This is a genomic window from Desulfobacterales bacterium, assembly GCA_034003325.1.
Lineage (GTDB): Bacteria > Desulfobacterota > Desulfobacteria > Desulfobacterales > JAFDDL01 > JAVEYW01.
Genome location: JAVEYW010000018.1, coordinates 1 through 98,702 on the forward strand (window position 1 = coordinate 1; position 98,702 = coordinate 98,702).

Sequence of the window (98,702 nt, forward strand, 5' to 3'; positions counted from 1 at the left end):
TCAAATCCGCCTCGGAAAGAAGATCAAACCGGTTCTGCACGATGCCTACATCAAAGTTCCGGTCCCCGTCATCGGAGTTGATGTCCCCGATCAGATTGCTCTCCGCGCCGTGCAACCGTTGCTGCAGCGTGTACCGGATCGTGTTGTCCCAGCGGATGAAAAGATCGTCATTCCCCGTTGGAATGTTGAACGCAACGGCACTGCCAATTCCCCAGGTCAATACCAGCAGCAGTACCCAAAACCCCGTAAAAAAGCTTTGCCTTCCGGCTCCTCCCTCATCATGCTTGTTTCTGCTGTTCTCTTTCATACTGAGCTCCTTCTCCTTTGGTTGGTTGTTGCCTTCGCTGAAACACAGCGGACAAGGCTTCCAGGCACCTTTTCTATGACTTTTCAGCGCCTTTCCGTTCCGCTAAAAAAGAGCGCCTCCAGATATGCCCCAAAAACCGAGCAAAATAAAAAATAGCTTCCGCCGCATGCCACCCGGATTATATTGGAAGAAACTGAAGCCCTCTGGTAAGCCTAATCCGGCAAAGCCGGATGCTGGGATGCATAAAAGCCATCTTTCACCTTCGGCGAATATACACGCAAAAACGTGCATGTTTCTGGTAAAGGGACTAAACCTGCATCGTCGGAAACTAACTGTATGAAGCAATCACCGGCCGGCCCTGAAATCCAGTCCCGCCAAACGATCAAACTGCCAGTTTTCCTGAGAGTGCCCATAACCAAAGCCTTTTCGGCCAACAGCATGCCACTCTACCATGCTGAGCTTTGCTTCGATGTTGCTGTAGCAAGACCAAGGATGCTGAGCGATGGTTGTACCGATCAGGACATGTTCAAAATCGTTGATATCGACAAAGCGCATCTCGTAGCCGACCGGAAACTGGCCATGCCGGATGGCTCGCGCCATGCCGGATTTGAACCCGCACACCCTCCCGTCGACGAGTGCATAACCATGGGCAAACTTAAATGCTTCCCAGCCCTTGGCCCACGGGTCTAAGCTAAAGATCGCCTGTACAGAGTAGTCCAGTCCAAAAACGGCATTAATCCAGCCCATGCCGCTCATAAGACGTTCGTTGCGCGGCCCCCAGCTGTGATCCATCAGTGTGACGCAATCGACCTCGAAACTGCGTCCACGGATTTTAGTCGTTCCGGTAACATGGGTGGTCATGTCGAAATGGTTCGAATAGGCAGCGCCAAAGCCGCTCTGATTGGGGTCTTTTGATGCAAGCGGGTCCATTGATGGGTCGCTGATATCAAAAGGTTCCATAATCCCCTTAACATGCCAATCGAACTCAGTATCGTCTATTCCCACATAGTGGATATGGTAGTCGCGTGGCTCATTGGATGTCTTGACACTCAGCCCGTTCGGCAAGCTATAGTCCTCAAGCTTCGCGGGCATCGGCAGATGTTGCTGACAATCCAAGTAGATGGCATCCATCGCATGATGGCTGATGCCATTGATTGCCCTGATATCGGAAACAAAGGCGCCCACGCCCGCACGCGCAATCGTGTAAACCCAGGCCGTAATGTTGGGTTCAGGGATATATATAGAAAAGAAATTGGTTTCTCCCCAATCATAGCTGACATCACTGGGTGTGTGAAAGCGAACATCCTCTGGACGAATCATGTTTTTTCTCCTTTATAAAATTAATTTTCTTCTTCGTTGTGGCATGAAGCTCAAGCCTTAAGACGTAAGCCAAAAAAGGTTTAAGCTAAAACAGCTTGCATCGCACGACAGTCTGTCTTCGAAAAATCAAAAATGTGTGACACAAGCTTTTTTATAGCAAATCGCATACCACAGTTGCATGTATTTGATATGATATGTTTTTGCTACATTATCAGGCAGCTGAAACATAAAGCACAATGCATTTTTAATCATTTCATCATCAAAACGACTTTGCATAATAAGGCCACAACCGTTGCTTTATCATATTGTTTTATATATAAATATGTTTCGGAAGGAAGCCGATTGCGGCTTGTTTCCGGGCGATTGTTTCATGGTTGTTATTTCAACATATAAAGTTGTTATTTAAACTTTTGCTTGATTTAAAATTGCATGGGAGTATGATTATAACATACGCATTCAACGCTTCATTACGGTCGCAGGCAAATGTATATTTGAGCAGGGGCGCAGGCAGTGCTTGAGCTATCCGTATTAGATGTCCGGCATCCCCGGAAAAAGCGATTTGAGGAACGTTGATATATAAACACCCCTACCAGCCAATGACACGACACCCTTAACCAGGAATCATATGATCTCTGATCTTCCCGACTTCTCACCGGTTCAATGGGATTTTTTATCGGTACTTGAAGCATTCGCATCGCCCCTACCGATCGATATTGTCGGAACCCTGGTTCCGCTTACAGCAGTATCTCTATTCGACCTGATGGAACGTGCCGCTCAGCTTAATATTCTTGAAACAACGAGCGGTCACGTCTTTGCATTATCATCGAAACTTCCTTCAATCATTACCGAAAAGCTTCAGGCCATCAATACACCGCTTCGGATTTCAGAAATGATCGACGCCTTGACCATATCCAACTTACTGGATCGGCTCGATCCCGAAATAATCGCCAAATTACTTTTGAAAGCGCAACGAGAAGAAGATGCGGTAACCATTCAGTCGTCATTAGCGGAAAAAGCCGTTCTCAGTCAGGACGTGAATACGGCCATTGTGTTCTTAAGACAGGCGCTTGAAGGAAGACATCTGCGTAACAGAAACTATTCGATCGATACGCAACTTGTTTCCCTCGTATTAAAAGTTTCCGATTTATGTTTTGCCAACGGGAAAGGCTTTCCTGAAGCCCTGTCACTCCTGCAGAAGACGTGCTTCATTTGCGAGGCAACAGGGGATAAACGTTCCCGAGCGATGATCGATATGCATATGGGAATGCATTTTTACCTCTTCAATATGTTCGATGAGTCCTTGAAAGCACTTTCAGCAGGCAAGCAGGCGGCTGAAGCGTTCGGCGACAACGATATTTTAAACTATGCCGCCGGGTACGTCGGGCTTTATTACCTGATACAAGGTGATTACAAAGAAGCACTGGCATATTTTGAAACGGCTGTGGAACAAAACAGGTTGCCGGGAAACGATGACATCAATCCGTTTGCCCCCGTGTTCTTCAGCCTGTCCGCCATGGCCTTTTACCAGTTTGATCGTGCGTTTACCATTCTGGATGTTTTTCATCGCAAGGCAGAGCAAAATAACCGATCGGGAGCCGCCGCCCTATTAAGGGCCGTTCTAGGGTATATCCTGATGAACCATCAAAAAGAAAAAGAGGCCTTATACCATCTATCCATCGCGCAGAACGCGGCCGGCGAGCAGTGTAACGCCTTTGCGCTGTGCTGGGTCAAGCTGTTTATGACGTATCATCAATTTATGATGGGTAATTTGCCGGAGGCCCGAAATGCGTTTATCAACGCCACGGATAACGCTGCAAAAGCCAATCTGGGCCTGCCGGTCGCCACATTTCCTTGGATTTTGGACATGCTTCTTGAATTTGAACGCCAAAATATTGCACCGGTTCCAAATTGCAGTCTTACCAACGCCATCGACATTATAATGAACGGGCCAAGCGCTTCCACCAAGGGATTGGCCATGCGAATTCTTGCCAAACGCGCCGTATTGAATAAACTCCCGGTCGGACAAATTTACTCTTACCTTCAAAACAGCCTAAAATACCTGGAACACACCGGGTTTATGGTCGAATTGTCAAAAACCCGAATAGAGATGGCCCGCCTTGAACTGTCAAAGGGAAACCGTGATCATGCGAGAGATTATGCGCAAGATGCATGGCGGGATTTGCCCGGGTATGCGGAACATGTTTTCCCGGATGATCTTCAGCACCTGATTGAGAATGTTTCTAAAGGATGGATACTTAAAAGCTTTATGTCACCGGAGGTTGTCTTTAACCGGTTTTCTACGATATTGGAAAAGGTTGTCCCGGCCTCCGACCTGAAAGTGCTGCTTCGTCGCGTGGTAACCGCCACCAATTGGTTTTTCAGCGCGGAGCGTGGCGGGTTTTTTTTATTTGAGGGGGACGTCAAAAAGGCCAAGGCGATACTCCTGGGCGCGGTCAATCTGACCGAAATCGAAACCGCCTCTCTAAATTTCAATACTTCGATGAATCTCATGATACAAGCGATTCAAAACGACCGCCCCTTGATCAAGAAAATTGCAATGGCCGGGCATTCAAAAATGATTCCGGTTCTTTGCATTCCCGTTAATCCGGGAGAAGGCCGCCACGGGGTTTTATACCACGACAACGCCGTTCTATCGGACTGCTTTGATTTTTTGGACGACCACGCGCTGAACCTTCTCAAAATCCACCTCAATGGTCTATGCCGCCAAATATGGGAATACTGCCGGTCGGCGCAAAGAAATAAAAATCTCTTATCGGAAGAAATCATAGAACAGGGCGCTGTCTTGAACAAAAGCATCATCGGACAAAGCCCGGTTTTTCAGGAGGTATTGAAAAAAGCCCGGCGCATCGCCGGTTCGGATTCCCCGATTCTGATCCAGGGGGAAACCGGCGCAGGCAAAGAAGTCATGGCACGATGGGTTCATAAACACAGCCCTCGCCGCAATAGCCCCTATGTTATTATCGATTCGACGACCATAGCGGAAAACCTGATCGAAAGTGAACTTTTCGGGCATGAAAAAGGTGCATTCACCGGTGCCGATCGTCAAAAACCCGGTCGCGTCGAACTGGCAAGCGGAGGGACGTTGTTTCTTGATGAAGTGGGAGAGCTGCCGCTTTCAATTCAAGCAAAGCTGCTACGAGTTTTGGAAGAAAAAACATTTACCCGGGTCGGCGGAAGTCGTGTTCATCAATGCGATTTTCGATTGATTGCCGCGACCAATCGTAATCTCGCCGCAGAGGTGAAGACCGGCCGGTTTCGGCAAGATCTGTTTTACCGTCTTAATGTGCTTCCGATAGAAATCCCCCCGCTGCGAGAAAGAAAGGAGGATATCGTTCTCCTGGCGCGGCACTTTTTGGAACTCGCGTGCAAACGTCTCAAGCGTTCTCAGCCTCCCATTACACCGGCCGATGTCTCGGCATTGCTCGCTTATCCCTGGCCTGGAAATATTCGAGAGCTGAAAAATATTATCGAAAGGGCGTCCCTTCTTTCAAGCGACCACCGTTTGGAATTGCAATTGACTGTGGCGCCGGAAAGCCGGCAAGCAAGCGCATTTGAGGATATGCCGACAATGTCCGAATTACAGCGCAGATATATCGCCCATGTATTGAAGGCAACCGGCCGGCAAATTGGCGGGCCGAATGGCGCAGCGAACGTTCTCGGAATGAATCGATGCACCCTTTACTCTCGAATGAAAAAGTTGGGTATGTCCTTGGATGATGAAAGTGACATCAATCTTTCCGCCTTACCTCTGTAAAACCTGCCATGCTGCCCGTGGTCTATGACTGAAAACTCGCCTTCCCCTCGATTACCGCCACAAGCCGAGAATCTTCCAACGCCGCGGTTCGATGAAACATGACCGCTCGATACGCTTCCGAAGACAGCATACCGAAAAAGGCCTTTCGAGACGGATATCGGACGATCAGCATATCATCCCATTGTTCGGTATCCGGGCCGATAATCGTCGCTAACGCGGTCCCCATAAAAATAACTTTCCCGCCGATTGATTTAACAAGGGGAAAAGAGTGTTTGGTGTAACGTAAATAAGCCTCCCTTCCGGAACAAGGCGTTTCGTTTTGATACCCTGAATGATCAGCAACTTGTCGATATTTTAACAAATTAAGCATCGTGATGGGGGAATCATCCATCGCCGGGCAATCCAGCACTTGAAGTTTTTCATCTTTAATCTCAACTGTTTTCATCCCCTCTCCTTTGCTCTGAAATCACATTATTTTTTTCCATATCATGCAGATAGTCTTCATTTCAACCGCCGCCGGCCAAATGGCTATTTGTTTAACATTGAATTGTTTTCTTTTTTCGTATAGTCATATAGGCGTTGTGCGTTACGCAACGCGCCTGATATATAAACCAATTCAACTTTGAGGGGTAGCGACAAATGCCGGAAACAGAAGTTTCGATATTGGGATTATCCGCCACCATTATAAAAGACGGAAATTGTGATGTGGCCGTACAGGAAGCGCTCAAAGAAGCGGGTAAAATGGATGGCGTAAAAACAAAGTTCATCAGCATGGCGGATAAACGGGTCGATATGTGCAAGGATTGTCAGCATTGCATGAAGCACGCAAGCCCGTGCAATGTGGATGATGATGCCAACCGGATACTTGAGGAGATGACGCGGGCCGACGGCATCATCTTTGGAACCCCTACCTGGTGTCGAACCGTGGCGCCGCCGTTGCTTCATTTGTTCTCAAGACTCAGAACCACCGCCTTTTTTACGCAAGCCTTGAGGAACAAAATAACCGGCCTGATTACAGTGGGTTTTTTAGGTCACGGCTTGGATTACACCTTGCAGACAATGGACGAATTCACCTATGGTCACGGCATGATACGAGCTGCCAGGGCGACGGTCATTTCGAGTTCGATTATTTTTGGCGGAAGACCCGACTACCTGGAACACGGGGTTTTGGATGACAAGCGCGGCATGCGATATGTCAAAATAGTGGGGCAACGGGTGGTAGAGTTGTCCAAAATGATAAAATACGCCACGGAAGCAGGGATTGCCCCGCCCACGAAATTTAATATCGCTACGGGAGGGTCCATGTGAGGCGGCAAGTGGCCCGAAAAAACTGAAAGGTGGCGGATATCGATTAAAGCCACGTTGCCGCTGTATTCCGCATGGAAATGCGGAGGGTTATGATCTTCAAAGAACATCTTGATGACGATTCCGAAGAAGCGACTGATTTCAGGCATAAATAGACTCGCGACGTAAGGCGGGAAAAACGTCCTCCGGTTTTTTCCCCGTAACTTTTAGGTACAAGGCGTCCGGGCAGAGATCAACTCTATCGAGCCAGATGAGCTCGCCGGATAAACCGATTCGGACCTGTTCGAAAATACGCGGGTCGAGCCATAAATCAAAAACACCTTTGCCGACCAGTTCGGAGAGGTCAACCACACCACATACACCGTCATCAAACGTCACTTCCAAACAATAATCTTCTAATACGGAAACCTTGGTGACTTTAACCATTGTGCCGTACCTCCTTTTCGCAATAAGATACCACGAAATGGGGTGTTTTGAAAATGGCTCATTTATCCTCCTTTATTTTAGGGGCGCGAAGGGTGTAGCGCTTTTGGGCGGATAAAATGGTTTTCCTCAGCCGAATTGATTTGGGCGTCACCTCCACCATTTCATCGTCCTGAATAAAATTGATGGCTCTTTCCAGGGTCATGGGCTTTACGGGCGCGAGGACCACGTTTTCATCCTTTCCCGAGGCCCGCATATTGGTCAGCTTCTTTTCCTTGCAGGGGTTGACATTGATATCATTGTCCCGGTTATGCTCACCGACGATCATGCCCTCGTAAACCGGTGTTCCCGGTGGAATCAGAAGCTGTCCGCGCGGCTCCAGGTTAAATAACGCATAGGGAACCGAGACGCCGGTCCGGTCTGAAACAAGCGAGCCGGTAAATCGCTGGGGAAACTCCCCCCGATAGGGCTCGTAACCTGAAAAAATGGAATTGAGAATGCCGGTGCCCTTGGTGTCGGTTAAAAATTCATCCCGGTATCCGATGAGGGCTCGGGACGGCACAGAGAATTCAACGCGCACGCGTCCCCGGTTGTTATTGACCAGGTTCACCATCTTGCCCTTTCTGAGCGATATCTTTTCGGTGACAATGCCCATGAATCGCTCATCGCAATCCACAAAAAGAAATTCGATCGGCTCCAGGGTTTGTCCGCCCTCTTTCTTCAAAATTACCTTGGGGCGACCGACACAAATCTCAAAGCCTTCCCGCCGCATGGTTTCAATCAGAATCGCCATCTGAAATTCACCCCGCCCCTTCACGATAAAGGACTCGCGATCCTCGGTCTCTTCCATCTGAATCCCGACGTTTCGAAGCGTTTCGCGAACCAGTCGCTCCCGAATCTTGGCGGATTGAACAAAGCGGCCTTCTTTTCCGGAAAAAGGTGAGTTGTTGATGGAAAAGCGCATGGACACCGTGGGCGCGTCCACGGAGATGCGGGGCAACGATCTCGGATTTTCCTTGGCGCAGATGGTATCACCGATCGCCACATTTTCAATACCCGCCAGCACCACGATGTCTCCGGGTTCGGCCCCATCGACTTCCACCAGTTTCGGGCCTTCATAGCATTGAAGTTTCGATATCTTGAGGGGATTCAAGCGGCTCGACTCGTCGATGCAGACCATGCTCTCATTAAAGCGCGCTTCCCCGTTGAACACCCGGCCGATTGCCAATCGGCCCAGGTAATCCGAATAGCTCAGATCCGACACGAGCAACTGGAAGGGATGACCCGCTTCATGGGTAGGCGCCGGGATTTTTTCGATGATGGTGTCAAAAAGCACGGCCAGGGACTCGCCCGGCTCTGTCAGGCTTTTTTGCGCAATGCCGTCACGCCCGTTGGCATACAGAAGGGGAAACTCGAGTTGCTCATCGGTCGCGTCCAGATCGATAAACAGGTCGAAAATCTCCTCCAGCACCTCAGCAGGCCGCGCATCGGCTCGATCTATCTTGTTGATCACCACGATCACCTTTAAACCGGCCTTGAGCGTCTTTTTCAACACAAAGCGCGTCTGGGGCAGCGGCCCTTCGGAAGCATCCACCAGCAGCAGGGCGCCATCGGCCATGGATAGCGCGCGCTCGACCTCTCCGCCAAAGTCGGCATGCCCCGGCGTATCGATGATGTTGATCTTGACGTGTTTCCAGCTAACGGCGCAGTTCTTTGCAGCGATGGTAATTCCGCGCTCCCGCTCCAGGTCCATGCTGTCCATGACGCGCTCATCGACTTGCTGGCCGGCCCTGTAAAGCCCACTCTGGCGGAACATGGCGTCCACCAGCGTTGTTTTGCCATGATCAACATGAGCGATAATGGCAATATTACGAATGTTCGGATTGGTGACTCGTTCGGTTTCCAACTATTTTTTATCCTTTAGCTTTTATCTATTTTCTATAGTGCATCTTTTTACCAAAGACGCTTCTATCTCTCGGGTTAATTTGTGCCCCTTGATAGAGCTTCGCCATGATAAGGTCAACCTTCTTTTAGATGAATAGCGAAAAAACGGCCCGACTTTCCGCATCCCCATTCCCGGCAATCGCATTTTAATTTAAAAATTCAGCATGCTGAAGGCATTGTAATATAAAATACGCCTTATTTTCACCCGTATTTGTCCTTGACATTTTTTTTCTATCGCCTAATATATACCATATCTAACTGGTTTTTTTAAGTTTTTTAATAATTAAACCCTCTTATGACCGGCATTCGGACCCTGTCGAAATCGCAGATGAACCGAAATACGGCAAGCCCGGCTTAACCCTACGGAGCCATTTTTATTCATTGACTTTAGACAGTTCGGTAAAGGGAATTTCTTTTGAATCAGAATCCATTTACGCCCTCTCTGCTCCCCTACATTGAACCAAAACGGGTCGGATTTTTTATTGATCTGACAGGCGAGGCACGGTTACCCCATACCGCGAAAACAAGAAAGCGTTTCCCCTTCAGCAGGTTAAACGACAGCTCCCCCTTGACCAGCCTGTTGCGGGCCGATATCGTTTCGGACGGCGGCAGTTGCGTTCAACCGGTATTTCTGCTGGTCCAGAAAGACAATTATCGCTTTCAACCAAGTGAACTTCGCCCGCTGACCAATTCGGACATCGAGGCGTCCTGGCAACAAGCGCACCTCTTTTTTTCCGCGCAGGAAGCAAAACAGACCGACCCTGACGCATTGAGTCAATCTCTCATCCAACTGGGAAACGCCGATGCGGCAGATGGCCGTCGATCGGCTTTCCAGTCTCTTTTTTTCTGCAGCCATCGGCATCTGTTTTTCCATCCCCCCTGTCCGAGATGCGGCCGGCCGCTTTCCCTGTGCAAAGATGAAACGCTGCTCGCCGGCCAGGGTCTTGAGGCCTATGCATCGTCCTTGCGCCGCTACCTTCATTGTTCGACCTGCCCTGCCACCATGGAAGGAAACGGTTTTTTCGGATTGACATTGAACACGGCAGACCCGCCCGGCGTTCAGGACTGCAGTGGGTTAATTGCGGCCTGGCGGCGACTGCTGGCGAGCGGTGTTCCGCTGAATGAATTTCCGTGTACCACCTGTCCGGAGAAAGAAACCTGCCATGGACCGGATAATTTATCGGCGGCTCGAATCACGCCCTTTGGGTTTTATCCGTTTCATATGCTGGTAGTTAAGGCCATGACGCTCAGCGCCGCTGATTTTCTGGCACTGGTTGCAGGGGCGAACAGTGAGGAACTGGAGACTCACCTTCGGAAAGCAAATGTACCGGCAAGACTCGCGAATTTTCAGGAGCAGAAACACCGATTCGACCGCAACGATTTTTTCTTCTTTGCGGGAACGGACAACCATTTTCTTGAAGTGCTCTACCTGAAATTGTCCTTTTTATACGAGATAGCGGCCTGCATCAACACAAGGCAGACACCGCTTGACATGCATGCAGCCCTGGAATGTCTGTGGGTGAACATACCCACTCAAAATCGACTGCTGCCCGCGCTGTGGAATTTTTCGGCCGCATATTTCGACATCGGGTTGACGGACCGGGTATCAGCCGCCCTTCCGGTGCTGCTTCCGGGTCAAGCCACTTATCTTTTGGGCGTTATCTGGTTTTATGTCCTGCTGGCCAATCGAATGCAATCCGCGGCCGATATTATCGCGGCCCTATCAAAAATCTCAGCCAGCCCTAACACCTTAAATCAACCATCACCCAACGACCCGCTCAACCAAAAATCCCCCGTATTTTCTCCGGAAAATATATTTTGGTCGCCGGATGCGCAGCGGTTGAAACACCTCCCTGCACAGTGGCGCGCCATGTGGGAAAATTCTTTATCGTTGGGCCGGGCATTATTGACCCTTGACCGACAGGAAGCCGCCGATTGGTCTTCTTCCCGCCTGCAACAGGATATCGACGCGCTTAGAAATGAAATTAAAAGAGCGCTTTTCACCGTGACTGCGGCGCCAAAACCAACCGAGGCCGTTCCGGGCGAAAATCAAGCCATTCATGAAATCCTGATGCGGATCATTCAAAAAGAAGCTGCATTTAATAAACCTGCATCTTCTGCCACACCGATAGAGGATGAACCGGAAGCTGAAACCATCATGATACGCGGCACGGCGGGTCAAGACACGCCACGGGAAACGATTGCGCCTTCATCAGATTCACGCGAAGAAGAACTTGCCGAAACCGTAATCCTTTCCAAGGGGACACCGGTTCATCCGCAACCGCGCGAAACAGTGATTCCGAACCATATTCACCGCGAAGAAGCGCTTGCCGAAACCATCGTCCTTTCTCCCACGGGCGGGAAAAATCAGCCCGAAAGGATAATCGATGCATCGCCGGATGAACTGCCCGAAACCATCATTATCTCCCGTTCCTCATCGGCAGATAAAAAAGCGTCAAACCCGGCACCACCACCCGAGATGAACAACACCGGGCCGGATGATGGAGATGATATATTATCCGAAACCGTTATCCTGCGCCCACCCCAAAAATAAAGGAAAAATACGGACCCCCTATGAATCAAACGCCCTCAATAGACCATCTCGCCGATGATATTCGCCAAATATACAGGGATGATCCCGAGCGGGCTGCGGCGGTCATTGAAACCTATCTGGCGCATCGGCTCACCGATTTGCCGGAAGATGCAAGAAAATCATTCTATTACGCTCTGACCGGCCGATTTGCCCCCTCCCCCCCGGATACACCGGCACCGGAAACCGACATGGAAGAAGAAGTCCTTACCCGGATTTTCTCTCTGTTGCTGGGAAGGGAAATTTCCGCGGACAACCTCTCCCCCCGGGAACTGATGGAACGGCTTTCCGAATCGCTGAGCACGATATTCGCCACTTTAAACCGGCTCATACAAAACATCAACGCCACGCTGTTGGGCGGCGCCCCGGGCGACCAAACGATCCGCCATGTCATCGGCCAGCAAATGCAAGGCGGTGAAGCACACGAGACGCTTGAGGCATATCTGGGCCGAATCGACAAAGCCTTTTTCGTCGCGCATCAAGCGTTCCGGCAAGCCGCCCATACCACGGTATTAAAAATTCTTCGGGAGCTGGACCCGGAAAAAATCGCTTCTGAAGCCGGCCAGGGACTGAAATTCGGCCCGTTGAAAAAAGCCGAGTATTTCGATATCTATGAAGCCAAATTTTCAACCTTAAAAAAGTGGTTCGAGTCGGGCCGTTTCATGGAGGATTTGTTGCGGGAATTTGAAAACAACTGCCGGATGAACCATTAGCCGGCGTCCATCCACTATAAGCTGTGAGCTGTCAGCTATGAGCTATGAGCTATCAGCTATCAGCTATGAGCTATCAGCAACCCAAAAAGACATGGAACCAAACATTTAAGATGCATAATGAAACGAAATACGGTATAAGTATAGCTTCACTATCGTCCTTTTTACCTTTGTATGAGACATTCAAGCCAGGTCCGGATTCAACAATAGTCGTCTAAGTCATTTGCGAAGGAGGTAAAATTGAACAAGTCAGCAGCCACCCTCACCATTCTCATGAGTTTTTTCCTAATCGTTTCCTGCGCTTCCCGGCCGCCCCTCGCGCCGCCGGAGTGGCGGTTTGAAAAAGATGCGGTCAAGCTGACCTTCCAGGCGGACCCCAACCTCAATCTTTATAATAATATTTCGCACACGCTTCAGCTTTGCGTCTACCAGCTCAAGGACCCCAACGGTTTCAATCAACGCGTCCAAACCGAAGACGGGCTTTACAGTCTGTTGGCGTGTTCGCTCTTCGATGCCAGTGTTGCAAATTTCAGGAGCGTGATCGTCCGGCCCGGCGAGAATATTTCCTTTGCGATGGATCGTGCGGAAGGCGCCAAATACATCGGCATCGCGGCCGGCTATGCGGAAATTGAAAAAGACCGCATCACCCGTCTTATCGAAATTCCAGCCGTTATTGTTGACGAAGGGGGCGGTTTCAGTAGTCGGCAGGTTGCAAAACCGGACACCATTAATCTGAACCTGCGGCTTGGCCCGCTCCAGATCGAAACCGGCACGGGAGAGTAGCGAATGGAAAGACCCTTGTTTTGGCATCAGGGCCTGTTTTTACAGCCTCAGCACTTTCAACTGGAAGGCCTTCATACGCGAGCGCTGCTGACCCCTTTTCACACGCTGTTAGCTCCCCATTTCTGGGGCGTTGGGGAAATGAACATTCAAAAATCCGCGCTGGGTAATCGCACGTTCAGTCTGCTTAAAGGCGAGTTCATATTTCCGGATGCCACCCACCTCACCTTTCCCGGAAACGCCCTGATAGAAGCCCGTTCTTTTGAAAAAGACTGGGAAGATGGCGGTAAACCCTTAAGCGTGCTGCTCGGAATTCGAAAGTGGAACACCACCGGTGAGAATGTCACGGTGTTGCCCAATCTTGAGGACATCTCCGGCGTCACGACTCGTTTTGTGACAACCGCGGACGCCGAGGAAGTCATCGACCTGCACCAGAGCGGCCCTTCGGCCCAAGTCAAGCACTTATACTATGTCCTGCGGCTTTTTTGGGGAAATGAGATCGATCAACTCGGCGACTTTGTGCTGTTGCCGATCAGCCAGTTGGTCCGCACCGGGGAAGAAATCGGTTTCGCACCCGGTTTTGTACCGCCGAGCCTCACGCTCACGAGCGACGAAACATTGCTGAAATATATCAAGGAAATTCGGGATGAAATCTTCGCCAGAACCCGTCAGCTTGAAGCCTATAAGAAATCACGCGGTATTCATACCGCAGAATTCGGCGCCAGGGATATGGTGTACCTGCTGGCGTTAAGATCGCTGAACCGGTATGTCCCGCTGCTGCACCATTTTACGGAAACCAGGCAAGTTCACCCCTGGCAGGCTTACGGCGTGTTAAGACAAATCGTTGGCGAGTTATCCTCCTTTTCCGAGGAGGTCTCCGTCATGGGGGAATTGTCGGACAGCACCCAATTGCTCATGGGCTACGACCACAGGCGCATTGGCGATTGCTTTTCCGGCGCCCACGACCTGATCATTCGATTATTGAATGAAATCACCGCCGGGCCCGACTATATGATTCCGCTGCTTTATGACGGCACCTATTTCGCGGCGGATCTCAATCCGGCCGTATTCAGCGGCGCCAATCGGTATTATCTGGTGTTTGAAACCCAATCGGACCCGCAGGGCCTGCTTCAGTCCCTTGAAACCGCTGGCAAGCTCGGCGCCAGGGAATCCCTGCCCCTTTTAATCGCCCGGGCACTTCCGGGCGTCCGGTTGGATCATCTCGTGCTGCCGCCCCAGGAGTTGCCCCGCCGTTCCTTTTCCATCTATTTTCAGATTGACCATCACAGCGACCTGTGGAGCCGTGTGGAAAAGTCCAACAACCTGGCGCTGTATTGGGATACAGCGCCGGAAGATCTAAAAGTCGAATTAATGGTGGTCGGGAGGTCCTAACCCATGCGTCTGACGGATTGTTTCATGGAACTGATTGCCTATGTCGCCTATTTTCTGAAAACCGCGGCAAGCAAACAGCCCGCCTATCAGGCGGTAAAAGCTGAAATCGATCGGCTCATATCCAATAGCCAGTTGATTTGTGAAAAGGGCAAATTCGCTCAGGAAGATTACAACCTAGCCAGATTTGCCGTTTTCGCATGGATCGATGAGGCCATTTTGAGTTCCGAATGGAAAGAAAAAAACCGATGGCAAGCCGAGCAATTGCAGCGGGTGTATTACCAGACCACGGATGCGGGCGAGCTTTTCTATGACCGGCTCAACACCGTAGGGCTTCAGCAGCGGGATGTGCGGGAGGTTTATTATTTATGTCTTGCCATGGGATTTACCGGCCGCCACTGTCATGCCGGGGATGAATTTCTTCTGGACCAGCTCAAAAGCTCAAATCTTAAAATTCTCACCGGTAACGCGGCCGGACTGCTCGCCTCTGAAAAAGGCGAGCTTTTTCCCGAAGGCTACGCCGCCGGCACCGGAACCCCCATCGAACGGACATCGGGATTCCGTTTTTCCCTTTTTACGCTTTTCAGCCTGTGTTTTCCGGTAGGTCTTTATTTCCTTTTATTCCTCATATACCGGTTTGTGTTGAGCAACATTGGCGATAACCTGTTTGCGACGGTGCGGTAAATGAAAGCGCTTCTGATAAAAATTCTGAAAGTATGCCTCATTATCAGTGTGGCGATGCTGGGGCTGGCCCTGGTTTTCGGTGGCGTGCTGGTGCTCGGTTGGCCCTGGTGGGTAGGGTTTTTCGTTCTTATCGGATTGGCGGGGCTTGCGGCCGGCATCCTGTTTATTAAAAAATTATTTCAACGCAAGCGGGAACAGCATTTTGTTCAGCAGGTGATTCACCAGGAGGCCGCCTATGTGGCCACCCTGGGAGACAAGGACAAGGAGCGCTCCCGGGAACTTCAGGACCGCTGGAAAGAGGCCATGGATGCGCTGCGAAACTCCCACTTGAAGAAAATGGGAAATCCGCTCTATGTCCTGCCCTGGTATATGATCATCGGTGAAAGCGGCTCCGGCAAGACAACGTCCATTAAAAGCGCCCGGCTTTCCTCGCCCTTCGCGGAGGTCCGGAAAACCTCCGGCATTTCCGGTACCCGCAACTGCGACTGGTGGTTTTTCGAACAGGCCATTATTATCGACACGGCGGGCCGGTATGCCATCCCGGTAGATGAGGGCCGCGACAAGGATGAATGGCAAAGATTCCTCTCCCAATTGGTCAAATTCCGTAAACGGGAACCCTTGAACGGTTTAATTATCACCGTTGCTGCGGATAAGCTACTGTCCGCGGATTCCGAAGCCCTGCTGGCCGACGGTCGCAGCCTTCGGCAACGGATGGATGAACTGATGCGTGTGCTGGGCGCTAAGTTTCCGGTTTACGTCCTGATCACCAAATGCGATTTAATTCAGGGCATGACCCAGTATTGCGACCGATTACCCGAAAAAGCACTCGATCGGGCCATGGGGTTTTTAAATCATGACCTTACATCGGACATCACCACCTTTAACGAGCGAGCCATGCATACCATTGTGGAGCGGCTCAAGGATATTCGGCTTCAGCTCCTTCACCAGCCGGCCGCCGGCAAGGCGGACCCGGCGCTGTTGCTCTTCCCGGAAGAGTTTGAACGCTTAAAATCCAGTTTGTTCGCATTCACCCATGGCGCCTTTCAGGAAAACCCCTATCAGGAAACACCGATTTTAAGGGGGATCTTTTTCAGCAGCGGCCGCCAGGAGGGAAGTCCCTATTCTCATTTTCTGAAAGCCCTCGGCCTGATCGAGGATCGAGACGTGCTGCCGGGTACAAGCAAGGGAATGTTTCTCTTTGATTTTTTCTCCAGAATTCTCCCCAGTGACCGCCGTATCTTCGCCCCCACCCTGCACGCCATTCAATGGAACCGGTTGACCCGAAACCTGGGGCTGACGGCCTGGGTGGCCATTGTCATCGCATTGTGCGGTCTGCTTAGCTTTTCCTTTGTTAAAAATATGCGAATTCTGAAGGAATTTTCTTATGAATTTGCTGAACCACCGGTTCTGCGAGGGGAATTGGTATCGGATGTCATCCTCATGGACCGCTTCAGGGAAACCCTTCTTAAAATGGAAGAAAGAAACCGCGATTGGTGGCTTCCCCGATTCTACCTAAATGAAAGCCAGGAGGTGGAAACCCGAATCAAGACGGCTTATTGCAAGCAATTCGAGGAAGGACTGATCGGCGCCTATGACAAGCGGATGGCCGAGCGAATCGCCGGTTTTTCCGTCACAACCCCGTGCCGGACCTTGGGCCAACACCTGGCGCACATGATTCGCCGCATTAATCTGCTGCAGGCGCGGCTCGCCGGCGCGGACCTGGCAGCCCTTCAGGAAAGGCCGCAGCCGGGATTTGAAACCTTTGCGGCCGAAGAAAACCTTCCCCTGATGCCCGAATTGCAGGACCGCTTGGCGCATCTTTACCAATACGATCTCATCTGGCAGCCGGACCGCAACCGGATCAATCAGGAAAGTATCACCCTGCAAGCCTGGATGAAGCAAATTCTATCGACGAGGCAAAATGATCTGTCCTGCCTCGTCGATATGGTCAATGCGGATCCAAGCCTCAAGGGCCTTACGCTTGCGGACTTTTGGGGCGGCGATCCCGATCCGGCGGACAGCATTGCGATTGCGCCGGCCTATACCCTGAAGGGCAAAGAAGCCATCGATATATTCCTTCAGGAGATCGAAGCGGCCTCACCCGATCCCCTGGTCATTGCCGGCGCAAAACAGGCTTTTCAGCGCGATTATAAAAAAGCCTATCTGGATGCATGGGAAGCTTTCGGCACCCAACTGCCCGAGGGGGTTAACCGGCTTTCCGGAATACCGGATTGGCATCAGATTATTGATCGCATCGGCACGGGTCAGGGACCTTTTTTCTCCTTTCTGGCGCGGATGAAGGACGAAATAGCGCCTTTCTCACAGGACACGGACCGCGCGTGGGTGGGCCTGGTTAATGATTTCGATAGGGCAAAACAAACCGCTGCCGGGCAAGATATGTTGCCGAAAACGGGGCTGCTATCCAAAGCAGCGGAAAAAGGAAAAAGCCTTCTTTCAAAGGTCGAAAAGGCGGCGGACGACACGCAAGCCTCGGCTTTGATTGAATCCAGGCTCACGGCAGCTTCCGCGCTCAGGGACTACCAAAAAGCCCTGGTCGAAATCGTAAAGGCCATCGCCACTCGAAAAGGGGCTTATGAGATAGCCGCGAAAACCTTTGATGAGGAAGCCGCTTCTCCGCCATCGCCCTTTATCCTGACGCAAACCTCGATTCGCACCATGGAGGCAACCCTTCAAAACAGCGCCGGCCAATCGGCCATGTTTTGGGCGCTTGTATCCGGCCCTCACCGGTTTCTCTGGGACTTTGTCCTCCGGGAGACCGCCTGTTACATCGACAAGCTGTGGGAAGAAAAAGTACTGGTTGAAGTCCAGGGCATCAGCGACTCGGAAAGAATCACGGCTGTCGCATTGGGAGAAAAGGGGCCGGCCATGGACTTTGTGAAGGGCCCGATTGCCCCCTTTATTGACCGCAGCCTGAACAAGGGGTTTTATGCCAAAAATGTCCTGGGGCGGGAGATTCAATTTAAAACTGATTTTTTAAGGTATCTTACGCAAGGTACCCGGAAGGTCAGAGCAGCCCAGGCGCGTGCCGCCCGATCGGGAGCAGACGAGGACGTCGTTGCGACACCGCTTGTGTTCAACGGCGGCGTCACGATAAAAGCGCTGCCCACGGATGTTAATCCGGACGCTCACACCCGGCCTCAGGCCACTACCCTGACAGTTAGGTGCGGCAATGAGACCGCCCAGCTCATTAACCTGAACTATCCGGTTCGCAAGGTGTTCGATTGGTCTTCCGAGACCTGTGACGAGGTGGTCTTCACCGTTGAAATCGGCTCGATCGTGCTGACGAAAAGATACAAAGGGAATATGGGGTTTCCATTGTTTCTGAAGGATTTCGGCAACGGCACCCGGCGATTGTATCCCGGGGATTTTCCGCAGAACAAAAGCGCGTTACAACAGGCTAATATTAAGTATATACAGGTCAATTACCAATTTGAAAGGCATTCTCGCGTCCTTTCGTTTTATCAAAAATATCTGGCCGCGAAATCATCTGTGAAAAAAGTGTCCAGGGAACCGAGCACGCCGAAGGTGCCGAGAAATGCCGCTATATGCTGGGATTATTGAAATCCGGGTCCACCTGGAAATGGGCTGCTTTCGGCAAACACCCCGTGGTCGGAGACTATTTTAACGCGGGAGCGAACGACCCGTTTTTTCAGGCCTTTTCCGGGTGGGTTGAAAACGGTTATCGCCAGATAAGCGCCGGGCGCAGGAATGCCAAGAATCTTTACTCCTGGCGCTTTTGGGCCAAGGGCATCCAGAAGGACTCACTGGTGTGCGGTGTGGGCCGGGACAGTTTCGATACGATTGGCCGCCCCTATCCTCTCTTTATCATCGGGACCGGGTTATTGGCGCAATGGCAAAGAAACTGGGAATTATTGCCGTTTGCCTGCGAAACGATCTGGGGGCAGATGGAATATTTGATCACTAAGCGTTATCTGGACTTTTCTCAATTTGAGGATCAAGTTCGCCGGCTTCCGTCGTTGACCGCCGACTGGTCGGCGCTTTCTGCTGAAGAGCGGAATCGCCGTGAGAAAGGGTGTGGTGCGGAAACGCCCGCGCGGGAAGAGATGAACAAAAGCCTTCGTTCACAACTAGGCGCACCGGAATTTCTGATCCCTTTTGACGCTAACGCCTGCCGGGATGCCGTAACGGATGCCGGGATATGGAGTTCGCTGTTAAAGGATCAAGATAAAACCGCGCCAAATGCAACTTTTATCGGCGGGCTGATCGAGAAAAGTTACGTTGCGGTTTTCAAACGGCCTTTGGCCGTACAGGATTTCATTCGGTTGTGGTCCGTGGAAAGCAACACTTCGGTGCCAAACGGAATTCAGCCGTCATTCTGATCCGGCAAAAGCCGGATGCTTGGATGCTGGGAGGCTGGGCGGCTTGGCGGCCAACGACCTTCTCCAGTTCTGATAGAGAGTCTAAAAAGGGGGATTGTTATGACTACCGCCGAACTCATTAAATCCGGCAATCTCGCTGAAGCTCGGAAAAACCTGGTGGAAGAGGTTAAAGCGGCGCCCGCGGATTTGGGGAAACGCACCACCTTCATTCAGGTCCTTTGCTTTTGTGGTGAGTGGGACAAGGCGGAACGTCAGCTGGATGCCATATCCGTGCAGGATCCACAACGGGAAATCAGCGTACAAACCTATAAGAATCTGATTCGGGCGGAAAAAGAGCGACAAAATGTCTTGGCTATGAAAAGCAAACCCGCTTTTCTTCCCAAGACGCCCGGGTATTTCGGTGCGCATTGGGACGTCCTGGCATGCCTATTAAAAGGAGACGCGGAGAAAGCGGAAAACTTGTTTCAGGAAATCGAGTCGCAACGCCCCGGCCTTTCCGGAACCGTAAACGGAATCCCCTTCAAGGGAATTAGCGATACGGACAGTTTTCTTTCTTTTTTTCTCGAAACCATTGTACACGATCGATACATCTGGATACCGTTCGAATCGATACGGGAGTTGACGGTAACCCCGCCCAAAACCCTTTTTGATCTTCTTTGGGTGCCGGGGCGCATCACCACCTGGGATGGATTGACCTTGAACTGTTTTTTACCCGTCGTTTACGGAGAATCATGGGCTCATGCCGACGATACTATCCGAATGGGCCGCATCACCACCTGGACCCAAATGGGCGGCCCCTTTTTAAAAGCTGTGGGACAGCACCTATATGACATCGGCGGCAACGACATGGCGATTCTGGAGATTCAGGAAATGGTGTTTAATCCACCGACGGACCGCACTGAAGGGAGGATGAGCGACATATGAGCATCGACATCAACGCCATACTCACTCCGATTCCCGGTGAGACCCCGGCTGGGGAAAATCTTCGGTATACGGATGTTTACAGCGACATCAAGGAAGCCAGAAGATCCGATGACCTGCTGGACAAGGGTGAATGGCAGCATGAGGTAAAAACCTCGGACTGGGCGAAAGTCGAAAGGTTAGCCGCTTCCGCCCTTACCGAAAAGACAAAAGATCTGCAAATCGCCATCTGGTTGACCGAGGCGCTGATTAAAAATGACGGGTTTTCGGGTCTAACGGCCGGTCTGGAGGTCATTAACGCTCTTCTGACACATTTCTGGGAGCATCTTTACCCTGAAATGGATGAAGGAGACCTCGATTTTCGGGCCGCACCGATCGAATTTTTAAATGAAAAACTATGCATTGCACTGAAAGAAATTGCGGTCACGGACCCTCGCAACACCCCCGGTTATTCCTGGCTCAAATGGCAGGAATCCCGCCAGGTGGGATCCGAGGAAAGCCTGCGAAACCAGTGGGGCGATATCGATGAATCCCGCAAACAGGCTAGGGATCAGAAAATTGCCGAGGGAAAAATCACCATCGAAGATTTTGACGGCGCTGTCGCACGATCTTCGGCGGCCTTTTACATCAGCCTTCTGACGTCCATTGATAAGAGCCGTAACGCATTTAAAACCTTTGACCGGTTGCTGGATGAAACCTTCGGAAACGAAGCGCCCCGATTGGCTGAATTCAGATCCGCCCTGGACGATTGTTATGAGTTGGTCGCCAAACTCCATAAAGAAAAGGTACCCTATGAACCGGTGCCCGACCGGCCACCCGAGTCGGCCGAAACACTGTCAACAGTGGAAGAACCAACCCCGGAACCTCCTGCCGCCGCCGATATAGCAGTAACGGAACGGAGAAATACCGATCCATTGCCGATCAGCACCGATAACATCGCTTCCATTTCTCATCTGAATCCGATATCCGACCTGCCGGCGGAAGTCTTGTGGAATGAGGCGCTTCAAATTCTGACAAACGCCGGCATCAAAACCGCCCTCACGCAATTGATGAGCGCGGCTTGCAGCGCCCCTTCGATTCGGGAAAAAAACAGATACCGGCTCATCATCGCCAAACTCTGCCTTCGCGCAAACCGACTGGACCTGGCTCGCCCGATCGCAGAAGAACTTTACACCTTGATAGAAGCGCTGAATCTGGAAAAATGGGAGTCGCCCGTCTGGATCGGCGAAGTGATCGACACCCTTTATCAATGTTTAACAAAGGCGGAGGATGCCTCGGATAATGTCCAGAGAGCCGGGGAACTTCTGGAAAGGCTTTGCCGAACCGATGTGACCAAGGCCATGAGTTATAACGTGTAAATCGGCGAAAGCATAACGTCAGCGTTTATCCTTCGAAAGAATTCTTAATAGGATTTCAAACAAACCGGCTAAAAGGAGGAACATACCATGGCTAGAGAAAGTACGCAGCACAAACTTGACAGGGTGCGATCTCCCAGGGTTCACATCACCTATGATGTGGAAATCGGGGACGCCATCGAGATGAAGGAAATTCCCTTTGTTGTCGGTGTTATCGGTGATTATTCCGGCAAACCGGAAGAACCGCTGCCCAAATTGATGGATCGAAAATTCGTTGAAATCGACCGGGATAATTTTGACAATGTTCTGTCGGGTATGAAACCGCGCCTTACCTTTCAGGTTGACAATAAAATCACCGACGACAACACACAGATGGGTGTTGAACTGAATTTCAGATCGTTGGAGGATTTTCATCCCGAGCGGGTGGCCGAACAAATCGAGCCGTTGCGAAAACTGGTGGAAGCCCGAAGCCGGCTTTCGGATCTGGTCACCAAGCTTGACGGAAACGACAAGCTCGAAGCGCTTCTTCAGGAAGCTATCAGCAGCACCGACGGCATTGCGGCGCTCGGTAAAGCAGCCGGCGTGGATAAAACCAAAGACGGTAAAACCGACGAATAAAGGGGGGGACCCATGACGGATAAAGAAACGCAAGCCCAATCGGGAGCCGCAGGGGCTACCGTGGTTGAAGAAGAAAAAAGCCTGCTGGATAAAATCATCGATGACGGCCGCATGGTCCGGGATGAAGGCAAACGGCAATGGGCAAAAAATCTTCTGGGAGAATTCGCGGCTCAGATTATGGAGGGCACCATGACGGTTTCAAAGGACACCGTCGCCATGATCAATGCCAGAATCGCCCAGATCGATCACCTGCTTTCAAAGCAGCTCAATGAAGTCATGCATCATCCCGATTTCCAGAAACTCGAGGGGTCCTGGCGCGGACTGAACTATCTGGTCCAGCAAAGTGAAACCGGCGCGTCACTGAAAATTCGGGTGATGAACGTATCGAAAAAAGACCTGCTCAAGGACATGGAAAAAGCAAGCGAATTTGACCAGTCTGCGCTTTTCAAGAAAATCTACGAAGAGGAATTCGGCATGTTCGGCGGCGCCGCTTACGGCGCGCTGATCGGAGACTATGAATTTCAAAATCATCCCCAGGACCTGACGCTGCTCGAGGAGATTTCCCATGTGGCGGCTGCAGCCCACGCACCCTTCATTTCCGCGGCCTCGCCCAAGATGTTCAATTTTGACAGCTTTACGGAGCTCGGCGGTCCCAGGGATTTAACCAAAATATTTCAAAGCACGGAATACGCCAAATGGAAATCCTTCCGGGATTCGGATGACGCCAAATACGTGGGGCTTGCGATGCCGCATATTCTGATGCGGCTGCCCTACGGTCAGGCAAACGTACCCGTTGAAAAATTCAATTATGAGGAAGCCGTGGACGGCACCGACCATAGCAAGTACTTGTGGGGAAACGCCGCCTACGCGCTCGGTACGCGATTAACGAGCGCTTTTGCCAAATATCACTGGTGTGCGGCCATTCGCGGCGTTGAAGGCGGCGGGCTGGTCGAAGGGCTGCCGGTGCATACCTTCAGAACCGATGAGGGGGATGTCGCCCTTAAGTGTCCCACTGAAATCGCGATTACGGACCGGCGTGAAAAAGAGCTTGCCGATAACGGGTTTATTCCCCTGGTTCATTGCAAGGGAACCGATTACGCGGCGTTTTTCAGCACGCAGACTGCCAATAAACCCCGAAAGTACGACACGGATTTTGCCAACGCCAATGCACGGCTTTCCTCGCAGCTTCAGTACATTCTGGCTGTTTCCAGATTTGCCCATTACCTGAAGGCCATGATGCGCGATAAAATCGGCAGCTTCATGAGCCGTCAAAACGCGGAGGATTTTCTGAACCGATGGATCGCCAATTATGTTCTCCTGGATGATAATGCGGGCCAGGATGCCAAGGCTAGCCACCCGCTGCGGGAAGCCAGAATCGATGTGTCGGAAATTCCCGGTAAGCCGGGCGCATACCGGGCCGTATCTTTTCTAAGACCGCATTATCAGTTGGATGAATTAACCGTATCCTTACGACTGGTGGCCGAATTGCCGCCGCCCGCAAAAGGGTAATCGCATGCACCAATCATATAACCCGCAAATAAAAGGAGGATTTCACCCATGGCATTTGACTGTTTTCTCAAAATAGATGGCATTCCCGGTGAGAGCACCGACGATAAGCACAAAGACTGGATCGAGCTGCTCTCGTATAGCCACGGGGTCTCACAACCCGCGTCCGGCTCCATCAGCAGCGGCGGCGGCAGAAGCGCCGAGCGGTGCGATCATGAGCCTTTTTCCGTCGTAAAAACCCTTGACAAGGCGTCGCCGAAACTGGCCCTGTTTTGCTCCGACGGTCGCCACATTAAAGATATCAAGGTGGAGTTGTGCCGGGCGGGCGGTGACAAGGTAAAGTACATGGAATATCTCATGTCGGATGTGATCGTCAGCAGCGTACGCCCAGGAGGCTCCTCTCAAGGCAGTGAACCGCTCCCGCTTGAAGAAGTTTCCTTTGCTTACAGCAAGATAGAATGGACCTATACGGGGACCGATAAGGCGGGAAAACCCATGGGCGACGTGAAAGCCTACTGGGATCTGAAAACCAACAAGGGAGGCTGATCCTAATTGGCCCGGTGGGAAAACGACCGTCATAACCTTCGCACCTCCATTCTGGACAGGCTCGTGGACGAGACGCCCGGCGTTTCGGGCGAGTCTGTTCAGGACCGGGTGCTAAGTGTGGCGCAAATCAGAGCGTCGGTTATGCAGGATCTTGAGCAGCTCCTCAATTCCCGGCGTCGAATCCTGCAACCGGCAACAGGCTATCCGGAAGTGATTAATTCGCTGTATGCTTACGGCGTTGCCGACTTTACGGCCTCAAATCCGAAAAGCATCGCGGTTCAGCAGCAATTAAGGCGGGATATCGAAAAGACCATCGCCAGGTTTGAGCCGCGCCTGAAAAATGTTCGGGTCCATCTTGAAACCGCGGGTCAGAGCCATCGCCAGCTTCGGTTTCGAATCACCGCCATGCTGGTGGTCGAACCGATCAGTGAGCCGATATCCTTTGACACGTTTTTTGATATGAACCGGAGCGAGTGCATTATCTCAAAATAAGTTGTTCGAAGCATACCGGCCCAATTCTTAAATCATAACGAGTGAAGCGCAGCGCAAAATGATATGACATGGAAGATAAATTGTTAACTTATTATGAGCGGGAATTGACGTTCATCCGTGAGATGGGGGCGGAGTTTGCCCAAAAGTATCCCAAAATCGCGGGACGATTGCTGCTGGAGCCGGATAAATGCGAAGATCCGCACACCGAGCGGCTAATCGAGGCCTTTGCCTTTTTAAGCGGCCGCATTCATAAAAAAATCGATGACGATTTTCCCGAGATCACCGAATCGTTGCTGAGCATCGTTTTTCCGCATTATATCAATCCCATACCTTCTATGTCGATTGTGAGGTTCGATCCGATTCTGCAAAACATTCCCCCATCGGGGTATTCAATCGAAAAAGGCACGAAGCTTTATTCCAAACCGGTGGGCGGCGTCCCTTGTCAGTTCCGAACCAGCCAGCCGGTTACGCTCTGGCCCATAGCCGTGTCCGATGCCGGCATGGAAGATCCCAAGCAACTCAAAAAAGGCGCCCAAAAGGCGATCGGTATTCGGCTTAACACGTATAACAAAGTCAGTTTTAACCAGCTGTCGTGGCAATCCCTTCGGTTTTATCTCAATGGGCCGTCCCAGCATATTTTTAACCTGTATGAGCTTATTTTTAATCATACGTGTCATGTGGAATGCGAAACCACCACGGCACAGGGTAAACCCCTCGAAATCGACCTTCCCGTGTCCGCCATTAAACCGGTGGGATTTAATCTGGATGAAGAATCCCTGCCGCTGCCACGCCGCTCTTTTCCAGGCTATCTTCTGCTGTTGGAATACTTTTTCTTTCCGGAAAAATTTCTTTATTTTGATCTGACGGGCCTGGAAAAACTTCGCAACGAAAATATCTCCGACGAAATGACGATCAGAATTTATCTGAACCGGAACGTTAAATCCAATATCGTGATCAATAAAGACACGTTTCACTTAAATACGGCACCCGTCGTCAACCTCTTTACCCGCATCGCCGAACCCATCCGCTATGAGCAGCAAAAGACCGAATACCGCGTGGTTCCGGACGTCCGGCGGCAGGAAGCCATGGAAATATTCTCCGTGGACCGGGTGACCGCCAGCGCTCCGGATCAACCGGGCAAACCAATAGAATACAAACCGTTTTATTCGATACGCCATCATTTGGGAGAAGGGACGTTGCAAGAACGCCGCGCCTTCTGGCATCTTCAGCGCCGCAGCTCGGGCCGAAAAGAAGACCAGGGAACGGAAGTTTTTCTATCCTTCGCGGATCTTGACTTCAAGCCGACCGACCCGGGCGTTGAAATTCTCAACGTTCACACCACCTGCCTGAATCGGGATTTGCCGGCTCGGCTGCCTTTCGGCGACCGCAATGGTGATTTTGATCTGGAAACCGCCGCGCCGGTCGCACGCATACATTGTCTTGTCAAACCGACCCCCGTTCACCGGCCGCCCAGGGGAGGCGCGCTGCAATGGCGCATGATCTCTCATCTGTCATTGAACTATCTTTCTCTCGTAAGCGAGGGGGAAGGGGCGTTGCGGGAAATTCTCAGGTTATATGACTTCGACGACTCGCCGACCACCCGGCAGCAAATCAACGGCCTCGTATCGGTCGATTCACAACACATCACCCGGCGTATCGGCCATTCGTTTTGCCGTGGTATGGGTGTCACCATCACCTTTGACGAAGATAAATATGTGGGGACGGGTCTTTACCTGTTCGCCTGCGTACTGGAACGGTTTCTGGCTCAGTATGTGAGCGTTAACTCATTTTCACAATTGACGGCCAAGGCCATACAGAGAAGTGAGACGATAAAGCAGTGGGCGCCCCGAAGCGGTCATCGAATATTACTATAAAAGAACGCCTTTTTGAAGAATTCTTCAATTTCTCCTTTTACAAGGCGGTCCATCTTCTGGAAACCCTGGCGCCGGGAAAAAGGCCGCTGGGTCAAACGCCGGAACCGGACAGGGAGGCCGTACGCTTTTCAGTTAAGCCCGGCATTCTTTTTCCGGCCAGTGATATTGCGGGGTTGAAAGAAACTCCGGGGGAAAATGCACCCACCAGCATGCAAATTGCTTTCATGGGCCTCATCGGGCCTTCGGGCGTGCTTCCCTATTGGTATAATGAGCTGGCTCAAAGGAGAAATCTGGAGAAAGATTTTACACTGACGTCTTTTTTCGATCTCTTTCATCACCGGCTGATTTCCCTTTTCTACCTGGCATGGAAGAAACACCGCTTTCCTGAAAATTATGTCCCCGGCGCCAATGATCGGCTGTCGCGGTATTTACTGAGCCTTGCCGGGCTGGGAACCCCCGGACTGACCCGCATGATCGGTCTTCCGGAAGAATCGATCGTTTTTTACAGCGGGTTGCTGGCCAGACCGATGGCCGCCGCCGTTTCCATTGAAGCCACCGTGGCCTATCTGGCAGGAACCCGCGTATTTCTCGATCAATTCATCGATCGGCTCTTGCCGCTTGAGCCCGAAGACCGGACCCGGCTCGGCGCCGCCAACGCCCGTCTCGGAGAAGATGCCGTCTGCGGCAGCCATGTATGGGAAAGCCAGACAAAATTCCGGGTCAATTTAGGGCCCATGACCTTGGTTGAATTTCTAAGATTTATTCCGTCCGGAGACATGATTCGACCTATTTTCGCGCTGGTTCGTTACATGGTAGGCGCGGAATTTGAATTTGAAATCAGAATCTATTTGAAACGGGAAGAAGTGCCGCCGTGCATTCTGGGGGATTCGTCCCCCGCCGGCCCCAAACTGGGATGGACGACCTGGCTTTCAGCGCCCGGAGCAACGTTCAGCCGGAATCCGAACCTGACGTTTCAGGAGAAAGACATTCGAAGCAGAAAGTCCGTTTAACCGGTGAGGCGGCAACGGGCCAACAGCTTTCAGGAATTAACCGCCAACGCACAAAAGGAGTGTTATCATGCCGAGTTCAAACCTCAAGTCCCTTATCGGAAAACTCAATCGTACCTGCCGAAGCGCGCTTGAATCGGCAGCGGGCTTATGCCTCTCCCAAACGCACTATGAGGTGGACATCGAGCATTTCCTGATGAAGCTGATGGAACTTCCGGATACCGATCTTCAGAAAATTCTTCGGCATTTCGAGATCAATGACACCCGGCTCACCGCTGATCTCAGCCGCGCCATGGAAAGCTTTAAAACCGGAAATGCCCGAACGCCTGCGCTTTCGCCGCAAATTCCCAAACTGGTTCAGGCGGCCTGGCTGGCCGCGTCGGTCGACTATCAGGCCGCAGCCGTGCGTTCCGGTCATATTCTGCTCGCCCTGTTGAGCGATGAAGAGATGCGGCGGGTAATCACCACCAGCTCGGACATCCTCAAAAAAGTGTCCGTTGAGGCCTTGAGTCAACAGTTCATGGACATCATATCCGGCTCGGTCGAGGATAAAGAGGCGGCCTCAACGGGTGCTCCGGCCGGCGCGCCAGCGCGTCCCGGCGGCCCCGCCGGCACCAAAGCCCTGGACCAGTACACGATCAACCTCACCGACCGGGCCAAAAAAGGCGAAATCGATCCGGTTCTGGGCCGGGATTTTGAAATTCGGCAAATGGTGGACATTCTGATCCGGCGGCGCCAGAACAACCCGATTCTCACGGGCGAGGCAGGCGTGGGCAAAACCGCCGTGGTGGAAGGCTTTGCCTTACGGATTGTGGAAGGCGATGTGCCGCCGATTCTTCAGAATGTCACCCTTCACACCCTGGACCTGGGCCTGTTGCAAGCCGGCGCCGGCATCAAGGGAGAATTTGAAAACAGGCTCAAATCGGTCATTGATGAAGTAAAGGCATCCCCTGTCCCCATCATTCTGTTCATTGATGAAGCCCATACCCTGATCGGCGCGGGCGGCGCCGCGGGCGCGGGAGACGCAGCCAACTTGTTAAAACCCGCACTTGCCCGCGGCGAGCTGCGCACCATCGCGGCCACGACCTGGGCGGAATACAAGAAATATTTTGAAAAGGACGCAGCTCTCGCCCGAAGGTTTCAGGTCGTCAAAGTGGAAGAGCCGGACGAGGAAAAAGCCATGGTCATGATGCGCGCCATCGGCCCTTTTCTGGAGAAGCATCATAAGGTCATGATCACCGATGCGGCGCTGCTCGATGCGGTCCGATTGTCCCACCGGTATCTCGTGGGCCGCCAGTTGCCGGATAAGGCCGTGAGCGTTCTGGATACGGCCTGCGCGCGGGTAGCCATCGGCCTGACTACTCAGCCGCCCGCACTCGAAGCAGCCACCCGCCTGATCGGACAAATCGAACGGGAAGCCAAACTGCTTACACGCGAATCCCTCGTCGGCAAGGATCACGACGCACGCCTTGAAGAGCTGACAAAAGAAAAAACGGAAACTCAGGCCAACATCGATGCCATGACCGAAAAATGGCAAAAAGAGATGAATGTGGCCACAAAGATTCGCAATCTGCGGCTTGATATTCAACAATGCCACGAGACGGACCCCGCCGATGAAAAGGGCCTCATCGAAAAACAAACCGCATTGAAATCACTCGAAACCGAGCTGAAGGAAGTACAGGGGGATTCGCCCCTGGTTCAGATCGCGGTCGATTCCGACATTATTTCAGAAGTTATTTCCGGGTGGACCGGCATTCCCACCGGCCGCATGCTGGCCGATGAAATCACCACCGTGCTGAATATGAACACCCTGCTCGGTGAGCGGATTATCGGGCAGGATCATGCACTATCGGCCGTGGGACAGATGATTCAAATCGCGCACGCGGGCATCGAAGATCCATCCAAGCCCACAGCGGTCTTTATGTTCGTCGGCCCGAGCGGGGTCGGAAAGACCGAAACCGCACTGGCCCTTTCGGAACTTCTCTACGGCGGAGAGCAAAATGTCATCACCATCAACATGAGTGAATATCAGGAATCCCACACGGTCTCGGGGTTAAAAGGCTCTCCTCCCGGCTACGTGGGATACGGCGAAGGGGGCGTTTTGACCGAAGCGGTCCGAAAGCGCCCCTACAGTGTCGTGCTTCTGGACGAGGTGGAAAAAGCCCATCCGGATGTCATGGAGCTTTTTTACCAGGTCTTTGACAAAGGCACCCTGGAAGATGGTGAGGGCCGTCTGATTGATTTTAAAAACACGGTCATTATCCTGACCTCCAATCTCGGTACGGACACCATCATGAAGCTTTGCGCGGACGAGGAAACCGCACCCGGTCCGCAGGCATTGGCCGAAACCTTGCGTCCCGAGCTGCAGAAGCATTTTAAACCGGCATTTTTAGGCCGATTGAAAGTCGTGCCCTATTACCCCATTACGGACAAGATTATGCGCAGAATCGTTCAGCTCAAGCTCAACCGGATCGCCAAGCGAATGCGGAACAATCGCAACATTGAATTCGTCTACGAGCCGGATCTGATCGAATCCATTGCGCGCCGGTGCACGGAGGTGGACAGCGGCGCCAGAAACGCCGATCATATTCTGACCAACACCCTGCTGCCGGATCTGTCCAAAGAGATTCTTTCCAGAATGGCGGCCGGAGAGCAGCTCAGCAAGGTCTCGGTCAAGATAAAAGAAGACGGGTTTGTGTTTGAGATTGTATAGGTGATATCTCATAGCTCATAGCTGATAGCTCATAGCTGATAGCTCATAGCTGATAGCTGATAGCTCATAGCTGATAGCTGATAGCTCATTGCTGATGGCTATTTTCGCATTCATCAATACCAGATTGGACCTTTTATCAGAAACATGCACGCTGTTGCGTGTATATTCGCCGAAGGTGAAAGATGGCTTTTATGCATCCCAGCATCCCAGCATCCCAGCATTCCAGCATCCGGCTTTGCCGGGTTAGGAGGATTTCCCATGACGGAGACCATATCGTTCGGAGAACTCGACTTCAGGCTCGTTTCCGGAATGAACGAGAACCGGGGACAACGAACGCCCGAAACACCGTTTCAAATTGCCGTGCTGGGGGATTTTTCCGGCCGAACGCAACGCGGCCTGATGGAAATCGGCGCGTCCCTGGCAGAGCGTAAGGTGCTGCCAGTCGACCGGGACAATATTGATGCGATGCTCGCCCGGCTGAAGGTTCAAATTTTTCTTCCGGCTGCCGATTCCGCCGATGCGCCGGAAATGCTCTCCTTTACGGAACTGGACGACTTTCACCCGGATCGAATTTATTCAAAGCTCGCGTTGTTCCAGGCCCTGCAGGCGGCCCGGAAAAAAGCGGATGATCCCAAGGCCTTCGCTGAATCGCTCGGCAAATTAGCTGCCAAAAACAAGTCCGTTCAACCCGAGCCGCCCCCCCCGCCCAAAGTGTCCTCCACGTCGGATTTTCTGGATCAGGTACTCGATGCCACCGGTCACGCCCCGGAGGAAAGAAAAACCGCGCCACGGCTTGAAACCCAATGGGACCGGTTTCTTCAAAAACTGGTTGCGCCCCATACCCAGCCGGACACCACCGTGCTACGCACGGACTTAAAAGCCAAGCTGGATACGGCCGCCGGCGACATGATGCGCGCACTGCTTCACTATCCGGCGTTTCAGCAACTGGAGGCCATCTGGCGGACGCTGGCCTTTCTGGTTTCCCGGGTCGAAACGGACGAAACCCTTCGCATATGTCTCATCGACGTCAGCAAGGAAGAAATTGCAGCCGACGTGCGGTCGGCCGAAAATCTTCGCAACACCGGCATCTACAAGCTATTGGTTGAAAAATCGGTGTTGACGCCGGGTGCTTATCCTTGGTCCCTTCTCTTGGGAATGTACAGCTTCGGACCGAATGCTTCGGATCTGGAGACCTTGGGCCGTATGGCCAAAATCGCGCACCATTCCGGCGCCCCATTTCTCTCGGGCGCCGATGTGCGGCTGCTTGGGTGCCCTTCCCTGTTCCAGCTTCCGGACCCGTCGGCCTGGCCCGGATTGCCGCCGGAAGCCGATGCCGCCTGGAGCAGGCTCAGACGCTTACCGGAGGCCTGCTGGCTGGGGCTGGCGCTTCCCCGCTTTCTCCTGCGGCTTCCCTACGGCGCGAACACAGACCCGACGGAGCGGTTTGATTTTGAGGAAATGCCTGAAAAGCCTTGCCATGATGAGTATTTATGGGGCAACCCGGCCGTTGTATGTGCTTTTTTGCTGGCAAATGCCTTCAGCCGCGATAAATGGCAATTGCGGCCCGGCACGTTCCAGGATGTAGAGCGGCTTGCCCTTCACATCACCACAAAAGCAGGAGAAACCATCACGCAGCCGTGCGCTGAAGTCCTTTTGACGGAGCGGACGGCCCTGAAAATTCTCGACACGGGCCTGATGCCGCTCGTCTCGTTTAAAGATCAGGATATGGCCCGACTCGTCCGTTTTCAGTCCATCGCACAGCCCGCCACGCAACTGGCCGGCCCCTGGCAGGAGGCATGACGATGCCCCCTCTTCCCGATTATCTAAAAGCGCCCTTTCGGATGGATGGGTTCGAAAAAATTCAAGATCTTCACCGGATTTTGATCGATAAAGGCTTCTGCGAGGCGACCGTGGCGCAAGCCATCGGGAGCTCCGACTTCACCAGGCAGACGGATCTAACGGTCGCATTGTTTCGCACAGCGGAGAGCACCCCTTTTCACACGCTGGTCCGCTTATTTATTTTGGCCCAACCGCTGCCGGAAAGCGCCGTCCGCAATGCCTTGCATCCGCTCCCGCTTTCGGAACTTTTTAACGTCGGCCTGCTTAAGGCCGATGCCGGCGGCATTCGTTCCGAAGCAGCCCTGCTTGCATATAACGATCTCTATTTATTGCGTGATTTTTGGCCGGAATATACCGGAAAGCCCTGCCCTTCGGACTATGTGTTGGGCATAGGGCCCGCCTCCCTTGCCGTGGCGGAAATGACGGTTCGCACCCCCGTTGCATCCGCACTGGATATCGGAACGGGCGGCGGGTATCAGGCGCTGCTGGCAGCCAAACATTGCGAACGGGTCACGGCAACCGATACGAACCCGCGCGCGCTGAACTTTGCCGCCCTCAACGCAAGGCTCAACGGCATTTCCAACATAACCTTTCGTCTCGGCAGTCTGTACGAGCCCGTGGCAAATGAACAATTTGACCTTGTCGTCAGCAATCCGCCGTTCGTCATTTCACCCGAGCATGAGTTCGAATATCGCGACAACGCCATGGCCGGAGACGCTTTCTGCGAAGCGGCGCTTCGGGGGGCTGCACAGCAAATGAACGAGGGGGCCTTTGGCACGATCCTTTTCAACTGGCAGCACCACACCGATGAGGACTGGCCCGAAAGACCCCGCCAATGGCTTGCAGAGAGCAGATGCGATGCCTGGCTGATTCATTCCAGATCAGAGGATCCGCTGACCTACGCGGCGGGCTGGCTTCACCGGGATTATGCCAAAGACCCGGTCCGGTATCAAACCCAACTGGAAAAATGGCTCGCCTACTTCGACCGGGAGAAAATTGGAAAAATCAGCCTGGGCGCGGTCATCCTTCGGAAAAGATCTTCCGGCCCGAACTGGTTTCATGCGGATCAATCCCCTTCCGAATCCGCCAATGGCTCGTGCTCCGATCAGATTCTAAGGGTCTTTGCCGCGCAAGACGCGCTCACCGCCTTGTCCGACGATCGAGAGCTTTTGCAAAAAAGCTTTCTACTGACACCCGATCATCAACTGGAACACGTCCTGCATTCGGAAAACAGCCGGTGGTCCGTCAAGCAGGCGCTTTTGACACAAACCAAAGGCCTTCGAATCACCGGCAATGTGGACCGGCTCGTGGGCGACATTCTGGCCGGCTGCGACGGCAGCCGCCCCTTAATCGATCTTGTAACGGAGTTATCCGGCCACCTGCGAGTAGACGCCGAGAAAATTATTCCGTCTTGCCTCAATGTCATTAAAAAATTGCTGGAAAACGGGTTTTTATCCGCTAACACACGCAGTTCTGCGTAGAAGCAAAGGAAAGCGACATGTCACACAGAGGTGACTTTTACATACGAAGATGACTTTTCGTTTGACGAATCGAGGGGGCAGTCAAAACCGGTTCAGGCCTCGCTACCGGCAAGGCCACTGCGGAACTGTTTGTAAAGGAAGGCGGCTGTGCCGTGGTGATTCGTGATATCCGGCCTCAGGGGTAGACCCGGACAGCCCTGTCACACTGCTTGGGGATGGAGGAATCAGGTTATGACGGTTAAAATAGCTTTGTTCTTCGCCGCCTTGTTTTTTTGCGCGGAAAGCCATTCCGCGGAAAACTTTGCCATTAAAAAAGAAGAGATGATCCAGCAGCAATTAATCGCCAGGGGCATCAAGGACACGCGGGTTATCATGGCAATGCGCAAGGTGGACAGGCACCTGTTTGTTCCGCTTGTTCACAGGCATCTTTCTTATGCGGACCATCCTTTGCCGATTGGCGAAGGGCAGACCATCTCCCAACCCTATATCGTTGCGCTTATGACCGAATTACTGGAATTGAAAGGCAACGAGAAGGTGCTGGAAATCGGAACAGGCTCAGGGTATCAGGCGGCAATTCTGTCGGAAACGGCGAGAAAGGTTTATACGATCGAGCTGTCGGAACCCCTGGCGAACCGCTCACGAAAATTGCTAACACAATTGGGCTATACAAACGTGCAAGTTAAACATGGGGACGGATTCATCGGATGGCCCGAATATGCGCCTTATGATGCCGTAATTGTCACTTGTGCGCCCGAGAAAGTTCCCCCTGCGTTGGTTGAACAACTGGCCGAAGGCGGAAAGCTGGTGATCCCCGTTGGGACGCATTGGCAGGAACTCAAGCTACTAAGCAAAACTAAGGGCAAGGTTGAGGCCCGAAACGTGGTTTCCGTCAGATTTGTGCCGATGCTAAGGGAGACAAACTCCAAACCACAGTAAAATTGCTGCATCGATCTGAAAACATTTAAATGATGTTGCCAGCCTGCAATTCCACTTTTTCTGAGACAAGCGAATCAAATGTCCATCGAAGGATAGATTGAATACGGACAAATCAAATGGGTGAAACAATTGGGACGGCATCGAATGAGGTTTGATTTCAGAACCGTTGGGGATGTGAAAATGCAAGTCACACCTGTCCCGCATCCATACCGTGGCGGAAAGTAGATGGATCCCTATACCAGCTTTAAAAAGCTCAAACAAAGCGAGCGCCGGGACACCGACTACCACATTGAGCGGCGTATCGGAAGCTCCGGCATCGCCATTTTGAGCATTCACGGCGGCGAAATCGAGCCCGGAACGACCCGCATCGCAGACGCTATTGCAGGAGCAGGGCACTCTTTCTACTCTTTCGAGGGAATCAAGAGCGGGGGGAATCTCGCCCTGCATATCACCAGTACGTGTTTCGACGAACCCTCCGCCATGGAGATCGTCTGCCAATCGGATATCATCGTCTCCATTCACGGCAGCGCCCGAAAGGAACCGGTGGTCCATCTGGGGGGGCTGGATGTCGAACTAAAGAATCGGATTCGGGACAAACTCCGCGATGCAGGGTTTCAAATCACCGAGTGCTCGGGGCCGCCCTTTGGCGGAGCGGATCATGCCAACATCTGCAACTTGTGCGGTCGCGGCATGGGTGTTCAAATGGAAATCAGCCGCGGCCTGCGTTCCCTTATGTTCCGGGATCTAACACCTGAGGGAAGAAAACACCAGACCAAACTATTTGCCGAATTCACCCAAGCGGTGCGGGAAGCCCTTGAGCCGTTTGCGGCCATATATGCTGAAACCCATCCCCTGGACGGAACGGATTGAAATGGATTGTTATTGAACCAAAAGGGTCTTGAGTTACGCGAACTGTCCGATTATTGTGGTTCATTAAGGGACAAAACAGCGCAATGCCCGTAATTTTAAGCTCAGAAAAGTTTCGGCATGACCGCTGGTGCACCGATGAATCATTAGGAAGCCGCGAGGAGAGGGTCATCGATAATGGAAGGGTTCGTTCACGCACTGATTCAGTTCAAAGGTTTTTTGTCCGATGCTGTCGGTACGCTTTTGGAGGGCAGTCGTCTGTTTCTACCGGCGCTGAAAAAATGGGGACTGGTCATGCTGGGTGGCAGCTTTGGCGCGGCGAGCCGCTACGGCGTGAGCCTGTTGACGGTGAAATTATGGGGAAGCGGCTTTCCATGGGGAACGCTGTTGGTTAATCTCGCGGGGTGTTTTTTAATCGGGCTGCTATTCGCTCTCTCGGATCGGGTCCGTTTTCTGTCACCGGATATGCGCCTGCTTCTAATTACCGGGTATCTGGGCGCGTTAACGACCTTCTCCTCGTTCTCCCTTGAAACCATCAACGCCGGCCGTGCCGGCATGGCGCTTCTGCCCTTGGGCAATATTCTCATCAACAACATCGGCGGGCTGACACTCACCTTTTGCGGCATGTGGCTGGGCGGGCTTAAATAGGAGGCGCAATGCTAACTTATCAGGCAATTGAAATTTTCACCAGCGAGGAAGCGCGCTACCGCAACAAGCCGGTGGCCGATGCGGTGGTTCAGTACATTAAAAATCTGAAGATCGCGGCACGCTGTATCGTCACCCGGGGAATCGCCGGCTGTTACGAAAGTGGAGAGGTGACGACCGGGCGATTGGAAATTCTCTCCTTTAACCTACCGATTCGTATTTACATTGTTATTCCGGTTGCTGAAACCGAGCGCGTCATTGATGGCCTGAACGGCATGGTGGGTGACGGCATTATCGCGGTTCATGATTTAATGGTTATCAGCCATCGGACGCGCAATTCATTTTTCCCGCGGCAGCTTCTGGTCCGTGATGTCATGACCACAACCCCCAGACGCATTTCGGCCAAAAGCCCTTTAAGTGATGCAGCGGGGTTGCTGCTCTCGTCGGTCTTTACGGGGCTTCCCGTGGTGAATGACCAGAGCCGGCCTATCGGGGTCATCACGCAAGGAGACCTCATTTCAAAGGGCGGCCTGCCGCTTCGGCTGGGTCTTCTGGCGGCATCCGACCAACATCGGACCGATACGGTCATTCGCAAGCTGGCTTCTCAAAGCGCAGCCGAGGTGATGACGACGCCGGCAATCATCATCACGGAAGACCGGCCCCTGGTCGAGGCCGTGAATGTGATGCTGGCCAAGGGCATTAAGCGCCTTCCGGTGGTGGACGAAACCGGGCGGCTTACAGGCATGCTTTCCAGGCTGGATATTTTTCGGACGGTCATGCGGGAAGCACCCGACTGGAATTCCTTTCGGGCGCAAAAAATCGAGGTGGCGAAGCTTAAAAGCGTTGGGGATATCCTGAGACGGGATACGCACACCGTTTTTCCGGAAACCCCCATTGATGAGGTGATTCGGGTCATTGATTTGAACGACATTCAACGGGTGGCTGTGGTCGATGCCGACGGCAAGCTGCTGGGCCTGATCTCGGATCGGGATTTACTTCGCTACTTCAAGCAGGATGAAGCGGGCATCTGGAATCTTCTGACCAAGGCGAAACACGCCCTTAAACCAAATGCCTGTCACGGCAATCTGCAACAGTGTCTGACCGAAACCCGCGCCGACGCGGTCATGACAACCGGGCTGATCACCGTCCGCGAAGAAATGTTGATCGAAGAGGCCATCACCCTGATGACCGAAAAGTCGCTCAAACGCTTGCCGGTGGTGGACGAGGCCGGTCGCTTTAAAGGCATGATCAGCCGGGATTCGCTCTTGCGCACCGGGTTTGGCGAACCCGGTTGAAAGAAAAACCGTGCCTCTGGGTCAGGGCTTATGACCGCCTGAACCACGCGAAAAGGCTTTCGGATTTTTTACGGGACGAGATGCCGCTGCGCATGTGGGAACTGAATAAAACCTCGTCCTGGGTGAATTTTCACCTGGGCAGGGATCATCAACGCAACCCACGTTCTTGACTTGGGTCAAGGATTTTTTCCAGATACGGTGATAAAAAAGACCCATCGACGAATGTCACAAGCCATTCATCGATGTGATGGAATGCAACAAAAGAGGTAACTACTCAGTATTCAGGAGTCAGAATTAAATAGTAGCGTGATTCCTCAAGAGATCCTTGCGCGATATTGAGGAACCGGAGCTTGTCTAGGTTTCCACGCTTTCTGAATCCTTCAGCTTTGCGGGTTCTTTCATTCTGACTTCTGACTCCTGAATACCTGAGCAGTTACCATTATTTTTTTATCCGCTTTCTGAAAAAATGTTGCGCGGTCAGCGCGCATACGGGAGAGAACCCCCATGAAGAAAGAATCAACCCAAAGCGACTGCGGCCAAGTGGATATTTCCGAGCAGGATGTGCTCAACGCCATGAAAGCGATGCAGGGGTATATCGACATTACACCCGCCGATTTTAAGGAAGTGTATCGGGCGGCTTACAACCTTGCAAAAAATCGAATCCTGAATTCTTTAACCGCCGCCGATGTGATGACGACCTCGGTTCATTCCATCGGGTTGGAAATGGATCTCATCGAAACCGCCGCATTGCTGGCCGAAAAGGGAATTTCAGGCGCGCCGGTGGTGGATCACGAGGGAAAAGTCGTGGGCGTTGTATCTGAAAAAGATTTTTTAGCCCAAATGGGGGCCGGACAAACAGGCTCTTTTATGCAAGTCATCGCGCATTGCTTGAAAAATAAGGGATGTGTTGCAACGCCGATGTTAAACCGGGTTGTCCGCGACATCATGACGGCGCCGGCCATCACGGCTAAAGCGGATACCTTGATTTCGAAAATATCGACCCTTTTTTCGGAAAAAAAGATCAATCGCCTTCCGATTATCGGCGGTGACGGAAAGCTCGCCGGCATTGTGACACGTTCGGATCTTGTTAATTCCTATTGCAGGCTCGGGTAAAGGAAAACCAATTGCATTATTTGGAAAAATGGCGGGGGCACACCCAAAGTCCGCCACGGGTTGCCGCGATTGAGATTCTTTGGTCATGGCTCGGCAGTTTTTTGGGAATTGCCGCTGTCAGCCTGTTGCATTTTAAGCTGTTGGATAACACCGGGTTGATGATGGTTATCGGCTCATTCGGTGCCTCCGCGGTTCTCATATACGGCGCCGTTCGCAGCCCATTGGCGCAACCCAGGAACCTTATCGGCGGCCATATTCTCTCGGCGATCGTGGGGGTGACGGCATATCGGTATTTGGGATGGCAGCCCTGGTTGGCAGCGTCCGTGGCCGTATCCGTATCCATCGCCCTGATGCACCTGACGAAAACACTTCATCCGCCGGGAGGCGCCACTGCACTGATCGCCGTGATCGGAGGCGATGCCATGCACCAGCTCGGCTATCTGTATGTCCTGATACCGACCGCCGCAGGCGCTTGCATTATGCTGGCCATTGCGCTCGTCATCAACAATATACCAAAAGGCCGCCGATACCCGGAATTTTGGCTTTGATACACGGGTGAAGCACTATCTTTCTTTCCAAAGTGCATGGATACTGACCATCATGATAATCTTAACCATTTCAGACATTATAACGGATAAAGGGACACTTTCTTAGAAGTCTTCCCACCGTCATTCCCGCGACAGCGGGAATCCTGATTCCCCTGGAAATATTGGATTTCCGCCTTCTATAAAATGACGGGGTGCGAGTTCATCGGCCTTTTGCGCGCGCTCATCAAGATTGATGCTTGGAAAATTAGGGGGATTATGCTTTGATAAAAAATATAGGAGCAAAACGCTATGAACAAATTTAAAAAAATCGTTCAGAGCAAGACCTTTATTGTCTCTGCCTCGGTTATTCTGATTTACACGCTGGCCGGGTTCTTTTTAACCCCCTATCTCATTCGGCATTACCTGCCCAAGATCATTCATGAAAATCTTCAAAAGAAGGCCGTTATCGGCAATGTGGCGCTAAATCCGTATATCTTCAAGCTGGAAATGGGTGCGTTCCGCATGGATGAACCGGATGGTCAGCCGATCCTTGCATTCGAGCGACTGCTCGTCGATTTCGAACTGAAAAGTCTGTTCAGATGGGCCTGGGTTTTCCGAGAGATTCAGTTGGATGGGCCTGCGGTGAATGCCGTGATTCAAAAAAAAGGCGGTTTGAATCTGGCTCACTTGGGATCTTCTTCCGAGGTCGAACGGCCCAAAGATGAAACACGGTCGCCACCACCTCGCTTGGTTTTTGAAAGTATCCGTATTATAAATGGTCAATTCACGTTCACGGATCAACGACCGGACACACCCGCCACGATCACGCTGAGCCCCTTGACTGCCGGAATCGCCAACCTGACCACTCTGCCAGAAAAGGGGGGGGAAACGACCCTCACCGCCACCGGCAACAATGGTGCAACGGCGAAGTGGCTTGGTCGGGTGGGCCTGAACCCGCTGATCGTCAAGGGCCACCTCAGCCTGCAGAACGTCAAAAGCGCTACACTGGCGAATTTTGCCGGCGACAAACTGCGACTTTCGCCGCCGGCAGGGACGCTGACGGTAGCAACAGACTGCACCATTGATGGCGGCGGCGTGGCCGCGCAGATCGTGCTATCCAATCTGTCCGTGCTGCTGAACGGCATCGCCCTTGCGCTGCCGGATTCCCAAGCACCGTTTCTGGAGCTGCCCGACGCGCGGATCACAGGCGCGCGCCTTGACCTGACCGGTCGCAAGATCGATCTGGGCACCATAACCGTGCAGGGGGGAAGCGCGCACCTGGCAATGGACGAACATGGCGTTTTAAATCTGCAACGCATTGCGCCGCCTTTCGAACAGGGATCTAAAAACAACACCACGCAACCGGTAGACACCCGGAATGCAGCGACCTGGCTGTTTAATCTGCCCGGATTCGAAATCAACGGCTTCTCGGCGCATTACGAGGACGCGCAACGCGCCCCAGGACTCCAGGCCGCGATCGGTGAGCTCAAAGGCGGCTTTTCAGCAGAAGCACAAACCGGGGAGCACCCATCAGCGCTGGTGAAAGATTTGATGATACAGCTTTCGAACATTCGGGCGAACGTTGCGGCCGCGGAGCCGATCGTTCGAATCAATTCATTCACACTGGAAAAGGGAAATGCTGATTTGGTCCAAAAGCGCCTGACCGCTGCCTTGATCGCCATCGACGGCGGCTCGGCTCGAATCGAAAGGAGGATCGACGGCACCCTTAATCTGACAGACCTCTTTGCGCAAGCACAGCCACAAGAAAATACCCTTGCCAAAAAGCCCGAAAAGGCCGTTGAGCAGTCCGATACCGTCCCTGAGACACTGGCCGATGCCACGGCAGCAAACCAGGGCGATGGCGCGCCAAAAGAAGGCCCGGCTTCTGGTAAGGCTTCAGCCTTTCAATTTTTGGTGGATCGTCTCTTACTTTCCGGAATGCAGCTGACGTTTTGGGATCGCATGGTTGGTGCTGATCATCCGATCCTCAATATAGACACCCTTTCAGCTTCCGCATCGCAAGTGGACGGCCGCTCCACGATGCCGATTGAACTGGCCGTCGGCATTCGGGAAGGCGGCAGGATCAAGGCGGCCGGCACGTTCGACCCCACCAAACAATCGCTGGCCGCAGAGGTCGAATTGGTTGGGATCGCATTGCCGACGGCCCAACCCTATATCGCGCCGGTGGCGGCCATCGTGCTTAAATCAGGAACCTTTTCCACTACCGGCTCTTTACGCTACGCGGCCAAGGACACAAAAGCGCAAACTGTTTACCAGGGTGAATTCAAGGTCGAAAATCTGAAGATTACCGAACCAAATGCCGACGAAACCCTGCTCGGTTGGATATCGGTGAACAGCAAGCAACTCAAACTGCTTTTGCAGCCAAATGGGGTCGATATCGGAGACATTCGGGTGCAGGGGTTGATCGGAAAAGCTATCGTCGAAAAAAACGGGAGCTTCAACCTGGCCAATCTAATCAAAGCCGAACAGCCCGGCAGGTCCGTTGTCAGTAAGGCGGTCAAACCGAAAAAAGACGGGCGTGGCAACGGGGCGTTCTTCTATCGCGTTCGTCGCGTGTTGGTCAAAGACGGCCGGATCACCTTTGCCGATTACAACCTGCCAATTCCGTTCGCCGCGAACATTCACGAACTCAAGGGCAGTCTGGCCGGCCTCACCTCGGTCAAAGACGCCCGTTCGCAAATAAAGATCAAAGGCCGTGTGAACCAATTCGGAACCGCTCAGATCGATGGTGAAGTGAACACCGTCAACCCCAAGCTTTTTACAAACATCGGCCTTGCTTTCCGTAACATCGAAATGACTAAGCTGACCCCTTATACAGGTAAGTTCGCCGGCCGCAAGATCGATTCCGGCAAGCTATCGGTGAATTTGGCCTATGAAATTCATAATGGCCGACTTTCAGGCGACAACAAGATCGTTGTGGAACGTCTGAAGCTCGGGGAGAAGGTGGAGAGCCCGACGGCCGTCAATGTCCCACTTGATTTAGCCGTGGCGCTGCTCAAGGATTCAAACGGCGTCATTGATCTGGGACTTCCGGTCAGTGGTGACCTTAATAACCCCCAATTCAGTTTCGGCGCACTGATCGGCAAGGCCCTTTTCAATCTTTTGAAGAAAATCGTGACCAGCCCATTTCGCGCCATCGCCGCATTAATCCCCGGCGGGGAGAATGACAGCATCGACAGTATCACTTTTGAGCCAGGCCGTGCGGATGTGCCGCCGCCGGAAAAAGAAAAGCTGCTTCAACTGGCCGAAGCACTTGGCAAACGGCCGCAATTGAAGCTGGTGGTGCAGGGACGGTTTCACCCGGAAAAAGATCGCAACGCAATAGCGCGGCGAAGCCTGCGCAATACCCTGGCGGTCCGACTCGAGCAAGCCCTGACGCCGCAAGAGGATGCGGGCCCGGTGGATTTCAGCAGCACCGATACCCGCAAGGCACTGGAAAAAATGTTCACGGAACGTTTTGGGGCTGATAAGCTCAAATCCTTTACGGCCGAGTTGCAAAAGGCTCCTGAGAATGGAGAAGGGGCGGATGCCGGCTTTTTGGCCAAGGCTCTTTTTGCCCAATTGCTGACGGTTGAACCGGTGACCGACGCTCAATTTTTGGCGCTGGCAAATGCCAGGGCCAAGGCAATAATCGCCGAAATGGGCACAGCACAGGGACTCTCGGCCGAGCGCTTGGGCACTCAGCCGCCCGCGGCACTGACAGCGTCGGAGTCCATCACGGCAGCGCTCAGCTTGCAAGCCCTGCAATGATTGTGCGCTTTGGCAAACAAACCAAACTCGACCAGCGTTACAATAGAATGGCCTTAACGAGAGCCACAATCGAGGTGTCTATGCGGCAATTGAGGCGCGCAATGAAGACAAAGGCGATATAAATGGGGTCGACAATGCCTTACAGCAACGAAAAGATTCTTATCGTTGATGATGAGCGCCGCATGTGTGACAGCCTAAAAGCCCTGTTAAGCGTCAAAGGCTTTGATGTAAGAACACGCAGCAACGGCCATGATGCGTTGAAGTACCTGCGAGAGGAATCGGTTGATCTTATCCTCCTTGATATTTCCATGGAGGAAATGGACGGTTTCCGGGTAATGGAAAGGATAGGCCGGGAACATCTGGATATTCCGGTTATAATCATCGGAATGTGTCAATGAAAATGAGACACGGTTTTCAATAATTTAGTGAACAAAGGTCAAGCTCTTTGCTTGGGCAAAGAACGGTTGGGCTTTGACCGCACGGGTAGGGGGTGACCTCCACTCCATGTTTTTGTGATTCCGTTACGGTCACCCCCCACCCATGCTCGGCACCGTCACCAGCAATGAGTTTGGGTTTATTGATCCATACGGCATCCGGTATTGCCGGTGGCCTTGGCATTTTGTTTTTAAACCGATTAGGATTTTTATCGAAGGCGGTATTGAGCACCTTTGCACGCTCTTGAACAATACGGTTAGCCAAGCCGTAGTGAAATTGCTCCGGCGTTATCAGGCCAATCCCCGAGTGATGATGTTCTTTGTTATACCAGGAGAAAAAGTGCTGACAGAAAGCCCTTGCATCCTGAATGCAGCCAAACTGCCCGGGGAACTGTGGACAGTACTTGAGGGTTTTGAACTGCGATTCAGAAAAGGGGTTGTCGTTGCTGACATGCGGCCGGCTATGGCTTTTGATAACGCCAAGGTCCGATAGCAAGAGGGCCACGGATTTTGATTTCATGCTTGAGCCCCGGTCGGCGTGAATTGTCAGTTGTCCTTTTTTTATCTGCTGGTTTTGGCAGGTTTGCTCTATCAGCCTTTTGGCCAGACTATCCTGCTCCCGATAAGCGACCATCCAGCCGACCACATATCGGCTAAAGATGTCGATAATCACATACAGGTAAAAATAGGTCCATTTCACCGTACTCTTGAGTTTGGTGATATCCCATGACCACACCTGGTTGGGCGCATCGGCTAAAAGTTCGGGTTTGCTGTAATAAGGGCGCTGAACCTGGCGTCGACGTTCTTTGACAACCCCGTGTTCTGCTTCGAGTAATCTGTACATCGTTCGAATGGAGCAGTAATGTTGACCCTCATCAAGCAAGGTCGCATAGATCTGATGAGGCGCTGCATCCTGGAACCGCTCATCATGCAGAATATTGAGCACGGATTGCCTTTCATCGGGGCTGAGCGCCAGTGGTGGTGAGGGGCGCTGTTTTGAGCCATCAGCAGGCATATCCGGCTTCGCGTGAAAGCGGTAAAAAGAGGCCCTGGCTATCTGCAATGCCTCGCAAGCGGATTTTTTATCACTACCCATACTCAGGACGATAGCCGCATTCATGAGTCGCCCCCTTTGTTCTCGTCGAGACTCTGAGCTATCCCCAAGATCTCTGAAATTTTTTTTTGCGCATCAATGATGAGTTCGGCTCGTTTAAGTTTCTGCTCAAGACGCTGGTTTTCCTTTTCCAGCTGAGCAACACGCGGAGCCAACGGGTTATTTTCTTTATGTTTACGGCCCCGTTTTTTGGGCGACATGGCGTGCAGAAGCCCCTGATCTCGCTGCTTTCTCCAGGTGGTCAAATTGGAGGAATAAAGGCCTTCGCGCCTCAACAATTGGCCGATTTGACCAGGCACAACACATGCCTCGGCCTGTTGAAGAATGCGTAGCTTGTAACCGGCCGTAAAATTTCGTCTGGGCTTTTGTTCCGGCACTTCAGGGTCAGGATGAGCGCGGCCACTGTCAACCGGTGTATTATCACCGGTCGCTGTTGGGTTTTCTTCCGAGTCACCCTCGGTTGGCACTGTATGACGACTAATTTTGGGTTGTTTCATGGCTATTGTTTTCATAGGTGATTTCCTTACCCGCCCTACACTAATTATTCAAGGGTCGGTGTCTCACCTTTCATTGGCACAGAGGGATGACCGGCAATGCATCCACAGCAACAGCTGTGGAAGCGCTCAGAAAGGGGGCTTACGATTATTTAAAAAAACCCTTTGAGCCCGAAGAGCTGTTTACGTCCGTAAAGAATGCGCTTCAACAGAGGAGGCTGAAGAAAGACAATGAGCGGGTCAAAAGAAAACTTCGCGACAGCGAGGCGCATTTTAGAACGCTCTTTAACCAGGCATCCGATTGCATATTCGTGGTTGACCACACCCATAAAGACGGGCCCCTAATCGTTGATGTGAACGAAGCCGCCTGCACGACCTATGGCTACCCGTTTGAGGAGTTTATCGGTAAACCTTTTTCAACCATTGATGCCGAAGATACCGGGGAATCATTTTTGGAAAAGACACATCGATTGCTGTCGGGAGAACGGCTGGTCTTTGAGTCGAAGCATATGCGGAAAGATGGAACCCTCTTTCCTGTAGAGGTTTCAGCTCGAATGATCCGGATTGGCGATACCCCCTTCTTCTATTTTATTGGGCGTAATACTACTGAACGAAAACGGGCCGAGGAGGCGCTTCGGGAGAGTGAGAAGCATCTGCAGAGCGTGTTCCGAGCCGCCCCGACCGGTATCGGGGTGGTCATCGGCCGCGTGCTTAAACAGGTCAATAAACGCATGTGTGAAATGACAGGTTACGCCGAAGCAGAGCTGATCGGCCGGAACGCCAGAATGCTCTATACCAGCGACGAAGACTATGAACATGTCGGGCGAGAAAAGTACGCGCAGATTCAGGATCATTCAACGGGAACGGTGGAGACGCGGTGGAAACGCAAGGATGGCCACATAATCAACGTGCTGCTCAGTTCCACGCTGATAAACGCTGACGACCCCGGAAAAGGGGTCACCTTCACCGCGCTTGACATTACCGAGCGCAAAGAGGCTCAAGTCGAGCAGGAAAAACTGCAGACACTGCTTCTGCAAGCCCAGAAAATGGAAGCCATCGGCACACTGGCAGGCGGTATCGCCCACAACTTCAACAACGTTCTCATGGCAATTCAGGGACGTATTTCGTTAATACTGATGGATAAGGACATCTCTTCCCCCGACTTTGAACACCTGAAGTGCATCGAGGATTACATCAAAAATGCGGCGGGGTTGACAAAAAACCTGTTGGGGTTTGCCAGGGGCGGGAAATACGAGGTCAGCCCCACCTACTTGAATGAATTCATAGCGCATGAGAGTCTGATGTTTGCGCAGGCCAAAAAGGAGATTCAGGTTCACGAAAAATACGGAAAGGATCTTTGGGCTGTGGAAATAGATCACGGCCAGATGAAGCAAGTGCTGATGAATCTCTTCGTGAATGCCTGGCAGGCAATGCCTGAAGGGGGTGATCTCTATATTCAGACCGAGAATGTCACCCTTGATGCGGCGTATGTGAAATCCGACAACATCGCACCGGGCCGATACGTTAAAATATCGGTAATCGACACGGGCGCGGGCATGGATGAAGCAACCCGGCAAAAAATATTCATCCCTTTTTTTACCACCCGGGAAATGGGGGCGGGCTATGGGTTGGGCCTTGCCTCCGTCTACGGGATCATCAGAAACCATGGGGGCTTCATCAACGTTCGTAGTAAGCAGGGAGAAGGCACCACATTCAACATCTTCCTGCCCGCTTCGAATAAGGAAGTTCTTAAAAAGAAAACACTACCCGTGGAACTTATAAAAGGAGAGGGAACAATCCTGCTCGTTGATGATGAGGAAATGATCATCGAGGTCGGCAAAAAGCTGCTGGAAATTTTAGGCTACAGGGTGTTAGTCGCCAGAAGCGGGAAAGAAGCCATAGAAATTGTTAAGCATAAAAATTTTGATATTGACTTGGTCATTCTGGATATGATCATGCCCGGCATGGGCGGCGCGGAGACCTATGACCGATTGAAAGAGATAAACCCCGGCAACAAGGTTCTTCTCTCCAGCGGCTACACATTCGACAGCCGAGCGCAAGAGATGCTGGCACGAGGGTGCGATGGTTTTCTTCGAAAACCGTTTAGTGTCGAAGAGATCTCTCAGAAAATAAGAAAGATTTTAGATAAGAGCCAATTAGATAAGAGCCAAACGGATGAATAATATTCCGATGGATACCATCAAAATACAAAAACGATAGCATCCCTCACCAACAGGGTTTAACACCCTACCAAGTCCTATAATTTATCAATATTGCCTATCATAAAAAAAACAAACCTATTAATCAGGTGAGCGTTACGATCCCCCTATAGACAAATCTATTCAGAAAAATAGGTACATATGCCTATAGCAATACTGTAAATTATTGTGATAGAATAACAGATGTAGTTGTCAATAACAGTTTAACAGGAGTTTCAGAGATAATCCATCCCGCTGTTTCGATCCGTTTGAATAACAGTAGCTTACGACACGTCGCTCCGTAAGACCCACCGCCTCCTCCCGCTCTCCAGGCCTACAGCCCTTGAATAATGAGCCTTCGCGTTATTTTGTGCTTGACATGTAAGACCCTACCATGTATAGTGTCTTCATGGCTCACTTCCACGTAAAGACTAAAAAGGGAAGACCCTACCTCTATGTCCGGGAGATCGCACGGGTCGACGGCAAGCCCAAGGTCATTTCCCAGACTTACATCGGGTCTCCGGAAAAGGTCGCCGGATTGGTGCGCGGACGCGATGAGGATGTCGTGATACTGAAGGTGGAAGAATTCGGTGCGCTGTGGCTTTCCTGTGAGATCGATAAGGACATCAGCCTTTGCGCTCTTATCGATGACATCGTTCCGCGGGCGGATCGGGAAACGGGTCCTTCCATCGGCGAGTATTTCCTGTACTGCGTGCTTAACCGGATGGTGCAGGCCGTCAGCAAGAACAAGCTCGCATCCTGGTACCGGCACACCGCCATACAGTATATCCGGCCCGTTGACTTCGAAGAGCTCACCAGTCAACGCTACTGGGAAAAATGGGACCGGGTATCCGAGGACGATTTAAGCAGGATCGCCAAAGCGTTCTTCGAGCGCATCTGGCGCGTGGAAGCGCCGTCGGCGGACTGTCTTCTGTTCGACACCACCAACTATTACACCTACATGGCCAGCCATACCGAATCGGATCTTGCCATGCGGGGAAAAAACAAGGCGGGCCGGCACCACTTAAGGCAAATCGGTCTGGGGCTTCTGGTGGCGAGGGATTCGCGGCTGCCGTTATATTACAGCGTCTATCCGGGCAATATCCATGACAGCAAGCATTTTGAGGCCATCATGGATGAGATGTTCGGGGCCGTGTGCGGCTTGAACCAAACAAAGGAGCGCCTTACGGTGGTGATCGATAAGGGGATGAACGCAGAGGATAATTATGCCTGGATCGACGAGCACTCGCGTATTCATTTCATCACCACCTATTCCACCTATTTTGCTCAGGATCTTGCCGCGACCTCCGTTGATAAGTTCGAGCCGGTGGATACACCGGGAAACAGGCGGCTCATGGCGGAGGGAAAGGCAGAGGAATGCCTTTTGGCTTATCGGACCAGGGGAGAATATTGGGGAAAAGAGCGGGCGGTGATCGTCACCTATAATCCATCGAGCCGCCGCAAGCAGGAATATACCTTCAATGACAAGCTGGAGACAATCCGTCAGGAGCTGCTTTCCATGCGGGCAAAGGTAAGAGACAAGGCGCCGCATTGGAGAAACGAGGAGGCTGTTAAGGATCGCTACTTGCGCCTTTGCGCGAGAATGCATATGCCGCACGAACTCTACGAGCTCACCTTCGTGGATTCGGAGGCCGGTCTCTCCATGAATTTCCGCAAAAACGCGTATCTGGTCAGCCAAAAGCAGGCCATGTTCGGAAAGAGCATTATCATTACGGATAACACGGATTGGACAACGAGCGACATCGTTCAGGCAAATCTTGACCGTTGGCAGGTGGAGGATCGATTTCGTCTAAGCAAGGACGACGAATTGGTGGGAGTAAGCCCTGTACGCCACTGGACGGACAGCAAAATAAGGTGCCACCTGTTTACTTGCGTGGTGGCTATGACTTATCTGCGCCGGATCGAACTTAAACTGGCGGCCTCTGGCATAAACCGAACGGCCGCCGACATAATGGAGGATATGCGAAGGCTGCATCAGGTATTGAGCCTGAAGAAAGGGGAACGAAAGCCGGCCTGTCGTCTTGAAACGCCCAGTAAGACCCAGGCCGAAGTCCTATCGGCGTTCGGGTACCGTGTGGACGCCGGTGGGGTCTTACAACAAACCGGCCACTAAAACCGCGCCTGACGCGGGTTTACGACCTCCGTTGCCGTTTATCTCTGAAACTCCTGTTTAACCCTATGACAAAAGGGGAAAAAAATGAATAACCACGTTAATTCGCTTGAACTAAAACACGAGACGCCGCTCGTTACCGAACGCACACATAGAACAAAATGTCCGCTATGCGCGAACTATATTACGATATCGGGGGTTACAGATTGGTATGATATAACTTGCGCCTGTGGGTATAGTTGGACACTCGTTTTAAAAGCCGAAACCGAAAACTAATGCCGCCAACCGGAAGACAGGTTAGACCGCTCATGAAAGCTATGCCTATATGCTGTAACAGGGGCACATCCAGGCGACGAACACATTTGAAAAAGACTTGATCGATCACTGCCTATAGGCAAGCTTAAACGTCAATCGATTTTCGGCATCAACGCCCATTTGATAAGCCATTTGCCGCGGGCTTTCTCCTGATCAAGGCAAACAATACCCCCGTTTTGAAATTTGAAGATGGTGTGGCCCTCTCTGCCTGTGGTAAGACGAGACACCAGTTTTTCCATGAAAGGCAGATGCCCGACTATCATAATCTGCGATTCGGCATCCAGTTTCATGGCAAAGGCATCGACACTGTCAAGGGGGTTAAGACCCTCTGCTGCCGAGATCCCCTGCCCGGGCTGCAAAGCATCCGCAAAAAGTTCGGCCGTCCGGGCCGCTCTTATTTTACCGCTATGCAAAATCTTTGACACAGTTATCCGGTAGTTTTTCGCCACCCCGGCAATGAGTTTCACCTCAGCGATGCCTTGTTCGCTGAGTCCCTGTTCCGGATCAACTTCCTTGGGCAAACTTTTTCCGTGTTGAACCAGATAAATTGCCATCACTATCTCCGCCAGCGTTTATTTTCTTGTCGCCCCTACGCGATCCATAGATTCTCTTCCGGATCATCGAACACCTCCCCTATTTCCGATGCTTCGCTGATGCCTGCTTCTTTCAGCGCCACCAAGAAATCAGCAGCCTGACCGGCGCTTACGCTGATCAGCAACCCCCCCGAGGTTTGAGGATCAACCATTACGTCCTGCAAGGGCCGCGGCACCGTCATTGCAAAACGGATCATCTGCTCCCGGAATGCCCTGTTCTTATGCGCGCCCGCGGGAATAAGCCCCATGGCAGCAAATTCCAGCGCTTCCGGAATCACCGGCACCCGGCTGGAAAACAAGCGCACGCTCATGCGTGAGCCGCTAACCATCTCCGCAAGGTGCCCGAGCAAACCGAAGCCGGTCACGTCAGTGCAGGCGCTGATATTGTAATGGACCATGATGTCAGCGGCGGTCCGGTTAAGCGATGCCATCAAACGAGTGACCTTTTCCGTCAGATCCGCGGAAGCCATTCCCGCCTTAATGGCGGTATTGACAATACCGAAACCCAGCGGCTTTGTCAGAATCAGCCGGTCTTCTGGTTGCAGGTTTTTCTTGGTGAGCACCCGCGCCGGGTGCACAAATCCGGTAACAGCTAAGCCGTATTTTAATTCCTTATCTTCGATACTGTGACCGCCGACAAGCACCACACCAGCCTCGGTCAGTTTATCAATTCCGCCCTGAATGATTTGCCGCAACACCGATAAGGCCATCTGCTTGACCGGAAACGCCACCAAATTCAAGGCAGTCTTTGGTGTGCCGCCCATGGCATAGACATCGCTCAGCGCGTTGGCGGCGGCAATCTGCCCGAACCAATAGGGATCATCCACGATGGGGGTGAAAAAATCAACGGTCTGAATCAGTGCCAGCTCGTCTGAAATTTTATACACGCCGGCATCGTCCGCCCTTTCCAACCCGACGAGAACATTCTCATTGGTCGGAAAAAGCATGCCGCATAATGCCTGCTCCAGGTCCCCCGGCGCGAGTTTGGACGCTCAGCCCGCACCTGCTACCGACTCGGTCAGGCGTAGGATATGGTCATCCGCCATTGACAAGTAGCCCTTCTTTTTTAATTGCTGCCCGGTAACAATAAGATAATATATGTAAACCTGATACCGATGAATTCCTTACGACTACTCTATCACTTTGATGGTTGGATGTCATTGAATTTTTCCGCTATCAGCGCTGCACCAAATAGCACCAACACATCGGCGCAGAGTGGAATTCACCCTTTCCGGTTGCTATCTTGGCTGTTTCCGCTTGACCGGAATGGAAAATTAAGTTGTAAGTTTTACTGAATACAGTTATAAAAAACATTGGTGTTTCATGGTATTAGCAACTTAATTACCCTCCTTCGGGCGGATAGAATTCACCATACTGCTGAACGTAACTTTTCTAACTCATTTATATAGGGGAGGTATTTATGACGGTGTTGACGATATCACGGCAATTCGGCGCCGGCGGGTTGACCTTAGGCAAAATGGTATCACAAGAACTTGGCTTTGCGCTCTATGATAACGAGCTGATTCAATTGGTTGCCGAAAAGGCACGCGTATCCACGGACTGGGTAAGATCCATGGAAAAAGAGGTCGGTAAAAAATTTCAAAAGTTTATTTCGAATTTAATCCCCAAATCTTTCATGGATCGAATCCTGGACGACCAGCGCGGGTACATTGACGAAGCTGTATATGTAGATGTGCTGCAGAAGATAATCACCAAAATTGCGGATGAGGGCAATGCGGTCATCATCGGCCGGGGCGGTCAATACATTCTCAAGGATCGGCCCGATGCCAAGCGAATACTGCTGGTTTCGGACCTGGAAACTCGCATTCGGTTTGTTGAGGATAAATATCAGTTATCCCACAAGCAAGCCGCCGCCTTGGTCGCATCCGATGATAAGCGGCGAATTAATTTATATAAGAATTTTGGACGGCAAGACTATGATCAGCCCATGCTCTACGATATGGTGCTAAACACAGGGAAACTCGGCTTTGATTTGGCATGCCGGCTGACATGTCAACTGGTAAAAGGCTGATTTTTGCTTTTTCGGCTCCCTTTGCCGGAAATAGGCTCATCCGGAAAAAAGACACTTCCGGATGAGCAAGCGGCATAATCATTCTAAAAATCGCCAATCTTTCTCAACATCAGTTTTGTTTCGGCTTTTCTGATGCGTTCTTCCTGTTCATCCTTTCGCTGCCGCGCAATTACCAGTTTAGATTTCAATTCCTTGAAATCAGCCGGCTTTAAAAGATAGTCAAATGCGCCCAATTGCATCCCTTTCACAGCGGTTTGTGTTGTGCCGTGCCCGGTCAAAAGGATGACTTCCACAATAGGGAATTTCTTCTTGATTTCACGCAACGTTTCGATACCGTCCATGCCCGGCATTTTGATATCCAGGACAACCACGTCGATGGCTTCGGATTCAAGGATCTTCAGACACTCGCTGCCATTGTAGGCTTTATGCGCGATTTCGCCCGAATCGGTGAGCCGCAGGGCCAGAATATCCGTAAAATCTTCTTCGTCGTCCACAATCAAGACGCGGATGGGTATTTTTACCATGGTGCGTATCTCCATTTATGGTGGTGACGGCTCTTAAATCTCGTCTTTCAATTCGGGACGAATCGGCAGGCGAAGTTGAAACAGGGCGCCTTGACCGAGTTTGCTTTCAACCGTGATGTTCCCGCCGAGCTTTTCAATGATCTTTCGCGAGACATAAAGACCCAATCCCGTGCCTTCACCGGTCGGCTTAGTGGTAAAAAACGGATCAAATATTTTTTCCAGGTTTTCCACGGCAATACCGCCGCCCGTATCTTGAACCTGAAGCACCATATCGTTTCCGTCGAGGGTAGCCCCTATCGTGATCACTCCGCCGTTCGGCGTAGCCTGAATCGCATTGTTCACTAGGTTTAGAAGGACTTGGCGAAGCCGAAAGGGGTCCGACCAGAAGGATGGATTTTCTTCCGACTTAAAGACAATCGAAATATTATGATTGCGCGCTTCGCGGTTCACCAGTTGCATGACATCCGAGATAAGATCCGCGGCCTGAATTTCGATCACGGTGTCATCGGCTTTTTGGACCATGCCAAGCAGCTGATGGGTAATGCGTTTGGCCCGGCCGATCGCCAGTTCAATCTTATTCAGCGCCGTGTTGAACTCTTTTGAATGGGGGAAGTCCGGTCCGGCATCTTCAAGAATGCTTTTCATCCATCCAGCCCACTCCTGAATAATAGCAAGGGGGTTGTTGATTTCGTGCGCCACGCCCGTGGCCAGGGTACCCAGGGACGCTAGGCGCTCCGTAACGATGAGCTGGCGGTTTATTTTTTCCCGAAATTCTGCTTCCCTTGTTTTTTCAACGGTCCGCTGTTTTTTATCGTAAGCCTGCCTGATTTTTTCAACTAAATGTTCCAGTTCTACGGGTTTGCTCAGGTAATCAAACGCCCCGGATTTAATGCCGGTGACGCCATCGGGCGTGGAGGCATGCCCCGTAAGCAGAATAACTTCCGTGTGCGGATATTTGCTTTTGATCTGTGATAGACATTCCAGGCCGCTGATGCCCGGCATTTTAACATCCAGGACAACCACGTCAAAGTCTTGCTCAGCCATCATGGCCAGGCACGCTTCTCCGCTATCGGCGGTTTCTGGAATGATGTTGCGTTTTTTCAGGCGATTGGCGATGGTGCTTAAAAAAACGGCCTCGTCGTCCACCATGAGCAGTCGTAATGACTTCATTTACGCTCCTCAGCGTTATCATTAAAAGATTCCTAAAAATTTCCACCAAACCTGAGCGACAAGCACCAGAACACCCAACAGAATCGGGGTGGCCATTAGGCCAACCTTGGTTAAATCCGATGCCTTGAAATATTTATAGCTAAAGGCGATGGCATTGGGTGGACATCCGATAACCAGCAGCATGGCAAAGGATGTGGTCGTTCCGAAACACAGCGCAACGACACGCGGATCAATGCCTTCCATTTGAGCGATGCCAATCGCAACCGGAAGAATCAGCGCGGCCGCCGCCACATTGGCCATGATATTGGTGGCTAACGCTCCGATTACCCCGACGCCGATAAACAGCAGAAGCCATCCGCCGCCCTGAACAATCGGAAAGAAAAGATTCGCAAAATAATCCGCGGCGCCCGTAGCCCCCATGGCAAGCCCCAGAGAGATACCGCCGCCGAAGATAAAGAGCGCGGTCCCCCATTCAAGGTTGGTGTGAATATCTTCCCATGTGAGGGCACCGAAGAGGATCAGCGCTGAAACGCCGAGCAGGCCGGTCACGGAGTAATCCATGCCATGAAGCCCTTTGGTCAACCAGAGCCCGAGCGTGAGCAAGGTGATCACCAGCGTTTTTTTCTCCAACCTTGACCAAGGTCCTGCCGATTCATCAAACTGCGGCAGCCGGATGCCTTTTTCCGGTCTGAAGAACAGGTAAACAATGAGCACGGCAAAGGGAACCGTGATGAGGGCCGCCGGGCCCGCAAACTTGATCCAGTCAAAAAAAGTAATTTCAACGCCGGTGAATTCTTTAAGAAAGGCGGCTGCTACCAGGCACCGACCGCCGCCGATCAAGGAACCCATGCCACCGCAGGACGTGGCAAACGGAATGGAGAGCATCATGAACTTGGCTGCCCGGGAATGGGGGGCAATGCCGGCGGCCCGCATCAGCGGTTGCATCGTGACAATACCGATCGCGCAGGCGGCCGCATCATGGATAAATGAGGAAGCGATGCCGAGCCCGATCGCCAGAACAAAGGTAAAGCGAATCATGGAGGTGCCCGCCAGCCGAATGATGAAAAACCCCAGACGCCGGGTAAGGCCGGACTTGTCGGCCGATATGGCAAAGATCAAGTAGCTCATGATGAAAACCACTACCGGATGCATATAAGGCGCCCATGCGCTTTTAATATCCATAATCCCCATACCGGCCAGCAGCACGCCGATGCAGATAGCGGTAATCTCAAGGGGGATCGGTTCAAAAATAAACAGAAAAATCAGTATGGCCAGCACGGCGAAAAATTTCTGCAGCGTGGGGGAAATGCCGTCCACGGTGCTGATGTGAATATTCGGCAGGTCTAATACGCTTGCCTTTTCCCGCAAGAGCGTAAGACTTGCTTCAGCGCCGGCCGAATGCTTGGCGCGTATGATATAGGGTGCCGATGACCGATGGGCTTTACCGACCGGGTCGAACTGGCCCTTCACCGCATTGAACAGGGAACGCGATGCATCCCCCGAGATTTTAAATGTGGTGCCCTCCGGGCGCGGCAGCATCAAAATGACCGCTGCGCCGAGCAGTGCGATACCAAGCTGAAAAAATTTTGATTTATAGAACATAATCACCCCTTAGGCAGGCACGCGGCTTGCCGTTTTCGATGGGCATTCATGATTTTTTCCAGCAATTCCTCAAATTCACAGGGTTTGGACAGATAGTCGAACGCGCCGAATTCAATTCCCTGACGCGCGGCGGTTTCAGACCCATGGCCGGTCAGCATGATCACCATAAGCCGAGGGGCCATTTTACGAAATATTTTAAGGACCTCAATGCCATCCATGTCTTCCATTTTCAAGTCCAGAACCGCCACATCATATTCATTTTTGCGCAGCAACTGGATGCCTTCTGAACCGCTGCTTGCCTTGGATACGGTAAAGCCTCTTTTCCGAAGCCGGTTTGCCAGTGTTTCGACATATACTTTTTCATCATCCACCAGCAGAAGACGGACGCCTTCGCCGGAGTTTCGAAGAAAATCCGGCAAAATCGTTTTGATTCGGGACATAATTTGTTTCTCCTGCGCCGGTCCGCAACGCCAAACCGGCGGCTTTCTTAACCGCTGCGTAGCTCCTTTATGAGAAACATGCACGAAAAAGCGTGCATAACTGGAAAAGGCCATTGGCCGCACTGCTGCCCAGCAACCCAGCTGCCCAGCTTCCGGACATCGGTGTCGTCTTTCCCGGCTAGGCGCGGCGAAGCGTGATTTCCCGCATCCGGGCTTCGATAATTTTTTCCTCTTGCGCCCGTTTTTGCTGTGCAGCGGTTTCCGCTTTTTCTATCAGTTCCTCCACCTCGCACGGTTTCATCAGATAGTCAAAAGCGCCCAGTTTCATTCCGTCGATAGCCGATTCAACGGTGGCGTGCGCCGTCAACATGATGACTTCCACGAGCGGGTGTTCTTTTTTAATTCTCGACAGCGTTTCAATCCCGTCCATCAGCGGCATTTTGACGTCCAGAATAACAACCTCGATGGTACTGTTTTCAGCAAGTTTTTGAAGCGCTTCCGGGCCGCTGAAGGCGGTGACGACATGAACCTGACGTTTTTTAAGACGCTTTTCCATGACATTGACAAAGGTGGTCTCATCGTCCACTAATAATACGTTCACATTGGCCATTTTTATTCTCCTTGAATTTGCTGAATGTTTTCAGGTTGGACGGTTTTTTCCACCGGGAAATGAAGATAAAAGGTTGTTCCTTTGCCTATCTCACTTTCGACCTCGATATGGCCGCCGATTTTTTTAATGATGCCATAGCAAATGGCAAGCCCCAGTCCGGTGCCTTTTCCGACCGGCTTGGTTGTGAAAAACGGTTGGAATATTTTTTCAAGGTTAGCGGCCGGCATGCCGGGACCGGTATCTGCCACCGCGACGGTGACATGGTCCTTATGCTGCCGGGTCGAAATTTCAATACTACCGCCTTTATTGTCCATCGCATCCAATGCATTGTTGATCAGGTTTAAAAACACCTGTTGCATTTCCGTCGGTGATGCTTCGATGGTGGAAAGATTCGCAAAGAACTTCTTATGAAAGGAAACCCCCGCGTATTTTGCTCGCTGTTCGGACAGCCCGACAACCTCTTCCAACAGGTCATTGAGTTGGACCGGTTGCGGCCGGGAATCGGTTTTACGAGCAAAACTCAGCAATTTGTGGGTAATGACCTTGCAACGCCTGGCCTGGTTACGGATTTCTTCCAGTGAATTTTGAAACTCCGTAAGATTCTGGCAATCTTTAAGATCCTCTTCTTCAAGCAAGTCCTGAATCCATCCGGCCTTTTCCATCATGATGGCCACGGGGTTGTTGATTTCATGGGCGATGCCGGCCGCAAGTTCACCGATGGCCGCCAATTTTCCGGTTTCAATGACCTGCTTGTTCATCATATTTTTCTCGCGATCCGCCGAGGCGATTCGGGCAACCATTCTGCGAGCGATCCAAATGGCGGTGGTAATGATGACGATACCGCCGATGAGAATGATCAGCAGCGCGACCTTTCGGGCATGGTTGAGATCCCGGTAGGCATCGGCCGTATTTTGCTGGTAGATGAGCAACCAGTCGCCGTTTTTTAAAAAGGCGCCAACACAGAGATTTTCTTTTCCCGCGGCATTCTTTTTTTCAAATATTTTGACGCGCTGTTTTTCCGTGGCAGTATCATTTAAAAAAAGGGCATAATGATCTTTTTCAGTAAAAAACCCGAGCGGCGGCTTTGTTTGAAATTCTTCTGCCTTGTTCAGAATAAAGGCAAACCCGGTTTCGCCGATGCGAAGGTTTTCAACCAAGGTGTTAAATGCCCTGAAATCGACGGTGGCACGAAGAATCCAAACCCTTCCCTTATATTCCTGGCGGACGGCAATAATGAAATGGGGCAGAGCGCGAAGCCCCAGAAACACATCACTGATAAAATACGGGCTGATAATGGCCTTTTTAAACCAATCCGCATTCTTGTAGTTCGCTTGCATGAGTTTAAAGGGACCCGCATAATCGATCTGAACCCCCTGATCGTCCACCACGCCCAGATCCTCGAACACCCCATGGAATTGCAGTTGCAACTGTGCCAGTTTTATTTCCAGAAACGTTTCGTCCCGGAATTGTTCAAAGGGATGAGAATTGACGAGAAATCTGAGCAAATTTAGATGTTCGGTTAAAAACCCGTCGATGTTCTGACAGTGTTTTTCCACCAGTTCGCCCAAGTGCGCATGAACCTTTTCCCGGTAGGAACGGTTGTACTGTTCCAGAATCAGGCCGCTGATCAGCAAGAGGGGCGTAAAGGAGACCAGTACCATGATGATCACCATTTTCCGGGTGAGCGCATGATAAAATGCGGAATCATGGGGTTGCGATTTGATGGTTGTCTTCATTCCGGATCGAACCTTTATGTTGGACGCCCTTTACTATCAACCCCTGCGTTTCGGGGACTCTTTCGGGTTCATTTCGCTTTGCTTACTCTTCTCCCTGATCCAACTCCCTGAGTTTGCGAAGAATCGCCCGGGGACTGCTGGAAGAAGAAATATTAAGAAGTTCATTCATCTTTTTTTCTTCAATTTTTTTCTTGTTCATGACCTTTTTCTTATAAGCCCCCTGCAGGGCTTCAAGAAGACTGTCGAGTTCACAGGGTTTTTGAAGATAGGAAGTAATCCCTATTTTCGCGCATTCAACCGCGGAATCGATCGCACCGTGACCGGTCAAGATCACGGCTTCCAGCCACTGATGTTTCTGCTTGAGCTGTTTAAGTGTCTCCTGCCCGGATATGCCCGGCATTTTCAGATCAATCAAGGCGATATCCACCGGGTGGGTTTGCGCGGCTTCAATCGCCTTATCTCCCCGATTGGCGGTGATGACGTTAAAGTCTCTTATCTCCAGGCTCTTTCGAATGGATTCCAGAAACTGTTCTTCATCATCCACAATGAGCAGGTTGATCTTATCTTTTGCCATGTCGGTAACTCCATGTTCCCATGTTTTCCGGTGCGGCCTATCAGCAACCGGGCAGCAAATGATTGACATCGAGATCCATAAGCTGCCGGCGGCCGCCGATGGCCGATGAAGCCGGATCAGACACTCAGCTCAGGCCGAACCATTTCCAGTATCCGAGAATGACCCACAGATAGAGCACCGCCATGCTGATAAGCCATACGGCGCCGCCATAAACGAGAAAATCCTTTGTCGTTACAAGCTGCTCGCCGGTTTCCGGATCCCTTGCAACCGCGTACACGATGGCGTTATTCGGTGTGCCGATAATCAGCATGTGCGCAAAAGAAGAAGAAAAGGCCGTGGCCAATCCCACCGCGATGGGGGATGTTTGTGAAAGGGTCGCCATCGGAACGGTGATGGGCCCGACAGCCGCCACCGTAGCCCCGTCGCTCATGAAATTCGTGAGAATGCCGGTGATAAAGCTTGCCGACATGATAAGACCATCTCCGCTTTTCATAACGGCGGGAAGCATATCCACAAAGCTGCTGGCCAACCAGAGCGCCGCACCGGTGGAAGCAAGCCCAGAGCCCATGGCGCTGGCAGCCGCATACAGCGCAACGACATCCCAGTGAATTCCGTTAATGTCTTTCCAGCGAAGGACGCCTAAAATATTCAACAGGACAAGGCATAAAATCGCGGGCCCCCCCATTCCCACCTTGTCCGACAAGGTGATCCACAGCACGACCACCAGAATAATGATTGCAGCCGATTTATATTCATCCGGCGTCATCTTGCCGATTTTTTCCGCTTCACGCTTGACTTCTTCCGCGACATTGATGGCTTTGGTCTTTATTTTACCGCGAAAAACGAAAAGAAAAAAAACGGACACTAGCAGGGTGCAAACCGGCACGAAGGGAAGCCCCATTTTGACCCATTGTCCGAATGACACTTTAATGCCGTAATCCGATAGAATACCCAGCATGACGGCGTTTCTGCCGCCGGCTGCCGGGGAACCAGGCCCGCCGAGGTTTCCACAGAAGGTCAGGGTCAGCAGCATAAACACCACCAGATACCGGTCCTGTTTCAGACCTGCGGTCCGAATGGCCGCCATATAGACCAGCAACAAAACAGGGGCGATAAACGCCACCAATGCGTGCTCGGAAAGAAACCCGGCAGTGATCGCGAGCATCGGGGCGAAGAATAAGGCAAAGCGGGTAAGAGAAGAACTGGTACCCAGCAACAAAATGCCGATGCGTCGATCCAGACCGGTCTTGCTGATGGCGGCAGCGAGGGCCAACACGCCGAAGATGAAAATCACCGAATCCTTGGCATAGGCCTGGGCCACCATATCGGCCGGATAAACACCGAAAAAATACATCAGCACACCCACCAGAAGGGCCGTTATACCGATGGGAACGGCACCGGTCGCCCAGAAGAGGGCTGCTACCACCAGCACACCGATCATGACCTTGGCCTTCATAACGACCGTGTCCACGCTCGGGGCCGACTTAACGACTTTGCCGTCAGCGGTTTTCGTTTTTTGGGTTAGTTTGGCCTTTTCCCCATAATACTCGGTAATGGTTTGTCCGATCTCCATTTTGCGGTAGTCGGAAAACCCGTTGATGCTCTCCATGGGATTGCCGGCCTTTTTTTCGGACAAAAGGGAGGTCAGTTTCGGGGCGGGCGTGATGAGAATGCAAAGAAAAAGAATAACCCCCAGAAGGATGAATCCGGGCCTGGCATTTTGAACCCCGATGAGCCAGTCTTTCAGTCCGGTTTTCGCCACATCCGGAATTTCATGCTTGGCCAGTGCGTAAACCCGCTCCTGAGCCGCATTTTTGATCGCCGTAATCAGTTCATCCAGAGGGCATGGTTTTTCCAAGTACGAAAACACATCATGCTTTCCGGTCACCCGCGCCGATTCGATCGAGCCGTGGCCGGTATGCATGATGATCTGCACTTCCGGCCTGATCTTTTTCAACTCCTTTAAGGTTTGAATCCCGTCCATGCCGGGCATTTTCTGGTCGAGAATAACCACATGGGGGTTTTCATGCCGAACGATTTTGATGGCATCCTCTCCGTTGTTGACATCGAGCACATCAAAGCCCCGCAACCCCAGCTGCTTGGAAAGGCTCTCCCTGAAACGGTCTTCATCATCAATTAAAAGGATCTTCAGCTTTTCATTTTTTCCATTAACACCGGTTTGCTTCTCCATAATCCATCCTCTTTGCGAATGCGTTAATATCGGTTATTAATATGATGTTAAGGCCATATTCTTTAACTGGCTTTTGTTTTAATCGGTAACGAGACGGTAAATTGAGTGCCGATCCCCGGCGTGGACGCCACATCGATTTCACCTCCGAGGGATTTGATGATGTTCTGAGAAACACTGAGCCCGAGCCCCGTCCCTTTGCCCACCTCCTTGGTTGTAAAAAATGGATTGAAGATATCGGGTAGAAGTTCCGGAGGAATACCACCCCCCGTATCTTTTATGATGACCTCTATATGCTGATCTTTTCTGCGGGTGGTAATCGTGATCGTACCGGCACCCGTGATGGCATCACCCGCATTGTTGATGAGATTTAAAAACACCTGACGAATCTTATCGCTGTCCAGCAGAATTTCCGGAATGCCCGGATCGTATTCACGAACGATCTCGATACCGGCGGTCTTGAACTCGCGTTCTTTTAACCCGGACATAACCTCATTTAAAATTTTATTCACATGGCACGGGATGAGTTTTGGCTCGTTTTTTCTCCCGAAATCGAGCAGTTGTCGTGTTATGGTTCTGGCCCTGAAGGCGGCCGATTCAATGGCTTCAACCTCTTTCATCACATTTTCCCGGCTCGGCGTAAGACCGAATTCCGGGTCGAAAAGATCTTTGATTACCCCACTGGCGGCGACGATAACGGCCAGCGGATTGTTGATCTCGTGAGCGACTCCGGTGGCCAGTTCCCCCACGGAGGCCAGTTTCGAGGCGTGAAAGAGCTGAATGCGCAACTCTTCGCTTTTATCGGCCGCCGCCTTGGACCAGCCGATCAGCCGGCTGTTGGCAAACCAGATGCCTGCCGCGATGGAAAAAAAGATAATGCCGAGGCTGATCGTCATAATGCGCCGGCTGCGATACATGGCAGCGTGAGCGATGTTGAGGGGTTGTCTCACCAGCAGCGCCCAGGGGGCTTCCTTGAGCCATGCAAAACCGATCAACACGGCATTGCCGTTTTCCCGAATCTCCTCGACGCCGGAAAAAATATCCGTTGGGGGTATAAAGTCACTTTTCTCCAGCAATTCCCCCCGGTTCGGATCGACGATCTGGTAGCGGCCTTCCTTGTTGATCAGGGCGGATTCGACGGCCTTGCCGCGGCTGATGGCGCGAAGGAGCATATAAAACTTATCCGGATCCAGTGTGGCGCGCATGACAAAGGGCGCACCTTCGATAACCTGCCTGACGGCAATGGTGAAATGCGGCTTATTTCGAAGTCCTGAATAAATATCACTGATAAAATAATGCCGATCTTGACGCAGAAGCGTTTTAAACCAGGTTTCGTTGCTGTAATTTTTTCCCTGTAACTCGGGAAACGGACCCGCATATCCGATTTGAATGCCTTGGGCATTTAAAAAACCGACATCACAGAAGGCATCACTGGCTTGTCTCAGGTTCTGAAGGCACTGCGCCATGATGCCGACGGAAGGCGAAAGGGTAAATTCATTGCCGTGAAAGAGGCTGAAAAGATTAACGACACGTTCCTGCAAAAACAGATCGACCGTGTTTTTTTGGCTGTTTGAAAGGGCCTCTAAGTTCAATCGGCCTGTGTTTTTCAGCGTGGTGCTGAACTGAAATTGAAAATAAGTGAAAAAGGCCGCGTAGGGCAACATGAAGGCCGCCAGCAGCCCGAGCGCCAGCTTCAGCTTGAGTTCCTTAAAATAGATATCTCGTTTTTCTTTTTGATTTTTAATGTGTTGTCTTTTTTCAAAGGCGGATTTGATTTTTTCGGAAATATCCTCGATGTCGACCGGTTTCATTAAATAATCGGCCGCGCCCAGTTTAACCCCCTCGACTGCGGATTCCACCGTGGCATGACCGGTGAGCATGATGACTTCAACGAGCGGAAAATCATGCTTGATCTTTTCCAAGGTCGCGATGCCGCCCATGCCAGGCATTTTGACATCCAGAATGACCACATGAATGTTCATTTTTTTCAATTTCGCCAATGCCTCCGCGCCGCTGGCGGCGGTCTCGACGGCATACCCTTTTTTCTCCAACAGCTTTTGGGTCGTTGTCAGATATCTTTCTTCATCATCCACCAGCATGACGTTGATGTTCGGCATTGGATTTATTTCTCAACCAAGACGGTTTAAGGGTTCAGAAAAAAAACGGTGATACCTGTCGTCATGATTGAGCAAGCCCCATGCCAACTGACCACCATCCGCCGGGCAAAGGCGGGGAAATACAATGGTATCTATCTGTAAAAATGAGGTTAAATATTTGTTCAAACCGGAGGGTTGAATCCCGCGGTAACAAAATAGTGTCCGCCCGCTTTACACCATGTAAAAAGAAGGCGATGCGGGAGAGGGGAAAAAGGCCACGACTCATTTTTATTGACATATTCCGCATAAAAAGCGAGTTTTTGCCACATATCATTCATTATTTTTCTTAAAAAAAGGGCTTCTATCTTAATGACCACGCTAAAATCCGATTCCCGACACTCGGCCGCCGATGCACAACAAAAACCTATTGATATGCTTCTTACCGGCGGAACGGTTTTGAATGTCTATTCAGGAGAGTTACTGAAAGCAGACGTTACCGTACATAATGGAAAAATATGGTCGGTAGGCCATTTCAACCCGGTGCAGCCCCATGCCGCGCGCATCATCGATGTCACGGATAAGGTGCTGGTTCCCGGTTATATTGAACCCCACGCTCATGCCGATAATATCTATAATCCGATATCGTTCGGTGAAGAAGCGTGCAAAAAGGGGGTTACCACAATTTTCTGTGATAACCTCGTGTATTTTCCGCCCATCGGGGTAACGCTGTTTGAGGAATTGATGAACACGCTTTCCAAAGGGCCGGTTAAATTTTTCTGGTTTTGCAGGACGAATCCCCAGACCGCCGTAGCGAATGAAGACGAGATTTTCTCATTGGATTCCATTGAAACCCTTATCAAAAACCCGTTTGTTCGATCCATTGGCGAAATAACAAGATGGCCCGACATGATAAAGGGAAATTCAAAAATTTTGAATATGATTGACGCCGCCAGAAAGGCCAATAAGCGAGTGGATGGCCATCTTGCCGGCGCCAAATTCGAAAAACTGAACGTTCTCGCCCGAGTGGGTGTGGAATCCTGCCATGAGAGCATAACCGGGGAAGATGTGCTCAACAGGTTACGGCTCGGCCTGTATGTTATCTTAAGAGAAAGTTCGCTCAGACGGGACTTGGCCGATATCATCCGGCCGATTGTCGAAAAAAATATACTGACGGAACGATTGATGTTGACCACGGATTCGTCTACGGCCGTATATTATGACACGTTCGGTATGACCGACCATCTGATCGATATCGCCATTAAGGAAGGCATTCCCCCCGTATTGGCATACCGCATGGTAACCCTTAACCCCGCCGTATATTACGGTCTGGACCGGCAGATCGGCGGCATTGCGCCGGGAAGAGACGCTGACATACTAATTTTGAAAGATCTCTATCATCCGGTTCCGGAAACAACGATATCCAAGGGACGGGTAATCGCAAAGAATGGCAACCTCGCCGCCCCCTTTCCTCAAATAGCGTGGGAGAAATTTTTTCCAAAAACACTGTTCGTGAATCATGAGTGGCGTGCGACGGCAGATTTTTTCAAGATTTTCACTCCGGAAAAATCGATGGATTTCCCCGTGGTGGAAATGATCAGCGCTGTCATCACCCGCGTCAAATGGACTTGTTTTGATTCGGAAAATGGACATTTAACGCTGCAGGATAAAGAGGGGGTATGCCATGCCGCCCTATTGGACAGGAATGGACGTTGGATCACCAATGGCATGGTCGGAGGCTTTGGGGATGGAATTGAGGGGTTGGCCTCTTCTTATAATACCGCCAGAGAAATTTTGGTATTAGGCCGTTCACACGAAGCAATGAAGACCGCCGTGAATAGAGTGTTGGAGATGAAGGGGGGCATTGTCCTTATTGAAAAAGGTGAGATTATTTATGAATTTCCCTTGCCTCTTTTGGGATATGGTTCCTACGAACCATTGCAGTTGGTCGCTCGAAAAGAAAAAGAATTAATCGATATCCTTTTAACCAGGGGTTATCGATTTCATGATCCGTTTTATACGCTTGCCTTTTTGCCGAATGATTTCCTGCCCGATGCCAGAATCAATTATAACGGCGTGGTCGATATCAAGACCGGTGAGGTTCTTTGGCCGCGAAAAGACTTGAAAGCGCAACAAACACTTTCTAAAATATCAAGTAACAGCATTGCCCCATAAGGATTTAAACAAGGAAAGCAGGGATGGCAAAAAATAAAAATAAAAAGCGGAATATCGCCAAACGGATACGCCGCGCCGGCGAGAACAGAAAAGTCAAACGGAAACTTACGCTGGCCAAACTGAAGAAAGACCAGCAGCGGTCCGCATCATCTGAAAAAGCATCGCTATCCGCAGAGCCCCCGCCCGACGGCTTTCGAACCATTTCCACCAACCAGGCGATTTTAGAATACGCCCGGCCGCTGATGGAAAAAGCCGAGGGCGAAGAAAACATAAAAGGCGCGATGCAAGCCGCGATGGTGTTCTGGAATTACAGCATTGCCGCAAAAGAGGGAAATATTGGCACTATGCTGGCGGATATGGAGAAAAAAATTCTAAAGGCCCTTCGCGACAGTTTTCATATGGATGAGGCTTCCGGCAAAGATTTCCTGGAAATGATGGTGGCCCGGTATGATTATCTGTTTCCGCGAGACATACAACCCCGGGAGGCTCCCTTTATGTTCATTCGAAAGGATGTGGCGTATTTGATTCGGCCCGTTGACGCGTCCAGAATTCAGCTCAACCAAGACGTCGTGGTCGCAGACGACGAAGACCGGATGCTGTTCCAGGAGTTGCAATGGTTGGATGAATTGGCCGTTATGAATGCGGACTTCGAAAATATTGATGCGCTGCTCTCCTCCCTTAAGGATCGATTCCCCGCGGCGTTTCAAAAATGGCTGATCGCCAAAGGTCTGGCCAAAGAGTTTGCCATCGAGTTTTCAACGTGTCTATCCATTTGGTTTGACTTCATTTACGCCTATGAACACGATGAAGACACCTCCCTTGTTTCAGTACCGGCTTCAAGCTGGTTTGAGTTTTTTCATGAGTTTTTGCTAAGAAAAACGGTGGTCAAACCGCCGTTGTATGTCCACTGGCCGCCGGCATTGAAGCTGTTTTACCAATACCTGCACGAAAGAAATTTCGTAAAAAGCGCCCATGAGGCAGTCCGGTTTATTCAGGATATCGAACCCGGTTTTTATGATTTATTGCGGAAACAATTTTCATAGCGGGGGCCGGTAGCGTTTCCATCCGCTCACGACCTTTGGAAATCGAGGAGTATCAATGCCGAGAGGTCCTTTTCCCCGGCTTATCGTTTCTTTTGCCGGATCGGGTTTTTGATACCGGCGCCGGGCCGTTGCCGGACCCTTTCGTTTTGGAAATACGGGGTTGCGCTCGCTTTTTTGAAGAACTTTTTTCGGCAACCATCTCTTTGATGGCCGGGTCCGCCCTTTGTTCGCTCTGTGTACTGTTGGGACGATAGAGAACAAAGTCCGGCACATCGCTATCCTCTGTATAACCATTCACCTTTTCCACCGGTATCTTTTGCTTCAGCAAGTTTTCAATGGCCTGAAGATAACGCTTTTCATCTTGGCTGACCAAGGAAACGGCAAGTCCACTTTCACCTGCGCGGCCGGTGCGACCGATTCGGTGAACATAATCCTCGGGAATGGCCGGCATATCGTAATTGACCACAATGGGCAAATGGATGATGTCCAGGCCCCTTGCGGCTACATCCGTTGCCACAAGAATACGAATCTCTCCGTTCTTGAACGCTTCTAACGTGCGTGTTCGAAAAGACTGGCTTTTGTTGCTGTGCAGGGCGGCGACACGAATCCCTTGTGCCATCAGTTTCTCGGTAAGCTTGTTCGCCCCGTGCTTTGTGCGGGCAAAAACCAGTATCCGGGTCCAGCGTCCCGTGGTGATCAGATGGATAAGAAGCGCACGTTTATTGGATCGGTCCACCAGGTGAACCGTTTGCGCAACCGATTCTGCCGCGGTATTGCGGGGCGTCACCTCGATATAGTCCGGATCCTTCAGCATTTTTTCGGCAAGCTCCCGAATCTGTTGCGTGTAGGTGGCGGAAAACAGCATGGTCCTGCGCTCAGAGGGGACCAGATCGAGAATCTCGGAAATCTCATCGCTAAATCCCAGATCGAGCATTCTGTCCGCCTCATCGAACACCAGAAACTCAATGCGGGAAAGATTCAGGTGCCTTTGGCAGGCAAGATCGAGCAGGCGTCCCGGTGTGGCCACAAGAATATCGATGCCGCGTTTCAACCGATCGATCTGCGGATTGATGCGAACCCCGCCGTGAACCACGGTGCATCGCATGGAAACCCGCCTTGCATAGGCCTTGATGCTCGCTCCCACCTGAAGCGCCAGTTCCCGCGTGGGGGTCAGGACAAGCGCACGAGGGGGGCGCCCGTTGTTGCTCTGCTGTTGACTCAACACCTCGACCAAAGGGAGCGCAAACGCGTCTGTTTTTCCTGTTCCGGTCTGAGCACGGGCAAAAATGTCCCGTCCATCAAGGATGGCAGGAATGGCCTGGGTTTGTATGGGGGTTGGATCGGTGTACCCCTTGGCTTTAAGGGCGTTAAGCAGTTCGACCCGAAGGCCAAGTTGATCAAATGACATGGTATAATCCCGAGTGTTCTTGAAAGGTTCACTTTTTCGACATATCGACAGCGCCTGTCCATGTCAAAATTCAACAGTATCAGGATCATATCAAAACGCTATTCGCCGTTATCTCGCCATAAAATTTGTAAACTACCAAATAAAACCAGCGCAATCAAACCCTATTCACAGGTCATACCGGGCCATCGCATGGATTGCGATAACCCTGGAATTAGACCCTTTACCAGAAACATGCACGCTTTTGCATGTATATTCGCCGAAGGTGAAAGATGGCTTTTATGCATCCCAGCATCCCAGCATTCCAGCATCCGGCTTTGCCGGATTAGATACAAGCCGTGTTGCATTTTTGTATCAATTGCATTACGTTTCGCTCTCAGCATTCAAGCCGTTCATTGTTTCCGCTATTTGTAGCGGTGTTTCTTTCCGGCCGCATGCGAATCTAAAGCGTGATATCAACATAACAACTGAAATTTAAAACAAGGATCATCAATGGATATGAAAGATGAACAATGGGTATGGGTTTTGGTTCACGGACCAGAAGGAAATGAACAATTGCTCGGGCAGCAGGACGTCGATGGAAATGTCAGTTTTATTCCTTGTTTCCTGGGTAAGGACGAGGCCGCAAACGGCCTTGCCCATCTGAACAAAGAGAGGAGCAAGATGCATACGGTGCAGGCCATCATATTTGAAGATTTGAAACGGTACGCCGAGCAAAACGGATTTATGATATTCGTCATTGACGCTATGGGAAACATTATCGAGCGTATCGGGAATGTCCCACGATAACCATCGCGCCAGCCTTTCCAAAATAAAAAAGGAGCATCTTTCCGTATTTGTGGATAAGATGCTCCTTTTTATTGGAATCGGATCAGCAGATCAAACGACCGTGACATTCGTCGCGGCAGGACCTTTTTTACCCTGCTCAATGTCAAAGGTCACGCGGTCGCCTTCACTCAAGGACTTAAAACCGCTCGCATTGATTCCCGAATGATGAACGAACACATCCGGCCCGTTTTCCTGCTCAATAAAACCAAAGCCTTTGCTGTCGCTAAACCATTTTACAACGCCATTAGCCATCGTAGCACCCTCCTTTCAAAAATTAATCATAGCTTCAAACTTGAGGTCGCCACTGTGACAAATGGAATCTACCTTAAGCACGAAACCGGCGCGGCTATAAAAGACCACGCAATCTAAATTGGACCCGATACTACCATCTTATTTGAAAAAAGCAAGAATTTCGTTCTTTTTTTGAAAAAGATTTTTTTAATTACTTTCCCTGATAGACCGGTTTTCGCTTTTCACGAAATGCAGACAGCCCTTCTATCCGGTCTTGAGTGGGAATCGTGATCCAGTATGCGTTTGATTCGATGGCAAGCCCGGTCTGAAGGTCCGCTTCAAGCCCGCAATTGATGGCATATTTGGCTTGCTCAATCGCGATCGGCCCATTTTCACAAATCTTGGCCGCCATCTTCAGGCTTTCGTTCAGCAACGTTTCCTGCGGGCACACCTGGTTCACCAGCCCGATTTGAAGCGCCTCCTGAGCACTAACGCGTCGCCCGGTAAAAATAAGTTCTTTGGCCTTTCCGCGGCCCACCAGCCGCGGCAAGCGTTGCGTCCCGCCCGCACCCGGAATAATCGCCAGTGTCGTTTCCGTAAGCCCCAGTGAGGCGTTCTCGGAAGCAATTCGAATGTCGGAAGCCAGGGCAAGCTCGGTTCCCCCCCCCAGCGCGATACCGTTTACAGCGGCAATAACCGGCTTATTTAACTGCTCGATGGCGGTAAACAGGGTTCGAATCGTAAAGAGAAATTCCCTGACTTTAATTTCGCTCAACGTGGCGCGCTCTTTTAGGTCTGCGCCCGCAGAAAACGCCTTATCGCCAGCCCCGGTAATAATCACCACTCTGATTTCCGGCCGAAAGCGGATCGATTCGACATGCGTCTTTAACGCATGCAGCAATGTGAGGTTAAAACAGTTCATGACCTCCGGCCGATTCAGCGTCAATACCAGAATATGGTCGTGTTCCTCGGCCAATATCACTTGTGTGCTCATCTCTATGATCTCCTTGGGTTATCAGCATCCGATGTATCTGGAAATGACCAGCCGTTGAATTTCAGAGGTGCCCTCTCCGATATCAAGCAGTTTCTGATCCCGATAAAAACGCTCCACGCCGTAATCCTTCATCAACCCGTAGCCGCCATGAATTTGAACGGCATGGTTGGCGACCCGGCCCATCAGTTCCGAGCAATACACTTTGGCCATGGCCGCTTCCTTGGCGAAGGGGCGATTGTTGTCTCTGAGCCAACAGGCCTTGTAAAGAAGGTTTCTCCCGCACTCCAGCTCTATGGCGCAGTCGGCCAGTTTAAATGAAATGGCCTGAAATTTGCTGATGGGCTGGCCGAATTGCTTGCGCGTTTTGGCGTATTTAAGCCCCATTTCAAAAGCCCCTTGCGCCCCCCCGAGCCCCATGGCGGCAATGGACAAGCGTCCGCCGTCCAGGGTCTGAAGCATCTGGTGAAATCCGTCCCCTTTTTGCCCCAAAATATTTTCCTTAGGGACTCTGACATTGTCAAAATAGAGTTCTGCTGTGTTCGAGGCACGCCACATCATTTTTTTGTGCATGGCAACAGCCTTATACCCCGGCGTTCCGTTTTCGACCAGAATACAGGAGTATTCCGGCTTGCCGTTTTCCCGTGTGCCGGTTATGGCCTGAACCGTCACCCCCAGGGACATCTCGCAAGCCGCATTGGTGATGAAAATCTTCGAGCCGTTGATGACCCACTCGTTGCCATCCAGCACCGCCGTGGTTTGGGTGCCGCCGGCATCGGAGCCAGCCTCCGGCTCGGTCAGGCCGAATCCCCATAATGCCTCGCCACTGCATAATTTGGGAAGATATTTCTTTTTCTGAGCCTCGGTGCCGAAATAATATATGGGCGCAATCCCTAATGAGTTGCCGGCCGCCACCGTGGCCGCCTGGGAGCCGTCCACCCGCGCCACCTCTTCGACCGCAATGATATAGGAAATATAATCCATTCCCTGGCCTTCATACGCTTCGGGCACAATCATTCCGAACAGGCCGATTTCACCCATTTTTTTCGTAAGCGAAACCGAAAACGATTCGGATTCATCCAGATCGGCCGCAACAGCGGCGATTTGCGTCTGGGCAAAATGACGGACTTCTTTCCGAATCATCTCCTGCTCTTTTTTAAGATCGAAATCCACGAAAGACTCCTTCCCCCCAAGGGATACCGGTGGTGTTAACCGTGTACATGAGCGAATCTGTAAGGAGAGCGTATCCTCATCGATACGCCAGCCTTTCAATTAAAGGAATCAGAAAATGCCAATCTACCTAATGCTGACTATTGCCCGCAACCCCGTAGGGGCGAACCTGTGTGTTCGCCCTTCGTAACCAGGACGAACACACGGGTTCGCTCCTACAAGGCTGACGATAAATCGAAAATGCGCATTACCTTAACGGTATATCAAAAAATTCGTTACCCCTAAGGCCTGAGGTGCGCCGGCAACACAGCCGTTTTTCCCCAATCCGCCGGAACGTTCTGATTCGGCGTTTCACCCAGCTTTGCTTTTCTCTTTTCAAGCCCCGGGCGGGCAAATTTCGGGTGGCCTTCCTTCAACGTCCGACCGTTGATAGCCGCTTCGGAGCGCAACCGCATGCCCGCGGTCCTTTCCATCGCGCGGCCCAGCCACAGGACCCGGTCCACATCGTAACCGTGCTCGATACCCATCTCGTCGATTTGCACCAGGGTGTCTTCCAGGCACACCAGCCCGACATACCGCGCATCGTCATAATAATAATCACCGGTTCCTTTTATGGGACAATCTCCCATAAAATTAGCGGGTTGTCCGCCAAGACCGCCGAGCGTGCATTCAAAATGGGTAATGCCCGCCTGAAGCGCCGCCAGAATCGATGCGGATGCCATGCGCTTGGTTTCATGAAAATGGGCGATATGAACGGCCGGATCGGGAATTTCATCCAGAATCATGGAAAAATAGCGGTAAACCTCGGGAGTCGAAGCGCTGCCGTCATGGTCCGCGTGTTCGATATCATGGGCACCGATTTCAAACCACCGTTTGGTGAATTCAACGGCGTCCTTTAAATCCGTTGCGCCGCCGATGGGGCTGCCCCAGATGGTGCTCACCGTACCGCACATTTTAAGCCCCGCATCATTGGCTTTCCGGGTAGCCCGTTCGGCTTCTTTCCAGTATTCGGGCAGGGTGCATCCCGAGTTCGCAAAATGATGCTGTTCCTCGGTGGAAACCATCATCAACACGCGATCCGGTCCGATGCCTTTTTCCTTTAGGGCAATCGCCCGGTCCACCGCGGATTCCCGAATGGTCACTGCCGTGATGACCACCTCGTCGGCGTTAATGCCTTTGCTCGCGCATTTTTTTCTGAAATAATCGCTGCGAAGATGAGCCAGGACCTCCTCGGCATCCGTAAACTGGGGCATAACGAGCGGACTGCCCAGGTTGGTCACCTCGATATGTTTGCACCCGGCCAGAATCAGATTTTCCGCATAAAATTTCTTGGCGTTCGTGGAAACAAATTTCTCCAGATGCTGAAAGCCGTCCCGAACGGTAATGTCGGCGATTGTTACCTTTCTGGGCATTCTCGGGAAAATTTTCCAATAATCATACTCCGTCATCTTAAGACCTCCTATTATCGCTTGGGCCGGCCAACGCCGTCGTTTTTGTTGATGATCAACCGGTTAAAATCTGAAATTGCCGAATGCCGGCTCTCCAATGGACTTCAGCATACTCACTTCAACCGCCATGGCAAGCCACTCCCGGATTTCATTCAATTTGACCACCCTGTCGCTTAAAATACGGGAACCACAGAAAAACGGATGGGCTTCGCCATCGTATTTCTCGATCATGTTCTCCCGAAACACTTTTTTTTCTTCTTCCGTCATGGGCGCGCCTTTTATTTTTCTTTTGGCCTCTTCAATGGATAACAGCACGCCGGCGGCGCTTCTGCCGCTCATCACCCCGGTACGCGCCCGCATGGTATGAAAAAGAAAATGGGGCCGATACGCCCTTCCGCACATACCATAATTGGCCGCTCCGTTATCCGGCCCGATGACGAGCTGAATGCGGGGCACCTGAGCGCAGGAAACCGCCCGCACCATATCCGCCCCGTATTTTCCAATGCCCATATGTTCGGATTCGGAACCGATCATATAGCCAGGAGCCGCCTGAATAAATAAAATCGGCATCTTCTCATTGGCGCACCGAACAATCCATTCCGTTGCTTTTCGGGCGGCTTCCACAAAAATGATGCCGACATTATTGGACGCGATCACCCCCACCGGAAAGCCTTTGATTCGTATCTTTCCCGTCAGAATGTTATCCCCACGCCCAATTGCGTAGTCCTTTTTATATTCGTAAAATACGCTATCGTCCGCGATGCACCCCAGAAAAGCGCGTCCGTCGATCCCGCGATGAATTCCTTTGGGCAATAATTCGTAAAGCGTTTCCGTGGGAAATGCCGGCGACTGTTCCGCGTACCGGTGCAAATGAATCTGCTGGGGTTTTTCAAGCGCCAGAATTTCTCTTACCCTGAGCACCGCTTCATTCTGATTGCCGCATAAATGATCCGCCCCGCCCGAAATCCGGGTATGCACGCCAGCGCCGCCCAAATCTTCCGCCGAGATCACCTCTCCGGTCGCCATTTTAACCAGCGGCGGTCCACCGAGAAACGAATAGGACATCTGATCGATCATGACCGATTGACAAGCCATAAAAACAATATAGGCGCCACCGGCGGTATTCCCGCCGGTGCTCATCGTAATTTGCTTCAGCCCCATGGCGGACATTCGGGCCATATTATAAAACATGGAGCCGAAATGCTGGTCATCCGGAAACACATCGGCCTGCATGGGAAGATACGCGCCGCCTGAATCCGCAATATAAACGCAGTTCAAACCGCATCTTTCCGCGATGGCTTGCGCGCGCATATGTTTTTTTAGGGTGATCGGAAAATACGTGCCCGCCTTTACGCGGCTGTCATTGGCGAAGATCATGGTCCAGTTGCCATTTATCTTGCCGATTCCGGTCACCATGCCGCCGCAGGGAACATCCTCGACATCCGGGTAGTTGACACCAAATCCGGCGATTCTGCTCAATTCGAAAAACATCGTCCCGGAATCAATGAGCTTCTCAATCAACTCCCTGGCGGGTTGCTTGCCTTGCTGCGCCAACCGATCCACCGCGTTTTGACCGCCCGGCCACATGGCCCTTTGTACCAATTCATCCAGTTTTCGTTCTTCGTTTTCCCAGTGCTCACGATTTTCGATCGCGTTGGCAGACATCATGATTCCTTTTTATTGATAGGTTGCCGTTGCACGCACAGTAACGTAATAAACGTATCCTTGCTCTCGATTCGTTACAGCGCACCGTACATTATTCAGCATCGAGCTCCCTTATGATTGAGCGCGCAATTATGGCAGGGGTAGCGCCTTCGATCGTTATGGGTTATGCAAGGTGTCGTTAAAGCGACACCGGATATTTGAACGAGCGCTCAATCATAGTTTGCATCGGTCCTTTCTGAATGTCAAGCATAAATTCCATACCATGCGCGCACCCATCATTTTACTAACTAATACTTTGATTTTTCGTAATAATATTTTATTGTTAGTCAAAGTAAACCCCGGCGCATCGGCCCGATCAACAGATTCCAGGCTATTTTTTTAAAAACGAGCGAATTTCTTCGGCACACCTTTCCAGGGCGGAAATGTCGATGCCTGTTTCTATGTTCATTCGCCGTAAAAGGTGGGCCGCCTGAATCGTATCAATATTTCCGACGGCGTCCGGTATGGCGGGACACCCGCCAAGCCCCCCCAGCCCGGTATCAAAATGCCCCACACCGGCGGCCATGCCGGCCACCATGTTGTGAAAACCCATTCCTTTCTTATCATGAAGATGCAAAATGAGGGGCACCCCGGCGCATAAGGGCGATAATTTCTCCAGCAGACTCGCAACCAGGGGAGGGCTTGCCATGCCGGTCGTATCAGCAATCGCCAGCATGTCGATACCCTGAGCAAGATAACCGCTCGCGATTTCAGCAATAAGCGATTGAGGGATCTGTCCTTCATACACGCAACCAAACGCACATTGAATTCCCGCCCGCACATGACAGCCGCTTTTCTTGGCCGATTCAATCATCCTCCGCGCATCGGACAAGGCCTGATCGCGCGACATACCGGTGTTTTTAATGCTGTGAGTATCACTGGCGGATACAGATATTTCAACCGATTTGACCCCGGCGCCAAGCGCGCGCATCAGCCCGCGCGAGTTGAGAACCAGCGCATTGAAAATTACATTTGGACGCTCTGGCAATGATTTGATCAATAATTCGGCATCCGCCATCTGCGGAACCCGAGAGGGATTCACAAAAGAGGTCACCTGAATCTGACGTACTCCCGCATCGGCAATCGCCTTAATCAATTTCACCTTCAAGGGGGTCGGAATCATTTTTGTTTCCTGTTGAAACCCGTCCCGAGGCCCGACTTCGATCAGTTGCACCCGATCAGGAAGCTCCCCGGCCAAATAGCCAAACGCCTTAATATCCATATTTTCCATTTGCGGCTTGTTTACTCTCTTGTCGGGTGAAGTCACGGGCACAAGGCACATCAAAGGCAATAAGCACACTATACTGAACAAACGCTCATTATTGAAATTAGGGCGACCCGATCGATTTTGTCAACTATGAACTATAGGCGCCACGGGGTAATCACAACGATTGTTTCGGTTTTTTTGGCCGGCTTTGCCGCGCGTGATAATCCCTTGACATCGGAAAAACGCCTATGGTAACGAGCATGAACGGCCGCTCGACAATGTCGCATCGTTCCACCCGGCCGCCAGGGAACAGATAATAGGAGCCGGAAAAAAATGAATAAAACCGGGGGCAACGATAATCGGGGGATTTCTACACAAATTAAAAATCCCGATCTGATCAGAAAAAGAAGAAAACAGATCATTGATGCCGTAGTGCCCCTTTTTATTGAAAAAGGATTTCACAAAACCACGACCCGCCAGATTGCGCTGGCCGCAGGCTTTTCCATCGGCACCCTCTACGAATATGTGGCATGCAAGGAGGACGTTCTCTACTTGGTATGCGAGGATATTCATGATAAAGTCGCCGAGGGAATCGGCCATGTCTTGTCGAGTCACAAAGAGGGCCGGGAAGCGCTGTCGGCAATTATTCGCGAATATTTCACGGTCTGCCACCGTATGAGCGACGTGATCTTGCTCATGTACCAGGAAACCCATGCCCTGCCCTCTCAGTGGATTGAAAAGGTGCTGACCAACGAGCTGAGAATCACGGGAATTATTCAAGAGGCGTTGCACCGTATTTTTCCCTCCAGCGAAACGGGTCGCCTGAATACTGCCGGGCTGAACCTGATCGCTCATAACATCACTGTGCTGGGGCACATGTGGGTTTTCCGTCGATGGGCCTTATCGCGTGTGTTTTCCATTGGGGAATATATTGAACTCCAGACAAAACTAATTTTTCCAGAAACAATAGGCAGTCAAACCGAATGACCTCGAAACGAATCACCATCGACGATATCGGCGAAATTACACTGGAGCACAGCCGACGCGCCAAGCATATACGGCTTTCCATTCGACCGTTCAGGGGTATTCGGGTGGCCGTGCCTTATGGGGTCTCATTCCGCAGGGCCGAGGAAGTAACCCTATCGCACGCCAACTGGTTGAAAAAACATTTAAAAAAAATCGACCGAATTGAACAGACGGCCGTTGCGCTGCAAAAGTTAGACCCCATCGATCAAAAGGATGCCGCGGAGAAACTGGTCAAACGGCTCAATGCGCTGTCTGAAACACACGGTTTTTCGTTTAACAAAGTTTTCGTGAAAAATCAGAAAACCCTTTGGGGATCTTGCTCCGGGAAAAACAACATCAACCTGAATTCATACTTGGCAAGACTGCCTGAACATCTGATTGATTACACCCTTCTTCATGAACTGGTCCACACCCGTGTTAAACACCATGGGCCTTCGTTCTGGAATGAGCTGGAAAAAATCGTGGTGGATGCGAAAAAATTGGATAAAGAACTGCGACAATATAGACTGATACCGGAAAGAGGCGAAAACGTTGCCGCATTATCATATGAAAAATAAACGAGCCGGTTTTTTCCAGGCAAATCTTTTTGCGGCCTTTTTCCTTTTGCTGTCTCTTTCAGGAGTCAGCTTGACAGGGGGTTCCGCCGTCGCCGAAGGAGATGCGCGCACAAAATCATACGCCGAATTTAACCAATCCGTTACGGAAACGATCGCGGTCGAACGAACCAGCATCAGCCAGCGTAAAGAAAGGGCGGATCAACTTCAGGCCTCTTTGGAAGCCCTTAAAGCGGATATCAATTCATACCGGCTTCAGCTTTCCGCACACGGCAATCTCCTGCTATCGCCCACTTTTGAAATCGATCCGCTTGAAAAAGCCGCAACGCTGAATCGATCCTCACTTGACCGGGTGAAAAAACAAATAAGGGAAATCGGCCAGCAGCTCGAAGCGTTAACCCGGGAAAATGTCAAGAATGAAGAGCAGCTTCGTTTGAATAACGATCAATTGGCCCAATTTAAAGCCCAAAGATCGAGCGTCCCCGAAGCAACCGCACTGATTAATAATATTAAAGAATTGATTCGGATACTCACTGAAAAACAAAAGTACCTGGCTGATTTGACGGATAAGTCCACAAAGCAAAAAGAAGCCCTTGAAGAAATTGAAAAGGGGTTTACCACACTGGCCGGAGAATTTGAACGCCAAATACAAATCAGAAAAAAACAATTGCTGTTTCAACGGGGGGACTCGCCGCTGCGGATTACCCAATGGCTTCAGCTATCCGCTGAGATTGATCAAGTGCGAAGAAAACTGACTCAAATCTCGTCGATTCCCTTTTGGCAGGACGAGCTGAATGAAATTTGGGAGCTCGAGGGGTTGCATCTATTTACCTTTACGATCTTATTTATCATAATGATGGTTGTGTTTATCCGCATCAAGCGGTACGCACGAACCTTGATCGACCGGCCTGTTTATCGAAATCATCCATGGCGGCTTCTGAGCTTTCAGGTATTTACCGATTCACTCCCGCTGTTGGGCATTACCATTTTTCTGTCCCTCTTTGTGTCCGTTCGCAAGGTCAATACCCAATCGTTGATTTTTCCGCTCCTATATTTACTCATCGTTTTATTGTTCACCCGATGGTGCCGAAATGCGCTCTCCAACATCGTGAAAATGCCCCTCTCCCCTATTCCAAAGCCTTATGCCAATCGGGTGAAATCTCTCATTGGCGCGGTTCGTTTGTTTGCCGTTATCTATGCCCTGACGGACTGGATGATCGAGGGAACAAGTTTTTTTCTGTTCATACTCAGGGCGTTTCTTGAGGTCGGACTTCTCTTATGGGGATTATCCATTCGCAAGCAAATTGAACAACATGGCGACACCGACGGAAATGGGGTTAAGACCGATAAAAAACCGCTTCGCCCGGCGCTGGCATTGCCAGGCTATTTTATTTTCGGCATCGGACCCTTGCTGGAACTATCCGGCTTCGGCGAATTTGCATGGTATTGGTACCGCTCTTGGGGAAATACAGTTATCGTTTTTTTATGGGGTGCGATTCTCTTCCTGGTATTGCGAGAGTGGGATCAACCCTTTGCCGTCTCGGATGATCAGGACGACGATGTGGCCGCAGCAAGCGCGCAGCCGGTCCGCTGGATCATTTTCAGACTCTGCTGGTTGCTCTGGGCGGTTTTATTTGTTTTGGCACTATTATTTGCCTGGGGCGCCCGGCAGCAGGTGCTGAGCGGATTGCTTCAGGCCCTTAGATACCCCATTGAAGTCGGGCAGATGCAACTCAGTCTGATGGGGTTCATCTATGCCTTTCTGTTACTGTTTTTTACCCATCTGATCGTGAAAACCGTTCGATATATATTAAAAAAGAAGTTTTTAATCCAAAGTGGGTTTGAACGCGGTCTTCAGGAATCAATCACCAACATCACCGTTTACATTCTTTGGGGACTTGGCATACTGATCTCGCTTCACGCCGTGGGGGTCAATACAGCCTCCATGGCGGTCGTGCTAGGCGCCTTGGGCATTGGGCTCGGATTCGGGTTGCAAAATATTTTCAACAACTTTATTAGCGGCATTATTCTGTTGTTTGAACGCCCCATTCAGGCCGGCGATGACATTGAAATTAACGGCTTGTGGGCCACGGTACAGAAAATAAACGTCCGGGCCACCGTGGTGCAGACCTATGATAACGCCGCTATTATCATCCCCAATTCCGAATTTATCAGCAGCCAGGTCACCAACTGGAGTTTCAAGGACCGCCGGCTGCGCCGGAAAATCTCAATAGGGGTTGCTTATGGATCGGATACGGCGCTTGTGAGACGATCGCTGCTTGAAATTGCGGCAAACACGCCAAAGGTGCTAAAACGCCCCGCGCCGGATGTGGTGTTTTCAGACTTCGCGGACAGTGCCCTTATCTTTATTCTGCGTTTTTGGACCACTGTGGACCAGTTTCTCAAAACAGAATCCGATATCCGCTACGAAATTGACCACTTGTTCAAAGAAAGAAATATCAGCATTGCTTTTCCGCAACGGGATGTCCACATCTATAATATGGACGCCAAACAACCGGTAGAGAATACCCCCGTCTATAAAGACTAAGCAAAAAATAGTTAAAAGTTCGAATTATGATTTTTCCCTCGATTTCGTCATCAGCCTGTTGTATCCGGCATCGAATTATAATATAAGTTCCGTGGTCATAGGAATGCCCCTAAACATCGGCATTTTTTTTCAGTACGATCAAGATGTAAGAATAAACGACAGGGTTTTCTATTTCATGGTCAAGCGCGTCAGAAAGTTATACGAACGATTTATTCAAATCAGGGGAAATCCTAAAGAAATCGCACTTGGATTTGCCTTGGGGTTGTTCATCGGCTTCAGCCCGACCATGGGGCTGCAAATAGCCCTGGCCGTTTTTTTCGCTTCTATTTTCAAATGGAATAAATACGCTGCCGCCATTGCCGTATGGATAACAAACCCGCTTACCGCGCCCTTCATCTACAGCTTTACCTATGTTATCGGCGCCAAGCTAATCGGGACGGGCAATTCGCTAAACCTTGCGGGCAATTTCGATTGGAATATGTTATTGCAGCTGATTGAAAAATCTCCCGCCATTTTTATTTCCCTATTCGTCGGCGGTGTCGTGGTGGGACTGCCCATCGCCCTTTTCGGTTATTATCTCTCATTTAACGCGGTTGAAAGGTACCAGAAAAACCTGAAAGAGAAATTAAGGCTTCAAAAGGAAAAATTAAAACTTAAGGTTCTAAAAAAAAAGCTCGTTGAACAAACAAAGCCTCCGGTTAGCCACAAAAAGAAACACCTACTGTCAAAATTGCATCCGCCTGTGACGCCGTATGTAAAAACCATTAACCTGTCAAATGAGATAAATTCGGACCGGGCCGCCAATCGATAAATACAAACGGAATTTACTTCATCCCTTGATTCACAACAAGCGGCCGTTGCAGCATCTTTTCGTAGAGGTCAATATACTGACTTGCCGTGACCGCATGCGTAAATGTATCGCCGCTCTGTCTCATAATTCTGGATAGCTGTTGTTGCTTGAGTTTCGACGGCAACTGATAATACCGCATCGCCTGACCGATGGCCCACCAAAGACCCTGAGCGTTATGATGTTTAAAGACAAATCCGTTTCCCGTGTTATTGTAGACATCAAGATCGCGAATGGTGTCGTGAATGCCACCGGTATCATGGGTGATCGGCAGGGCGCCGTAGAGGGGCGCGATCATCTGCGGCAACCCGCAAGGCTCAAACAGGGACGGCATCAGGATAAAGTCCGCAGCTGCATAGGCAACATGTTCCAAATGCTCTGCAAAATCGCAAATGGCGACCCTTTCTTCAAATTGATGACGCCTGACGATATTTCGAAACACCTCCTGATACTCCCCGTCCGCGATAAACACGACCTGCAGGTCCATTTCCCAGTAATGTGAAATAAGGCCGTAAAATATTTCCGCCAAGAGCTGGCATCCCTTTTGAGCGGGATCCAGCCGGGACGGCCAGAACAGCAACGGCGCGTTGATATCCTCTCTCAACCCCAGCATTTTCTGGAGGGACCGTTTGTTTTTTCGCTTGCCGGCTTTATGGTTTTTCGGGCCGTATGGCATGACCAGGTAGGGGTCCTCCAGTGGGTTATAAGAAGGATCCGGCGCATTTAAAATTCCCGCGGCGCACCCGTTATAAAACTTATTTGCCATTTCCGCCCGCAAAGCACCCGAGACAAAACCATGTCGGCCTTCAATCACCTCTTGTAAGAACGTGGGGCTGACAACATTCACGAAATGGGAAGCAAATACGCCACTCACGAGAAAATCAACCGGGTTGTTTTCGCGAGACTCCTCATAGTTTCGGGGCACCCGGTCGAAAAATAAATGCTGCCAGAAATCACCGGCATCGATTCCCCGGTCTTCTACCTGTGCAAGCGTCATTTTAAAGGTGTGAATATTATGGATGGTAAAGAGGCACGGAATCCCCAAGCGGCGGGCCATGGCGGGAATCAGGCCGGTCATCCAGTCGTTGCAATGAATCAGATCGGGCTCCACCCGCGGAATAATATTGTTCATGACCTCGCGTTGAAACGCTAGCGATAATTTGGCATTTTCAATGCCACCGCCACCGTAAACGCGGTTCAGATAATAAAACGCGCGGTCTTCAGCCAGGTGCACGCGATCATCGGGCATCGCACGCCGAATCTGGCGTCGTTCCCGCCGCAAAAACGGAGCAAGCTTGTCTCTAAACAACGTACGATAATCGGGCAGTGCAATATGCACATCCACCCCTTGCTCAAACAGCGCATTAATCAGTGCCGCCGAGACATCCGCCAGCCCGCCGGCTTTGGCCGTCAGGCAATTTGCCAGGTTTCCCATTCGGTCCGGCAAATAGGTCACTTCCGGCGTCACGACCAGCACACGCGGATTTTTACTGACTGTTTTCACCTATTTTTTTCTCCTAAAACGAGCCGTCTTTTTCTCCATGAAAAGTGTCATGATGCGGCATAACCGCAATATATTACATCTATCTAATACGTTATCAAAATTCAACTGATTTTGCGGATTCATCAGGCCGCGGCCATTCAATCGGCGGCGCCTGCCGATCCCTATCACGGGCCAGGCAAACCTTCAGGCAAGGCCTAACGCCATCAGTCAAAAGGAATCGATAGATAATAGCCGCGCGCGCCGAGGGTGTAATAAGGGCTGTCGTGAGGGAGGAAAGATATTTCGTTTGAATTTAAACGCGGGTAAGTGTAAAGTCGCAAGCAATATATACCGCAAGATTGTCATTTTAGGTTATTTATCAGATAGTTATATAAAAAATGGCCGGTCCTGACCGGTCATGGAGGGTAGCGTGTGCGTTTTTATCTTAGGGACACCGGATTTTTTGATATCCCAGTTATGTAATGCGCATTTTCTGATTCCCTTAACCCTTTATCCTGAAATTATAAAAAATTTATCGCCATGAACGATTTAAAGAAAAACTTCCTGATCGGCTTTTTTGATATCATCGGGGAAAAAATTTTGGATACCATCAACCATCTCGGGGCTGCGGTTATTTTCTTTTTCTTGGCCTTTATTCGAATATTCCGCCGCAAACAGCTACGCGAAATCATTCGGCAGGTATATTTCATCGGCGCCACATCTTCGAGCATTGTACTGGTGGTCGGCCTTTTTACTGGTATGGTGCTGGGGCTTCAACTTTTTTATACACTGATTAAATTCGGCTCCGAGGGCATGGTCGGCGCGGCGATCTCTCTTTCCCTCATCCGGGAACTCGGTCCCGTTCTGACCGCCATCATGATTACCGCGCGGGCGGGATCAGCCATGACGGCGGAAATCGGCATTCAGCGAATAACGGAACAAATCGATGCCCTTTACACCATGCGAATCGATCCGACCGCGTATCTGGTCAGCCCCCGAATAGCGGCGGCCATCATCAGTTTTCCTCTCCTAACCGCCTTTTTCGATCTCATCGGCATACTGGGAGGCTGGGCAACGAGCGTGTTGTTGCTGGGCGTGAATGAAGGCGCCTATTTTTATCGAATTCAAACCGCTGTGGAAATGATAGACATTCGGGGCGGGTTCATCAAATCCCTTGTATTTGCGCTCATCGTCTCGACCATCTGCTGCTATCAGGGGTTTTTTACCCATTATCGGACCGAAAGCCACGGCGCCAAGAGCGTCAGTGCGTCCACCACCTCGGCCGTGGTACTTTCGTGCGTCCTGATTTTAATTTCCGACTATATCGTCACTTCGTTTATCATGTAACGCTGGAGATTCTGGAAAATGGAAACCCCGCTGATCGAATTCCAAAACGTGACAAAACGCTTTAACGGCAAGACGTCACTGAACCGGGTCAACCTTAAAATCTACGAAAACCAGGTAACCACCATTATCGGTAAAAGCGGTACCGGAAAGAGTGTGCTGCTTAAGCACATTGCGGGACTTTTGTTTCCGGATGAAGGCGAAATTCTTCTGGAAGGAAAATCCATTGCCAGGATGAAAAAAGAAGGTGTCTGGAACCGGTACCGCTCACACATCAGCTTCATGTTTCAGGGAAATGCGCTGTTTGACGCCATGACGGTGTTCGAAAATATCGCACTTCCCCTCAGACGAACAACAAATCTTAACAAACAAAAGATTGCGGAAAAAGTTCAGGCCCGGTTAGTACAAACCGAGCTTACCGATGCCGCGCATAAATATCCGGCCGAATTGTCCGGCGGCATGCAAAAACGGGTTGCCCTGGCCCGCGCGTTAGTGACGGACCCCAAGATAATCCTCTTTGATGAACCGACAACCGGCCAGGATCTCGTGCGTCGAAATAATATTTTAAGCATGATTTCCCAGTACAAAAAAAAGCTCGGTTTCACGGCCGTGATGATCAGTCATGATATTCCCGACGTTTTTTTCATTTCAGACCGCATCGTGCTTCTCTGGGAGGGAACGGTTGCCTTTCAGGGCAGTTATGAAGAAAGCGCCGGTCTCAATCATCCGTTTATGGATGAATTTAGAACCAGTCTGGATGAATTCCAAAACGAGTTGGAAGGGGAGTCAACCAAACAAATTTTTCAGTCTCGATATGCGCAAAGCTTTGGCGGGGATAAGAATTAACAAGGAAACTTGACAGCCGGCATCCGGCAATGAATTTCAGTAAAGTTGAAGACGGTTGGAAAGGAAGAGAATATGAAAAAATTTGCAATGGAAACTGTCGTCGGCATTTTCGCCGTCGCCGGTATCCTGTGTGTGGGATACATGACGGTTAAACTCGGCAAGCTTCCCTTTTTTGCGGAAAAAGGCTATTATTTATTCGCCAGATTTACCTCGGTGACCGGTCTAAGAATGGGAAGCCCCGTGGAAATTCACGGCATTGAAGTCGGCACAGTGGAGCACCTGGCCATTGACCAGGAAAGAGATATGGCACTGGTCCGATTACGAATTCGTCAGGATGTGAAAGTATTTGACGATGCCAGCGCGGCCATCAAAACCGCCGGCCTCATCGGCGATAAATATGTTCAAATTGAGCCGGGCGGCGGGGGGGACCCGTTGAAAGCCGATGGCTGGATTACGGAAACATCCTCACCGCTCGACGTTGAGGCCCTCATCGGCAAATTCGCCTTCGGCAGCATCACAAAAGATGACGAAACAAATGAAACCGAGAAATGACCATGTTGGAGAGATACCCCATGAAAAAACGACTTATCATTGCATTGCTTTTGGTTTCCCTGACAACTCCGTTTGCGGCTTATGCAAATACGCCGATGGAAACGCTTCAGGCCTATGTGGCGCGAGTGCTTTCCGTTCTGCGGGACCCCGCGCTGAAAGACGAGGCCGGTAAAAAAATCAAGACGGATAAAATTCAGCTACTTGCTGAAGAGCTGTTCGATTTTCCGGAACTTTCCAGAAGAACATTGGGGCAAAGCTGGAAGCGATTTACGCCGACACAGCAGACCGAATTCATAGCGCTGTATAAAACGCTACTTCAAAAAACGTACGCTGAAAAAATCGTATCCTATGATAAGGAAGAGATCGCATTCGGGAAAGAACGCCCCCTGTCGGAAAAAACTTCCGAGGTAGAGACCAGCGTCGCAACCCAAACCACACCGATAGCCATCAATTACCGGCTTATTCACAAGAAGGGAAAATGGGCCGTCTACGATGTCATTATCGAGGGGGTCAGCCTGATCAACAACTACCGTTCGCAGTTCAGGGAGATTCTCGCGAACAACTCCCCGGAGGGGTTGCTGGACGTTATGAGAAAAAAGGTGAGCTGAAAATCAGACCGCCGGCTTTAAGGGTTTCATCTCCGAATAGAATCGGGCTTCTCCTTCTTAAGGCCGTGATAAACAAGATATCCGAGAAAAGCGAGCCCCAACACGATACATCCGTATGTTATTTCTTTATAAAACTGATGCAATACGTTCTTTTGTGCATATAGGAAATAGCCCAGAACCGCCAGGATGACATTCCAAAGGGTCGCGCCGAGGGCCGTATAGATTAAAAAGTCCCGCATCCTCATTCTCGACAAACCGGCCGGTATGGAAATCAGTTGGCGGATTGCGGGAACAAGACGCCCGATAAAGGTAGATATTTTCCCGTATTTGACAAAATAGACCTCGGCTTTCTCAATGGCGTCGGCATTAATCAGCATGGCATGCATGAACCGGGTACCGGCCAGTCGATATACGAGCTTTCTTCCCAAGAAAAAACTGATGTAATAATTGAACACGGCGCCCAAAAGCGCGCCTGCGGACCCGCTCAGCACCACGAGATAAATGTTAAGCTCGCCCTGCGCCGCCTTCCAGGCCGCGGGAGGAATGATAATTTCCGACGGAAAGGGAATAAACGAGCTTTCAACGGCCATTAAAAAAGCTATCGTTCCGTAATTGATATGGCTCATGTACCACTGAACAACGGATTGAACGAGCTGATCAAGCATCTTTTTTCCTTTTTCAACGGGAAGTGCGCTTCACATAATGAGTTTGATTTAATAGGTAAAATTAACAACTGCGTCAAGCGAAAAGCTTAACGCGAGCACAACGCGCAGAGGCTTTCTGAGGAATTCTGAACTATTGGCTTGATATGACCATACCCCCCGTGCTATTTCGCCTTGCAAAACGATTGGAAAACTCTCAACCGAATCACCAACGGGAATAATGGCCATAACTGTTGATATGGTAAAAAATGCCTACTGAATATATTATCCTGATCGCGGGATTTATTATCGGCTTTTATATGGCGTGGAATATCGGGGCAAACGACGTTGCCAATTCCATGGCCAGCGCCGTCGGCGCCAAAGCCATAACCGTCCGTCAGGCGGTTATGATTGCCTCTATATTAAATTTAACCGGTGCGGCGTTTATCGGATCTCATGTCGCCGATACCATTCGAAAGGGTATCGTCTCTACTGAAATATTAAACGACCCCCATGTGGCGTTTACGGGGGCCCTTGCAGCGCTTCTATCCGCCGCTTTATGGGTCAGTTTTGCAACTTGGAAATCCATGCCGATTTCCACAACACACGCCATTGTCGGCGCCATGGTCGGATTTGGCCTCGTTGCTGGCGGTGTGGATGCCATTCAATGGGTAAAATTGACGTCGGTCGTGTTAAGCTGGATTATCTCTCCCGCATTCAGCGTGATTATTTCCTTTATCATGTTCAATATCATTAAACGATTGATTATATCCAGAACCGATTCTTTCAACCGGGCGCTGAAACTGTCTCCTCTATTTATCGGCCTATCCATTTTTATCATCGTGTTGTCCTTTCTGTTTAAAACCCCTCTTGGAAAGCAGCTTTCGGTCGGAACGGCGACAGCGCTGTTGATCGCCCTGGTATTCGCCGCAGTCATCGGGTTTGTTGCCAGGATCTTATTATCGCGCATCGATCGAAAGCTGGCTTCGAACGACGGCGAAGGCGTTTTCAGATACATACAGGTGGGGACATCCTGTTACGTCGCGCTGGCGCAAGGCGCAAACGATGTGGCCAATGCCGTCGCGCCATTGGCCGTTATTTACTTTTTTGTAAAAACCGGCACGATAGGGAATCAAGTGCCCGTGCCTTTTTTCCTGCTTCTTTTCGGTGGCGTCGGCATTGCATTAGGCGTCGCAATGGCAGGCAAGCGCGTCATGGAAACGCTGGGCACGAAAATTACCCAACTCACCAACACACGGGGGTTTTGTGTAGATTTTGCGGCAGCCACAACGGTTCTGATCGCCTCCAAACTGGGATTGCCCGTTTCGACCACCCATGCGGCCGTCGGGGGCGTGCTCGGTGTCGGCATGGCCCGCGGTATGGAAGCACTCAATCTGAGGCTTGTTTACGAAATAGCGCTTTATTGGCTGTTGACCCTGCCCGCGGCCGCCGGCACCTGCATGGTCATCTACAAGATACTTCAATTCATTTTACATAGGATATGACTATGAGAATTCCCTTCTTTTCGCTTTTCATGTCGTCCCCTTTTGAAGGCCTTCAAGAACATGCCGAAAAAGTCAAGGAGTGTGCATGGGCGTTTCAGCAGGCCATGGAATGCCATATGGAAGACAAATGCAAGCGTTTTGAGGAACATCGGCAGGAAGTGATCCGACTGGAAAGAGAGGCGGATGCCATCAAACGACGCATTCGCGGGCACCTTCCCAAGTGGACGATCATGCCGGTGGATAAGTTCCAGTTTTTCATGTACTTGAAAGAACAGGACAGTGTGCTGGATGCCGTGGAGGATGTCCTGGATTGGATTTCCTACCGAATGGACCCGGGCATTCCGAAAGAGCTCACAAAGGATTTCAGCCTTCTTGTCGATGCGACGATTGATCCCATCGAAGAGTTGAGCAATATGGTTTCGGAAGCAAGAAAGTATTTCGGCTCTTTTTCAAACAAGCAGCGGGAGGTGGTCAAGGAAATCATTCGGGCACTCCGCCAGCAGGAGCACGAAGCCGATGAGGTTGAGCATGTGCTGAAGCAAAAAATATTCAGCAGCACCACAGATCCAGTGACCGTGTTTCACATGATAAAGCTTTCGGAAATCATCGGTTCCATCACGGATCATGCGGAAAACGCAGGCGACATGATGCGGGCGATGATATCCAAATAAAACCGATCCGCTTGCCGGAAAGTGTCAGCACCGAGCTGGGGCCTTACGCCACAGGCGTCGGCTGGGTCTTTCAACGTACGTTTGCTACTCTATATCCTTTATCAAGAACATGCACGAAAAAGCATGCGTAACTGGAAAAGGTCATTGGCTGCCAAGCAGCCAAGCCACTCAGCTTCCGGCTTCGTCGGTTTAAACCCTTTACCAGAAACATGCACGCTTTTGGGTGTATATTCGCCGAAGGTGAAAGATGGCTTTCATGCATCCCAGCATCCCAGCATTCCAGCATTCCAGCATCCCAGCATCCGGCTTTGCCGGATTAGGAGCTACAGCGACCGGCCGATGATTTCTTTCATAATTTCCGAGGTGCCGCCGTAAATTTTCGTTACGCGCACATCCCGCCAGAGCCGGGCGATGTCATACTCCTCCGTATAACCGTAACCGCCAAAGAGTTGCAGGCAGGCATCCGCCACACGGCAGCAAAGCTCGCTGTGCCAGAGTTTAGCGGCTGCCGCCTCATCGACGGAAAGCTGTTTATTCACCAGGGCCTGTATACAGGCATCCAGATGCGCCCAGCCGACCTGAAGTTCGGTTTTAATATCCGCCAATACAAAGCGGGTGTTTTGAAAATCGATAATTGCCTTACCAAAGGCCTTGCGTTCCTTGACATACGCAACGGCAAGATCAAAGGCATGTTGGGCCGCCGCCTGGCAGGAAACGGTAATGGACATCCGTTCCTGGGGCAACTGCTCCATCATATAGATAAAGCCGCTCCCCTGCTCTCCGAGAAGATTTTCGGCCGGCACAAACATATCTTCAAAAAACAGCTCCGCCGTATCCGATGACCGGTGCCCCACCTTGTCGAGTTTTCGACCCTTTTGAAACCCCTTGCCGGCCACATCACAAACAAAAAGCGAGATGGCTTTGGCCCCTTGATCCTTACCGACCCTGGCGGCAATGACCGCCACATCGCAACTGATGCCGTTGGTAATGAAGGTTTTCGCCCCATTAATCAGATAACCGCCATCAACCGGTGTGGCACGCGTTTTAATCGCCTTTAAATCACTGCCGGTGTCCGGTTCCGTCATGCACACGGCGCCGATGGCCTCTCCTTTGGCCATTTTGGGCAGCCAGTGCCTTTTCACGGCCTCTCTGCCATAATGATGGATATACTGCGCGGTCATATCATTATGCGCAGCAAAAGCGGCGCCGGGCACACCCGCAAAGGAGATTTCCTCCAGCACAATTGCATTCACCCTGAAATCGAGGCCGCCGCCGCCATATGCTTCCGGAATATCCGGCAGCAACATTCCCTGAGTGCCGCAGGAAAGCCAGAAATCCCGATCAATCATGCCATTTTTCTCCCACTGATCGCGCCGGGGCGACAATTCACGCACATACAACTCTTTTACACATGAGCGAAAAAGCTCATGATCGTCACTGAATATATCCCGCTTTAGCATTGCCGATGGATTCCTTTCAAAATGACCCGTGGGTTCTGAGATGTTTCATAAAACGCGAAGGCGGCCTTATGTCATCTTTGAAGAATAGTGACCCCGCACGCGAACTCTTCTACTGATATAACACCGCCGCCGTTTTCAATCAACCCGATGCGGGCATCTTTCACCTGTCTGGGGCCTGCTTCGCCCCTGAGTTGAGTTGCGATCTCATACATCATGGAAAGACCGGTGGCGCCGATGGGATGGCCCTTTGAGACTAATCCGCCGGAGGTGTTAATGGGAATCTTTCCGTCGATCATCGTCGCGCCGGAGCCAACCAGTTCTCCTCCCTGGCCGATGGGACAAAACCCCAGCATTTCCGCCTGATAGATCTCACAAAAGCTGGTCGCGTCATGCACTTCGGCGACATCAATATCCGCCGGTCCCACCCCGGCTAGCTGATAGGCTTTGTCCGCCGCCCACTTTGAAAGACTCGGCTCGGCAATCGGCCGGTGCCTCCCCGCGGATAACACGCTTGCCCGTACCTTAATGGCCCGATCCCTCACTGCCTGCGGCAAGGTCTTGAAAAACTTTTCAGAGCACAGCAACGCCGCCGCCGCACCATCCCCGATCGGCGCACACATGCTTCGGGTCATGGGATAGCTGACCTCGTAGTCTTCCAGCACTTTTTCAACGGGAACCTCAAACTGATACTGCGCATTGGGATTCAGCGAGCCGTTATAATGATTCTTGGACGCCCCGACAGCAATCTGCCGTTGCGTGGTACCCCATCGCCACATATGCCAGCAAGCCTGCATGGCGTAGGTGTCCATGAAAATCGATCGTTTGGGTCCGAATTCAAATGTTTTGCCACATTGCGTTCCGACGGCCTGGTATTCGGAAATCAGCGTTTGTCTGTCTTCTCTGTCTATGCCGTGCTCAAAAGCTGTCATGACCCGCTTCATATCTTCATGATAGAATTTATCCATACCGATGGCCAGGCTTACATCGTGAAGACCGCTTAAAATATCCTTCCACGCCAAATGCATCGCGATGGACCCGGATGCGCATCCGCCCTCGACGTTGACAACGGGCGCCCGCGCCGGAAACACGCCGTCATCCACCAGCGGCGCAAACATGCAATGGCCCCGCACCAGATCCTGATCCCAGATGATCCCCATGCCGCAGTTTGAAAAATAGGCGCCTTCGATCACGCCACCATCCGTGAGCTGCGCATCCTTTAAAACTCCCAGTAAGGCATCCCGCGTTAAATCCTTCCCGGATTTATCCGGCCATTTCTTAAATCGGGTCGTATAGGTCCCGATCATGTAGACATCACTAACCACAATACACCTCCTTGATTCTTCTTTAAAAGCTGATAGCTCTTAGCTGATAGCTGATAGCTCTTAGCTGATAGCTGATAGCTGATAGCTGGTAGCTCCTTTACGACGCCGTCGCGCCGCCGTCCAGCGGCAGAGCAACCCCATTGACAAAAGAAGCACTGTCGGTCGCCAAAAAGACCGCTGCGCTCGCCACATCTTCCAATGTTCCCACGCGATGCTGCGCCTGGGTAAGAATCGCATCGATCGGAACACCTGCCGCCTTATAGGTATCCACAAAACGATCGCCCAAATCGGTCTTAATCAGACCAGGGCACAATACATTGGCTTGAATATTCTGATCCCTGTATTCAAGCGCAATCGCCTTGGTCAGCTGCACAATGGCGCCCTTTGAAGCGCAATAGCAGGCGAGAAGCGGGGCGGCAATGATGCCCGCAATCGATGCAATATTAATAATATTCCCCCGATTCTGGGAAATCATCTGCATCAGCGCATATTTGGACATCAAAAAGTAGCCCTTGACGTTGATGTCCATCACATTGTCCCACTCTTCTTCGGTAATCTGCACCAAAGGCTTTATCAGTTCCACACCGGCATTGTTGACAAGCACGTCCAATCGCCCATAGATCGAAACAGCGTATTGAACCGCATTTTGGGCATCGACTTCCTTTGACACATCCACTTGAACAAAACACGCCTTTCCGCCGTTCCGGCTGATTTCTTCCGCCACGGCCTCTCCGCTTCGACTTAAACTGTTAACGACTACCAGCGCGCCTTCCTCGGCAAATCTTTTCGCGATCCCCATGCCGATGCCTCTTCCCGATCCGGTCACCAACGCGACCTTGCCTTCCAGTTGCATAATCTTACCTCATTTCGAATATGTGCTTAGGATGAATGTCAAGCGGCGGTCCGCAACCACCATTGCCGCCTTCTGCACAAAGCTATATAACCCACTAGGATAACTAATCGAATCCTACTCTTCGAAGCCTTCGTGGTCTTCGATGTGATCCGCTGTTAAATACTCAGCAAAAAAATCAAACCACGCTTTATTGCAATGAACCCTATTTATCCGATTTTCCGTACCAGGCGGTTACCTTCGGTATATGCTTTTGCGATATTTTCATTACTTTTTCGAGCGTTTCAGCCGCAAATTTTTTTTCTCCCTCGCTCAGGGGTTCAAATTTGACGTATTCCGGATTGTTCCACCAATCCTGTTTGGTTTTGGTGCAGGGTTTGGTGCTGCCCGGAAAGGCCTGCCAATTTGTCGGGGATGTCTGTCTGAGCCACTCGCGGTGCTTCTCGTCCGATGCTGTTTTTAAATTTTGAGCCCTGCTGAAGTAAAGTAAATCACCCGGCGGGCCGATGGGAATGCCAAGAACTGCACTGCAATCCGGCAAATATCCAACCCCTGCGGCAGCCGCCCCGACAGTGCCCATAATACGACAGTCATACCGGTGCTGGGCCACCGCGGCACAGGCAAAATCACACGCTGCGGCATAATCCATCATTTTCCACTGGCAGGTGGGGCCGGCAAAGAGCGCGCCTCTGCTTTTATTCTTTTTGGAATAGACATTAAAATCCGCACAACTCTCAAAACCACAGCCACCACAATCCCATCCAAGCTCGGATCGCGTGACATCGGCTCCGAGCAGGAGAATCGGAGGCGGCGTTCCCTTATCGATGAAATATTTCAAGGATTGAAAATCAAAATACATGACCGGTGAAATCGGTATGACCGCTTCAAAAAACTCCAAAATGGGTATAATATCCTCGCCGGTCACGATTTCGGTTTTAAGATTTAATTTTGCCGTCAGTTGAGGGGCTCGATAGGCGGCCGCAGCCGCCAGTTTGGCAACTTCAAGCACCATATCTCGGCCTGCGTCTAATCCGTTTATTCTAGCCATTGCTCCCCTCCTTTTCGACTTTCGGCGTCTGGGTCCGATAGTCAAAATGGATCCCGGAACCGGTCTGGCGGTTGACCACAAAGTTCTTTCTCGTGTTGTCCACCATTTTGTCCATATTAATCAGGTGGTAATCAATGGTGATATCCTGATAGGGGTTTTTGGATTTGGACGCCATCGCGATCCCCACCACAATGGCCGATTTGAGGCAATATCCGAGTTTCTGCCCGGCCAGTCCCACACTCATAAAAGGTCTTGCGTCCACCAAAAGGGTCTGGGCCATCCATAGGGCGGAGCCCATGACATAGCCCAGGTCATTGACCCTGGCACAACACAAGGGGCCCTTGATGGGCGTTTTGCTTCTTCTGTCGGTCACATCCACAAGACCTTCTTTCTGCGCCCTTCGCTCATAGAGAAATGCGCATCCAAGTTGCCCGCCACACAATCCGCAATGAGCATCCAGCGGTGTTTCATGTGCCCGAAAATTCCCGAGAAAAAGAATCACATCAGAATCGCGGACCATGACCGCTTCATTTAAAAATCTCTTTTCCCACCGTTCGTTGGTATAGGCCAGATCCTCCATTTTCATGGCGATCTTTTCCAACTCCTCTTGCCCGTAAACCAACTGTGCATCGATCTGGGGTACGCCCCCGGCCACCGGCGCAGTCATCGCCGCATTTAAAACGAGCTTAGCGGCAATGAGGGTTCCTTCGCGCCTTCTCAGGTCCTGCGGGGAGTGCGGCGGCCACTCGTTGATGAACTCCTCCCCCCTTAGATTGTCATATTTTTCCATGGAGCATCTCCTCTCTCAGAATTAAAGCTATGTTTATTATTTCGTAACTGCTCAGTAGCCAGGAGACAGAATCAAGAATCCAGAATAATAACAACTGAAAGCAGCCGGATTAATCTAGTTGAATGAAGATTCAGGCGGTTAGTGCATTATTCTGAATTCTGGCTCCTGAATTCTGTATTCCTGAGTAGTTACCTAATTTTTTTATACTGCCGTCTAATTCAATCCTTCGGACACGATTTTTTATTTTCCGATGGTGAATACATCAACATGAATTGTCAAATCGCTGTCTTCCAGTAATGGCCGCTTTGATTATTGATGACATTAATGCCATCTTGCTGCCAGCAATAGAACTATAAAGAGCGCTATTGGTCAGGCTGAATGTTTGATCGGCGCCTTTTGGTTTTGGCTCAACTTAAATGGCACAACACCATTGGATTGAACGGACGTTCTGCGCTTGCGAAGAATCCATCGGGCCAGAGCAGGAAGAATAAACACCGCGCCGACCATGTTGAAGATGAACAGGAAAGTCAGAAGAATCCCCATATCCGCCTGAAACTTTAATGGTGAAAAAATCCAGGTGGCGGTGGCGAGTCCCAAGCTGATCCCGGTCAAGAGAATGGCATTGCCGGTGTCGTTCAATGTCTTCTCGTAGGCTTCCCTTAACGATTCTGATTTCCAGCGAAGTGCGACCAAGGTGCTGTAGAGATAAATTCCATAGTCCACACCGACCCCGACTCCTAGCGATACCACCGGAAGCGTGTTGACCTTCAGCCCGATGCCAAGCAACGCCATCACGGCATACCCGAGAACCGACACCAGTCCCAAGGGCAAGAGGATGCACAACAGGGCCGGCAGGGACCGAAAAGAAATCAAAACAAACAGGATCGTTGCAAGATAGACATAAAGCACAATCGGAAGCTGTTCCTTAGCCACCACCTGGTTGGTCGCGCCCATGACCCCGACATTGCCCCCGGCAAATCGCATTCTGACATTTTCCGAAGGATGGGCTGCAATATATGTTTCCGCTGAGTTCAGAATATGCGAAATGGTCTCGGCGCGATGATCCTTGGTGTATATTCGGACCGGCATCACGCTGAAGTTTTTGTTCATCAGTCCCGAAGTGGACGGCACATACCAGCAGGCCTGTCCCAGAACCTGGGGGTTTCTCGACAAAACCCGCCACTTCAGACTCGCTTCGTTCCAGGCGGCGCTTAGCTGTTTCACCACGCCGGGCAGACTTTCCACCGACTGAACGCCGGCCACCCCGGTCATATACCATGCAAAATCATCGATATACTTCATCGCGTCATGATCGATACAGGCATCCGGTTTACTCTCGGCGAAAACGACCAGAGAATCGACACCGATTGCAAATTTGCTGATGATCGCTTCCGTATCCAGGTTGTAACGCGAATCCGACCGCAACTCGGGAACTCCTGCCTGGGAGTCCCCGATTCTGACCTGCTTCGAGGTATTCCAGCCCAAGACAAGAAGCAGCACGGCAATCAGAATGATGGCGGCGGCCCATCCACGCTCGGCCACATTGGACAGAGCCCGCCATAGCGGCGCCATGAAGTCGGCCCGCTTTTTCAGTTTTTGGCGGTAGGCATCATCCACAGACATATAGGAGAGCAGCATGGGAAGAAGAAACATATCCACAATGGCAATGGCTGCCACACCGATGGATGCCCCGATGGCCATCTCCTGAATAATACGAATCTGAATCAGGAGAATGGTGGCAAAACCGATAATATCGGTAACTAATGCGGTAAGACTGGGAATTCCCAACTTTTTCAATGCGTTTTCAGCGGCTTCCACGGGCGTATGCCCGCTGAACACCTCGCTCATGCATCCCCTGACCATCTGCATCCCGTGACTGATGGCAATGGCGAAAACGAGAAAGGGGACGAGAGTTCCCATGGGATCAATGCCATATCCAAACAGGGACAACAGCCCCACCTGCCAGATAACAGCCGTTAATGCGTTTAAAACAACCAGTATCGTATATTTGATGGACTGGGTATACCAAAACACAATGACCAGCGTCGAAAGAAACGCCGCGCCAAAAAACCCAAGCGTTACGGCCACACCGTCGACCATGTCGCCGATGAACTTGGCAAAGCCGATGATGTGAACATCCATATTTTCGCCCGCAAATTTCTCCCGGACACTTTCCAGCTCCCTGGCGACCTTTATGAAATCGAGTTTTTCCCCGGTTGTCGGATCCACCTCCTGAAGATCGCACGCGATCATGGCGCTGGTGAAATCGTTGGCCACCAGCCGTCCCAAATATTCTGATTTCAAAATATTCTGTCGGACCTGTTCAAGACCTTCCGGGGTTGGCTCAAAACCGTCCGGAATCATATTGCCAGCAGCAATGCCACCCTCAATGATTTCCGTATAGCGCACGTTCGGCGTCCAGAGCGAAAACACACGGCTGCGATCGACCCCGGGAATAAAAAAGATGTCATCGGTGGCTTTCCGCAACGCCGTGAAAAACTCAGGCGTGAAAATATCCCCCTTCTTAACGGTCAGTGCAACGAGAATCTGGTTGGCACCGCCGAAATCCTTTTGAAAATGAGCATACGTTTTCATGAAGGGATGCTTCATCGGCAAGAGTTTGGTAAATCCTGCGTCAAGATAAATACGCGATGCCGAATATCCCAGGAAAACAGTTGAAACAAGGAAGAAGACAAGTACCAGCATTCTATGCTTAAAAAGCACAGACCTAATTTTCGCGATGTTTGAGAAAAAACTCATGGTTACTCCTATCCACCATTGAAAGGGGTTAAGTATTTGAAGCATCCAACGTCGTCGTCTGAACGCCGAATTCTCCAAACAGCATTAACCCGCCGCCCTTGGCTTCCAATATTTTGGAAATCCCCTGTCTTCCGCTTTTCTTTCCAAGCCTCTCAAAGCTTTTTCCTTCATCATGGCTTTCAATAAGAGCGCCACCCAAGCCGCAGACAACGATTCGCCCATCCGCAAGCACCTCAGCGTCGTTCAGCATCGCGGTGCTCCCTGTTTCGATTTTCGTCCATGAGGCACCGGCATTTTCAGATCTGAAAGCATTTCCCCGCAACCCGAAAGCAAGCAGCACATTCCCCTTCAGCGGAAGCGAGCAAAAAAGAGACCCATCATAGGGAAGCAACAATAATTGCCAGACATTTCCCCCGTCATCCGAACGATAAATTTTCCCGGACTCGGCCGAAATATACAGCCGCCCATCCGCTGCGACACTGATATGGTTCAGGTGAAAATCATCTTCACCGATCTGCCGTCTTTTCCAGGTGAGACCGCCATCGGATGTCGCCAGAAAAAGTCCGTAAGCGCCTATTGCAAAGCCGTTTTGTGCATCTTTAAACCATACGTCGAGCAGCGGCATTTCCAGTTGGGGATCGGAAAAAACCTTCTGCCAGCTTTTCCCGCCATCGGTCGTACGAAGAATCACCGCGTCATGCCCGACAGCCCATCCCGTTTGGCTATCGATGAAAAATACGCCGGTCAACATCACCTGTGTCGGGACATTCTCTACCTGATTCCAATTTTTTCCATTATCTTCCGATACCAGAATATACCCCCGTTCCCCGACGGATACCAGCAAATCGCCCTTACGAGCAGCATCGAGCATGAGCGACTTTGTCGCAAGCGGCGACAACACGCTTTGCTTATCCAGAGATGCGTCCAGGGCAGTGGTCTCCGCGATGAGGAAACCTGGCGCGAATATTCCCCTAAATAAAAGCAACAACAGAACAACCAATCTGAATCTCGAAGGGGAAAAAAGCCCAGCGCCGAACGAAGCCGGCTTCCAGTAGCCATTATGGTTTTTTTTCATATATCACTTTCCTGCTTTACAAATGGTCCGGCCGGGTTGCCGGTGATTCTGAGGATAACTGAAAACACCTGCAACCCGTGGCCGACTCAAGTTAAAGAATATTACCGCTTGCCGCTTCGTCGCAGTGTGCCCGGATCAAAGACGCCTTCATCCAGAGCAGTGGTATAATCGGGATATCTTGTTTTTTCGTTATCGCCCCAATTGCCGACATACCGTCCCAACTGAAGATCATAATGTACTTCCCACCCCGTCCAGCTGAACGGAATATCGTAATACATGAAGTTATGATTCTCATCCACACGCCAAAGCTTATCCCGGTTATCATATAAATCACAGGCAGCAATCGCATTGCTGTCCTCGTCTACATAAAATGTGCGGCGTTTATAGAGATGTCTCGATTCTTCTTTCAGGTTTGCATCAACAACCCATACCCGGTGCAATTCATAGCGGAGATATTTGGGGTTTGGATGCAGCGGTGTGAAAAATTCCTTGTTGCTGACATTCAGACTGTTCGCCCGATAGGCATTGTACGGAATATACATTTCCCGCTTGCCCAGCAGCTTCCAATGATAGCGTTCCGGGCTGCCGGTAAACAGGTCATTCTGATCAATGGTCATCAGGCCATCAGAACCCTCATAGGGATTATCAAACCCATATTCAGGTGCTCGCCGCACGCGCCGCTGCCCCGGACTGTATAACCAGGCCTTGCGCGCTTCGGCAGCCTGGTTTAGGGTTTCGTGGACCAATAGAACTCGACCGGCCATTCGCGGCGGCGACAACGTCTCCTGTTTAAAATACCAGATGATGTTATTCAATTCTTTTTCAGTATACTCGGGATGGTCCCATTTAAAAAAAACCCGATCGATGTTTTTTGTGACATTAAGCTCCCCCCCTCGGCTCACCGATATAATGGAGGCTTGGCGCTCCTTGTGGCCATACCCTTTCCAACGAATGATATGATTCCATATAACTTCAAGTCCGTCTTTTGGTAATGGAAAGGCTATACCGCCGATGGGGCCACCGGTTTCAATCCCGTTACCGCCTGCGACCAGTTCCGCATTGGCAGCTGTTTTTTTGGTTGCTTCGTAATACCACTCGGGTGCCCCCCAGGTGCGCCGGGTAGGATAAATGTTCATGTAAAAAGAATCATAGGCCGTTAACAGCGCCTTGTGGCTTTCAGTCAATTTGTCGGCGTATTGCGCCATATTGGCGGCGGTTATTTTAATCA

At 51.1% G+C, this 98,702-nt stretch carries 79 protein-coding genes and 2 pseudogenes; 45 read left to right on the forward strand and 36 right to left on the reverse strand.

What is annotated here, in order from left to right; translation table 11 throughout:
- Together RBT11_16815 and RBT11_16820 are read right to left on the reverse strand one after the other, a co-directional pair.
- A partial coding sequence (locus RBT11_16815) for a DUF1302 family protein (GenBank protein MDX9788442.1) occupies nt 1–307 on the reverse strand: 307 nt, incomplete at its 3' end.
- 345 nt (nt 308–652) lie between these two features.
- A complete protein-coding gene (locus RBT11_16820; protein ID MDX9788443.1) occupies nt 653–1,627 on the reverse strand; it encodes a hypothetical protein in 975 nt (324 codons plus the stop codon).
- Nucleotides 1,628–2,252: 625 nt separating this feature from the next.
- Between RBT11_16820 and RBT11_16825 the strand changes: the two genes are divergently transcribed.
- Entirely contained in the window at nt 2,253–5,402 is a 3,150-nt protein-coding gene (locus tag RBT11_16825) for a sigma 54-interacting transcriptional regulator (GenBank protein MDX9788444.1), read from the forward strand.
- A 22-nt stretch (nt 5,403–5,424) separates the two neighbouring features.
- On the opposite strand, the gene RBT11_16830 is transcribed toward RBT11_16825, so the two are convergent.
- The gene (locus RBT11_16830; protein ID MDX9788445.1) at nt 5,425–5,847 is read right to left on the reverse strand and encodes a DUF1330 domain-containing protein; all 423 of its coding nucleotides are present in this window, start codon (nt 5,845–5,847) and stop codon (nt 5,425–5,427) included.
- A 194-nt stretch (nt 5,848–6,041) separates the two neighbouring features.
- Between RBT11_16830 and RBT11_16835 the strand changes: the two genes are divergently transcribed.
- A complete protein-coding gene (locus RBT11_16835) occupies nt 6,042–6,710 on the forward strand; it encodes a flavodoxin family protein (GenBank protein ID MDX9788446.1) in 669 nt (222 codons plus the stop codon).
- 56 nt (nt 6,711–6,766) lie between these two features.
- Here RBT11_16835 and RBT11_16840 read toward each other — a convergent pair.
- From RBT11_16840 to typA, 3 genes and pseudogenes are all read right to left on the reverse strand, one after another.
- Nucleotides 6,767–6,856, reverse strand: a pseudogene (locus tag RBT11_16840) (DUF4160 domain-containing protein).
- The gene (locus RBT11_16845) at nt 6,849–7,133 is read right to left on the reverse strand and encodes a DUF2442 domain-containing protein (GenBank protein MDX9788447.1); all 285 of its coding nucleotides are present in this window, start codon (nt 7,131–7,133) and stop codon (nt 6,849–6,851) included. The pseudogene RBT11_16840 and the gene RBT11_16845 overlap by 8 nt, the downstream one beginning before the upstream one ends.
- 58 nt (nt 7,134–7,191) lie before the next feature.
- Nucleotides 7,192–9,036, reverse strand: a complete 1,845-nt coding sequence (gene typA / locus RBT11_16850) for a translational GTPase TypA (GenBank protein MDX9788448.1) — start codon at nt 9,034–9,036, stop codon at nt 7,192–7,194.
- 453 nt (nt 9,037–9,489) lie between these two features.
- Between typA and RBT11_16855 the strand changes: the two genes are divergently transcribed.
- The 22 genes from RBT11_16855 (at nt 9,490) to RBT11_16960 (ending at nt 37,683) form a co-directional block, all read left to right on the forward strand.
- Entirely contained in the window at nt 9,490–11,628 is a 2,139-nt protein-coding gene (locus tag RBT11_16855) for a hypothetical protein (protein MDX9788449.1), read from the forward strand.
- A gap of 20 nt (nt 11,629–11,648) precedes the next feature.
- Nucleotides 11,649–12,377 carry a hypothetical protein gene (locus RBT11_16860; protein MDX9788450.1) on the forward strand — a complete coding sequence of 243 codons (729 nt, stop codon included), beginning with the start codon at nt 11,649–11,651 and terminating at the stop codon, nt 12,375–12,377.
- A 237-nt stretch (nt 12,378–12,614) separates the two neighbouring features.
- Nucleotides 12,615–13,157: a type VI secretion system lipoprotein TssJ gene (gene tssJ, locus RBT11_16865; GenBank protein MDX9788451.1), complete on the forward strand. Its 543-nt coding sequence runs from the start codon at nt 12,615–12,617 to the stop codon at nt 13,155–13,157.
- Between the two features lie 3 nt (nt 13,158–13,160).
- On the forward strand, nt 13,161–14,546 hold the full coding sequence (gene tssK / locus RBT11_16870) for a type VI secretion system baseplate subunit TssK (GenBank protein ID MDX9788452.1): 1,386 nt from the start codon (nt 13,161–13,163) through the stop codon (nt 14,544–14,546).
- A 3-nt stretch (nt 14,547–14,549) separates the two neighbouring features.
- Nucleotides 14,550–15,227, forward strand: coding sequence for a DotU family type IV/VI secretion system protein (locus RBT11_16875; protein MDX9788453.1), 678 nt, complete (start codon nt 14,550–14,552; stop codon nt 15,225–15,227).
- Entirely contained in the window at nt 15,228–18,809 is a 3,582-nt protein-coding gene (locus RBT11_16880; protein MDX9788454.1) for a type VI secretion protein IcmF/TssM N-terminal domain-containing protein, read from the forward strand.
- Nucleotides 18,794–19,588, forward strand: a complete 795-nt coding sequence (gene tagF, locus RBT11_16885; protein MDX9788455.1) for a type VI secretion system-associated protein TagF — start codon at nt 18,794–18,796, stop codon at nt 19,586–19,588. Before RBT11_16880 ends, tagF begins: the two co-directional genes overlap by 16 nt.
- 99 nt (nt 19,589–19,687) lie before the next feature.
- Nucleotides 19,688–20,512: a type VI secretion system accessory protein TagJ gene (locus RBT11_16890; GenBank protein MDX9788456.1), complete on the forward strand. Its 825-nt coding sequence runs from the start codon at nt 19,688–19,690 to the stop codon at nt 20,510–20,512.
- Nucleotides 20,509–21,867, forward strand: coding sequence for a type VI secretion system protein TssA (tssA, locus tag RBT11_16895; GenBank protein ID MDX9788457.1), 1,359 nt, complete (start codon nt 20,509–20,511; stop codon nt 21,865–21,867). Before RBT11_16890 ends, tssA begins: the two co-directional genes overlap by 4 nt.
- 87 nt (nt 21,868–21,954) lie before the next feature.
- Entirely contained in the window at nt 21,955–22,482 is a 528-nt protein-coding gene (gene tssB, locus RBT11_16900; protein ID MDX9788458.1) for a type VI secretion system contractile sheath small subunit, read from the forward strand.
- 12 nt (nt 22,483–22,494) lie between these two features.
- Nucleotides 22,495–23,991 carry a type VI secretion system contractile sheath large subunit gene (gene tssC, locus RBT11_16905; protein MDX9788459.1) on the forward strand — a complete coding sequence of 499 codons (1,497 nt, stop codon included), beginning with the start codon at nt 22,495–22,497 and terminating at the stop codon, nt 23,989–23,991.
- 48 nt (nt 23,992–24,039) lie between these two features.
- Nucleotides 24,040–24,534: a type VI secretion system tube protein Hcp gene (locus RBT11_16910; GenBank protein ID MDX9788460.1), complete on the forward strand. Its 495-nt coding sequence runs from the start codon at nt 24,040–24,042 to the stop codon at nt 24,532–24,534.
- A gap of 6 nt (nt 24,535–24,540) precedes the next feature.
- Nucleotides 24,541–25,026 carry a type VI secretion system baseplate subunit TssE gene (gene tssE / locus RBT11_16915; protein ID MDX9788461.1) on the forward strand — a complete coding sequence of 162 codons (486 nt, stop codon included), beginning with the start codon at nt 24,541–24,543 and terminating at the stop codon, nt 25,024–25,026.
- Nucleotides 25,027–25,094: 68 nt separating this feature from the next.
- Entirely contained in the window at nt 25,095–26,900 is a 1,806-nt protein-coding gene (gene tssF / locus RBT11_16920) for a type VI secretion system baseplate subunit TssF (GenBank protein MDX9788462.1), read from the forward strand.
- The gene (gene tssG / locus RBT11_16925) at nt 26,864–27,910 is read left to right on the forward strand and encodes a type VI secretion system baseplate subunit TssG (GenBank protein MDX9788463.1); all 1,047 of its coding nucleotides are present in this window, start codon (nt 26,864–26,866) and stop codon (nt 27,908–27,910) included. Before tssF ends, tssG begins: the two co-directional genes overlap by 37 nt.
- A gap of 67 nt (nt 27,911–27,977) precedes the next feature.
- The gene (gene tssH / locus RBT11_16930) at nt 27,978–30,620 is read left to right on the forward strand and encodes a type VI secretion system ATPase TssH (protein ID MDX9788464.1); all 2,643 of its coding nucleotides are present in this window, start codon (nt 27,978–27,980) and stop codon (nt 30,618–30,620) included.
- 258 nt (nt 30,621–30,878) lie between these two features.
- The gene (locus tag RBT11_16935; GenBank protein MDX9788465.1) at nt 30,879–32,420 is read left to right on the forward strand and encodes a type VI secretion system contractile sheath large subunit; all 1,542 of its coding nucleotides are present in this window, start codon (nt 30,879–30,881) and stop codon (nt 32,418–32,420) included.
- Between the two features lie 2 nt (nt 32,421–32,422).
- On the forward strand, nt 32,423–33,940 hold the full coding sequence (locus RBT11_16940; protein ID MDX9788466.1) for a class I SAM-dependent methyltransferase: 1,518 nt from the start codon (nt 32,423–32,425) through the stop codon (nt 33,938–33,940).
- 231 nt (nt 33,941–34,171) lie between these two features.
- The gene (locus RBT11_16945; GenBank protein MDX9788467.1) at nt 34,172–34,876 is read left to right on the forward strand and encodes a protein-L-isoaspartate(D-aspartate) O-methyltransferase; all 705 of its coding nucleotides are present in this window, start codon (nt 34,172–34,174) and stop codon (nt 34,874–34,876) included.
- 225 nt (nt 34,877–35,101) lie between these two features.
- Nucleotides 35,102–35,746 (forward strand): poly-gamma-glutamate hydrolase family protein, encoded by a 645-nt coding sequence (locus RBT11_16950; protein ID MDX9788468.1) that lies wholly within the window; start codon nt 35,102–35,104, stop codon nt 35,744–35,746.
- Between the two features lie 174 nt (nt 35,747–35,920).
- Nucleotides 35,921–36,391 carry a fluoride efflux transporter CrcB gene (gene crcB / locus RBT11_16955; GenBank protein ID MDX9788469.1) on the forward strand — a complete coding sequence of 157 codons (471 nt, stop codon included), beginning with the start codon at nt 35,921–35,923 and terminating at the stop codon, nt 36,389–36,391.
- Nucleotides 36,392–36,399: 8 nt separating this feature from the next.
- The gene (locus RBT11_16960; protein ID MDX9788470.1) at nt 36,400–37,683 is read left to right on the forward strand and encodes a DUF190 domain-containing protein; all 1,284 of its coding nucleotides are present in this window, start codon (nt 36,400–36,402) and stop codon (nt 37,681–37,683) included.
- A gap of 274 nt (nt 37,684–37,957) precedes the next feature.
- Here the strand turns inward: RBT11_16960 and RBT11_16965 are convergent, their stop codons facing one another.
- Complete coding sequence (locus RBT11_16965) at nt 37,958–38,116, reverse strand: four helix bundle protein (GenBank protein MDX9788471.1); 159 nt, start codon at nt 38,114–38,116, stop codon at nt 37,958–37,960.
- Nucleotides 38,117–38,187: 71 nt separating this feature from the next.
- Here RBT11_16965 and RBT11_16970 point away from each other — a divergent pair, with 71 nt between their 5' ends.
- From RBT11_16970 to RBT11_16985, 4 genes are all read left to right on the forward strand, one after another.
- Entirely contained in the window at nt 38,188–38,796 is a 609-nt protein-coding gene (locus tag RBT11_16970) for a CBS domain-containing protein (protein ID MDX9788472.1), read from the forward strand.
- Between the two features lie 11 nt (nt 38,797–38,807).
- A complete protein-coding gene (locus tag RBT11_16975) occupies nt 38,808–39,344 on the forward strand; it encodes an HPP family protein (GenBank protein MDX9788473.1) in 537 nt (178 codons plus the stop codon).
- Nucleotides 39,345–39,632: 288 nt separating this feature from the next.
- Nucleotides 39,633–43,094 carry a DUF748 domain-containing protein gene (locus tag RBT11_16980; GenBank protein ID MDX9788474.1) on the forward strand — a complete coding sequence of 1,154 codons (3,462 nt, stop codon included), beginning with the start codon at nt 39,633–39,635 and terminating at the stop codon, nt 43,092–43,094.
- Nucleotides 43,095–43,216: 122 nt separating this feature from the next.
- Nucleotides 43,217–43,492, forward strand: a complete 276-nt coding sequence (locus RBT11_16985; protein ID MDX9788475.1) for a response regulator — start codon at nt 43,217–43,219, stop codon at nt 43,490–43,492.
- A 169-nt stretch (nt 43,493–43,661) separates the two neighbouring features.
- Here the strand turns inward: RBT11_16985 and RBT11_16990 are convergent.
- Nucleotides 43,662–45,037, reverse strand: a pseudogene (locus tag RBT11_16990) (IS3 family transposase).
- Between the two features lie 188 nt (nt 45,038–45,225).
- On the opposite strand from RBT11_16990, the gene RBT11_16995 reads away from it, so the two are divergent.
- A complete protein-coding gene (locus RBT11_16995; protein MDX9788476.1) occupies nt 45,226–47,319 on the forward strand; it encodes a PAS domain S-box protein in 2,094 nt (697 codons plus the stop codon).
- A gap of 409 nt (nt 47,320–47,728) precedes the next feature.
- The gene (locus tag RBT11_17000; GenBank protein MDX9788477.1) at nt 47,729–49,468 is read left to right on the forward strand and encodes an IS1634 family transposase; all 1,740 of its coding nucleotides are present in this window, start codon (nt 47,729–47,731) and stop codon (nt 49,466–49,468) included.
- Nucleotides 49,469–49,872: 404 nt separating this feature from the next.
- Here the strand turns inward: RBT11_17000 and sixA are convergent, their stop codons facing one another.
- Nucleotides 49,873–50,334: a phosphohistidine phosphatase SixA gene (gene sixA, locus RBT11_17005; GenBank protein MDX9788478.1), complete on the reverse strand. Its 462-nt coding sequence runs from the start codon at nt 50,332–50,334 to the stop codon at nt 49,873–49,875.
- Nucleotides 50,335–50,369: 35 nt separating this feature from the next.
- On the reverse strand, nt 50,370–51,419 hold the full coding sequence (gene selD, locus RBT11_17010) for a selenide, water dikinase SelD (protein ID MDX9788479.1): 1,050 nt from the start codon (nt 51,417–51,419) through the stop codon (nt 50,370–50,372).
- Between the two features lie 374 nt (nt 51,420–51,793).
- On the opposite strand from selD, the gene RBT11_17015 reads away from it, so the two are divergent.
- The gene (locus RBT11_17015) at nt 51,794–52,405 is read left to right on the forward strand and encodes a cytidylate kinase-like family protein (GenBank protein MDX9788480.1); all 612 of its coding nucleotides are present in this window, start codon (nt 51,794–51,796) and stop codon (nt 52,403–52,405) included.
- Between the two features lie 83 nt (nt 52,406–52,488).
- Here RBT11_17015 and RBT11_17020 read toward each other — a convergent pair whose 3' ends face one another.
- The 9 genes from RBT11_17020 to RBT11_17060 form a co-directional block, all read right to left on the reverse strand.
- Complete coding sequence (locus RBT11_17020; GenBank protein MDX9788481.1) at nt 52,489–52,929, reverse strand: response regulator; 441 nt, start codon at nt 52,927–52,929, stop codon at nt 52,489–52,491.
- A gap of 33 nt (nt 52,930–52,962) precedes the next feature.
- Nucleotides 52,963–54,099: a response regulator gene (locus tag RBT11_17025; protein ID MDX9788482.1), complete on the reverse strand. Its 1,137-nt coding sequence runs from the start codon at nt 54,097–54,099 to the stop codon at nt 52,963–52,965.
- A 21-nt stretch (nt 54,100–54,120) separates the two neighbouring features.
- Complete coding sequence (locus RBT11_17030) at nt 54,121–55,701, reverse strand: DASS family sodium-coupled anion symporter (GenBank protein MDX9788483.1); 1,581 nt, start codon at nt 55,699–55,701, stop codon at nt 54,121–54,123.
- A gap of 2 nt (nt 55,702–55,703) precedes the next feature.
- Entirely contained in the window at nt 55,704–56,141 is a 438-nt protein-coding gene (locus RBT11_17035; protein MDX9788484.1) for a response regulator, read from the reverse strand.
- 178 nt (nt 56,142–56,319) lie between these two features.
- Nucleotides 56,320–56,751: a response regulator gene (locus tag RBT11_17040; GenBank protein MDX9788485.1), complete on the reverse strand. Its 432-nt coding sequence runs from the start codon at nt 56,749–56,751 to the stop codon at nt 56,320–56,322.
- 2 nt (nt 56,752–56,753) lie between these two features.
- A complete protein-coding gene (locus RBT11_17045; GenBank protein ID MDX9788486.1) occupies nt 56,754–58,487 on the reverse strand; it encodes an ATP-binding protein in 1,734 nt (577 codons plus the stop codon).
- Nucleotides 58,488–58,569: 82 nt separating this feature from the next.
- On the reverse strand, nt 58,570–59,061 hold the full coding sequence (locus tag RBT11_17050) for a response regulator (GenBank protein ID MDX9788487.1): 492 nt from the start codon (nt 59,059–59,061) through the stop codon (nt 58,570–58,572).
- 124 nt (nt 59,062–59,185) lie between these two features.
- Nucleotides 59,186–61,252 (reverse strand): SLC13 family permease, encoded by a 2,067-nt coding sequence (locus RBT11_17055; GenBank protein MDX9788488.1) that lies wholly within the window; start codon nt 61,250–61,252, stop codon nt 59,186–59,188.
- A gap of 62 nt (nt 61,253–61,314) precedes the next feature.
- Nucleotides 61,315–63,366, reverse strand: a complete 2,052-nt coding sequence (locus RBT11_17060) for a response regulator (GenBank protein ID MDX9788489.1) — start codon at nt 63,364–63,366, stop codon at nt 61,315–61,317.
- A gap of 348 nt (nt 63,367–63,714) precedes the next feature.
- On the opposite strand from RBT11_17060, the gene RBT11_17065 reads away from it, so the two are divergent.
- Nucleotides 63,715–65,517, forward strand: a complete 1,803-nt coding sequence (locus RBT11_17065) for an adenine deaminase C-terminal domain-containing protein (protein MDX9788490.1) — start codon at nt 63,715–63,717, stop codon at nt 65,515–65,517.
- Between the two features lie 23 nt (nt 65,518–65,540).
- The gene (locus tag RBT11_17070) at nt 65,541–66,560 is read left to right on the forward strand and encodes a hypothetical protein (protein MDX9788491.1); all 1,020 of its coding nucleotides are present in this window, start codon (nt 65,541–65,543) and stop codon (nt 66,558–66,560) included.
- Between the two features lie 52 nt (nt 66,561–66,612).
- Here RBT11_17070 and RBT11_17075 read toward each other — a convergent pair whose 3' ends face one another.
- Entirely contained in the window at nt 66,613–67,968 is a 1,356-nt protein-coding gene (locus tag RBT11_17075) for a DEAD/DEAH box helicase (protein MDX9788492.1), read from the reverse strand.
- Nucleotides 67,969–67,987: 19 nt separating this feature from the next.
- Between RBT11_17075 and RBT11_17080 the strand changes: the two genes are divergently transcribed.
- Nucleotides 67,988–68,443, forward strand: coding sequence for a hypothetical protein (locus RBT11_17080; GenBank protein ID MDX9788493.1), 456 nt, complete (start codon nt 67,988–67,990; stop codon nt 68,441–68,443).
- A gap of 14 nt (nt 68,444–68,457) precedes the next feature.
- Nucleotides 68,458–68,754: a hypothetical protein gene (locus RBT11_17085; protein MDX9788494.1), complete on the forward strand. Its 297-nt coding sequence runs from the start codon at nt 68,458–68,460 to the stop codon at nt 68,752–68,754.
- 90 nt (nt 68,755–68,844) lie between these two features.
- On the opposite strand, the gene RBT11_17090 is transcribed toward RBT11_17085, so the two are convergent.
- The 6 genes from RBT11_17090 to RBT11_17115 form a co-directional block, all read right to left on the reverse strand.
- Entirely contained in the window at nt 68,845–69,045 is a 201-nt protein-coding gene (locus RBT11_17090; GenBank protein MDX9788495.1) for a cold-shock protein, read from the reverse strand.
- A 190-nt stretch (nt 69,046–69,235) separates the two neighbouring features.
- Nucleotides 69,236–70,018 (reverse strand): enoyl-CoA hydratase, encoded by a 783-nt coding sequence (locus tag RBT11_17095; protein MDX9788496.1) that lies wholly within the window; start codon nt 70,016–70,018, stop codon nt 69,236–69,238.
- 21 nt (nt 70,019–70,039) lie between these two features.
- The gene (locus RBT11_17100) at nt 70,040–71,188 is read right to left on the reverse strand and encodes an acyl-CoA dehydrogenase family protein (protein MDX9788497.1); all 1,149 of its coding nucleotides are present in this window, start codon (nt 71,186–71,188) and stop codon (nt 70,040–70,042) included.
- Nucleotides 71,189–71,466: 278 nt separating this feature from the next.
- Complete coding sequence (locus RBT11_17105) at nt 71,467–72,633, reverse strand: pyruvate carboxyltransferase (GenBank protein ID MDX9788498.1); 1,167 nt, start codon at nt 72,631–72,633, stop codon at nt 71,467–71,469.
- A 63-nt stretch (nt 72,634–72,696) separates the two neighbouring features.
- Nucleotides 72,697–74,301 (reverse strand): carboxyl transferase domain-containing protein, encoded by a 1,605-nt coding sequence (locus tag RBT11_17110; protein ID MDX9788499.1) that lies wholly within the window; start codon nt 74,299–74,301, stop codon nt 72,697–72,699.
- 367 nt (nt 74,302–74,668) lie between these two features.
- Nucleotides 74,669–75,568, reverse strand: coding sequence for a hydroxymethylglutaryl-CoA lyase (locus RBT11_17115; protein ID MDX9788500.1), 900 nt, complete (start codon nt 75,566–75,568; stop codon nt 74,669–74,671).
- A 309-nt stretch (nt 75,569–75,877) separates the two neighbouring features.
- Here RBT11_17115 and RBT11_17120 point away from each other — a divergent pair, with 309 nt between their 5' ends.
- The 4 genes from RBT11_17120 (at nt 75,878) to RBT11_17135 (ending at nt 80,483) form a co-directional block, all read left to right on the forward strand.
- A complete protein-coding gene (locus RBT11_17120; GenBank protein ID MDX9788501.1) occupies nt 75,878–76,531 on the forward strand; it encodes a TetR/AcrR family transcriptional regulator in 654 nt (217 codons plus the stop codon).
- A complete protein-coding gene (locus RBT11_17125) occupies nt 76,528–77,127 on the forward strand; it encodes a DUF45 domain-containing protein (GenBank protein ID MDX9788502.1) in 600 nt (199 codons plus the stop codon). The genes RBT11_17120 and RBT11_17125 overlap by 4 nt, the downstream gene beginning before the upstream one ends.
- On the forward strand, nt 77,117–79,672 hold the full coding sequence (locus RBT11_17130; GenBank protein ID MDX9788503.1) for a mechanosensitive ion channel: 2,556 nt from the start codon (nt 77,117–77,119) through the stop codon (nt 79,670–79,672). The genes RBT11_17125 and RBT11_17130 overlap by 11 nt, the downstream gene beginning before the upstream one ends.
- Before the next feature lie 175 nt (nt 79,673–79,847).
- Nucleotides 79,848–80,483, forward strand: coding sequence for a DUF2062 domain-containing protein (locus RBT11_17135; GenBank protein ID MDX9788504.1), 636 nt, complete (start codon nt 79,848–79,850; stop codon nt 80,481–80,483).
- Nucleotides 80,484–80,496: 13 nt separating this feature from the next.
- Here RBT11_17135 and RBT11_17140 read toward each other — a convergent pair whose 3' ends face one another.
- Nucleotides 80,497–82,023: a glycogen/starch synthase gene (locus tag RBT11_17140; protein MDX9788505.1), complete on the reverse strand. Its 1,527-nt coding sequence runs from the start codon at nt 82,021–82,023 to the stop codon at nt 80,497–80,499.
- Nucleotides 82,024–82,542: 519 nt separating this feature from the next.
- On the opposite strand from RBT11_17140, the gene RBT11_17145 reads away from it, so the two are divergent.
- The 4 genes from RBT11_17145 (at nt 82,543) to RBT11_17160 (ending at nt 85,352) form a co-directional block, all read left to right on the forward strand.
- The gene (locus tag RBT11_17145) at nt 82,543–83,349 is read left to right on the forward strand and encodes an ABC transporter permease (GenBank protein MDX9788506.1); all 807 of its coding nucleotides are present in this window, start codon (nt 82,543–82,545) and stop codon (nt 83,347–83,349) included.
- Nucleotides 83,350–83,367: 18 nt separating this feature from the next.
- Nucleotides 83,368–84,192, forward strand: coding sequence for an ATP-binding cassette domain-containing protein (locus RBT11_17150; protein ID MDX9788507.1), 825 nt, complete (start codon nt 83,368–83,370; stop codon nt 84,190–84,192).
- A gap of 72 nt (nt 84,193–84,264) precedes the next feature.
- Complete coding sequence (gene mlaD, locus RBT11_17155; GenBank protein MDX9788508.1) at nt 84,265–84,744, forward strand: outer membrane lipid asymmetry maintenance protein MlaD; 480 nt, start codon at nt 84,265–84,267, stop codon at nt 84,742–84,744.
- A 20-nt stretch (nt 84,745–84,764) separates the two neighbouring features.
- Nucleotides 84,765–85,352: an ABC transporter substrate-binding protein gene (locus tag RBT11_17160; protein MDX9788509.1), complete on the forward strand. Its 588-nt coding sequence runs from the start codon at nt 84,765–84,767 to the stop codon at nt 85,350–85,352.
- A gap of 26 nt (nt 85,353–85,378) precedes the next feature.
- On the opposite strand, the gene RBT11_17165 is transcribed toward RBT11_17160, so the two are convergent.
- Complete coding sequence (locus RBT11_17165; protein ID MDX9788510.1) at nt 85,379–86,017, reverse strand: DedA family protein; 639 nt, start codon at nt 86,015–86,017, stop codon at nt 85,379–85,381.
- A 245-nt stretch (nt 86,018–86,262) separates the two neighbouring features.
- Between RBT11_17165 and RBT11_17170 the strand changes: the two genes are divergently transcribed.
- A complete protein-coding gene (locus tag RBT11_17170) occupies nt 86,263–87,498 on the forward strand; it encodes an inorganic phosphate transporter (GenBank protein ID MDX9788511.1) in 1,236 nt (411 codons plus the stop codon).
- A 2-nt stretch (nt 87,499–87,500) separates the two neighbouring features.
- Nucleotides 87,501–88,169, forward strand: coding sequence for a TIGR00153 family protein (locus tag RBT11_17175; GenBank protein ID MDX9788512.1), 669 nt, complete (start codon nt 87,501–87,503; stop codon nt 88,167–88,169).
- A 323-nt stretch (nt 88,170–88,492) separates the two neighbouring features.
- Here RBT11_17175 and RBT11_17180 read toward each other — a convergent pair whose 3' ends face one another.
- The 8 genes from RBT11_17180 to RBT11_17215 all read right to left on the reverse strand — a co-directional run.
- Entirely contained in the window at nt 88,493–89,629 is a 1,137-nt protein-coding gene (locus tag RBT11_17180; protein MDX9788513.1) for an acyl-CoA dehydrogenase family protein, read from the reverse strand.
- A gap of 71 nt (nt 89,630–89,700) precedes the next feature.
- Nucleotides 89,701–90,951 carry a thiolase family protein gene (locus tag RBT11_17185; GenBank protein ID MDX9788514.1) on the reverse strand — a complete coding sequence of 417 codons (1,251 nt, stop codon included), beginning with the start codon at nt 90,949–90,951 and terminating at the stop codon, nt 89,701–89,703.
- Between the two features lie 97 nt (nt 90,952–91,048).
- A complete protein-coding gene (locus RBT11_17190; protein ID MDX9788515.1) occupies nt 91,049–91,804 on the reverse strand; it encodes a glucose 1-dehydrogenase in 756 nt (251 codons plus the stop codon).
- 202 nt (nt 91,805–92,006) lie between these two features.
- Nucleotides 92,007–92,849, reverse strand: a complete 843-nt coding sequence (locus tag RBT11_17195) for a DUF2148 domain-containing protein (GenBank protein MDX9788516.1) — start codon at nt 92,847–92,849, stop codon at nt 92,007–92,009.
- On the reverse strand, nt 92,842–93,639 hold the full coding sequence (locus tag RBT11_17200) for a DUF2148 domain-containing protein (protein ID MDX9788517.1): 798 nt from the start codon (nt 93,637–93,639) through the stop codon (nt 92,842–92,844). Before RBT11_17200 ends, RBT11_17195 begins: the two co-directional genes overlap by 8 nt.
- 369 nt (nt 93,640–94,008) lie before the next feature.
- On the reverse strand, nt 94,009–96,234 hold the full coding sequence (locus RBT11_17205) for an MMPL family transporter (GenBank protein MDX9788518.1): 2,226 nt from the start codon (nt 96,232–96,234) through the stop codon (nt 94,009–94,011).
- A 193-nt stretch (nt 96,235–96,427) separates the two neighbouring features.
- Entirely contained in the window at nt 96,428–97,474 is a 1,047-nt protein-coding gene (locus RBT11_17210; GenBank protein ID MDX9788519.1) for a YCF48-related protein, read from the reverse strand.
- Nucleotides 97,475–97,575: 101 nt separating this feature from the next.
- The coding region (locus RBT11_17215; GenBank protein MDX9788520.1) for a DUF1329 domain-containing protein at nt 97,576–98,702 on the reverse strand (1,127 nt) is incomplete at its 5' end.

Bases quoted from the DNA above. Each gene is read 5' to 3' on its own strand.
- RBT11_16995 (MDX9788476.1), top strand. From the start codon at position 45,226: ATGACCGGCAATGCATCCACAGCAACAGCTGTGGAAGCGCTCAGAAAG.
- RBT11_16945 (MDX9788467.1), top strand. From the start codon at position 34,172: ATGACGGTTAAAATAGCTTTGTTCTTCGCCGCCTTGTTTTTTTGCGCG.
- RBT11_16830 (MDX9788445.1), bottom strand. From the start codon at position 5,847: ATGAAAACAGTTGAGATTAAAGATGAAAAACTTCAAGTGCTGGATTGC.
- RBT11_17115 (MDX9788500.1), bottom strand. From the start codon at position 75,568: ATGGAAAATATGGATATTAAGGCGTTTGGCTATTTGGCCGGGGAGCTT.
- RBT11_17020 (MDX9788481.1), bottom strand. From the start codon at position 52,929: ATGGTAAAAATACCCATCCGCGTCTTGATTGTGGACGACGAAGAAGAT.
- RBT11_16890 (MDX9788456.1), top strand. From the start codon at position 19,688: ATGACTACCGCCGAACTCATTAAATCCGGCAATCTCGCTGAAGCTCGG.
- RBT11_17000 (MDX9788477.1), top strand. From the start codon at position 47,729: ATGTATAGTGTCTTCATGGCTCACTTCCACGTAAAGACTAAAAAGGGA.
- RBT11_17040 (MDX9788485.1), bottom strand. From the start codon at position 56,751: ATGGCCAATGTGAACGTATTATTAGTGGACGATGAGACCACCTTTGTC.
- RBT11_17095 (MDX9788496.1), bottom strand. From the start codon at position 70,018: ATGAGCACACAAGTGATATTGGCCGAGGAACACGACCATATTCTGGTA.
- RBT11_17200 (MDX9788517.1), bottom strand. From the start codon at position 93,639: ATGGAAAAATATGACAATCTAAGGGGGGAGGAGTTCATCAACGAGTGG.
- RBT11_17025 (MDX9788482.1), bottom strand. From the start codon at position 54,099: ATGAAGTCATTACGACTGCTCATGGTGGACGACGAGGCCGTTTTTTTA.
- RBT11_17165 (MDX9788510.1), bottom strand. From the start codon at position 86,017: ATGCTTGATCAGCTCGTTCAATCCGTTGTTCAGTGGTACATGAGCCAT.
- RBT11_17210 (MDX9788519.1), bottom strand. From the start codon at position 97,474: ATGAAAAAAAACCATAATGGCTACTGGAAGCCGGCTTCGTTCGGCGCT.
- RBT11_17125 (MDX9788502.1), top strand. From the start codon at position 76,528: ATGACCTCGAAACGAATCACCATCGACGATATCGGCGAAATTACACTG.
- RBT11_17135 (MDX9788504.1), top strand. From the start codon at position 79,848: ATGGTCAAGCGCGTCAGAAAGTTATACGAACGATTTATTCAAATCAGG.
- RBT11_17120 (MDX9788501.1), top strand. From the start codon at position 75,878: ATGAATAAAACCGGGGGCAACGATAATCGGGGGATTTCTACACAAATT.
- tssF (MDX9788462.1), top strand. From the start codon at position 25,095: ATGGAAGATAAATTGTTAACTTATTATGAGCGGGAATTGACGTTCATC.
- tssB (MDX9788458.1), top strand. From the start codon at position 21,955: ATGGCTAGAGAAAGTACGCAGCACAAACTTGACAGGGTGCGATCTCCC.
- RBT11_17170 (MDX9788511.1), top strand. From the start codon at position 86,263: ATGCCTACTGAATATATTATCCTGATCGCGGGATTTATTATCGGCTTT.
- RBT11_17160 (MDX9788509.1), top strand. From the start codon at position 84,765: ATGAAAAAACGACTTATCATTGCATTGCTTTTGGTTTCCCTGACAACT.
- RBT11_17145 (MDX9788506.1), top strand. From the start codon at position 82,543: ATGAACGATTTAAAGAAAAACTTCCTGATCGGCTTTTTTGATATCATC.
- RBT11_17085 (MDX9788494.1), top strand. From the start codon at position 68,458: ATGGATATGAAAGATGAACAATGGGTATGGGTTTTGGTTCACGGACCA.
- tagF (MDX9788455.1), top strand. From the start codon at position 18,794: ATGCTGGGATTATTGAAATCCGGGTCCACCTGGAAATGGGCTGCTTTC.
- mlaD (MDX9788508.1), top strand. From the start codon at position 84,265: ATGAAAAAATTTGCAATGGAAACTGTCGTCGGCATTTTCGCCGTCGCC.
- RBT11_17105 (MDX9788498.1), bottom strand. From the start codon at position 72,633: ATGACGGAGTATGATTATTGGAAAATTTTCCCGAGAATGCCCAGAAAG.
- RBT11_17075 (MDX9788492.1), bottom strand. From the start codon at position 67,968: ATGTCATTTGATCAACTTGGCCTTCGGGTCGAACTGCTTAACGCCCTT.
- RBT11_16970 (MDX9788472.1), top strand. From the start codon at position 38,188: ATGAAGAAAGAATCAACCCAAAGCGACTGCGGCCAAGTGGATATTTCC.
- RBT11_17190 (MDX9788515.1), bottom strand. From the start codon at position 91,804: ATGCAACTGGAAGGCAAGGTCGCGTTGGTGACCGGATCGGGAAGAGGC.
- RBT11_17130 (MDX9788503.1), top strand. From the start codon at position 77,117: ATGAAAAATAAACGAGCCGGTTTTTTCCAGGCAAATCTTTTTGCGGCC.
- RBT11_16880 (MDX9788454.1), top strand. From the start codon at position 15,228: ATGAAAGCGCTTCTGATAAAAATTCTGAAAGTATGCCTCATTATCAGT.
- RBT11_16910 (MDX9788460.1), top strand. From the start codon at position 24,040: ATGGCATTTGACTGTTTTCTCAAAATAGATGGCATTCCCGGTGAGAGC.
- RBT11_16985 (MDX9788475.1), top strand. From the start codon at position 43,217: ATGGGGTCGACAATGCCTTACAGCAACGAAAAGATTCTTATCGTTGAT.
- RBT11_16835 (MDX9788446.1), top strand. From the start codon at position 6,042: ATGCCGGAAACAGAAGTTTCGATATTGGGATTATCCGCCACCATTATA.
- sixA (MDX9788478.1), bottom strand. From the start codon at position 50,334: ATGGCAATTTATCTGGTTCAACACGGAAAAAGTTTGCCCAAGGAAGTT.
- RBT11_17195 (MDX9788516.1), bottom strand. From the start codon at position 92,849: ATGGCTAGAATAAACGGATTAGACGCAGGCCGAGATATGGTGCTTGAA.
- RBT11_16940 (MDX9788466.1), top strand. From the start codon at position 32,423: ATGCCCCCTCTTCCCGATTATCTAAAAGCGCCCTTTCGGATGGATGGG.
- crcB (MDX9788469.1), top strand. From the start codon at position 35,921: ATGGAAGGGTTCGTTCACGCACTGATTCAGTTCAAAGGTTTTTTGTCC.
- tssA (MDX9788457.1), top strand. From the start codon at position 20,509: ATGAGCATCGACATCAACGCCATACTCACTCCGATTCCCGGTGAGACC.
- tssC (MDX9788459.1), top strand. From the start codon at position 22,495: ATGACGGATAAAGAAACGCAAGCCCAATCGGGAGCCGCAGGGGCTACC.
- RBT11_17050 (MDX9788487.1), bottom strand. From the start codon at position 59,061: ATGGCAAAAGATAAGATCAACCTGCTCATTGTGGATGATGAAGAACAG.
- RBT11_17070 (MDX9788491.1), top strand. From the start codon at position 65,541: ATGGCAAAAAATAAAAATAAAAAGCGGAATATCGCCAAACGGATACGC.
- RBT11_16875 (MDX9788453.1), top strand. From the start codon at position 14,550: ATGCGTCTGACGGATTGTTTCATGGAACTGATTGCCTATGTCGCCTAT.
- RBT11_17045 (MDX9788486.1), bottom strand. From the start codon at position 58,487: ATGAAGACAACCATCAAATCGCAACCCCATGATTCCGCATTTTATCAT.
- RBT11_16820 (MDX9788443.1), bottom strand. From the start codon at position 1,627: ATGATTCGTCCAGAGGATGTTCGCTTTCACACACCCAGTGATGTCAGC.
- RBT11_17065 (MDX9788490.1), top strand. From the start codon at position 63,715: ATGACCACGCTAAAATCCGATTCCCGACACTCGGCCGCCGATGCACAA.
- RBT11_16860 (MDX9788450.1), top strand. From the start codon at position 11,649: ATGAATCAAACGCCCTCAATAGACCATCTCGCCGATGATATTCGCCAA.
- tssK (MDX9788452.1), top strand. From the start codon at position 13,161: ATGGAAAGACCCTTGTTTTGGCATCAGGGCCTGTTTTTACAGCCTCAG.
- RBT11_16980 (MDX9788474.1), top strand. From the start codon at position 39,633: ATGAACAAATTTAAAAAAATCGTTCAGAGCAAGACCTTTATTGTCTCT.
- RBT11_17035 (MDX9788484.1), bottom strand. From the start codon at position 56,141: ATGTCCCGAATCAAAACGATTTTGCCGGATTTTCTTCGAAACTCCGGC.
- RBT11_16845 (MDX9788447.1), bottom strand. From the start codon at position 7,133: ATGGTTAAAGTCACCAAGGTTTCCGTATTAGAAGATTATTGTTTGGAA.
- RBT11_17205 (MDX9788518.1), bottom strand. From the start codon at position 96,234: ATGAAAACGTATGCTCATTTTCAAAAGGATTTCGGCGGTGCCAACCAG.
- tssH (MDX9788464.1), top strand. From the start codon at position 27,978: ATGCCGAGTTCAAACCTCAAGTCCCTTATCGGAAAACTCAATCGTACC.
- RBT11_17030 (MDX9788483.1), bottom strand. From the start codon at position 55,701: ATGTTCTATAAATCAAAATTTTTTCAGCTTGGTATCGCACTGCTCGGC.
- RBT11_17015 (MDX9788480.1), top strand. From the start codon at position 51,794: ATGACGGTGTTGACGATATCACGGCAATTCGGCGCCGGCGGGTTGACC.
- RBT11_17060 (MDX9788489.1), bottom strand. From the start codon at position 63,366: ATGCCGAACATCAACGTCATGCTGGTGGATGATGAAGAAAGATATCTG.
- RBT11_17175 (MDX9788512.1), top strand. From the start codon at position 87,501: ATGAGAATTCCCTTCTTTTCGCTTTTCATGTCGTCCCCTTTTGAAGGC.
- RBT11_17150 (MDX9788507.1), top strand. From the start codon at position 83,368: ATGGAAACCCCGCTGATCGAATTCCAAAACGTGACAAAACGCTTTAAC.
- RBT11_17110 (MDX9788499.1), bottom strand. From the start codon at position 74,301: ATGATGTCTGCCAACGCGATCGAAAATCGTGAGCACTGGGAAAACGAA.
- RBT11_17090 (MDX9788495.1), bottom strand. From the start codon at position 69,045: ATGGCTAATGGCGTTGTAAAATGGTTTAGCGACAGCAAAGGCTTTGGT.
- RBT11_16950 (MDX9788468.1), top strand. From the start codon at position 35,102: ATGGATCCCTATACCAGCTTTAAAAAGCTCAAACAAAGCGAGCGCCGG.
- RBT11_17180 (MDX9788513.1), bottom strand. From the start codon at position 89,629: ATGCTAAAGCGGGATATATTCAGTGACGATCATGAGCTTTTTCGCTCA.
- RBT11_16960 (MDX9788470.1), top strand. From the start codon at position 36,400: ATGCTAACTTATCAGGCAATTGAAATTTTCACCAGCGAGGAAGCGCGC.
- RBT11_16825 (MDX9788444.1), top strand. From the start codon at position 2,253: ATGATCTCTGATCTTCCCGACTTCTCACCGGTTCAATGGGATTTTTTA.
- RBT11_16935 (MDX9788465.1), top strand. From the start codon at position 30,879: ATGACGGAGACCATATCGTTCGGAGAACTCGACTTCAGGCTCGTTTCC.
- RBT11_17055 (MDX9788488.1), bottom strand. From the start codon at position 61,252: ATGGAGAAGCAAACCGGTGTTAATGGAAAAAATGAAAAGCTGAAGATC.